General features: G+C 42.9%; 96 protein-coding genes, 16 tRNA genes and 8 pseudogenes (1 of these 120 running past the window's edge). 34 read left to right on the top strand and 86 right to left on the bottom strand.

Going from position 1 to position 115,343, the window contains the following annotated elements; translation table 11 throughout:
- The coding region (locus L1D22_RS05800; RefSeq protein ID WP_239829036.1) for a transposase at window positions 1-444 on the top strand (444 nt) is incomplete at its 5' end.
- Between the two features lie 112 nt (window positions 445-556).
- Here the strand turns inward: L1D22_RS05800 and dusA are convergent.
- On the bottom strand, window positions 557-1,537 hold the full coding sequence (dusA, locus tag L1D22_RS05805) for a tRNA dihydrouridine(20/20a) synthase DusA (protein ID WP_239829037.1): 981 nt from the start codon (window positions 1,535-1,537) through the stop codon (window positions 557-559).
- A 315-nt stretch (window positions 1,538-1,852) separates the two neighbouring features.
- On the opposite strand from dusA, the gene zur reads away from it, so the two are divergent.
- On the top strand, window positions 1,853-2,311 hold the full coding sequence (zur, locus tag L1D22_RS05810) for a zinc uptake transcriptional repressor Zur (RefSeq protein WP_239829038.1): 459 nt from the start codon (window positions 1,853-1,855) through the stop codon (window positions 2,309-2,311).
- A gap of 17 nt (window positions 2,312-2,328) precedes the next feature.
- Window positions 2,329-2,790 (top strand): chemotaxis protein CheX, encoded by a 462-nt coding sequence (locus L1D22_RS05815; RefSeq protein ID WP_239829039.1) that lies wholly within the window; start codon window positions 2,329-2,331, stop codon window positions 2,788-2,790.
- Between the two features lie 158 nt (window positions 2,791-2,948).
- Here L1D22_RS05815 and pgi read toward each other — a convergent pair whose 3' ends face one another.
- The gene (gene pgi, locus L1D22_RS05820) at window positions 2,949-4,601 is read right to left on the bottom strand and encodes a glucose-6-phosphate isomerase (RefSeq protein WP_215407879.1); all 1,653 of its coding nucleotides are present in this window, start codon (window positions 4,599-4,601) and stop codon (window positions 2,949-2,951) included.
- A 326-nt stretch (window positions 4,602-4,927) separates the two neighbouring features.
- Here pgi and L1D22_RS05825 point away from each other — a divergent pair, with 326 nt between their 5' ends.
- A complete protein-coding gene (locus L1D22_RS05825; protein WP_239829040.1) occupies window positions 4,928-5,347 on the top strand; it encodes a secondary thiamine-phosphate synthase enzyme YjbQ in 420 nt (139 codons plus the stop codon).
- A gap of 118 nt (window positions 5,348-5,465) precedes the next feature.
- Here L1D22_RS05825 and L1D22_RS05830 read toward each other — a convergent pair whose 3' ends face one another.
- From L1D22_RS05830 to L1D22_RS05840, 3 genes are read right to left on the bottom strand one after another with little or no spacing between them, the layout of a single operon-like run.
- Window positions 5,466-6,671 carry a BamA/TamA family outer membrane protein gene (locus tag L1D22_RS05830; protein WP_239829041.1) on the bottom strand — a complete coding sequence of 402 codons (1,206 nt, stop codon included), beginning with the start codon at window positions 6,669-6,671 and terminating at the stop codon, window positions 5,466-5,468.
- A 2-nt stretch (window positions 6,672-6,673) separates the two neighbouring features.
- Complete coding sequence (gene alr, locus L1D22_RS05835) at window positions 6,674-7,759, bottom strand: alanine racemase (RefSeq protein ID WP_016767561.1); 1,086 nt, start codon at window positions 7,757-7,759, stop codon at window positions 6,674-6,676.
- 6 nt (window positions 7,760-7,765) lie between these two features.
- The gene (locus tag L1D22_RS05840; protein ID WP_016767560.1) at window positions 7,766-9,157 is read right to left on the bottom strand and encodes a replicative DNA helicase; all 1,392 of its coding nucleotides are present in this window, start codon (window positions 9,155-9,157) and stop codon (window positions 7,766-7,768) included.
- Window positions 9,158-9,332: 175 nt separating this feature from the next.
- Here L1D22_RS05840 and L1D22_RS05845 point away from each other — a divergent pair, with 175 nt between their 5' ends.
- Complete coding sequence (locus L1D22_RS05845; protein ID WP_239829042.1) at window positions 9,333-10,217, top strand: DUF481 domain-containing protein; 885 nt, start codon at window positions 9,333-9,335, stop codon at window positions 10,215-10,217.
- Window positions 10,218-10,441: 224 nt separating this feature from the next.
- Here the strand turns inward: L1D22_RS05845 and rplI are convergent, their stop codons facing one another.
- The 5 genes from rplI to rnr all read right to left on the bottom strand — a co-directional run bounded on the left by rplI (window position 10,442) and on the right by rnr (window position 15,361).
- The gene (gene rplI, locus L1D22_RS05850) at window positions 10,442-10,894 is read right to left on the bottom strand and encodes a 50S ribosomal protein L9 (RefSeq protein ID WP_017632695.1); all 453 of its coding nucleotides are present in this window, start codon (window positions 10,892-10,894) and stop codon (window positions 10,442-10,444) included.
- Between the two features lie 38 nt (window positions 10,895-10,932).
- Window positions 10,933-11,160, bottom strand: a complete 228-nt coding sequence (gene rpsR / locus L1D22_RS05855; RefSeq protein WP_000090472.1) for a 30S ribosomal protein S18 — start codon at window positions 11,158-11,160, stop codon at window positions 10,933-10,935.
- Between the two features lie 112 nt (window positions 11,161-11,272).
- Window positions 11,273-11,662 (bottom strand): 30S ribosomal protein S6, encoded by a 390-nt coding sequence (gene rpsF / locus L1D22_RS05860; RefSeq protein WP_004741278.1) that lies wholly within the window; start codon window positions 11,660-11,662, stop codon window positions 11,273-11,275.
- A gap of 269 nt (window positions 11,663-11,931) precedes the next feature.
- Entirely contained in the window at window positions 11,932-12,672 is a 741-nt protein-coding gene (gene rlmB / locus L1D22_RS05865; RefSeq protein ID WP_017632696.1) for a 23S rRNA (guanosine(2251)-2'-O)-methyltransferase RlmB, read from the bottom strand.
- 187 nt (window positions 12,673-12,859) lie between these two features.
- Window positions 12,860-15,361, bottom strand: a complete 2,502-nt coding sequence (gene rnr, locus L1D22_RS05870) for a ribonuclease R (RefSeq protein WP_239829043.1) — start codon at window positions 15,359-15,361, stop codon at window positions 12,860-12,862.
- 248 nt (window positions 15,362-15,609) lie between these two features.
- On the opposite strand from rnr, the gene L1D22_RS05875 reads away from it, so the two are divergent.
- The gene (locus L1D22_RS05875) at window positions 15,610-17,019 is read left to right on the top strand and encodes an amidohydrolase (protein ID WP_239829044.1); all 1,410 of its coding nucleotides are present in this window, start codon (window positions 15,610-15,612) and stop codon (window positions 17,017-17,019) included.
- A gap of 127 nt (window positions 17,020-17,146) precedes the next feature.
- Here L1D22_RS05875 and L1D22_RS05880 read toward each other — a convergent pair whose 3' ends face one another.
- Window positions 17,147-17,782: a tetratricopeptide repeat protein gene (locus L1D22_RS05880; protein WP_239829045.1), complete on the bottom strand. Its 636-nt coding sequence runs from the start codon at window positions 17,780-17,782 to the stop codon at window positions 17,147-17,149.
- A gap of 317 nt (window positions 17,783-18,099) precedes the next feature.
- Window positions 18,100-19,416, bottom strand: a complete 1,317-nt coding sequence (locus L1D22_RS05885) for an adenylosuccinate synthase (protein ID WP_239829046.1) — start codon at window positions 19,414-19,416, stop codon at window positions 18,100-18,102.
- Between the two features lie 172 nt (window positions 19,417-19,588).
- On the opposite strand from L1D22_RS05885, the gene L1D22_RS05890 reads away from it, so the two are divergent.
- Window positions 19,589-19,777 (top strand): DUF2065 domain-containing protein, encoded by a 189-nt coding sequence (locus tag L1D22_RS05890; RefSeq protein ID WP_010434105.1) that lies wholly within the window; start codon window positions 19,589-19,591, stop codon window positions 19,775-19,777.
- A gap of 162 nt (window positions 19,778-19,939) precedes the next feature.
- Here L1D22_RS05890 and hflC read toward each other — a convergent pair whose 3' ends face one another.
- The 8 genes from hflC to tsaE form a co-directional block, all read right to left on the bottom strand.
- Window positions 19,940-20,917, bottom strand: a complete 978-nt coding sequence (gene hflC / locus L1D22_RS05895) for a protease modulator HflC (protein ID WP_239829047.1) — start codon at window positions 20,915-20,917, stop codon at window positions 19,940-19,942.
- Between the two features lie 2 nt (window positions 20,918-20,919).
- The gene (hflK, locus tag L1D22_RS05900; protein ID WP_123924419.1) at window positions 20,920-22,122 is read right to left on the bottom strand and encodes an FtsH protease activity modulator HflK; all 1,203 of its coding nucleotides are present in this window, start codon (window positions 22,120-22,122) and stop codon (window positions 20,920-20,922) included.
- A gap of 27 nt (window positions 22,123-22,149) precedes the next feature.
- A complete protein-coding gene (gene hflX, locus L1D22_RS05905; RefSeq protein WP_017059928.1) occupies window positions 22,150-23,457 on the bottom strand; it encodes a ribosome rescue GTPase HflX in 1,308 nt (435 codons plus the stop codon).
- A 44-nt stretch (window positions 23,458-23,501) separates the two neighbouring features.
- Entirely contained in the window at window positions 23,502-23,765 is a 264-nt protein-coding gene (hfq, locus tag L1D22_RS05910; RefSeq protein WP_239829048.1) for an RNA chaperone Hfq, read from the bottom strand.
- Window positions 23,766-23,958: 193 nt separating this feature from the next.
- Window positions 23,959-24,891 carry a tRNA (adenosine(37)-N6)-dimethylallyltransferase MiaA gene (gene miaA / locus L1D22_RS05915; RefSeq protein WP_176680793.1) on the bottom strand — a complete coding sequence of 311 codons (933 nt, stop codon included), beginning with the start codon at window positions 24,889-24,891 and terminating at the stop codon, window positions 23,959-23,961.
- A gap of 168 nt (window positions 24,892-25,059) precedes the next feature.
- Entirely contained in the window at window positions 25,060-27,237 is a 2,178-nt protein-coding gene (mutL, locus tag L1D22_RS05920) for a DNA mismatch repair endonuclease MutL (RefSeq protein WP_239829049.1), read from the bottom strand.
- A gap of 103 nt (window positions 27,238-27,340) precedes the next feature.
- Window positions 27,341-29,062 (bottom strand): N-acetylmuramoyl-L-alanine amidase, encoded by a 1,722-nt coding sequence (locus L1D22_RS05925; protein WP_239829050.1) that lies wholly within the window; start codon window positions 29,060-29,062, stop codon window positions 27,341-27,343.
- Window positions 29,056-29,520 carry a tRNA (adenosine(37)-N6)-threonylcarbamoyltransferase complex ATPase subunit type 1 TsaE gene (tsaE, locus tag L1D22_RS05930; protein WP_017632706.1) on the bottom strand — a complete coding sequence of 155 codons (465 nt, stop codon included), beginning with the start codon at window positions 29,518-29,520 and terminating at the stop codon, window positions 29,056-29,058. The genes L1D22_RS05925 and tsaE overlap by 7 nt, the downstream gene beginning before the upstream one ends.
- 222 nt (window positions 29,521-29,742) lie before the next feature.
- Between tsaE and queG the strand changes: the two genes are divergently transcribed.
- Window positions 29,743-30,885, top strand: a complete 1,143-nt coding sequence (gene queG, locus L1D22_RS05935) for a tRNA epoxyqueuosine(34) reductase QueG (RefSeq protein WP_239829051.1) — start codon at window positions 29,743-29,745, stop codon at window positions 30,883-30,885.
- Window positions 30,886-31,518: 633 nt separating this feature from the next.
- Here queG and L1D22_RS05940 read toward each other — a convergent pair.
- The 17 genes from L1D22_RS05940 to orn form a co-directional block, all read right to left on the bottom strand.
- A tRNA-Gly gene (locus L1D22_RS05940) sits at window positions 31,519-31,594 on the bottom strand.
- Window positions 31,595-31,627: 33 nt separating this feature from the next.
- Window positions 31,628-31,704 (bottom strand) — tRNA-Met (locus L1D22_RS05945).
- Window positions 31,705-31,782: 78 nt separating this feature from the next.
- Window positions 31,783-31,858, bottom strand: a tRNA-Gly gene (locus L1D22_RS05950).
- Window positions 31,859-31,891: 33 nt separating this feature from the next.
- Window positions 31,892-31,968: transfer RNA gene (locus L1D22_RS05955), tRNA-Met, on the bottom strand.
- Between the two features lie 78 nt (window positions 31,969-32,046).
- A tRNA-Gly gene (locus L1D22_RS05960) sits at window positions 32,047-32,122 on the bottom strand.
- 33 nt (window positions 32,123-32,155) lie between these two features.
- Window positions 32,156-32,232: transfer RNA gene (locus tag L1D22_RS05965), tRNA-Met, on the bottom strand.
- 78 nt (window positions 32,233-32,310) lie between these two features.
- Window positions 32,311-32,386 (bottom strand) — tRNA-Gly (locus tag L1D22_RS05970).
- 33 nt (window positions 32,387-32,419) lie between these two features.
- Window positions 32,420-32,496: transfer RNA gene (locus tag L1D22_RS05975), tRNA-Met, on the bottom strand.
- Window positions 32,497-32,547: 51 nt separating this feature from the next.
- Window positions 32,548-32,623, bottom strand: a tRNA-Gly gene (locus L1D22_RS05980).
- Between the two features lie 56 nt (window positions 32,624-32,679).
- Window positions 32,680-32,756: transfer RNA gene (locus L1D22_RS05985), tRNA-Met, on the bottom strand.
- 78 nt (window positions 32,757-32,834) lie between these two features.
- Window positions 32,835-32,910, bottom strand: a tRNA-Gly gene (locus L1D22_RS05990).
- Between the two features lie 33 nt (window positions 32,911-32,943).
- Window positions 32,944-33,020: transfer RNA gene (locus tag L1D22_RS05995), tRNA-Met, on the bottom strand.
- Between the two features lie 98 nt (window positions 33,021-33,118).
- Window positions 33,119-33,194: transfer RNA gene (locus L1D22_RS06000), tRNA-Gly, on the bottom strand.
- 33 nt (window positions 33,195-33,227) lie between these two features.
- Window positions 33,228-33,304, bottom strand: a tRNA-Met gene (locus L1D22_RS06005).
- An 80-nt stretch (window positions 33,305-33,384) separates the two neighbouring features.
- Window positions 33,385-33,460: transfer RNA gene (locus L1D22_RS06010), tRNA-Gly, on the bottom strand.
- 53 nt (window positions 33,461-33,513) lie between these two features.
- A tRNA-Gly gene (locus L1D22_RS06015) sits at window positions 33,514-33,589 on the bottom strand.
- Window positions 33,590-33,769: 180 nt separating this feature from the next.
- Window positions 33,770-34,315, bottom strand: a complete 546-nt coding sequence (gene orn, locus L1D22_RS06020; protein ID WP_010434065.1) for an oligoribonuclease — start codon at window positions 34,313-34,315, stop codon at window positions 33,770-33,772.
- 150 nt (window positions 34,316-34,465) lie between these two features.
- Here orn and rsgA point away from each other — a divergent pair, with 150 nt between their 5' ends.
- The 5 genes from rsgA (at window position 34,466) to L1D22_RS06045 (ending at window position 41,432) form a co-directional block, all read left to right on the top strand.
- Window positions 34,466-35,521 carry a small ribosomal subunit biogenesis GTPase RsgA gene (rsgA, locus tag L1D22_RS06025; protein ID WP_239829052.1) on the top strand — a complete coding sequence of 352 codons (1,056 nt, stop codon included), beginning with the start codon at window positions 34,466-34,468 and terminating at the stop codon, window positions 35,519-35,521.
- 125 nt (window positions 35,522-35,646) lie between these two features.
- Entirely contained in the window at window positions 35,647-36,558 is a 912-nt protein-coding gene (asd, locus tag L1D22_RS06030; protein WP_239829053.1) for an archaetidylserine decarboxylase, read from the top strand.
- Between the two features lie 295 nt (window positions 36,559-36,853).
- A complete protein-coding gene (locus tag L1D22_RS06035; RefSeq protein ID WP_239829054.1) occupies window positions 36,854-38,269 on the top strand; it encodes an SLC13 family permease in 1,416 nt (471 codons plus the stop codon).
- 260 nt (window positions 38,270-38,529) lie between these two features.
- A complete protein-coding gene (locus tag L1D22_RS06040; RefSeq protein WP_239829055.1) occupies window positions 38,530-40,410 on the top strand; it encodes a methyl-accepting chemotaxis protein in 1,881 nt (626 codons plus the stop codon).
- Between the two features lie 134 nt (window positions 40,411-40,544).
- A complete protein-coding gene (locus tag L1D22_RS06045; protein ID WP_239829056.1) occupies window positions 40,545-41,432 on the top strand; it encodes a DMT family transporter in 888 nt (295 codons plus the stop codon).
- 57 nt (window positions 41,433-41,489) lie between these two features.
- Here L1D22_RS06045 and epmA read toward each other — a convergent pair whose 3' ends face one another.
- Complete coding sequence (gene epmA, locus L1D22_RS06050) at window positions 41,490-42,461, bottom strand: elongation factor P--(R)-beta-lysine ligase (RefSeq protein ID WP_239829057.1); 972 nt, start codon at window positions 42,459-42,461, stop codon at window positions 41,490-41,492.
- Window positions 42,462-42,912: 451 nt separating this feature from the next.
- Here epmA and frdA point away from each other — a divergent pair, with 451 nt between their 5' ends.
- From frdA to frdD, 4 genes are read left to right on the top strand one after another with little or no spacing between them, the layout of a single operon-like run.
- A complete protein-coding gene (gene frdA, locus L1D22_RS06055) occupies window positions 42,913-44,745 on the top strand; it encodes a fumarate reductase (quinol) flavoprotein subunit (protein WP_239829058.1) in 1,833 nt (610 codons plus the stop codon).
- Window positions 44,745-45,509 carry a succinate dehydrogenase/fumarate reductase iron-sulfur subunit gene (locus tag L1D22_RS06060; protein WP_017631312.1) on the top strand — a complete coding sequence of 255 codons (765 nt, stop codon included), beginning with the start codon at window positions 44,745-44,747 and terminating at the stop codon, window positions 45,507-45,509. Before frdA ends, L1D22_RS06060 begins: the two co-directional genes overlap by 1 nt.
- 1 nt (window position 45,510) lies before the next feature.
- Window positions 45,511-45,894: a fumarate reductase subunit FrdC gene (gene frdC, locus L1D22_RS06065; protein ID WP_008219063.1), complete on the top strand. Its 384-nt coding sequence runs from the start codon at window positions 45,511-45,513 to the stop codon at window positions 45,892-45,894.
- A gap of 12 nt (window positions 45,895-45,906) precedes the next feature.
- Window positions 45,907-46,293, top strand: coding sequence for a fumarate reductase subunit FrdD (gene frdD, locus L1D22_RS06070; protein ID WP_239829059.1), 387 nt, complete (start codon window positions 45,907-45,909; stop codon window positions 46,291-46,293).
- A 242-nt stretch (window positions 46,294-46,535) separates the two neighbouring features.
- Here frdD and efp read toward each other — a convergent pair whose 3' ends face one another.
- Window positions 46,536-47,102: an elongation factor P gene (gene efp / locus L1D22_RS06075; protein ID WP_017067165.1), complete on the bottom strand. Its 567-nt coding sequence runs from the start codon at window positions 47,100-47,102 to the stop codon at window positions 46,536-46,538.
- A gap of 33 nt (window positions 47,103-47,135) precedes the next feature.
- Between efp and epmB the strand changes: the two genes are divergently transcribed.
- Together epmB and L1D22_RS06085 are read left to right on the top strand one after the other, a co-directional pair.
- Window positions 47,136-48,158 (top strand): EF-P beta-lysylation protein EpmB, encoded by a 1,023-nt coding sequence (gene epmB, locus L1D22_RS06080; RefSeq protein WP_239829060.1) that lies wholly within the window; start codon window positions 47,136-47,138, stop codon window positions 48,156-48,158.
- A 204-nt stretch (window positions 48,159-48,362) separates the two neighbouring features.
- Entirely contained in the window at window positions 48,363-48,851 is a 489-nt protein-coding gene (locus L1D22_RS06085) for an MgtC/SapB family protein (RefSeq protein ID WP_239829061.1), read from the top strand.
- Between the two features lie 164 nt (window positions 48,852-49,015).
- Here L1D22_RS06085 and L1D22_RS06090 read toward each other — a convergent pair whose 3' ends face one another.
- From L1D22_RS06090 to L1D22_RS06100, 4 genes and pseudogenes are all read right to left on the bottom strand, one after another.
- Entirely contained in the window at window positions 49,016-49,573 is a 558-nt protein-coding gene (locus tag L1D22_RS06090; RefSeq protein WP_010434022.1) for a hypothetical protein, read from the bottom strand.
- A 265-nt stretch (window positions 49,574-49,838) separates the two neighbouring features.
- Window positions 49,839-50,000, bottom strand: a pseudogene (locus tag L1D22_RS06095) (methyl-accepting chemotaxis protein); the annotation flags it as partial.
- Window positions 49,997-50,308, bottom strand: a pseudogene (locus L1D22_RS22380) (histidine kinase); the annotation flags it as partial. The pseudogenes L1D22_RS22380 and L1D22_RS06095, both read right to left, overlap by 4 nt.
- A 139-nt stretch (window positions 50,309-50,447) precedes the next feature.
- Window positions 50,448-52,010 carry a sensor domain-containing diguanylate cyclase gene (locus L1D22_RS06100; protein WP_239829193.1) on the bottom strand — a complete coding sequence of 521 codons (1,563 nt, stop codon included), beginning with the start codon at window positions 52,008-52,010 and terminating at the stop codon, window positions 50,448-50,450.
- An 808-nt stretch (window positions 52,011-52,818) separates the two neighbouring features.
- Between L1D22_RS06100 and L1D22_RS06105 the strand changes: the two genes are divergently transcribed.
- On the top strand, window positions 52,819-54,090 hold the full coding sequence (locus L1D22_RS06105) for a sensor domain-containing diguanylate cyclase (RefSeq protein ID WP_239829062.1): 1,272 nt from the start codon (window positions 52,819-52,821) through the stop codon (window positions 54,088-54,090).
- Between the two features lie 126 nt (window positions 54,091-54,216).
- On the opposite strand, the gene L1D22_RS06110 is transcribed toward L1D22_RS06105, so the two are convergent.
- Entirely contained in the window at window positions 54,217-55,212 is a 996-nt protein-coding gene (locus L1D22_RS06110) for a diguanylate cyclase (RefSeq protein WP_239829063.1), read from the bottom strand.
- 344 nt (window positions 55,213-55,556) lie between these two features.
- Here L1D22_RS06110 and L1D22_RS06115 point away from each other — a divergent pair, with 344 nt between their 5' ends.
- Window positions 55,557-56,852: a PAS domain-containing methyl-accepting chemotaxis protein gene (locus L1D22_RS06115; protein ID WP_239829064.1), complete on the top strand. Its 1,296-nt coding sequence runs from the start codon at window positions 55,557-55,559 to the stop codon at window positions 56,850-56,852.
- Window positions 56,853-57,342: 490 nt separating this feature from the next.
- On the opposite strand, the gene L1D22_RS06120 is transcribed toward L1D22_RS06115, so the two are convergent.
- The 4 genes from L1D22_RS06120 to L1D22_RS06135 form a co-directional block, all read right to left on the bottom strand.
- Window positions 57,343-58,332, bottom strand: a complete 990-nt coding sequence (locus tag L1D22_RS06120; RefSeq protein ID WP_239829065.1) for a polysaccharide lyase family 7 protein — start codon at window positions 58,330-58,332, stop codon at window positions 57,343-57,345.
- 64 nt (window positions 58,333-58,396) lie between these two features.
- A complete protein-coding gene (locus tag L1D22_RS06125) occupies window positions 58,397-60,586 on the bottom strand; it encodes a heparinase II/III family protein (protein ID WP_239829066.1) in 2,190 nt (729 codons plus the stop codon).
- Between the two features lie 7 nt (window positions 60,587-60,593).
- Window positions 60,594-61,142, bottom strand: a complete 549-nt coding sequence (locus L1D22_RS06130) for an acyltransferase (protein WP_239829067.1) — start codon at window positions 61,140-61,142, stop codon at window positions 60,594-60,596.
- 39 nt (window positions 61,143-61,181) lie between these two features.
- Window positions 61,182-62,969, bottom strand: a complete 1,788-nt coding sequence (locus L1D22_RS06135) for a transporter (protein WP_239829068.1) — start codon at window positions 62,967-62,969, stop codon at window positions 61,182-61,184.
- A 176-nt stretch (window positions 62,970-63,145) separates the two neighbouring features.
- On the opposite strand from L1D22_RS06135, the gene L1D22_RS06140 reads away from it, so the two are divergent.
- Both L1D22_RS06140 and L1D22_RS06145 read left to right on the top strand, forming a co-directional pair.
- The gene (locus L1D22_RS06140; protein ID WP_239829069.1) at window positions 63,146-64,051 is read left to right on the top strand and encodes a LysR family transcriptional regulator; all 906 of its coding nucleotides are present in this window, start codon (window positions 63,146-63,148) and stop codon (window positions 64,049-64,051) included.
- 43 nt (window positions 64,052-64,094) lie between these two features.
- Window positions 64,095-64,322, top strand: a pseudogene (locus L1D22_RS06145) (hypothetical protein); the annotation flags it as partial.
- Between the two features lie 324 nt (window positions 64,323-64,646).
- On the opposite strand, the gene groL reads toward L1D22_RS06145, so the two are convergent.
- Entirely contained in the window at window positions 64,647-66,293 is a 1,647-nt protein-coding gene (gene groL, locus L1D22_RS06150; protein WP_239829071.1) for a chaperonin GroEL, read from the bottom strand.
- A gap of 190 nt (window positions 66,294-66,483) precedes the next feature.
- A complete protein-coding gene (locus L1D22_RS06155; RefSeq protein WP_102332653.1) occupies window positions 66,484-66,774 on the bottom strand; it encodes a co-chaperone GroES in 291 nt (96 codons plus the stop codon).
- 218 nt (window positions 66,775-66,992) lie between these two features.
- Between L1D22_RS06155 and L1D22_RS06160 the strand changes: the two genes are divergently transcribed.
- The 4 genes from L1D22_RS06160 (at window position 66,993) to L1D22_RS06175 (ending at window position 69,590) form a co-directional block, all read left to right on the top strand.
- Entirely contained in the window at window positions 66,993-68,336 is a 1,344-nt protein-coding gene (locus L1D22_RS06160) for an MATE family efflux transporter (protein ID WP_239829072.1), read from the top strand.
- A 59-nt stretch (window positions 68,337-68,395) separates the two neighbouring features.
- Window positions 68,396-68,881, top strand: a complete 486-nt coding sequence (locus L1D22_RS06165; RefSeq protein WP_239829073.1) for a methylated-DNA--[protein]-cysteine S-methyltransferase — start codon at window positions 68,396-68,398, stop codon at window positions 68,879-68,881.
- 108 nt (window positions 68,882-68,989) lie between these two features.
- The gene (locus L1D22_RS06170; protein ID WP_048663206.1) at window positions 68,990-69,241 is read left to right on the top strand and encodes a type II toxin-antitoxin system Phd/YefM family antitoxin; all 252 of its coding nucleotides are present in this window, start codon (window positions 68,990-68,992) and stop codon (window positions 69,239-69,241) included.
- A gap of 1 nt (window position 69,242) precedes the next feature.
- On the top strand, window positions 69,243-69,590 hold the full coding sequence (locus L1D22_RS06175) for a type II toxin-antitoxin system RelE/ParE family toxin (protein ID WP_239829074.1): 348 nt from the start codon (window positions 69,243-69,245) through the stop codon (window positions 69,588-69,590).
- A gap of 122 nt (window positions 69,591-69,712) precedes the next feature.
- Here L1D22_RS06175 and gpmM read toward each other — a convergent pair whose 3' ends face one another.
- The gene (gpmM, locus tag L1D22_RS06180) at window positions 69,713-71,245 is read right to left on the bottom strand and encodes a 2,3-bisphosphoglycerate-independent phosphoglycerate mutase (RefSeq protein WP_239829075.1); all 1,533 of its coding nucleotides are present in this window, start codon (window positions 71,243-71,245) and stop codon (window positions 69,713-69,715) included.
- 350 nt (window positions 71,246-71,595) lie between these two features.
- Here gpmM and wecA (L1D22_RS06185) point away from each other — a divergent pair, with 350 nt between their 5' ends.
- On the top strand, window positions 71,596-72,660 hold the full coding sequence (gene wecA, locus L1D22_RS06185) for a UDP-N-acetylglucosamine--undecaprenyl-phosphate N-acetylglucosaminephosphotransferase (RefSeq protein WP_239829076.1): 1,065 nt from the start codon (window positions 71,596-71,598) through the stop codon (window positions 72,658-72,660).
- Between the two features lie 350 nt (window positions 72,661-73,010).
- Here wecA (L1D22_RS06185) and L1D22_RS06190 read toward each other — a convergent pair whose 3' ends face one another.
- Window positions 73,011-74,552: a bifunctional GNAT family N-acetyltransferase/carbon-nitrogen hydrolase family protein gene (locus L1D22_RS06190; RefSeq protein ID WP_239829077.1), complete on the bottom strand. Its 1,542-nt coding sequence runs from the start codon at window positions 74,550-74,552 to the stop codon at window positions 73,011-73,013.
- A gap of 302 nt (window positions 74,553-74,854) precedes the next feature.
- Here L1D22_RS06190 and L1D22_RS06195 point away from each other — a divergent pair, with 302 nt between their 5' ends.
- Window positions 74,855-76,267 (top strand): hypothetical protein, encoded by a 1,413-nt coding sequence (locus L1D22_RS06195; protein WP_239829078.1) that lies wholly within the window; start codon window positions 74,855-74,857, stop codon window positions 76,265-76,267.
- 274 nt (window positions 76,268-76,541) lie between these two features.
- Here the strand turns inward: L1D22_RS06195 and L1D22_RS06200 are convergent.
- From L1D22_RS06200 to L1D22_RS06310, 23 genes and pseudogenes are all read right to left on the bottom strand, one after another.
- Window positions 76,542-76,772, bottom strand: a pseudogene (locus L1D22_RS06200) (protein CapI); the annotation flags it as partial.
- Between the two features lies 1 nt (window position 76,773).
- Window positions 76,774-77,411 (bottom strand): annotated as a pseudogene (locus tag L1D22_RS06205) (IS3 family transposase); the annotation flags it as partial.
- 118 nt (window positions 77,412-77,529) lie between these two features.
- Window positions 77,530-78,606, bottom strand: coding sequence for a UDP-N-acetylglucosamine--undecaprenyl-phosphate N-acetylglucosaminephosphotransferase (gene wecA, locus L1D22_RS06210; protein ID WP_239829079.1), 1,077 nt, complete (start codon window positions 78,604-78,606; stop codon window positions 77,530-77,532).
- Between the two features lie 99 nt (window positions 78,607-78,705).
- Window positions 78,706-79,572: a UTP--glucose-1-phosphate uridylyltransferase GalU gene (gene galU / locus L1D22_RS06215; protein ID WP_102298291.1), complete on the bottom strand. Its 867-nt coding sequence runs from the start codon at window positions 79,570-79,572 to the stop codon at window positions 78,706-78,708.
- A gap of 190 nt (window positions 79,573-79,762) precedes the next feature.
- Window positions 79,763-80,767 (bottom strand): NAD-dependent epimerase, encoded by a 1,005-nt coding sequence (locus L1D22_RS06220; protein WP_239829080.1) that lies wholly within the window; start codon window positions 80,765-80,767, stop codon window positions 79,763-79,765.
- Window positions 80,768-80,776: 9 nt separating this feature from the next.
- Window positions 80,777-81,943 (bottom strand): nucleotide sugar dehydrogenase, encoded by a 1,167-nt coding sequence (locus L1D22_RS06225; protein WP_239829081.1) that lies wholly within the window; start codon window positions 81,941-81,943, stop codon window positions 80,777-80,779.
- A 288-nt stretch (window positions 81,944-82,231) separates the two neighbouring features.
- A pseudogene (locus L1D22_RS06230) lies at window positions 82,232-82,333 on the bottom strand (IS200/IS605 family transposase); the annotation flags it as partial.
- Between the two features lie 137 nt (window positions 82,334-82,470).
- Window positions 82,471-83,292, bottom strand: a complete 822-nt coding sequence (locus L1D22_RS06235; protein ID WP_239829082.1) for a glycosyltransferase — start codon at window positions 83,290-83,292, stop codon at window positions 82,471-82,473.
- Window positions 83,282-84,550, bottom strand: a complete 1,269-nt coding sequence (locus L1D22_RS06240; protein ID WP_239829083.1) for a hypothetical protein — start codon at window positions 84,548-84,550, stop codon at window positions 83,282-83,284. The genes L1D22_RS06235 and L1D22_RS06240 overlap by 11 nt, the downstream gene beginning before the upstream one ends.
- Complete coding sequence (locus L1D22_RS06245) at window positions 84,543-85,418, bottom strand: glycosyltransferase family A protein (RefSeq protein ID WP_239829084.1); 876 nt, start codon at window positions 85,416-85,418, stop codon at window positions 84,543-84,545. The genes L1D22_RS06240 and L1D22_RS06245 overlap by 8 nt, the downstream gene beginning before the upstream one ends.
- Before the next feature lie 182 nt (window positions 85,419-85,600).
- Window positions 85,601-85,807: pseudogene (locus tag L1D22_RS06250) on the bottom strand (ISAs1 family transposase); the annotation flags it as partial.
- 11 nt (window positions 85,808-85,818) lie between these two features.
- Window positions 85,819-86,949 carry an ISAs1 family transposase gene (locus tag L1D22_RS06255; protein WP_239829085.1) on the bottom strand — a complete coding sequence of 377 codons (1,131 nt, stop codon included), beginning with the start codon at window positions 86,947-86,949 and terminating at the stop codon, window positions 85,819-85,821.
- Between the two features lie 397 nt (window positions 86,950-87,346).
- Window positions 87,347-87,487, bottom strand: a pseudogene (locus L1D22_RS06260) (IS630 family transposase); the annotation flags it as partial.
- Between the two features lie 42 nt (window positions 87,488-87,529).
- Entirely contained in the window at window positions 87,530-88,771 is a 1,242-nt protein-coding gene (gene wzy, locus L1D22_RS06265) for an oligosaccharide repeat unit polymerase (protein ID WP_239829194.1), read from the bottom strand.
- Window positions 88,764-89,684, bottom strand: a complete 921-nt coding sequence (locus L1D22_RS06270) for a hypothetical protein (protein WP_239829086.1) — start codon at window positions 89,682-89,684, stop codon at window positions 88,764-88,766. Before L1D22_RS06270 ends, wzy begins: the two co-directional genes overlap by 8 nt.
- Window positions 89,681-90,700, bottom strand: coding sequence for a glycosyltransferase (locus L1D22_RS06275; protein ID WP_239829087.1), 1,020 nt, complete (start codon window positions 90,698-90,700; stop codon window positions 89,681-89,683). Before L1D22_RS06275 ends, L1D22_RS06270 begins: the two co-directional genes overlap by 4 nt.
- Complete coding sequence (locus L1D22_RS06280; RefSeq protein WP_239829088.1) at window positions 90,687-91,250, bottom strand: acyltransferase; 564 nt, start codon at window positions 91,248-91,250, stop codon at window positions 90,687-90,689. Before L1D22_RS06280 ends, L1D22_RS06275 begins: the two co-directional genes overlap by 14 nt.
- Entirely contained in the window at window positions 91,250-92,362 is a 1,113-nt protein-coding gene (locus L1D22_RS06285; protein ID WP_239829089.1) for a DegT/DnrJ/EryC1/StrS family aminotransferase, read from the bottom strand. Before L1D22_RS06285 ends, L1D22_RS06280 begins: the two co-directional genes overlap by 1 nt.
- Before the next feature lie 5 nt (window positions 92,363-92,367).
- Entirely contained in the window at window positions 92,368-93,801 is a 1,434-nt protein-coding gene (locus tag L1D22_RS06290; protein ID WP_239829090.1) for a lipopolysaccharide biosynthesis protein, read from the bottom strand.
- 7 nt (window positions 93,802-93,808) lie between these two features.
- Entirely contained in the window at window positions 93,809-94,681 is an 873-nt protein-coding gene (rfbA, locus tag L1D22_RS06295) for a glucose-1-phosphate thymidylyltransferase RfbA (RefSeq protein ID WP_239829091.1), read from the bottom strand.
- Window positions 94,681-95,778 (bottom strand): dTDP-glucose 4,6-dehydratase, encoded by a 1,098-nt coding sequence (gene rfbB, locus L1D22_RS06300; RefSeq protein ID WP_239829092.1) that lies wholly within the window; start codon window positions 95,776-95,778, stop codon window positions 94,681-94,683. Before rfbB ends, rfbA begins: the two co-directional genes overlap by 1 nt.
- A gap of 403 nt (window positions 95,779-96,181) precedes the next feature.
- Entirely contained in the window at window positions 96,182-96,502 is a 321-nt protein-coding gene (locus tag L1D22_RS06305) for a hypothetical protein (protein ID WP_048661377.1), read from the bottom strand.
- Window positions 96,503-96,616: 114 nt separating this feature from the next.
- Window positions 96,617-97,696: a helix-turn-helix domain-containing protein gene (locus L1D22_RS06310; protein ID WP_239829093.1), complete on the bottom strand. Its 1,080-nt coding sequence runs from the start codon at window positions 97,694-97,696 to the stop codon at window positions 96,617-96,619.
- Between the two features lie 288 nt (window positions 97,697-97,984).
- Between L1D22_RS06310 and L1D22_RS06315 the strand changes: the two genes are divergently transcribed.
- From L1D22_RS06315 to L1D22_RS06325, 3 genes are all read left to right on the top strand, one after another.
- A complete protein-coding gene (locus L1D22_RS06315) occupies window positions 97,985-98,374 on the top strand; it encodes a hypothetical protein (RefSeq protein WP_239829094.1) in 390 nt (129 codons plus the stop codon).
- Window positions 98,326-98,913, top strand: coding sequence for an N-acetylmuramoyl-L-alanine amidase (locus L1D22_RS06320; protein ID WP_239829095.1), 588 nt, complete (start codon window positions 98,326-98,328; stop codon window positions 98,911-98,913). The genes L1D22_RS06315 and L1D22_RS06320 overlap by 49 nt, the downstream gene beginning before the upstream one ends.
- Before the next feature lie 425 nt (window positions 98,914-99,338).
- On the top strand, window positions 99,339-99,674 hold the full coding sequence (locus L1D22_RS06325) for a hypothetical protein (protein ID WP_016784030.1): 336 nt from the start codon (window positions 99,339-99,341) through the stop codon (window positions 99,672-99,674).
- 468 nt (window positions 99,675-100,142) lie between these two features.
- On the opposite strand, the gene L1D22_RS06330 is transcribed toward L1D22_RS06325, so the two are convergent.
- The 9 genes from L1D22_RS06330 to L1D22_RS06370 all read right to left on the bottom strand — a co-directional run bounded on the left by L1D22_RS06330 (window position 100,143) and on the right by L1D22_RS06370 (window position 110,961).
- Window positions 100,143-102,314, bottom strand: a complete 2,172-nt coding sequence (locus tag L1D22_RS06330; RefSeq protein WP_239829096.1) for a polysaccharide biosynthesis tyrosine autokinase — start codon at window positions 102,312-102,314, stop codon at window positions 100,143-100,145.
- A 192-nt stretch (window positions 102,315-102,506) separates the two neighbouring features.
- A complete protein-coding gene (locus L1D22_RS06335) occupies window positions 102,507-102,947 on the bottom strand; it encodes a low molecular weight protein-tyrosine-phosphatase (RefSeq protein WP_048661373.1) in 441 nt (146 codons plus the stop codon).
- 169 nt (window positions 102,948-103,116) lie between these two features.
- A complete protein-coding gene (locus tag L1D22_RS06340) occupies window positions 103,117-104,250 on the bottom strand; it encodes a polysaccharide export protein (RefSeq protein WP_239829097.1) in 1,134 nt (377 codons plus the stop codon).
- Between the two features lie 453 nt (window positions 104,251-104,703).
- The gene (locus L1D22_RS06345; protein WP_239829098.1) at window positions 104,704-107,016 is read right to left on the bottom strand and encodes a YjbH domain-containing protein; all 2,313 of its coding nucleotides are present in this window, start codon (window positions 107,014-107,016) and stop codon (window positions 104,704-104,706) included.
- Window positions 107,016-107,900 (bottom strand): capsule biosynthesis GfcC family protein, encoded by an 885-nt coding sequence (locus tag L1D22_RS06350; RefSeq protein ID WP_239829195.1) that lies wholly within the window; start codon window positions 107,898-107,900, stop codon window positions 107,016-107,018. Before L1D22_RS06350 ends, L1D22_RS06345 begins: the two co-directional genes overlap by 1 nt.
- Window positions 107,901-107,966: 66 nt before the next feature.
- Window positions 107,967-108,671 (bottom strand): YjbF family lipoprotein, encoded by a 705-nt coding sequence (locus tag L1D22_RS06355; protein ID WP_239829099.1) that lies wholly within the window; start codon window positions 108,669-108,671, stop codon window positions 107,967-107,969.
- A gap of 131 nt (window positions 108,672-108,802) precedes the next feature.
- On the bottom strand, window positions 108,803-109,048 hold the full coding sequence (locus L1D22_RS06360) for a hypothetical protein (RefSeq protein WP_016784037.1): 246 nt from the start codon (window positions 109,046-109,048) through the stop codon (window positions 108,803-108,805).
- 374 nt (window positions 109,049-109,422) lie between these two features.
- On the bottom strand, window positions 109,423-109,971 hold the full coding sequence (locus L1D22_RS06365) for a sugar transferase (protein WP_239829196.1): 549 nt from the start codon (window positions 109,969-109,971) through the stop codon (window positions 109,423-109,425).
- Window positions 109,972-110,037: 66 nt separating this feature from the next.
- Window positions 110,038-110,961, bottom strand: coding sequence for an NAD-dependent epimerase/dehydratase family protein (locus tag L1D22_RS06370; RefSeq protein WP_239829197.1), 924 nt, complete (start codon window positions 110,959-110,961; stop codon window positions 110,038-110,040).
- Between the two features lie 71 nt (window positions 110,962-111,032).
- On the opposite strand from L1D22_RS06370, the gene L1D22_RS06375 reads away from it, so the two are divergent.
- The gene (locus L1D22_RS06375; protein ID WP_239829100.1) at window positions 111,033-112,190 is read left to right on the top strand and encodes a CDP-glycerol glycerophosphotransferase family protein; all 1,158 of its coding nucleotides are present in this window, start codon (window positions 111,033-111,035) and stop codon (window positions 112,188-112,190) included.
- Here L1D22_RS06375 and L1D22_RS06380 read toward each other — a convergent pair.
- Window positions 112,156-112,962: a hypothetical protein gene (locus tag L1D22_RS06380; RefSeq protein ID WP_017070575.1), complete on the bottom strand. Its 807-nt coding sequence runs from the start codon at window positions 112,960-112,962 to the stop codon at window positions 112,156-112,158. The two genes, L1D22_RS06375 and L1D22_RS06380, sit on opposite strands and share 35 nt — an antisense overlap.
- A gap of 196 nt (window positions 112,963-113,158) precedes the next feature.
- A complete protein-coding gene (locus L1D22_RS06385; RefSeq protein ID WP_239829101.1) occupies window positions 113,159-114,385 on the bottom strand; it encodes a CDP-glycerol glycerophosphotransferase family protein in 1,227 nt (408 codons plus the stop codon).
- A 59-nt stretch (window positions 114,386-114,444) separates the two neighbouring features.
- On the opposite strand from L1D22_RS06385, the gene L1D22_RS06390 reads away from it, so the two are divergent.
- Window positions 114,445-115,343 carry the 5' portion of a glycosyltransferase gene (locus L1D22_RS06390; RefSeq protein WP_239829102.1) on the top strand. It continues 175 nt past the right edge of the window, so the window shows 899 of its 1,074 coding nt (coding positions 1-899); it begins with the start codon at window positions 114,445-114,447; its stop codon lies beyond the right edge, outside the window.

The raw sequence follows: 115,343 nt of genomic DNA on the forward strand, positions 1-115,343 counted from the left end.
CTCAAGCAGGATAAAAAAGCGAGGCAATGGGTGAAACGCTCACGCTGGGTACTGCTGAAAAACAGAGGTAATTTAAATGCACGACAAGATAGCTATCTTACTGAAATATTGAATATCAATAAGGACTTAATGACCACTTATATACTCGGCTCACAACTCAAAGAGCTTTGGTATTGTGAATCAGAAGCACATGCTAAGGGGCTCTGGGAGGTATGGTGGGCACAAGTGCAAGAGAGTGGAATTAAGCCATTGAAAGAGTTCGCACGAAAACTGAGGCCTTATCTTCACGGCATTATTGCATCGGCAAGTTACCCGTTAAACACCTGCACACTAGAAGGGATAAACAACAAGATAAAGCTAATCAAGCGAATGGGGTATGGATATCGAGATACAGATTACTTCTTCTTGAAGATAAAAGCGGCTTTCCCCGGAAAGCCGCGATGAACCAATAAAAAGCCACACATTTTCATGCGTGGCTTTTCAATAAATCAGAGTGGTAAATTTAGCCTCTAATGGCGAATTTAACCTTAACTTAGGCTATGCACCTTGCGAGAGGCTATACGTTCAACTCTTTAGGAATCTTAGCCAATGCCGTCTGCATTACTTCGATACCCGCGCCTTTCTTATGCGCATTCTCACTAATGTAACGACGCCATTGTCTAGCACCCGGCATACTTTGGAACAAACCAAGCATGTGACGAGAGATATGTCCTAGGCTTGCACCATTCAATAATTCACGCTCAATGTACGGATACATCTCTTCAACTACTTGTGAACGCTTCTTAATTGGCTTATCCAAACCAAAGATCTGTTGGTCGACTTCAGCCAAGATAAACGGGCTATGGTAAGCCTCACGACCGATCATCACGCCGTCAAGGTGTTGAAGATGTTCTTTAGTCTGTTCTAACGTAGTGATACCGCCGTTGACTGCGATCACTAGATCAGAGAAGTCTTTCTTGATTTGGTATGCACGATTGTAGTCTAGCGGTGGGATCTCTCGATTCTCTTTAGGGCTCAGACCACTCAACCACGCTTTGCGCGCGTGAATAGTAAATTGCTCACAGCCGCCTTTTTCAGAAACCGTCGAAACAAACTTAGTTAAGAACTCATAAGAGTCTTGATCATCGATACCAATTCGCGTTTTCACTGTGATTGGAATATCAGTCACTTCTTTCATTGCTGATACACAATCCGCCACCAGCTCAGGCTCAGCCATTAGGCACGCACCAAAACGACCATTTTGAACTCGATCTGAAGGGCAACCTACGTTTAGGTTCACTTCATCATAGCCGCGCTCACCAGCAAGCTTGGCACAAGCCGCTAAATCAACAGGGTTTGAACCACCAAGTTGAAGTGCAAGAGGGTGTTCTTGCTCGTTATATTCTAGGAAGTCGCCCTTACCATGTAAGATCGCGCCCGTTGTTACCATTTCCGTGTACAGAAGAGTCTGCTGAGAAAGCAAACGGTGAAAGTAACGACAGTGGCGGTCAGTCCAATCGAGCATTGGAGCGACGGACAACCTACATGAATGTGTCATGGCAAAGTACCCTAGTAGCGAGTCAAAAAAATATGCTGGAATACCCAGCAAAAGCAAGGTCGGCTATTGTAAATGCTATGCCCTGTTTGTGCTATATGAACTTTGCCTCACACTTTTTTTTATAAACCTATTCACCAGATCTCTAATTCAAGCTCACTAATCAGTTATGCCTTGAGTCACACTGTCATTTTGAGTTACCTTGTCTTATTCAAAGTCGTGGGTCACAATACGCTCTGTACCTGACTTTAATAGAAATCATTGGCCCCCAAAACGTAGTAACCTAGAAATAGAGTTTGAATAGGGATGGCCGATTGAATGGTGAAAAATTTGGACCACACATTAATAGAGCAAGTTGAAGGGATATGCGCATCGCGAGGTGTTAGATTAACGCCTCAGAGAAAGCGAGTGTTTGAGCTCATTCTCTCTAATAAAAAAGCCTCCAGTGCTTATGAATTATTAGAGCAGTTGAAAGTCAGTGAACCACAAGCCAAACCACCTACGGTTTATCGCGCTTTAGATTTCTTGTTAGAACAAGGTTTCATTCACCGAGTTGAGTCAACCAATAGCTTTATATGCTGCTGTTCATGCAATGCCAACAAACATTTCTCCCAACTACTGATCTGCGATAAATGTGGCACTGTGATAGAACTGCAAGACGATGCGCTTGTCACCCTACTCGCCAGTAACGCTGAGAAGCATGGCTTTCAATTGACCAACCACGTCATTGAATCGCATGGCATTTGCCAGTCTTGCTCCTCCGATATGAAAGAATAAGATTATAGAAGAACATTATGCGCGCTGAATTTGTAAACCCGTTTTTAGCTTCTTTGATGAACGTTCTAAAAACGATGGCTTCTCTAGAATTGAAGCCACAAAAACCAAGAGTTAAGAAAGATGAAATCGCTCGTGGTGATGTCTCTGGTTTAATCGGTATGGTTGGTCCACAATCACGTGGCTCAATGTCGATTACCTTTGATGAAGGTCTGGCTCTGGAAATCATGGAAAACATGCTTGGTGAGCGACCAAACGGCCTCAACGAAGAAGTGACCGATATGGTGGGTGAAATCACTAACATGGTAACAGGCGGTGCAAAACGTATTCTTGCAGAAAGCGGCTTTGACTTCGACATGGCAACGCCAATCGTGGTTTCAGGTAAAGGCCACACGATTCGTCATAAGTGTGATGGGGCGATCATCATCATGCCTTTCTCATCTCAATGGGGTAACGCCTTCATCGAGATCTGCTTCGAATAAAAGTTGCCACTGCGAATATTCAAAGGCTAACGCTGTATTTAAGAGGCTGACAGATATGTCAGCCTTTTTTATTACCTGCAATTTAACCATTGCTTACTCTACAGATACAAAAACGCCAACCCGAAGGGTTGGCGTTTCTTTTTAGGCTATTAATTCGATTAAGCTTTAAGCGCTTTAAATGCGTTGATTAGGCCGTTAGTTGAGCTGTCATGAGACGTTACTTGAGCATCGTCAGCAAGCTCTGGAAGAATTTGGTTTGCTAGTTGCTTACCAAGTTCTACACCCCATTGGTCGAAGCTGAAGATGTTCCAGATAACGCCTTGAACAAAGATCTTGTGCTCGTACATCGCGATTAGGTTACCTAAAGAGCGAGGGTTGATTTGCTTAACAAGAATTGAGTTTGTTGGGCGGTTACCTTCAAATACTTTGAAAGGTACTAGTTCAGCTACTTCTTCTGCAGTTTTGCCCGCCGCTAGGAATTCAGCTTCCACAGTTTCTTTTGTCTTACCGAATGCTAGCGCTTCAGTTTGAGCAAAGAAGTTAGACATTAGCTTCTGGTGGTGATCAGATGCTGGGTTGTGGCTGATTGCAGGAGCAATAAAGTCTGATGGGATCAGCTTAGTGCCTTGGTGAATCAGTTGGTAGAACGCGTGCTGGCCGTTTGTACCTGGTTCACCCCAGATGATAGGACCTGTTTGGTACTCTACAGGGTTACCTTCACGGTCTACAAACTTACCATTTGATTCCATGTTGCCTTGCTGGAAGTAAGCCGCAAAACGGTGCATGTACTGGTCGTAAGGTAGAATCGCTTCCGACTCAGCGCCGTGGAAGTTGTTGTACCAAATACCGATAAGCGCAAGGATTACTGGGATGTTGCTTTCAAACTCAGTTGAAGCAAAGTGGTTATCCATCTCATGAGCACCTTCTAGTAGCTCGACGAAGTTATCGAAACCTACAGAAAGAGAAATAGAAAGACCGATCGCAGACCATAGTGAGTAACGACCACCAACCCAGTCCCAGAATTCGAACATATTGTCAGTATCAATACCAAACTCAGCTACCGCAGTTGCGTTAGTTGATAGTGCTGCGAAGTGCTTAGCAACGTGTGCGTTATCACCCGCTTCAGCCAAGAACCAATCACGTGCAGAGTGCGCGTTCGTCATTGTTTCTTGAGTAGTGAATGTTTTAGATGCCACTAGGAATAGCGTTGTTTCTGGGTTTAGAGGCTTAAGAGTCTCAACGATGTGAGTGCCGTCTACGTTAGAAACGAAGTGCATGTTTAGGCGAGTTTTGTATGGTGTTAGAGCTTCAGTCACCATGTATGGACCAAGGTCTGAACCGCCGATACCGATGTTGACAACATCAGTGATCTCTTTACCTGTGTAACCTTTCCACTCACCAGAAACGATACGGTGTGTGAACAGTTCCATTTTTGCTAGTACTGCATTAACTGCTGGCATTACGTCTTTGCCATCAACCATTACTGGCTTATCGCTACGGTTACGTAGAGCAGTGTGAAGTACTGAACGACCTTCAGTCTTGTTGATTGCATCACCGCTAAACATAGCTTCAATTGCAGACTTAACTTCAGTCTCATTTGCAAGAGCAAATAGGTGCTGCATCGTTTCAGCGTCGATAAGGTTCTTAGAGTAATCCACTAAGATGTCCGAACCGAAACGAGTAGAAAAACTCTCGAAACGCTTTGCATCTTGAGCAAATAGTTCTTTCATATCCATATCTTGAGCAGACTCAAAATGTGCAGTTAGAGCTTTCCACGCTTGTGTTTGCGTTGGGTTGATATTTTTCAACATGGTATCTATCCCGATATTACTGTAGGTTTTATTCTAGACGTCACCTAAGTGATGAATAGAACCCCCGATTAGGCGAAAGTTTATATTTTTCTATGATGACCAGACCGCATCACCACTGAAAGATTCTTTGTAATTTTTTTTCACGACGTATTATGCCGTATATGAAGAGCGCCACCTTGAGATAAATCAGGATTCGATTTCCTGATAGAGAGATCGATGCTGACTCAGGCTCTAACATAATTAAATGTGAGCGATAGCTGATAAATTCAAGTTCAAAAGATAGCGTTAAACCACTTTTTTTCCAAACACATTATAAAGGATGGCGTATGTGGATTCAGAAGACTATACACCTAAATGCACGAAAGCGTGGATTCCATCTCATTACTGATGAAATTGAACAACAGATACACGATATCAATTCTCTATCTGTTGGTTTATTACATCTCTTTATTCAACATACCTCTGCCAGCCTAACGCTGAATGAGAACGCCGATCCGACTGTCCGTCGCGATATGGAATCGCACTTCAATAAGTTTGTCCCAGAGCGAGCGCCCTACTACAGACACACCTATGAAGGTGATGATGACATGCCTGCCCACATTAAAGCATCGACACTTGGCACCAGTGTGACAATACCAATTAGCAATGGTCGTTTAGCTTTAGGAACATGGCAGGGAATATACTTGGGTGAACACCGTGATTGTGGTGGCAGCCGAACTGTAATTGCTACGATTCAAGGTGAGTAGACTATTTGAAAGCAAGATTTTATTAATAAAAACAGTGCCTTTTTAATACAAAAAGAGTGGTGTGCTTCCACGACCACTCTTATCAAGATGGTATTTGGCCTACTGTAGGCCGAAAGCTTTAGAAGGGCTGGTTTATCATAACCTTAAAGGTCCCTTCATCACCGCCTCGCGCTAATTCGGCACGAACAACAATGCCTTCCACCTGAAAACGAACCGCGCCGCCTAAGCTCCATTTCATATCGGTGTGCAATTCTTTGATATCGTACTCATCAGCCACACGCCCTACTTCGGCGAATGCGACCCATTGCCACCAAGGCAGGTCGTAGTAGTTGATCAGCGGAATATCACCGAGTGGCTGCCAATCTGGGAGCACTCGATACTCTGCAGAATAGTGAACAGCAGATCGCCCATGATATCGACCTCCGGTATAGCCACGTAAACGATACAAACCACCAAGTCGAGCTTGCTCTGTTTCCGGTGGACGAGCACAATCCTGCCCAGAACAGTTATCCCAGGTTGGTGTATCAGCAGTATAGAAATCGAGTGCCACAACTTGTTGGTCGAACAAGTCTCCTAGAGGACCTAAAGCGAAGTACTGACTGTTTTGAAAAGTCCATTTCAGCCACAAATCGTCGTTAGACCAACTTTCAGCGCCCGTCGTGAACTCAAGATTGGTATGAGATCCTTTGGTTGGGTTACGTGTGCTATCACGATTATCCCAATCGAACGCCAAACTAAAACCGGTCGCCTCTTCAGTATTATTTAAACCTTCTAGCTCACGAGCAGTATAAAAAGGTGTAAATAAAATCGAACTGACACCCGATTCGACTGGCGAAGCAAAACTGACCTCTTTGATTGGTTGAAACGCGCCGAGTAAGCCATGCTCTGCAACATTGCCCCAAGGCAGCAGATATTTAAATTCAAACTGATAATTCTGCTCTAAGCCATCAACTATAGTTTTGTCATCGATAGATGAATCGTTATCGCCTTGAGAGCCAATATAATAAGGATTGTCGTTGAAGCGCGCTTGGTACATCTGAGTACTAAACAAGATATTCTCAGACAAGGCATAATTAAAGGCCGATAGAAAACCGACATAGCTGTCTTTGTCTGAATACAAAGCCATACCAAACAGAGCCGCTTGAGGTTGCCAAACGCCCTTTGCGACACCAGCAACCCCAAAGGTATTGCCCATGGTTTCAGTACTGAAATAGAAAGGAACAAAAGCGGAGTCTTTTTCTTCACTTAGAACAGAAGAAGAAAAGCTGACACCAGTTACTGCCATTGCAGACATTAACCAGTATCGAGAAGTTCGCTTGAACATATCTATTTTACGTATTCCATTGCCACGCGAGACGTCAGTTTAGTCACGAGCTCGTAAGCGATAGTGCCGATATGTTCAGCCACTTCTTCTGAGGGTAAGTCTTTACCCCAAAGCGTCGCCTCGTCACTCACTTTATCCGTAGCATCAGGACCAAGGTCAACTGTTAGCATGTCCATGGACACACGCCCTGCGATTGGTACTTTTCTACCATTAACGAATACTGGGGTGCCGTTAGGTGCAGTGCGAGGATAACCATCGCCGTAACCAATTGCGATAACACCAACCTTGGTATCACGCTCACTGGTCCAGTTGCCACCATAACCCACACTTTCACCAGCCTTCACATCACGAACCGCAATCAGGTGTGAAGTCAGAGTCATCACCGGCAAAAAGCCCAGCTCTTGCGCTGATTTATCAACAAACGGAGAAACACCATAAGAGATGATTCCGGGGCGAACCCAATCAAGATGACTATCAGGCCAAGCTAATAGACCTGCAGAGGCCGCAAGTGAACGCTCCCCTTCACAACCGTCGGTAAGAGATAAGAAAAGCTCAGTCTGCTCAACTGTTGTGGTTCTATCTAACTCGTCAGCACATCCAAAATGGCTCATGTAGCGCAATGGCTTTGCCACATTTGGGCATTGATGCAAACGCTCAACAAAGTTCTGGTATTGCTCAGGGCGAACGCCTAGGCGGTGCATACCACTGTCGACTTTTAGCCATACCACAACGGGTGTTTCCAAATCGGCATTCTCTAGCGCGCTTAATTGCTCTTCACAATGCACCACGGTTTGAATGTTATTGGTTACTAGAATGGGTAAGTCACCCGAAGAGTAAAAGCCTTCCAGCAACAAAATAGGTTTAACTATGCCACCAGCACGGAGTTGTAATGCTTCTTCAATACGCGCCACACCAAAAGCATCAGAACTTTTTGAATGCTTAGCGATATGCAGCAAGCCGTGTCCGTAGCCATTCGCTTTCACAACCGACATTACCTTGCACTGAGGCGCTTTCGACTTTATCTGGTTCAGGTTATGTTCGAGCGCGTTTAAGTCAATGCTCGCCGTCGCCGCTTTCATGTAAGTCATTAGCGATTACTCATCATCAAATGCAGGACCTGCATAGTTATCAAATCGGGAGTGTTGACCTTGGAATGTCAGACGAACCGAACCGATAGGACCGTTACGCTGCTTACCAAGGATGATCTCAGCGATGCCCTTTAGTGAACTATCTGGGTTATAAACCTCATCACGATAGATAAACATGATCAAATCGGCATCTTGCTCGATCGAACCTGATTCACGCAAATCCGAGTTTACAGGGCGCTTATCAGCACGTTGCTCTAGGGAACGGTTAAGCTGAGAAAGTGCGACAACCGGAACGTTCAGTTCTTTCGCTAGCGCTTTCAATGAACGAGAAATCTCGGCGATTTCAAGAGTACGGTTATCTGATAATGAAGGAACACGCATCAATTGAAGGTAATCTATCATGATCATAGAGATACCATCGTGTTCACGAGCAATACGTCGAGCGCGAGAACGTACTTCGGTTGGCGTTAGACCCGAGCTGTCATCGATATACATATTCTTCTTATCCATCAGAATACCCATACTCGACGAGATACGAGCCCAATCTTCATCGTCCAATTGACCAGTACGAATCTTGGTTTGGTCTACGCGAGAAAGTGACGCAAGCATACGCATCATCAGCTGTTCAGCTGGCATCTCTAGCGAGAAGATTAATACTGGCTTATCTTGCTTCATCGCCGCGTTTTCACACAAGTTCATCGCGAAGGTCGTTTTACCCATCGATGGACGCGCAGCGACAATGATTAAGTCAGAACCTTGTAGGCCAGCTGTTTTCTTATTGAGGTCGTTGAAACCCGTATCGACACCTGTCACACCATCTTGTGGCGTTTTGTATAGGATTTCGATACGTTCTAACGTCTTCTCTAGAATACTATCAACGTTTTGCGGACCTTCATTTTCACTTGCACGGCCTTCAGCAATCGCGAAGACTTTACTTTCAGCCAGATCAACTAACTCTTCCGATGTGCGACCTTGTGGGTCATAACCGGAATCCGCAATCTCATTCGCAACACCAATTAGGCTACGAACAAGTGCACGTTGTGCCACGATATCAGCATAAGCATTAATGTTTGCTGCACTTGGTGTGTTTTTAGCTAAGTCAGCTAGGTAAGCGAAGCCACCCACTTCTTCAAGTTGCTCGCGTAGCTCTAAGTGTTCAGAGAGTGTAATAAGATCCAGAGGAGAGCTCTCTTCAAGGATATCTTTTACCGCTTCAAAGATCAGACGGTGAGGACGACTATAAAAGTCTTTGGCCACAACCTTTTCGGCAACCGTATCCCAGCGTTCGTTATCCAATAACAAACCGCCAATCACAGATTGCTCAGCTTCTAATGAATGGGGCGGGACCTTGATGGCGTCCACCTGATCGTTGGCTGATTTCTGACTTTTGGTATCCACTATGACTACACTCAATAACTAATAATGATCGTTCATTATACCCAAGAACACTCATTTGTAATCCGATCCTATGAGTTTGTTTTATTCTTCAGGAAGAATTTACTTATTGCTGACGGAATTAACCAAGGGTAGCATTACGATCCTTCCATTCATTCACTGTATAACTGAGGTATGCGTGTCCAAATTATTGGCTCTGAGCACTGGTCTTCTAAGCATCGGTCTCCTGAGCACTCCGATGGCCTTCGCTGATGATGCTAAAGGCTCTGTTGATTCTATTCTCGACTCGATATTAGTACCAGAACCTACTGCTGAACCGATCGTCGTTGCACCGACACCTGAAGAAAAAGAGTTGGATATCGCACCAAGTGATACGAGTGACACAGAACTGCCAAGCCCACTAAAAACGGAAATCGAATTTGGATATCAGTCGCATACTGGTAATTCTGATTCACGTTCGTTGAACGCAAGCGTGAACGCTGAGTACACAACAGGTCGCCATAGAACCAACGGCGAATGGAAATACTACAACCTATACAAAGATGGCGAAGAAGATAAAAGGCAATCGACTTACTCGGCTCAGAGTGACTACAAGTTAAGTCCCAAAACCTACCTTTACGGCAGCTTTAAAGGTGTCGATTCGCGATACAGCGCCTACTTTAAGGACTACACCGTTTCGAGTGGTCTGGGTTACCAGTTTTCGAATACTGAAAAGTTTTTATTGGAAGTCGAAGTAGGACCCGGTTTTCGTTACCAAGAACCAAACCTCGATGAAATAGACGACGATGACATCATCTTCCCAGATATTGTTGAAGAAGCCATTTTTCGTGGCAACGTGAATACGTCATGGCAGGCGCTGAAGAATTTGCAGCTCAAAGCAGATGTGACTTTAGTGTCTGGTCACAGCAACCTGACACTTGATACTGAGTTAGAAGCGATCAACGATATCACTGAAAGTATCGCACTAAAGATTGCTTATTCACGCATGTACCATGACAAGGTGCCTGAAGGGTTATTTAAAAGTGATTCAATGCTGTCTGTTAATATACTCTTCCAATTCTAACTCTTAAGTACAGAGCACCAAGTGAAGTGGTGGCGTTTTAACCAGCTAGGGTGACTCGTTATTTACTACGATTGGTATTACTACAACTGCTATTACTGCGATTGCTATTAGCTTTCAGATAGAAAACAAATGATCACCTGAGACAAACGACAGGCATAAAAAAACACCAGCCGAAGCTGGTGTTTAAAACTTTCATAAAGAAAGAATTCGTCTTGGTACTGAAATTACTCAGCTGCAACGATAGCGATTTTCGCAGTAGCAAAAACTTCAGAGTGAAGTTGGATGCTTACTTCGAATTCGCCGATGTTACGTAGAGCGCCTTCAGGTAGGCGTACTTCGCTCTTAGCTACTGCAACACCTGCCGCTGTAATAGCGTCAGCGATGTCACGAGTACCGATAGAACCGAATAGTTTACCTTCGTCACCAGCTTTAGAAGCGATTGAAACGCCTTCTAGAGTGTTAACGCTCTCTGCGCGAGCTTCAGCAGCAGCTAGTTGCTCAGCAACTTTAGCTTCTAGTTCAGCACGACGAGTTTCGAACATAGCAACGTTGTCTTTAGTTGCCATAACTGCTTTACCCTGTGGGATAAGGAAGTTACGAGCGTAACCAGATTTAACGTTTACTTGGTCGCCAAGGCCACCTAGGTTACCGATCTTATCAAGTAGAATAACTTGCATTATCTTAGTCCTCTTAAACTATTATTAACTATTACCGATTACTGATGCTTGTCAGTGTACGGTAGTAGAGCTAGGTAACGAGAACGCTTGATAGCGCGAGCTAGTTGACGCTGGTACTTAGCGCTTGTACCAGTGATACGGCTAGGTACGATTTTACCAGCTTCAGTGATGTAGTTTTTAAGAGTTGCTACGTCTTTGTAGTCAATCTCTTGTACGCCTTCTGCAGTGAAACGGCAGAATTTACGACGACGGAAGAAACGAGCCATGGGCTATCTCCTGATCTTAAATTTAGTAAAGCGGTCTTTCACAATTATCGAAATAACTATCAACGACCTAAAACAAATTGAGAATTTTTTAAGGCATTAAGCCAAAAAAGAATTACTCAGCAGCTGCTTCTGGTTTAGCTTCTGTACGCTCTTCGCGACGAGGAGCACGCTCTGCACGCTCTTCTTTTTGCTTAAGCATAATAGATTGCTCAGTCACAGCGCCTTTAGTGCGCATGATCATGTTACGTAGAACTGCATCGTTGAAACGGAAAGCAGTTTCTAGCTCGTCAATCACTTCTTGACCAGCTTCAACGTTCATAAGAACGTAGTGAGCTTTGTGAAGCTTGTTGATTGGGTAAGCCATTTGACGACGACCCCAGTCTTCTAGACGGTGGATAGTACCGCCAGCTTCAGTGATAGAACCAGTGTAACGCTCGATCATGCCAGCAACTTGCTCGCTTTGATCAGGGTGAACCATGAATACGATTTCGTAATGACGCATTTGGTTGCTCCTTACGGATTATTAGCTTCCACGAGTGGCCCGGTCGTCCAGAGGAAGCAAGGAACTAAAGATAAATGACCGAGTTTTAAGGACGGCAAATATTATAGAAAGAACCCTGTATTGGCAAGTGGTATTTGGCGAATAATGAAACAGTTTTTCTTTGACCATCTAGCCATCCGCAGTTCTATTGAGATCTGCCTTAATTAGATGAAAACAAACGCCCACCAGCATGTGGTGGGCGTTAGAAATAAATCAATTCAATGAGTAATTTACTGCGCTAGACGCTGACGTACCGCTTCGAACAGACAAATGCCAGAAGCCACTGATACGTTTAGGCTTGATACGCTACCAGCCATTGGGATCTTTATTAGGTCATCACAGGTTTCACGCGTTAGACGACGCATACCGTCACCTTCTGCACCCATCACAACCGCAAGTGGGCCTGTTAATTTCGCTTGGTAAATGTCATGCGTCGCTTCACCTGCCGTGCCCACAAACCATACGCCTTGTTCTTGCAGTGCACGCATCGTGCGAGCCAGGTTAGTTACACGTACTAGAGGAACGGTTTCAGCTGCGCCACACGCTACCTTGCTAACCGTTGCTGTTAACGGTGAAGAGCGATCTTTCGGTACGATAACCGCTGCAACACCAGCAGCATCAGCGTTACGCAGACAAGCACCTAGGTTGTGAGGGTCTGTTACGCCATCTAGAACCAATAGTAAAGGTTGTTCGTGCTGCGCTAGGATGTCATCTAGGTGAGTTTCGTTAAGCTGCTTAGCAGGCTTTACCTTAGCGATAATACCTTGGTGGTTCGCACCTTGTGCTTTTTCATCAAGCGGTTTACGACCCATCTGTTGGATCGACACACCGAACTGTTGCAGTTGGTTCAGTAATGGAAGAAGACGCTCGTCTTGGCGACCTTTCAGTACATACGCTTCGATAAAACGTGCTGGATCTTTTTCTAGTACGGCTTTCACCGCGTGAATACCGTAAATAAATTCGTTACTCATTGTCTCAAATTACTCTTATTGCTCAGAGAAGAATGACATCAAACCGACGTATTCATCTCTGTATTGTTTATTTCGAGAGCATGCATCTTGCGCCTGATACTCTCGCATTTAGATACGCTCATATTAACTGAGTGAGGCGCTATAGCTAATTAGCACAGCGCCTTATTGACCTTAAGGTTTATCAGTTTTAAGACTTATCAGCTTTGGGCTTACGGGTTGCAGCACGCTTTTTCTTAGCTCGCGCTTTAGCAGCACCGGTTTTGTTCGATGACTTTTTCTTCTTAGCTGGGCCTTCGCTGCTTCCATCTGGTCGCTTAGTTGGCTCAACCATAGGCTTCGCGGATACGCCCGGCTTATTGCTCTTCACCGCAGAGCGCTTCTTGCTTTTCGCCTTTTTCATCGCTTCTGCTGCACGCTTCTTGGCTGTTTTGCCTTTACCACGCGGCTGACGATCAGTGTCTTCTAAATCAAAGTCAATTTGGCGAGTTTCTAAGTTAACCGCAGAAACCTTCACTTTAACCGAGTCACCCAAGCGGTAGATGTTACCAGAGCTTTCACCAACCAGACGCTGGCCAACAGCATCAAACTGGTAGTAATCGTTCGCAAGCGCTGAGATATGTACCAAGCCATCGATGTGCAGTTCCGTTAGACGTACAAAGAAACCAAAGCCAGTCACGTTGGCAATCACACCATCCATCACTTCACCGACATGGTCTTGCATGTATTCACATTTCAGCCAGTCGTTCACTTCACGCGTTGCGTCATCTGCACGACGCTCAGTCATAGAACACTGCTCGCCGTAGAAGTCCATATCATCGAAAGTGTAGTGGTAACCACCCGTCGGCGTCCAACGTTCGCTGTTACGACCACCCTCTTTCGCAATTAGGTACTTAATCGCACGGTGCAATAGCAAGTCAGGGTAACGACGAATCGGTGAGGTAAAGTGAGCATAACGCTTAAGAGCTAAACCAAAGTGACCTGCGTTATCCGCGTTGTAGACCGCTTGCTTCATTGAACGCAATAGCATGGTTTGGATTAACTCACGATCTTCACGCTCGTTAATCTGTTGCATCAGTTGTGCGTAGTCTACCGGAGATGGCGACAGGCCACCTTCCAGTGTTAAACCTAATTCACTTAAGAAGCTCTTGAAGCCCATTAAGCGTTCTTCACCTGGAGTTTCGTGAACACGGTACAGAGCAGGTTCTTTCGCTTTCTCTACGTAAGACGCCGATGCGATGTTCGCTAGAATCATACACTCTTCGATGATCTTGTGTGCATCGTTACGAACAACAGGTTCAATACGGTCAATCTTACGATCCGCATTAAAGATAAATTTGGTTTCTACCGTTTCAAACTCAATCGCGCCACGCTCATCACGAGTCTTCTTCAGCACTTTGTACATCTTGTGCAGCTCTTCTAGATGCGGTACTTCTTGAACGTAACGCTCACGAAGCTCTTCGTTGCCATCAAGAATCGCGCCTACTTTGTTGTAAGTAAGACGAGCATGAGAGTTCATTACCGCTTCGTAGTGCTTGTAGCCCGATAGCTTACCTTTGTCTGAGATAGTCATCTCACACACCATACACAAACGGTCTACTTGCGGGTTCAATGAACACAGGCCATTAGAAAGTACTTCTGGCAGCATAGGCACAACTTGCGATGGGAAGTATACCGAGTTACCACGGTTAATCGCTTCTTTGTCTAGCGCTGTATCAGGGCGAACGTAGTAACTTACGTCAGCAATCGCGACCCAAAGGCGCCAGCCTCCGCCTTTCTTAGCTTCACAGAAAACGGCATCATCGAAGTCACGCGCGTCTTCGCCATCAATGGTAACCAGTGGCAGTTTACGCAGATCAACACGGCCTTCTTTTGCTTCTTCAGGAACATGTTCACCGAGGTTTTCGATTTGCTTATCAACCGCTTCAGGCCACTCTTGTGGGATCTGGTGAGTACGGATCGCGATCTGCGTTTCCATACCCGGCGCCATGTTCTCACCAAGAACTTCAGTCACCTTCCCCATCATGTTACGAGAACGACCGCCACGATCCGTAATTTCAATCACAACCACATTACCCATTCGAGCTCCGCCTTTATGCTCGGTTGGGATTAGGATGTCATGACTGATACGTGAATCATCAGCAACTACGTAAGAATGACCGTACTCAAGGAAAAAACGACCAACTAACGGAGTTGTGCGCTCTTCAAGCACGCGAACCAAACGACCTTCACGACGACCACGCTTACTGTTGTCTGTAGGCTGAGCCAGTACATAATCACCATGCATGATGGTTTTCATCTGGTGGTGTGGAAGTAAGATATCGTTATCTTTACCTACGCTGCCATCTGGGCGAACCCAGCCATGACCGTCTTTATGACCAATCACATAGCCTTTAATCAGCTCTAACTTTTCAGGTAGTGCGTAGCATTGGCGACGAGTAAAGACCAGTTGTCCATCACGTTCCATAGCACGTAAACGACGACGTAGCCCTTCATATTGCTCCTCGCCAGCAAGGCCAAGCGCTTCGAATAGATCATTGCGGTTCATTGGGATATTCGCTTCTGTTAGAAACGATAGAATGAACTCTCGGCTTGGTACTGGGTTGTCGTAATTTTTCGACTCTCGGTCGGCAAAAGGGTCAACATTGGTTGTAGTTGTCGTGTTTTCTGAGATCGGTGTGTTTTTTGACATAGGCGGGCCTGCTTAAGCAAGGAAGGTATATACCCCTAGTATATCTGATGCTAGGGGTAAGCTACAGATATGCTTTAGAAAACACTCAAATAACCTCAGATTGATACATATCTTCACTTTGTGAAACATCGCTTCATAGACGTGGACTATCATCAAAATTTCGAGCAAACGATAAAACAAACGTTTGCGCCATGAATGAAATACACTATTATCCACACACTTTACCAACTCCTGTTCTGAGTATTGATATGAAATTAAAACGCACCCTACTAGCTTCAGCAATGGCAAGCCTCGCTCTATTTCCATTTGCAAGTTCAGCGATGGAAAAAGCCGATCTAATGATTACCGATGCGATGGTTCTGACCATGAATCAAGACAAAACGGTTTATGAGAGCGGAACGGTTGTCGTCAAAGACAACAAAATCATTGCCGTTGGTGATGCTTCATTAGAAAAACAGTATCAAGCGAAGCAAGTGTTAGACGTTGATGGCGATATCGTGATGCCCGGCCTTATCAATACTCATACTCATGTATCGATGACGGTTTTCCGTTCGCTGGCCGATGATGTGCCAGACCGCTTACACCGCTACATCTTCCCACTAGAGAAGAAACTAGTATCGCGCGATATGGTGCGTATTGGTGCCAACCTAGGTAACGTTGAAATGGTAAAAGGCGGCGTGACCACTTACGCCGATATGTATTACTTCGAGGATGAAGTGGCAAAAACCGTCGATAAGATCGGTATGCGTGCCATTCTTGGTGAAACCGTAATTAAGTTCCCCGTTGCCGATGCTGCCAATGCGGAAGAAGGCATCAAATACGCGTTGAACTTCATTGAAGAATACAAAGATCACCCACGTATCACACCAGCGTTTGCACCACACGCACCGTACACCAACACCACAGAGATTCTGCAGAAGATTTCTAAACTGTCACTAGATCTTGATGTGCCAGTAATGATTCACCTTGCTGAATCACACCGTGAAGAAGAGAAAATCGCTGAACGCTCAGATGGTTTATCTCCAGTCCAGTACATGGACAGCATCGGTGCGCTAAACAAAAACTTAGTTGGTGCACACATGATCCTTGTTGATGACCATGACATCGAACTTGTGAAGAAATCGGATATGGGTGTGGCTCATAACATGAGTGCCAACATCAAATCGGCAAAAGGTGTATCGCCAGCACTTAAGATGTATGACGAGAACGTGCGTATCGGTTTAGGTACTGATGGCCCAATGTCGGGTAACACTCTAAGCACGATTGATGAGTTCAACCAAGTGGCTAAGGTTCACAAGCTAGTAAACAAAGATCGTGCAGCAATGCCGCCGATCAAAGTGATCGACATGGCAACCATGGGCGCAGCAAAAGCCTTACACATGGAAGATAAGATCGGTTCTCTTGAAACAGGTAAGCTAGCGGACATCATAGTGATCGATACTAAAGCTCCGAACATGGTGCCAGTGTACAACCCATATTCAGCGTTAGTGTATTCAGCGAACTCAGGTAACGTCCGTCACACAATCGTTGATGGCAAGATCATCATGCAAGATCGCGACATGCTAACCGTCGATGAAGATAAGATTCGTCAAGAAGCGCTCGATTTCACTAAGGTAGTTCGTGAAACCGTTATCGAATCTGGTGAAGTAGTTCAATAAGTTCGCTATCGAATAACATGACCATCTAAACGTAAAAAGCCCCGCACTAATTCAGTTAGGCGGGGCTTTTTATATCTTGTAACCTGTAACAATGAGTGCAGGGATCGTTACAGATTTATTGATCATATTACCAGAACACGTCTCTACGTTTCGCTCGAGCAATAATATTGTCTGGCATTCTTTGTTCTAGGCCACTTCTAAGCACAGTAATACGCTTGTGCTGTCTTTGGTCTGCGGTTACCGAGTTATATAACCAACGATAAGCATCTTCGTAATCCAGCGGGCTGCCATAATCGCGTAACAGCAGTTCAGCTAAGTGAATGCTCGCACTTAGACTCCCCATCGAAGCCGCTTCACGTAGGTACGGAATCGCACGCTCTTTATCTTGTTGCACCAAGGTGCCACGAGAATAATAACGTCCTAACTGCTCAAGCGCTGCTGGTAAACCTTGATGTGCTGCGTTTTCCATATAGTAAAGACCAAGCTCTACATCTTGTGGAACACACACGCCCCAAGCCAGCATATCACCGTATAAAAACTCATAAGAAGGCAAGCTAATACGCGTTGCACGAGCAACGATATCTTCGACTAACTGGCACTTATCAGCTTTCACTCGCTCTAGGTGTTGATTATTTTCGATTAATTTTATCAGTTCAGCTTCTGTATAGATTGGAACAGGCTCTCCCACATCAGCCAAATTAGCATGACTCAAGGGTGAGCTCAGCGCCATTATCAATGAAGCTGCTACAATTCGTAGCTTCATACCTGCACTCTATTATCTGTCGCTAAAGTTATCTATTGAGGGCGATAGACAATACCTACACACACCAAAACAGGGTGAACTTCACTTTCCATGATATCTGTATCGGCAATAACCTTGACGGCTTTAGACAAAACTTGCCGCTAATGGGCAATATTTTGCCAGATGGCGTTCAAAAGATCATCATCTACTGTTTCGATACTAAATTACAGGTATTAAAAAGCCGACTTAATAAAGTCGGCTTTTAGAAAACTATTTCATTATCAGAGCACTTCAATTATCAAAGCACTTTATGTGCTTTGGTAATCACTCAACAGGCATTACGCGCTGTATGGGTGAACCTTGATGATAGTTTCGTTACGATCTGGACCAGTTGATACGATATCAATTGGAACGCCAGTTAGGTCTTCGATACGCTTGATGTAATCTAGAGCAGCTTGTGGAAGCGCGTCGATAGATTTAGCACCAAATGTGTTTTCAGACCAACCAGGCATTGTTTCGTAGATTGGCGTCGCTTCTTCGAATGACTCTGCAGCCATTGGAGAAACTTCTAGGATAGAACCGTCTTTCATCTTGTAACCAGTACAGATTTTCAGTTCTTCTAGGCCATCTAAAACGTCTAGTTTAGTTAGACACATACCAGATAGAGAGTTGATTTGGATTGCACGACGCATAGCAACAGCATCGAACCAACCAGTACGACGTAGACGACCCGTTGTTGCGCCAAACTCGTGACCAACATCGCCTAGGTGCTTACCAACTGGGTCTTGCTTCTCAAGGCCATCGTATAGCTCAGTTGGGAATGGACCTGAACCAACACGAGTACAGTAAGCCTTAGTAATACCAAGGATGTAACCGATGTGACGAGGACCGAAACCAGAACCTGCAGCAACACCACCAGCAGTCGTGTTAGAAGACGTTACGTATGGGTAAGTACCGTGGTCGATATCTAGTAGCGTACCTTGAGCACCTTCGAACATGATCTTGTCGCCGCGCTTGCGTGCTGCGTCTAGTTCGTCAGTAACGTCGATAACCATCGCAGTTAACATGTCTGCGTAGCTCATCGCTTGCTCAAGAACTTCTTCGTAGCTTACTGTTTCAGCTTTGTAGAAGTGCTCTAGTTGGAAGTTGTGGAATTCCATAACTTCTTTTAGCTTCTCAGCGAATGCTTCTTTATCGAAAAGGTCGCCAACGCGTAGACCGCGACGAGCAACTTTATCTTCGTAAGCTGGACCGATACCACGACCCGTTGTACCGATAGCTTTAGCGCCACGAGCGATTTCACGCGCGTTGTCGATAGCAATGTGGTACGGAAGAATTAGAGGACAAGCTTCAGAGATGAAAAGACGTTCACGTACTGGAATACCGCGATCTTCAAGAGGCTTCATTTCTTTAAGAAGTGCGTCAGGCGATAATACTACACCGTTACCAATAACACATTTAACGTTATTACGTAGGATGCCTGATGGAATTAAGTGAAGAACGGTTTTTTCACCGTCAATTACAAGTGTGTGACCTGCATTGTGACCGCCTTGGTAGCGAACCACGTATTTTGCATCTTCAGTTAAAAGGTCAACGATTTTACCTTTACCTTCATCACCCCATTGGGTGCCTAGAACGACTACGTTATTTCCCATCTTTCCAATTTCTGTTGCTAATTAAAAATGGATTCTAGCACTGAATCACACTTCTTGCAGTCACTTTTTGTTCATAAACGTTAACGCTGTACAAAAATAAACCAGCGATATTCGAACGAAGATATGTAAAGATACTGATATCATTGTGTTTTTATAGACAAAAGGCAGAAGCATGTCTCAATCAATTTGGCTCGCTATTGGGCTTGTTCTTATCGTCGAAGGGCTTGGTCCCTTAATTGCGCCCAATGGTTGGAGAAACATGGTCGCTCAACTCAGTGAGCAGCCAGACACTCAACTGCGCCGTATCGGAGGCTGCCTTGTTGTTGCGGGAGCGGTTATCGCATTCATGACTTATCGTTAGGCTTTCTCAAAGTACAACCCTGTTGAGCGGCTCCCCTGAGATTCCAAAACAGTGAATTATCAGCTATCAGAAAACAAAAAGGCTCCCATAATGGGAGCCTTTTTAATTTTAGTGTATTTCGCTACTTGAACTTAGCATTCGCTTTTCAACGAACGAATCAGCTTATTTTGCTTGAGCACCGCTTGCTTGATTCATGTATTGGAAGAAGTCTGTCTTCGGATCCAGTACTAGAATGTCGCTCTTGTCGCTAAATGATGTCTCATAAGCTTGCAGTGAACGCATGAAGCCAAAGAACTCAGGATCTTTGTTGAAAGCATCAGAGTAGATCTTCGCAGCTTCTGCGTCAGCATCACCACGAGTCACTCGAGCAGTACGGTCAGCTTCAGCAAGAACAGTCGCGACTTCTAGCTCAGCTTGAGCGCGGATAACTTCTGCTTTCTCACGACCTTGAGAACGGTGTCTACGAGCAACCGATTCACGTTCTGCACGCATACGGCGGTAGATAGATTCACTGATTTCGTCAGGAAGGTTAATCTTCTTCATTCGGAAATCAACAACTTCAACACCTAAATCAGCCATCGCACTTTCTGACGTTCCAGATAAAACGTTTTCCATGATTTTATCGCGTTCGCCATCAACTTCTAGTGCTTCTGCAGCCGCTACCGTTGTCACAACTTCGCTATCAGCAGAGTCTGGCAGGATGTCCTTATTACGAGGGCCTGATACGATCTGCTTAATTTCACGAGAACCAATCTCAGAACGAAGAACATCTGTCACTTTACGCTCAAGAAGTGCTTCTGCCGTCATGATGTTGCCGCCGCCAGTACTCAGATAAAAACGTCCAAAATCAGCAATACGCCATTTCGCGTAGGTATCAATTAGAACGTCTTTTTTCTCTGATGTTACGAAACGGTCAGAACGACCATCCATCGTTTGAATGCGAGCATCAAGTACTTTTACGCGATCAAACATTGGCAGTTTAAAGTGCAGACCTGGTTCATAGATTCGTGATACGCCGTTGTCATCAAGAACTCGACCAAAACGAATTACCATGCCACGCTCGCCTTCTTGAATCACAAACAGTGACATCAATAGAAGAGCAATCGTCACAACTAATACAGGGATCATTAATTTACGCATTATTAGTATCTCCCTTGGCGTGAACTGTCTGAACGAGTTTGAGTGCTAGACTTTGGATCCGCTTGAGTTTCTAACTCAATTTGATCGTAAGTTGATGGTGCTTTTGCAGGGCGAGTGCCCGACTGAGAACCACCTTGTGCGCCTAGCTTATCAATTGGTAGGTATAGCAAGTTACCGCTTGATTCAGAATCAATCAGGACTTTAGATGTGCTTGAGTACACTTTTTCCATTGTATCTAGATACATACGGTTACGTGTTACTTCAGGCGCTGCTTGGTATTCAGGTAGCAGTTTCTCAAACTGAGCTACTTGACCTAAAGCACCATTAACTGTGCGCTCTGAGTAACCCACCGCTTCTTTCTTCAAACGCTCAGCACGACCTGTTGCTTTTGGAAGAATGTCATTTCGGTATGCTTCAGCTTCACGTTCGAAACGCTCTTCATCCTCACGAGCCGCGATTGCATCATCAAATGCATCTTTAACTTGCTCAGGTGGACGTGCTGACTGGAAGTTCACGTCAACAATAAGAATACCCATATCGTAGCTATCGATAATACGGTTTAGTGTTTCTTGAGTGCTTTGACGAATCTGTTGACGACCGCTGGTTAGGATACTATCCATTAGTGAGTCACCAATTACTGCACGAAGCGCAGAATCTGTCGCTTGGCGTAAGCTGTCGTCCGCATTCGTAACACGATACAAGTACTTGTATGGGTCAGAAACACGGTATTGAACACCCATTTCAACGGTCACAACGTTTTCGTCTTTAGTCAGCATGGTGCCTGACGCGCGTAGAGAACGAATCGCTTGAACGTTTACTAGCTGCTCATCTTTGATTTCATCGATGAAGCGTGGGTGCCAGTTAAGACCAGGTTCTTCGATACGGTCGAACTGACCCAGTCGAAGTACTACTGCTCTTTCTGCTTCGCCAACGGTGTAGAAACCCGCGAAGAACCAGATAGCAATCGCGATAACGGCAATGACACCAAAGCCAATTGCACCGCCACCACCGATAGATGGTCCGTTGCCGTTGCCACCCTTTTTACCAAACTTGCCACCTAACTTTTGACTTAGTTTGCTAAAAACTTCGTCTAGATCTGGCGGTCCTTGATCTCGGCCACCGCGATTATTTTTATTACCCCAAGGGTCATTATCGCGGCCGTTATTATCGCCGTTATTGTTATTTCCAGGCTCATTCCACGCCATTAGAAAGCTCCATCATTTGATATGACGTTATACTGTAGCAGTCTCTTTGGTAACGATAAAGTCACCTAAGAGCGCCCCTTCTCTTTTTTCAAGTTTAGACCAATCTATTTGTTGCATTCGGATATCTATCAACAAGTTACCATTTTCATCATACTCTTCCTGTTGAATACATTTCATCTCGAAGAATAAGCTGCGAATACGGCCCTGATGTTGATGTGGAATACACAACCGGAATTGAACCATCTGGCTAGCTAAACGCTCAGTTAAAGCTTCAAACAGCAGTTCAATACCTTCTCCTTCCATTGCAGAAACCCAAACAGCGCGAGGTGCGCCCTCTTCGTCTCTTTCAATTCGAGGTTTTTGGTCTTCCATGCAGTCAATCTTGTTCATGACTACAAGGGTTGGCACTTCATGAGCATCGATTTCTTCTAATACTTCATGAACCGCCTGAATGTTCTCACGAAAGCGGTCATCACTGGCATCAACAACATGTAACAAAATGTCAGCTTCCTGCGTCTCTTGTAACGTAGCCTTGAACGCAGCGACCAAGTCGTGTGGTAGATGACGGATAAAACCTACGGTATCTGCGAGAATTGCAGGCCCGACATCTGCCAAATCAATCTTACGTAGTGTTGGATCTAGGGTTGCAAACAGTTGGTCTGCAGCATAAACACCTGCACTAGTGATTCGATTGAAAAGTGTTGATTTCCCTGCGTTGGTATAACCAACCAAAGAAATCGTTGGGATTTCAGCTCGATTACGAGCGCGTCGTCCTTGTTCACGCTGTTTAGCTACTTTCGCTAAACGACGCAATATTGCCTTTATACGGTCACGCAACAAACGTCGATCGGTTTCCAGTTGAGTTTCACCTGGACCACGAAGGCCAATACCACCTTTCTGCCTTTCAAGGTGAGTCCAACCACGAATCAGTCGAGTAGAGATATGACGAAGCTGAGCGAGCTCAACTTGTAGCTTACCTTCGTGAGTTCGTGCACGTTGTGCAAAGATATCTAAGATCAAACCCGTGCGATCAATCACACGACATTTACACAATTGCTCGAGGTTTCGCTCTTGGGCAGGAGAGAGGGAGTGGTTAAAAATCACAATTTCAGCACCGGTTAGCTGAACAGCTTGTGCGATTTCTAGAGCTTTACCTTCTCCAACGTAGTATTTAGGGAGTGGGGATTGTCGGCTACCAGTAATCACTTGTAGCGTTTCTACCCCCGCAGAGGAGACCAGCATTTCACATTCGCTCAGGTCTTCCCATTCTCCCTCTTGCGTGAAGTTGATATGAACAAGTACGGCTCGCTCGCCGGATTCATAACGGTCAAACAAGCAACCAACTCCTTATTACAGCGCAAGCTGTATCAATTGAACGATTAATCTTCAGTCTTCTCTGGGCGATCAGATGACGTGCGTTGCTCGCCGCTGTGGTGACTTACTGCACGTGCAGGTACCACAGTAGAAATAGCATGCTTGTAAACCATTTGGTTTACAGTGTTCTTCAATAAGATCACGAATTGATCGAAAGACTCGATCTGACCTTGCAGCTTAATGCCGTTAACAAGATAGATAGAGACTGGAATGCGCTCACGACGGAGTGCATTTAGGAATGGGTCTTGTAGCGATTGCCCCTTAGCCATTTTATTTTCCTTATTTGTATTTTGTTGTAATTATTTAGCTAGTGGTGCACAAAAAGGTGCGGCCTTTGCATCTGAGCTAAATGAATAAAAAAACTCCGTTGTTATTGAAAGGCTGTGATTTTTTAAAAGCCTCAATAACGGATCCTTTCCAGAGTATATTCACGCAAAAGCGATCACATTATACACAGCAATACTAATCAGATGCTATTGCATCTGAAAGAGTTTCTAACGCTTGTTCAATGTTTTCGCTATCTAACCAAGTTAAATCATCCCAGCTGCGCAACCAGGTGATCTGTCGCTTGGCCAACTGACGGGTTGCACAGACACCACGGAAAACCGCTTCGTCTAAATCACAATTACCGTCTAAATAATCCCACATCTGCCTATAACCAACGCATCGGATCGATGGTAGCTCAGGATGAAGATCTTCTCTGGCGTACAACGCCTTCATTTCCTCTTCAAAGCCCGCTTCAATCATCTTCTCGAAACGCAGCTCAATGCGGCGATGGAGTTCAGTCCTTTCCTTGGGAGCTATAGCAAATTGTTTTACACGAAATGGCAGGCTATCGCCTTTCGTTTGAGTTAGCTCAGTTAATGTTTTACCCGAAATTCGATAAACTTCCAATGCCCTTGAAAGCCTTTGTGGATCATTTGGGTGTATTCTTTCAGCGGATACGGGATCTATCTCTCTTAATTGATCATGCAGAGCCTGCCAACCTTGCTCGATAGATTCTGCTTCAATCTGCTTACGAATCTCTTGATCCGCTGCGGGTAATGGCGATAAACCTTCCAACAATGCCTTGTAGTAAAGCATTGTTCCGCCAACAAGCAGCGGAATTTTGCCTTCCGCTACAATTGCATTCATTTCATTGATCGCATCACGACGAAAATCTGCCGCAGAGTACGCTTCGCTTGGATCAAGAATATCAATCAAGCGATGAGGCGCGAGCGCAAGCTCTTCCGCATCCGGTTTAGCGGTGCCGATATCCATGTCTTTGTAGATCAATGCCGAGTCGACACTGATGATCTCTACTGGGTATTTCTGACGTAAGCGGATAGCTAAATCTGTTTTTCCTGAGGCCGTTGGGCCCATTAAAAACAACGCTAAAGGTAATTTTTCAGTCATGATATTTAGTATTTGTTTCTCTGTTATAGCGCTTTTTAGCAAAGGGCTTTATATCGCGATACATTCCGCTAAAAAGGGATGTCATCGCCAAAAGTTAAATCATAAACAGCCTAAGCCGTAAATAAGCTTAATTTATCTAAAACTCAGCGGTGAAAATTCACCTACAAACTAAGCCATAAATGCCGCAATTGTCGCTGAAAAGTCGATAGGATTAACAAACTCTGGATCATCTAATGGAAGTAGACCATGCCAAAGTTGTTCAAGTTCCCCAACTAATTGAACCGCTTCAGATAAAGTGTAGTCGCTTTTTACTTGTGCGGTTTGAATCCCGATCCAGTTAACCAAGGATGGCAACAGGTCGTTAGACTGCTTCACTGTGCTCTGAGCATTTATTGAAGCCGCGTACGATAACAGATCTGGGATCAGAATTTGTAAGTTTTGCTGCCTCAAAGGAGATGGCACCCCCATCACCATCACAGCTTCACTGTTTCGAGCTTTAAGCTCAATCCCCAGCAATGCCAATGTTGGACTCAGCGCCTTCGCCACCTCAACCAGCTCGCTACCAAGCTTGATGGATAACGGAACCAATAACGGTTGGCTTTTTAACGCGCCGCCTCGAGTATCAAGCTGACCAACAACACGCAATAACTCCGCCTTGGCTAAGGAAACCAAAACACAGCCATTCTTGTTGCCCATCAGGAGATACTGACGCTCAACAATCGAGACTGCTTTCCCTAAATCCGTCACTGGTGCTCTTGGCTTGGAGCTAACTGGTTTCTGTTGAACAGTCTCTGCTTCTGCAGGCGTTGTTTGCACCAACTGTTCTTGAGGAGGGGTGAGCTCCACAGTGTGCTCATCAAAGTCTGGCGTTTTTAAAAGCTCTTTATAGGCTTTAACTTCGCGCTTTGAAGGTGCTGGCTCAGCATGATGTTGGTGTGGTTCTTTTTCTTTCTTCGGTGCAGGTCGAGACTCTATCCACTCTTGGCGAGGAGAGCCGGTAAAACTGTTTTCACTAGCAGACGAGCTTCGGCCAGCTGATGAACTTGGACTGGTTGATGAGCTTGGGCTAGCTGATGGAGCATAGTGTCGCCCGCCATCATTAACGCTGTGTTGAGGCTTATCATGAGCCTGCTCAGATTCGGCTTTTCTTGGGTAGGCTGGTGTTTGCTCAATCGCATGTCGCACTCTTTCAGAAACCTGAGATTGTTCCGAATGAGCTGGGACATTGCTTTCTTGAGCGCTAAAACTCGTCGTCTCTTCCGCTTCAGGCACAGAACTACCTTGTTGATAGTGAGTGCCTTCTGACTGATGGAAAGCGGATTGATTAATAGGTGCAGCATCAATCTGCTTGCTCTGTGCTAAGCCATCACTCAATGCTTGGTAAATAAAGTCATGCACAAGGCGCGCTTGATGGAAACGAACTTCATGTTTTGCAGGATGAACATTCACATCGACTTGATGTGGGTCCAACTCAATAAACAACACGTACGTTGCGAATTGGTCTGGACGCAGACTGGTCTCGTAACTTTGACGAATCGCGTGATTGATCAGTTTGTCACGCATCATACGGCCATTCACATAACAGTATTGCAGATCGCTTTGCTGCCTAGCCCCTTCAGGTGTGGTGATCCACCCATGAAGCTTTAACCCTTGGTGTTCAAGCTCAATCTTAAGCATGTGACGAACAAACGCATTACCACACACTGCAGCGATGCGCTTCTCAGCCTGAACATCGGTTTTTGCCGCACGATACTGACGAATCATTTTACCGTTATGACGAAGATTGATCGTCACATCAAAACGGCTCAATGCGATGCGTTTCAACAGTTCATCAATATGAGTAAATTCGGTTTTCTCTGTGCGTAAGAACTTGCGACGAGCAGGCGTGTTGAAGAACAAGTCCAACACCTCAACAGAGGTACCAATGGGATGTGCCGCAGGCTGCAGCTTCACCTGCATATCTCGGCCTTCACTGTGTGCAGCCCACGCTTGATCTTGAGTCGCAGGGCGTGAAGTCATGGTTAAGCGCGCAACAGAGCTGATACTCGCTAACGCTTCACCACGGAAGCCAAGGCTGATGATCGCCTCTAGGTCATCAAGAGTGTGGATTTTGGAGGTAGCATGACGACTCAGTGCCAACGCAAGCTCATCTTTAACGATACCTTTACCGTTGTCACGAACGCGGATCATCTTGGCGCCGCCTTTCTCGATATCAATATCGATACGTGTCGCACCAGAATCCAAACTGTTCTCAACCAGCTCTTTTACAACAGAGGCTGGCCTTTCTACCACTTCACCCGCTGCGATTTGGTTCGCTAAGCGAGCTGGCAGTATTTTGATCGTCATATTAATTGCTACCTTACTGCCATCGATGAAAACGCTTTTACGTTTATGTTCGCACTTCTAAGTTAGTATTCTCACGCTTAAAGTCACTGAGTTGTTGCCAAAATTATTTATGCGGAATAATCAGAACTTGGCCTATCGCCAGTTCATCAGAGCGTAGCTTGTTCGCTTGGCGAATACTGTTAACGCTCACGCCATATTTCGACGCAATTTTGCCAAGGTAATCGCCTCTTGCGACTTTATGTTTGCGCAGAGGGACATCCTTCACTTCAACCGTAATACGTAACTTTTGGCCTACTCTCACCGTCTCTGATTTCAAGCGGTTCTCACGTTTAATATCTGCTACCGATACTTTGTAGCGGCTGGCTATCTTACCTAGGTATTCTCCAGACTTAACCGTGTGAGTGATGGTCTTAGTTTTAACAGCACTGCTTGATGATGAGCTTGAAGCGTTGCCCGGAATCTTCAACACTTGACCGATCGCTAGGCTGCTTGATTTCAGGTTGTTCAGTTTCATCAAGGCCTGTGTTGACGTGCCATATTTGCTCGCGATCACCGATAAAGATTCGCCACGAGACACTTTATGCTGGCTCACACTACCCGTTGATGATGTTGCATTCGACAAGATAATCCCTTCAGGCGGGTTGGCTTTCAAATACTTCACCACGGCTTTGGTTACAGCACGCGCAAGCTTGTCTTGGTGCGAACGTTGGAAAAGCAGCTTCTCTTCCGTCGGGTTCGAAATAAAGCCAGTTTCGACTAGTACCGATGGAATCTGTGGTGAACGCAATACTGCCAAACTGGTGTTGATCGGTTTGCTGTTGTGTAGCTTAGACACCTTGCCCATTTCAGACAGAATAGCCGTTGCCAACTTATAACCTTCTTTTTGCGAGTGGCTGAACTGTAAATCCAACAAGGTTTGGTTCACGTTTTTATCATGCATATTACTTGTGAACGCCACACCGCTGCCACCAAGCAGCTCTGATTGTTTTTCTCTATTCTCAATCCAACGTGAAATCTCAGTATTGGCACGTCGAGTGTTCAACACAAACACCGAACCACCTCTTGGTTGAGGCGTCGTAAAGGCATCGGCGTGAATAGAGATCAACAAGTGAGCTTCATTCTCACGAGCAATCGCAACACGTCGATTCAGGTTTACAAAGTAGTCCGCATTGCGGGTCATACGAGTTTTGATCCCCGGAATCGCGTTCAACTGAGCAGCGATCTTTTTCGAAATGCTGAGAGTCGCATTCTTTTCATATTTACGAGATGGGCCGATTGAGCCTGGGTCTTCGCCACCGTGACCAGGGTCAATCACGATCAGAATGTCTTTCTGACGTTTCACCTGATTAATGTCCTTGCTTACAGTCGGCTTACTCGGCGTTGTAGCTGGTTTGCTTTTACTTTTCGCACCGTGAGGGAGATCGATAACCAAGCGGTGACCATATTGACCACCCGGCGTCGGGCTCAGTTTAAAGAGCTCAGCATTAGAAGATTTCTTTAATTCAAAAACTAAGCGATACGTCCCTTTCTGTGGTGGAGAGCTCTTACGAACTTTCGATAACACAGGGCTATCTTTCACCACGACAGGTAGCTTGGTTGCTAACTCTGTATTTTTTAGATCGACGACTAAGCGACTCGGGCTACTCAGGGTGAAATAGCTAAAGTCGACTTCTGATTTGAGATCGATAACCACACGAGTTTCTTCAGGTGAAGGCCAAACCCTCAAACCTTTCAGTGAATTCGCAGAAACAAGTGATGAAAACAATAAAGAGAAAACAGCAGCCATCATGGCTACTGTTGAAAAAAGGCGTTTAGAAATCAACATAACTCCAACTGACTAAGTAAGCGCTGTCCGTATTCACTATTAGCGGTTAAAGAAACAATACGGTGATCGTCTTGGTAACGAATATCAATATCCATATCCGCTTCTGGCAGCATTCCATAGCCTTTTTCAGGCCATTCAACCAAACAGATCGCGTCAGGAGTAAAGTAATCACGAATCCCCATAAACTCGAGCTCTTCAGGATCGGCTAGGCGATATAAGTCGAAGTGATACACCTGCCAATCTGCAAGTTGATAAGGTTCAACTAGAGTATACGTTGGGCTCTTTACATTTCCTTGATGGCCAAGTGCTTTTACAAAGCCACGACTGAACGTCGTTTTACCTGCGCCAAGATCACCATGCAGATAAATAGTCGTCTGCTGTGAGCAAAGATTAGAAAGCTCCGTTCCTAGTTGAATCGTTGCTTGTTCATCTTTCAAAGTAAATTGTTTAGTGCTCATGAATACGTTCTCTAAAAATCGATCGTTGACTATATAAAAATCAAAAGAACAAGAATAGTAAACCGTGATGCTTTTGGGAGACAAGCACTCAAGTGTAAGTTCTATGAAAAATACTGATCAAAACACGTCTGTTCTGGTCAATACCACTAAGATCCGTTAAGATCCGCCCCCATTTTTGCCGAACCTAATTTTAATTAGCCTTATCTTTATAAGAATGAAGCCATGAACCTAGACCATCTTGCTGAAAAAATTAAAATTTGGGGAAAAGAATTAGGCTTTCAAAAAGTTGGCATCTGCGATGTTGATTTAAGAGAACACGAAGCTCCTCTCCAAGCATGGCTAGATGCAGGTAATCACGGCGAAATGGATTGGATGGCTCGACATGGAATGATGCGAGCACGCCCTGATGAGCTTCACCCAGGAACAATTCGAGTGATCAGCGCCCGAATGAACTACCTACCACCAGAAGCTCAATTTGCCTCTAACCTAAGCGATACCACTCAAGGCTATATCAGCCGTTACTCTTTAGGCCGCGATTATCACAAATTGTTCCGTAACCAGTTGAAAAAGCTGGGACAAAGAATAGAGAAAGAGATCGAAGGTTTAGACTCACGCCCTTTCGTGGATTCAGCGCCTATTTTGGAAAGACCACTTGCTCAAAAAGCAGGACTTGGTTGGACAGGTAAACACTCACTCATTCTCGATAAAGACGCTGGGTCTTGGTTCTTCTTAGGAGAGCTACTGGTTAACATCCCTCTTCCTGTCGATCAGCCTAGCGTTGACCAGTGTGGTAAATGCACCGCATGTATCACTTCTTGTCCTACTGGGGCCATTATTGCTGATGGCGTTGTGGATGCGCGCAAATGTATCTCGTACTTAACCATCGAATATGATGGCGTGATCCCTGAAGAATTTAGAGACGCGATAGGAAACCGTATTTACGGTTGCGATGATTGCCAATTAGTTTGCCCGTGGAATCGTGAAGCTGATATCACAGAACAAACTGACTTTCACCGCAGAGAAGATTTCCAAGAAGCTAATCTTGTCTCCCTTGCAAGTTGGGACGAAGCAACCTTTCTGAAGAAAATGGAAGGTTCAGCAATAAGGCGCATTGGTCACACCCAATGGCTACGCAATATTTTTGTCGCGATGGGCAATGCACCATTCCAACAACGTATTGTTGAAACGCTTGAGTCTCATCGAGGGGAAAGTGATTTATTGGATGTGCACATTGAGTGGGCTTTGCAAAAACAACTACAGCAGTTACCCAACTCAAATAGCGTGCAAGAAGGCAGCAGCAAAATCGCCACGAAAAAGCACAGATTGATACGTATTGTTGAGAAAGGCCTTCCAAGAGATGCCTAGCCCTTTAAGTATCAAGGATTGTCTCGTTACACCACATCAGCAGTCCAATATTTAAGACAACCCGTTGCACATAATTTTAGAACAATGTTTGACCTTGTTCTCAATTTTAACAATGTGGAAAAAATTCAGATCTCTCGTAAAATTCCGACACCCGCACAAAGTTAAACACAGTGCTGATAAATGATTAAGATCAAAAAACAACAAGTTAACGATCTTTTATCAAATTAAAGATGCACAGCTAACCTTATAAAAAACAGCAAGTTACCGAAACTGCAATTCAGCTAATATATTGAAAACAAGAAAGATCTTTTTGAGATATATAAAGAATTAAGCCTGAAATAACTTTATCAACCAAGTTATCCACATCGAACACTTTGTGGATAAGTCTGTTTATAGATGTGAAAAACCTCAAGTATCTGCTTCAGAGACCTGATGTTTACTAGCATTCCAGTTGCTAAGAAAAATTTAAGACAAAAAAATATCCACCATGATGGAGGATTATTTGCTTTTTTGGGGGATTATGCTTCGCAGCATTAAAGAAAGAGCGTGACCTTTAAGGTCGCCTTTAAACTCTGTGATCTAAAGAAAAACACGGTGGTTTAAAGTATCTTATTAGCTTTTTTAGAAGAAAGCTGGAGCGATACATCGGGTTCGAACCGATGACCTCAACCTTGGCAAGGTTGCGCTCTACCAACTGAGCTAGTATCGCATAAGTTAATCGCTGTCGCGCTTAACTGTAATGTGGTTGCGGGAGCCGGATTTGAACCGACGACCTTCGGGTTATGAGCCCGACGAGCTACCAAGCTGCTCCATCCCGCGTCCGGATGCATTGTTTAAGACAATGAGGCTTGTCTCTAGGAGACCCTTCTAGGAATTTACTACCTAAAAGAATAAAGCTGGAGCGATACATCGGGTTCGAACCGATGACCTCAACCTTGGCAAGGTTGCGCTCTACCAACTGAGCTAGTATCGCATAAGTTAACCGCTATCGCGTTTAACTGTAATATGGTTGCGGGAGCCGGATTTGAACCGACGACCTTCGGGTTATGAGCCCGACGAGCTACCAAGCTGCTCCATCCCGCGTCCGGATGCATTGTTTAAGACAATGAGTCTTGTCTCTAAGAGACCCTTCAAGGAATTTACTTCCTAAAAGAATAAAGCTGGAGCGATACATCGGGTTCGAACCGATGACCTCAACCTTGGCAAGGTTGCGCTCTACCAACTGAGCTAGTATCGCATAAGCTAATCGCTGTCGCGTTTAACTATAATGTGGTTGCGGGAGCCGGATTTGAACCGACGACCTTCGGGTTATGAGCCCGACGAGCTACCAAGCTGCTCCATCCCGCGTCCGGATGCATTGTTTAAGACAATGAGGCTTGTCTCTAAGAGACCCTTCTAGGAAATTACTACCTAAAAGAATAAAGCTGGAGCGATACATCGGGTTCGAACCGATGACCTCAACCTTGGCAAGGTTGCGCTCTACCAACTGAGCTAGTATCGCATAAGCTAATCGCTGTCGCGTTTAACTGTAATGTGGTTGCGGGAGCCGGATTTGAACCGACGACCTTCGGGTTATGAGCCCGACGAGCTACCAAGCTGCTCCATCCCGCGTCCGGATGCATTGTTTAAGTCAATGAGTCTTGTCTCTCTTCGAAAAGAAAGTGGAGCGACACACGAGGTTCGAACTCGTGACCTCAACCTTGGCAAGGTTGCGCTCTACCAGCTGAGCTAGTGTCGCATAAGTTAATCGCAGCTCTTACTGCTTTTGGCAATAGATAGCGCTTAACTGTAATGTGGTTGCGGGAGCCGGATTTGAACCGACGACCTTCGGGTTATGAGCCCGACGAGCTACCAAGCTGCTCCATCCCGCGTCCGGATGCATTGTTTAAGTCAATGAGTCTTGTCTCTAGGAGACCCTTCTAGGAATTTACTTCCTAAAAGAATAAAGCTGGAGCGATACATCGGGTTCGAACCGATGACCTCAACCTTGGCAAGGTTGCGCTCTACCAACTGAGCTAGTATCGCATAAGTTAATCGCTGTCGCGCTTAACTGTAATGTGGTTGCGGGAGCCGGATTTGAACCGACGACCTTCGGGTTATGAGCCCGACGAGCTACCAAGCTGCTCCATCCCGCGTCCGGATGTTTCTCTTTTCGCATCATTATCGTTTAAGACAATGAATCTTGTCTCTAAAAAGAGACTCTCTAGGAGTTTACTTCCTAAAAATATAAAGCTGGAGCGATACATCGGGTTCGAACCGATGACCTCAACCTTGGCAAGGTTGCGCTCTACCAACTGAGCTAGTATCGCATAAGTTAACCGCTAGCGCGTTTAACTGTAATGTGGTTGCGGGAGCCGGATTTGAACCGACGACCTTCGGGTTATGAGCCCGACGAGCTACCAAGCTGCTCCATCCCGCGTCCGGATGCATCATTTAAGTTGATGAATCTTGTCTCTAAAAAGAGACTCTCTAGGAATTTACTTCCTAAAAATATAAAGCTGGAGCGATACATCGGGTTCGAACCGATGACCTCAACCTTGGCAAGGTTGCGCTCTACCAACTGAGCTAGTATCGCATTATAAAAGGTCTTTCACCTTTCGATTACCGCTTTCGCCATAACCTACAAATTGGAGCGATACATCGGGTTCGAACCGATGACCTCAACCTTGGCAAGGTTGCGCTCTACCAACTGAGCTAGTATCGCAATCTGAAAACGTCTTTCGCCGTTCAGGGCTGCGAATTATAAGAGCATTTTTTTGTGATGCAAGTCCTTAATGCAAAATTACGAAACTTTTTACTCAACTGCTGTAAAAGCACACAGATTTGCAAAAAAATTAGCTCTTATGTCCCTGAAAAGTTAGATAAACGTGATCATTTTATCCGACTAGATGTTAATAATCGTTTTTCGGTAGTACTGCAGCTCGGCGATCGACTCTCGAATATCATCCAATGCTAGGTGACTTCCTGACTTTGAAAAACCGTCTAACACTTCAGGCTTCCAACGACGAGTCAGCTCTTTTAGCGTGCTTACATCGACATAACGGTAGTGGAAGTACTCTTCCAATTCTGGCATGTGCTTGTATAGGAAGCGGCGATCTTGACCAATGCTATTACCACAAATTGGAGACTTACCTTTTGGTACCCACTTCTCAAGAAACTCAATCGTTTGTTGGATAGCATCTTGCTCTGAAACCGTGCTTTCTTGGATTCGTTTCACTAGGCCACTGCCGGTGTGAGTCGTTGTGCACCACTCGTCCATCTTGTCTAATTCACTCTGAGGTTGGTGAATAGCCAAAACAGGTCCTTCAGCAAGGATGTTAAGCTCACTATCGGTAACGATAGTCGCAATTTCAATGATTTTATGAGTTTCAGGATCAAGTCCTGTCATCTCTAGATCAACCCAAATTAGGTTCTGATCGCTAAAGGACATAAGGCGTCGCCTATTTGTTTAAGTGTAAAAGAGGTACTATACCCAAATAACTATACTCAAACTAGCTTTAGGGCCATCGAAATCACGTGGCACCAGCAACACCCGGTTTGAGTTCCCAATCATCAAGTTAGATGTGTTAAGTGAAAAATTGTGGCTAAAAAAAAGAAGTTAACCAAAGGTCAGGTACGTCGAGTACGTAGCAACCAGAACAAGCGACTCAAGAAAGAAGATTCTATCCAATGGGATGAGAACATGCTAGGCGGAACCAAAAGCGGACTCGTGATTACGCGCTTTGGCCAACATGCTGATATCGAAGATCTTGAAACAAACGAAGTTCATCGTTGTAACTTACGCCGTAGTATCGAGACTTTGGTTTCTGGTGACCGAGTGACTTGGCGTGCAGGCTTAGAATCCATGGCTGGTATTTCTGGCGTTGTAGAAGCCGTTGAACCAAGAACTTCAATGCTGACTCGCCCTGATTACTACGACGGCCTAAAACCGGTTGCGGCTAACGTTGACCAAATGGTTATCGTATCGGCTGTGCTACCAGAGCTATCACTTAATATTATCGACCGTTACTTAATTGCTTCAGAAACGGTGAACATCGCGCCGCTTGTTGTACTGAACAAGGTCGATCTACTGACTGATGAGCAGATTGCTGAATACCGTGAAACACTTAAAGAGTACGAGAAGATCGGCTACAAAGTGATGTTCGTGAGTAAAGAATCTGGCTACGGCATCAAAGAGCTGGAAGCTGAACTTAAAGATCGCATCAACATCTTTGTCGGGCAGTCTGGTGTAGGTAAATCAAGCCTAGTGAATGCGTTAATGCCAACGCTAGACATTGAAGAAGGTGAGGTCTCTGAGAATTCAGGTCTTGGCCAACACACGACGACTGCAGCTCGTTTGTACCACTTCCCTTCTGGTGGTGATCTGATTGATTCACCAGGAGTACGTGAATTCGGTCTATGGCACCTAGAAGCCGACGAAATCACTGAAGCCTTTATCGAGTTCAAGCCTTACCTTGGCGGTTGTAAGTTCCGTGACTGTAAACACATTGATGACCCAGGCTGCATCTTGCGCGAAGCGGTAGAAAACGGAAAGATCAGTCGACTGCGTTTCGACAACTACCATCGCATCATTGAAAGCATGGCAAACAACAAAGATAACCGTCAGTATTCACGTAACAAAAAAGCCGACCTCTAATCGCGTTTTTGTGAACAAATATGTGCAGTTACTGACAATTGGCGCGAATTTAAGTAACATCTCGCGCCCTAAAGCGTCATCGACAGATTTAATTGAACAACAAATAGCATTGGAAAATTAATACAATGGATAAGATTAAAGTTGGATTGCAGTACTGGATTCCACAACATGGACTGACTCGTCTAGTCGGCAAACTTGCCTCTGCTAAAGCGGGTGGCTTAACGACAGCGATCATCAACTGGTTCATCAAGCAATACAAAGTGAACATGGATGAAGCGCTGCATAGCGATCCAAAGCACTTTAAAACATTCAATGAATTCTTCGTACGTGAATTGAAAGAAGGCGTGCGCCCTATCGCTGAAGGCGAGTCTGTTATCGTTCACCCTGCCGATGCTCGCGTAAGCCAATTTGGTCCAATTACTGACGGCCAACTGATTCAGGCTAAAGGTCACGATTACTCAGCTCGCGAGCTATTAGGTGGTGATGCTGCCTTAGCGGATGAGTTTAAAGACGGTGAATTCGCAACGCTTTACTTGTCTCCAAGTGATTACCACCGTGTGCACATGCCATGCGATGGCACACTGCGCCAAATGATCTACGTTCCGGGTGACCTTTTCTCTGTAAACCCATTAACAGCAGAGAACGTTCCAAACCTATTCGCACGTAACGAGCGTGTGGTTTGTATTTTCGATACTGAATTTGGCCCAATGGCACAAGTGCTGGTTGGTGCAACGATCGTAGGTAGCATCGAGCAAGTATGGGCTGGCACCATCACGCCACCGCGCGGTAACTCTGTGTACAAATGGGATTACCCAGCACAAGGTGACAAAGCAATCATCTTGAAGAAAGGCGAAGAGATGGGTCGCTTTAAGCTTGGTTCAACGGTTATCAACCTGTTTGCGAAAGATACGATCAAGTTTGACGACACTATGCAAAATGGCGAGAAGACCGTTCTAGGTACACCTTTCGCGCACATTGCTGGCAAAGACGTTGAGACTGAAGCTGTTGATTCAGCAGAGAACACAGACCAAGCTTAACGATTGAGTTAACTCATTCAGTTTCAAAGGCGCGTTATTTTCTATATTTAGAGAAAAATGCGCCTTTTTCTTATCTAGTTCGAGACACTTCCTCTCAAGATTTCAATCAATCTTACTACCGACAACCTTGCTCTCAACGATCAGTACGTTGAATTACCCAGAAAAAAGATTGACCAAAAACAAAACAACTGTCGAAACCTTTAACAACGTTTCGATTTTATAACCCGTCTCCAAGTACCAAAAATCCAGATAACTTATTCTATTTGAAGATATTTTATTCATAGGGTCTTTGTACATGCCTAAACTCAATGTTGGCGTTATGGTCAAGCTGTTGATTTGTTTTGCGATTCCCTTAGGCGTGTTATTCATGCCAATAGATTCCATACCTATCGATGGCCTGACGTTGATTCAACACCGCCTACTGGCGATATTCCTGCTTGCTGCACTGCTTTGGGTGCTTGAGCCCGTTCCAGTTTTCGCCACCTCGATACTGATCATTGCACTTGAACTCGTGATGATTTCCGACAAAGGCCTGCACCTATTTCGAACCCCACCAGCGGGACACGATCTTGGTGAGTTAATCAAATATACCGACATATTCGGTGCATTTTCATCGCCAATCATCATTCTGTTCATGGGTGGTTTCGCACTCGCAATCTCAGCATCCAAGTACGAACTCGATAACAACCTTGCTCGACTGCTGCTGAAACCATTTGGTACAGAGCCACGCTTCATCATGCTTGGCTTAATGCTGATCACTGCTGTGTTCTCGATGTTCATGTCGAATACAGCAACCACAGTTATGATGCTGGCACTGCTCGGCCCTATCGTGGCTTCTGCACCAAAAGGCGATATGGGTATCAAAGCGCTCGTGTTGTGTATTCCAATCGCAGCCAATACTGGCGGTATCGCGACACCGATCGGTACACCGCCCAATGCCATCGCGCTGCAATACCTAACGGGTGAAAACACCATCGACTTCCTCAGCTGGATGATGATGGGCTTACCCTTTGTGATCATCCAACTCACCATCGCTTGGTTTCTTCTACAAAAACTCTTTCCTTCTACGGAAAGAAACATGGTGCTCAAGCTTGATGGACAATTTAGAAAGAGTTGGCGAGCGATTGTGGTTTACATCACCTTCGCTGCGACCATCTTGTTATGGATGACCACCAAACTGCACGGCATGAACACTTATGTGGTCTCTATCATTCCACTGGCTGTGTTTACTCTGACCGGCATCATGGGCAAAGAAGAACTCAAGCTGATTAACTGGGATGTGTTATGGCTGGTTGCAGGTGGTATTGCGATTGGTATCGGCCTTGATAAAACAGGTTTAGCTGCGGCGCTAGCACACGCGATTGACTATGAGTCGCTCTCACCTACTGCCGTCGTTCTCACGCTATCTATCGTGTGTTGGTTAATGGCGAACTTCATGTCGAACACCGCTACCGCCAATTTATTGATGCCGATAGCCGCTGCGATTGGTGCATCGATGGAAAGCCTAGTTGCGATTGGGGGCTTACAAGGCTTGTTGGTTGTGGTTGCCTTCTCCGCATCACTCGGCATGATTCTTCCAGTATCGACACCACCCAACTCATTGGCCTACTCGACTGGACTTATCGAAAGCAAAGACATGGCTAAGATGGGTATCATCTTAGGTATTGCTGGTTTACTATTGGTTTACCTCGCGTTGTTCATCATCACATAAAAGACGTTCAACGATCACTTTCATTCCGATTAAGGCGCGATATCACGCACAACAATCAGAACAAGTAGTTGATTTTTAAATCAATTAATAACTGTGATTTTACTTCACTGTTTTACAAAAAGCAGAGTAAATATATTTATAATTTATGATTTTAAACACATTCATTCTGCCTAAGACAACGGCACTATACGCCTATCAGAGACACATCAATTCACCATCAAGTACGTGTTAGATATTTGTCTAATAGAGAGGAATGGACCTTGAGACATACTATTAAATTTAAAATACAGATCGCCATTGCGATCATTATCGCCGTCGTGAGTGGTACCCAAGCTTGGATATCGGTTACCCAACTCACTCAAGAGACTGAAGTCGCGATCAACCAAGAAATGAAGAATGTCAGCGTAGGAACAACTAGTTACATTGCCGATTGGCTCTCGACTCGCAGTGATATGATGCTCGCCAATGAGCCGACCATTTCAAGCAGTAGTAACTCTGACCGCGAGTTATTGATCACCAAACAAGCCGGGCAATTTCTATCGGTTTACGCTGGGTTCAGCGATGGCACTATCGCTTATGGTGATAAAACGGAAAGCTGGCCAGCAGACTACGACCCTCGCACACGCCCATGGTACAAAGATGCCAACGCCGCATCCGACCTGATTATTACTGAGCCGTATCAAGACTTCGATGGCAGCATCGTTATTAGCTTTGCGAAAGCCTTCAGTGGCCAAAAACAGGGTGTGCTGGCTGCAGACTTAACCGTCACCAGCATTATCGATACGGTTCTTAACGTAAAACTGGATAACGATGGCTTCGCCTTCTTAGTCGATGGTAACAACAATATCGTTGCGTACAGTGATGAAGCATTAAGTCAAAAACCACTTACGAGCTTGAACCCAGAGTTAACCGCAAGCCGAGTGTCACAGCTGATTCAAAATCACACCATCACCACATTAACCTGGCCAGGTCAGGGCGATAAGTTGGTTTACATTGCCAACGTGCCGAACACCGATTGGTCTTTGGGCATTGTTATCGATAAAGAATTGGCGTTCTCTGCGGTATCTGACGCGATTCAATTCATCGCGCTGACCTCTCTAATTTTGTACATCGTGATTTCAATCGCAAGCACCATGGTCATCAACCGCTTGCTTTACCCATTACAAACCTTATCTGAGGCACTCACTCAGCTTGCTCAAGGTCGAGGTGACCTTACTCAACGCATTGATATCACACGCATGGATGAGATTGGTAAACTTGCCGAGCTCGTAAACCAATTCTTGAGTCAGATGCAAAGCATGTTGAAGGGTGTAATAGAGCACAGCCACGATTTAAACAATCATGCAGAGAAAGCCAATCAACTAGCTACCCAATCCTCCATTCGAGTTGAGAATCAGCAAAACGATATCAATCAGATTGCAACCGCAATTCATGAGATGTCAGCAACCGCAGCCGAAGTGGCGAGCCATGCCGAATTAACCGCATCCGCTTCTCAAGCCTCTGCGACTGCTTGTAATGATGGCCAAGAGGTTATTCAACAGAACCGCGATGCGATTACTAGCCTTGCGAGCCAAGTGGAAGACGCGGCCAATGTTATCCGAGAACTAGAAAACAACGCGCAAAGCATCAACCAGATCCTGTCCACTATTCAAGGCATTGCCGAACAAACCAACCTGCTGGCATTGAATGCCGCGATTGAAGCGGCGCGTGCGGGTGAACAAGGCCGTGGGTTTGCTGTTGTCGCCGACGAAGTTCGAGTGCTAAGCCAAAGGACGCATGGCTCAACGGAAGAGATTCGCGTGATGATTGATACCCTGCAAAAGAATACCGAACATGCCGTAGAAAGCATGACCACCAGCACTCAACTGGCAGAGAACAGTGTTGGTTTCGCAGAACAAGCCCATGGAAGCCTCACTAAAATCACCCAAGCCATTACTGAAATCAACGATATGGCACTGCAAATCGCGAGCGCAGCCGAAGAACAACGCGCGGTTAGCGAAGACATAAGCCGTAATACTCAAGGGATCAAAGATGCCTCTGACGATTTGGCACAACAAGCGGAAAGCAGCCGCAACAGCTCAAATGAGATGAGTAGCGCGGCTGAGTCGATGCGTCGAGATGTGGAGCGCTTTAAAGTGTAACGCGTAATTAATCACATCAAGCTAAGCCGGACTGCAAACGTTCATGGTTCTTTTGTTAAGAATCACTTTGTTCTCAGTTCGGTTTGATGCATATTGATGAGCTAATTTATCCCAGACACAAGGATGTTATTCAGATGGGATTCGAATGGTTAGCTCTTGCTGCCGCTTTTCTCTGGGCTATTGCGAGCCTAATGTCAGTAAAGCCTGCTCAACACTTAGGTTCTTTCGCCTATAGCCGCTGGAGAATGGGCTGTACCGCGATCATCTTATCGAGCATGGCTTGGTTTACCGGTGGCTGGTCAACTGTCGAAGCAGATTTAGTCACACCGATGATGCTGTCTGGCCTGATTGGTATTTTCATTGGTGATACTGCCCTATTTGCCTGTCTGAACCGCATGGGGCCGCGCCAAGCGGGTTTGCTGTTCTCTTGTCACGCCGTCTTCTCGGCAATTCTCGGTTACTTCCTGTTTAGCGAAAGTATGACCTCTAGCGAGCTAATAGGCTCGGCGTTGGTGTTTAGTGGTGTATTAACCGCAATCTTCTTTGGTCGTCGAGGACAAGCGAAAAATCAACTCGAAACCATCAAGGGCACAGTGTGGATTGGCGTTGCTCTTGGAATCACGGCAGCTATCTGCCAAGCATTGGGGGGAATCATCGCAAAGCCCGTGATGCAAACCAGTATCGACCCGGTTGCCGCGTCTGCTATCCGAATGATCACCGCCTTTGTCGCCCACTCCGCATTTCGCTTAACGGGCGCCAAGCTCTCACGCGCAATCAATCCAATGAATGGTCAAATATTTGCGATTACCGCAGTTAACGGATTTTTAGCGATGGCGGTGGGAATGACGCTGATCTTGTATGCGTTGCAGGAAGGCAATGTCGGCATGGTTGCTCTGTTATCTTCAACCACACCTATCATGTTGTTACCGATACTCTGGCTATACACCAAGCAGAGACCGAATGCCTACGCTTGGATCGGTGCCATTGTTGCCGTAGTCGGAACCGGTATCTTGGTCAGCTAGTGAACCGGATTGAAAGCTGAGAGTTAATAGCTATTAACTCTCAGTAAAAACAGAAAACTAAGAGCGTGGGAACGGGAAAGCGGTCACGTCATCAATGTGGTCATAACCTAACGCCAGCATGATCAGACGATCAATACCTAAAGCAACACCCGCACAGTCTGGTAAGCCCGCTTTTAATGCCTCAATCAAGTGATGGTCAATCGGTTGAGGCGATAAACCCATCTCAATACGTTTGGCATTGTCATCTTCAAAGCGCTTGAGCTGCTCTTGTGGCTTGTCTAGTTCATGGAAGCCGTTTGCCAATTCAATGCCTTTGAAATACACCTCAAAGCGATCGGCTACTCGCGAATCATTCGGGTTAATCTTGGCTAATGCCGCTTGTGAAGCAGGGAAATCATAAACAAATGCAGGAACTTGTTGCCCTATCTTAGCTTCCACCCCAATACTAAACAGCAACTGCAACAAGGTATCACGGTCTTGTTCTGGATCTGCAATGTCGCTGAGCCCAAGTTTTGCTGCGGCTTGCTTTAGCGTGTCCATCGAATCTTCCAGTGGACACACACCTAACACGTCAACAAAGGCTTGTTGGTAAGTCATGCGCTGTGCTGAGCCCGATTTAAGTACCTGCTGTAACAGCAAATCCATCTCGTCCATCAGGTCATGGTGATCGAAACCAACACGATACCACTCCAACATAGTGAACTCAGGGTTGTGGTAACGACCATTTTCTTCGTTACGGAAAGACTTACAAATTTGATAGATACAGCCACTTCCTGCTGCCAACAAACGCTTCATATGAAATTCAGGACTTGTCATAAAGAACAGAGGCTGGCCTTGCGCATAACCCGGCCCTACGAATTCAGTTTTGAAGGTATGCAAATGCACATCCGTTACCGTGGCGTGGCTCATCGCAGGCGTATCCACTTCCATCACGTTTCGCTCAGCAAAGAACTGGCGAATTTGATTAAGGAGATCAGCACGTTGCTTTAACTGTTCAATGGTTGCGGCCGGTTGCCATGTAGAGTGCATTACTAAGTTCCATATCACTGAATTCTAGGCGACGAAAATTATCACTTTTCGCCGTTTTTGTAAGCTTCTATCTTTGTATTCTTGAAAGCAAAACGTTGTTTTAATGAAGCCATAAAATTACGTTCTACAATACATTTATACATATTTGACCTCTCCCAGCATTGATAACAAAAATCATACTCAACAAGCCGTTAACACGAGCCTTGCGGGGGAATCGTTATCAACAATTGATTGCCGTGATTGCAGTCACATAACCTATAATTTCTATGCCTCCATATGCATTACCGACCTAAAAACCCAAATGCATCAACTTTTCGAATACCTTCCTCTCTTACACTGAACCTACCACTTAAGGCTTAGGGGCGCTAAATGGTTTCTACGATTTAGAACCTCCTAAATAGGCTTTTTATAATAACAAGCGGAATACTCCGCATCACACTGGAGAATAACTGTGAAGACAATTACCACAGATATCGCAGTCATCGGCGCAGGCGGCGCTGGTCTTCGTACAGCTATTGCTGCGGCTGAAGCTAATCCTGAACTGGAAGTAGCACTGATTTCTAAAGTTTACCCAATGCGTTCGCACACGGTAGCGGCAGAAGGCGGTTCAGCAGCAGTAATTAAAGACGAAGATAGCTTAGATAACCACTTCAACGATACTGTTGGCGGTGGCGACTGGCTATGTGAACAGGATGTTGTTGAATACTTTGTTGAAAACTCGACTCGCGAAATGATCCAAATGGAGCAATGGGGCTGCCCATGGAGTCGTAAAGAAAACGGTGAAGTAAACGTACGCCGATTCGGCGGTATGAAGGTAGAGAGAACGTGGTTCGCAGCGGATAAAACCGGCTTCCACATGCTTCATACCCTGTTCCAGACTTCGATGAAGTACGACACAATCAAACGATTTGATGAGTACTTTGTGGTGGATTTGATTGTTGAAGAAGGCGAAGTTCAAGGCCTTATCGCGATTCATATGTCTGAAGGTGAGCTTGTTACCATCAAAGCAAAATCTGTTGTGTTAGCAACGGGTGGCGCAGGTCGTGTTTACCACTGCAATACCAACGGCGGCATCGTAACGGGCGACGGTATGGCAATGGCTTATCGCCACGGTGTGCCACTGCGTGACATGGAATTCGTTCAATACCACCCAACAGGCCTACCGGGCACTGGCATCTTGATGACCGAAGGTTGTCGTGGTGAAGGCGGTATCATCGTCAACAAGAACGGCTACCGTTACCTACAAGATTACGGCATGGGCCCTGAAACTCCAGTGGGCGAGCCGAAGAACAAATACATGGAACTGGGTCCTCGTGACAAAGTTTCTCAAGCATTCTGGCACGAGCAGCAGAAAGGTAACACCATCAAGCATCCACTTGGTGATGTCGTACACCTTGACCTTCGCCACCTTGGTGAAGAGTACCTACAAGAGCGTCTACCGTTCATCTGTGAACTGGCAAAAGCGTACGTAAACGTCGATCCAGCAAAAGAGCCAATCCCAATTCGTCCAACTGTTCACTACACCATGGGTGGTATTGAAACTAACGGTACCTGTGAAACTCGCATTAAAGGCCTATTCGCCGTTGGTGAATGTGCTTCAGTTGGCCTACACGGTGCAAACCGCCTAGGTTCTAACTCTCTGGCTGAGTTCGTGGTATTTGGTCGCGTAGCCGGTGAACAAGCGGTGAAACGCGCTGCTGAATTCAAAGGCTGGAACGAAGAGTCCATCGCTAAGCAAGTGAAAGCGGTTGAAGATCGCATCGCTGGTCTACTAAACCAAGAAGGCGATGAGAACTGGGCTGATATCCGCACTGAAATGGGTCACACCATGGAAGCGGGTTGTGGTATCTATCGTCAAGAAGACTTGATGCAAGAGACCATCGATAAGATCACTGAGCTTAAGCAGCGCTACAAGAAAATCAGCATTAAAGACAAAGGCAAAGTGTTCAACACTGACCTACTTTACGCTATCGAAGTGGGCTACGGCCTAGAAGTAGCGGAAGCGATGGTTCACTCAGCAATTCTACGTAAAGAGTCTCGTGGTGCACACCAACGTCTAGACGACAACTGCACAGAGCGTGATGACGTGAACTTCCTGAAACACTCTCTATCGTTCTACAACGAAGATGCAGCACCAACTATCGACTACAGCGGCGTGAAGATTACTAAATCTCAACCTAAAGCTCGTCTATACGGTGAAGCAGCAGAGAAAGCCGCTGCCGCTGAAAAAGCTGCAGAAGCGAATGCTAAGAAAGATGAGAAGAGCGAAGAGGAGCAAGCATAATGTCAGCGAACCGTATCCAAAAAGTAGACATTCTGCGCTACGACCCAGAGAAAGATGCAGAACCTTACATGCAGACTTTCGAAGTGCCTTTCGATGAAACCATGTCAGTACTTGATGCGATTGGTTACATCAAAGACCACCAAGACAAAGACCTTTCATACCGTTGGTCTTGTCGTATGGCGATCTGTGGCTCTTGCGGCATCATGGTTGATGGTGTGCCTAAGCTAGCGTGTAAGAGCTTCTTACGTGACTACCCGAACGGCCTAACTATCGAACCGCTTGCAAACTTCCCGATCGAGAAAGATTTGATTGTCGACATGACACCGTTCATCGAGCGCCTTGAAGCGATCAAGCCTTACATCATTGGTAACGACCGTAAACCTGAAGACGGCACTAACATTCAGACTCCGGAGCAAATGGCGAAGTACAAACAGTTCGCTGGTTGTATCAACTGTGGTCTTTGTTACGCAGCGTGTCCTCAGTTTGGTCTAAACCCTGAGTTCATCGGCCCAGCGGCACTGACTCTTGCTCACCGTTACAACCTAGATAGCCGAGACAACGGTAAAGCCGAACGCATGAAGCTTATCAACGGTGAAAACGGCGCTTGGGGCTGTACATTCGTTGGTTACTGCTCTGAAGTATGTCCGAAGAAAGTAGACCCAGCAGCGGCAGTGAACCAAGGTAAAGTTGAGTCTTCAATGGACTTCGTTATCTCGATGTTCAAGCCTGATGGATCGCAAGTAAAAACAGCAGAGGAGGCATAATATGAGCAATCGTAAGCCTTATGTTCGTGAGATGAAGAGAACGTGGTGGAGCAACCATCCGTTCTACCGCTTCTACATGCTACGTGAAGCAACGGTACTGCCTTTGATTCTGTTCACTGTGTTCCTAACCTTTGGTTTAGGGGCGCTAGTGAAAGGCCCTGAAGCGTGGGCGGGTTGGTTGAGCTTTATGGCGAACCCTATCATTGTCGGTATTAATATCGTGGCACTCCTAGGCAGCTTAATGCACGCTCAAACCTTCTTCAGCATGATGCCTCAAGTAATGCCAATCCGCCTGAAAGGTAAATTGGTTGATAAAAGGATCATCGTCCTGACTCAGTGGGCAGCGGTGGCTTTTATTTCTTTAATCGTTCTTGTTGTGGTGTAAGGAGCTTTCGTTATGAACACAAACTACAAAGTTAAGCCTGTTAACCACAATCCTAAACGCTCTGATGAGCCAATCTGGTGGGGTCTGTTTGGCGCTGGCGGTACTTGGTTCGCGATGATCACTCCGATCACAGTTCTAGTGCTGGGTATCTTAGTACCAATGGGCATTATCGATGCAGACGCAATGAGCTACGAGCGTGTCTCTGAGTTTGCCACCAGCATTATCGGTGCGCTATTCATCATCGGTACGTTAGCACTGCCAATGTGGCACGCAATGCACCGTCTTCACCACGGCATGCACGACCTTAAGTTCCACGTCGGCGTTGCGGGTAAAGTGGGCTGCTACTTCTTTGCAGGCCTAATCAGCGCATTGTCTGTTATTTTCATCTTTATGATTTAACAGCTAAGAGCAGATACGGGATTCGAGTAATCGAGTCTCGAAGAGCTAAAGAGTGAAAAGACTAAAAGCAGAGCTAGGTTACCCAGCTCTGCTTTTTTGTTGCTTGTCGAATAGCACACATCTAGCTCACTCGCTCTTGATCTTCCCGCTCTTCGTATCCCGTTAACTCGTATCTGCTCTTCCCTCGTTCTCCAGATACAAAAAAGGCCGCCTAAGCGACCTTTTCAGATACTTGAAGTAAATTACTTCACACGACCAACGTATTCGCCAGTACGAGTATCAACTTTAACAACTTCACCGATTGCGATGAATAGAGGTACGCGAACTACCGCGCCAGTTGCTAGAGTTGCAGGCTTACCGCCAGTACCTTGTGTGTCGCCTTTAAGGCCAGGATCGGTTTCTGTTACTGCGATCTCAACAAAGTTTGGTGGAGTGACTGTGATAGGGTTATCATTCCACAACGTTAGAGTACATACGTCGTTTTCAACTAACCATTTAGAAGTCTCGCCTACTGCTTTCGCATCAGCAGCGATTTGCTCGAATGTTTCGTTGTTCATGAAGTGGTAGAATTCGCCATCGCTGTATAGGTAGCCTAGTTCAACGTCGACAACGTCCGCTAGTTCTACTGTATCGCCTGACTTAAATGTTTTCTCTAACACTTTGCCTGACAGCAGTTTACGAAGTTTAACACGGTTAAACGCTTGGCCTTTACCTGGCTTAACGTATTCATTTTCGATAATTGAGCAAGGCTCGTTATCCATCATGAATTTTAAACCGCCTTTGAATTCATTGGTGCTTACTGACGCCATGATTTTCTCTTCCACATCTTTGAGTTAATTTCAATGCCGCATATCATAACCCGAAAAGTCGAATCTGTTGAGCAAAACTGGCTCAAACAACTATCGAATGCGATCTCTGACCCGACAAAACTGCTTGAGGCATTGGAAATAGACCCAACACCGTGGCAAGCAAGCTTTGCTGCACGTGAGTTATTTGCGCTTCGGGTTCCTCTTAGCTTTGTCGAACGCATGGAAAAAGGCAACCCACACGACCCTTTGCTGCGACAGGTTTTACCGCTAAGTGAAGAGTTTGAGGTTCATCAAGGCTATTCCGCTGATCCACTGGAAGAGCAAGACAACGCCATTCCTGGACTGCTGCATAAATACAAAAACCGAGCATTGATGATTGTGAAAGGTGGTTGCGCGATTAACTGCCGCTACTGCTTCCGTCGTCATTTTCCGTATCAAGATAACAAGGGTTCAAAGTCGGTTTGGCAAACCAGTCTCGATTACGTAGCTCAACACCCAGAGATCAACGAGGTTATCCTATCCGGTGGCGATCCTTTGATGGCAAAAGACAACGAGATCGAATGGCTCATTAAGGCCATTGAACAAATTCCACATGTAAAAACCGTTCGAATTCATAGCCGATTACCGGTTGTGATTCCCGCTCGAGTGACAGATGAGCTGTGCCATTTGTTAGCGACAACTCGCCTCAATGTGGTCATGGTCAGCCATATTAACCATGCTAACGAAATCAACTTAGAGCTCAAACAAGCTTTCCATAAGTTGAAACTTAGTGGTGCGACTCTGCTCAACCAAGGCGTGATGCTTAAAGGTGTAAATAACAGCGCTAACTCATTGAAAGAATTAAGTGAAAGGTTATTCGATGCCGGTGTTTTACCTTACTATATGCATGTACTTGATAAGGTTCAGGGTGCGGCGCACTTCTATATTTCAGATGAAGAGGCAAAGCACCACTTCAAGGGCTTAATCTCTGAGGTTTCTGGCTACCTAGTACCAAAACTCACTCGCGAGATCGGCGGTCGCACTAGCAAGACCCCACTCGACCTACACATTGAATAACTCTATCTCGAGCAATAGTCGCTTCTTATCGTCTTGAGTATCAAGAAGCGACAAAAGAAAAACTCCCCTAGCTTCACCTTAACAACAGACGGTTGCTAGACTGCAAGTCACCTTCATAATCGTTAAGACAAAAAGTTTTTGTTCGATCGTCTGGCTTATTATTAGCATACTCCGCCCCTATTCTTAATTTTTAGTAGGGGTGATATGCCACAATTTTTAGAACAAACGCTCAACCTTGCCCCCTTTAGCTGGGCAGGCCTCACAGCATGTATGCTCTGTGGATCGTTAATCGGAATCGAAAGACAAACACGCGGTAAACCCGTCGGAATAAGAACCTCCATTCTGATCATCAGCGGTACTTATTTTTTCCTCACCATGGCGATTAGCTTATCTCCTAACACGCTCGATCAAGCCCGTGTGCTTGGTCAGATCATTACTGGGGTTGGTTTCCTTGGTGCAGGCGTGATGATGACGCTCGACGGCAAGATTCATGGCGTGACTTCTGCCGCGATTATTTGGGTGCTTGCTGCACTCGGAATGATGATTGCCCTTGGCCACCTTTCACAATCCGTCATTATCACGTTATTAGCGCTAGTGGTTCTACTTGGTGTCGATAAGGTGGAAAACAGCTTCCAAAGCCTGCGTCGTGGTGTGCACCAAAAGTGGAAGAGAAAAGGTCGTATGAAGTCGTAAATACAACAACGCCCAAACATAGGTTTAGGCGTTGAATAATAGGTTTAGGCGTTGAATAAAACTTAACTTACCAAGAAAAGGAGCAAACCATTTAGCTGCCGGTTGACGAATTTACCGATTTATAAAGCGACAGCTCTCAAGTTTACTTAGCAAAGTTCACAAGCTTACTTAGCAAAGTTTACAATCGGGAAGCACGGGAAAAAACCGTTGTCAGCACAGTTGATCAGACCAACTTGTACGCCCTCGATTTTTTTAGTTTTGTTGAAGATACCCACCTGAACCGTAGATACTTCAGAAAGGTTTGCGGCACCAACATCAACCAGAGTGTCGCCTTCCGAGTAGTTTACAAAACTCACGTTCGCACCTTTCACATCGTTAGTGATGTTAACGGCACCTAAGTTCAAACCTGTGGTTTTTCCTGGGTTCCAGTTGAATATACCCAGTGAAGCACCGGTCATTTCTTGGTTTACTTTATGCGCACCAAAGAATCCCAAGTTTACACCTGTCGTCGTTTGCGTCTCAGACATACCAACAATAGCAAGATCGACACCTTTAAGGTCGTTGACTTGTCCGTGAAGTAAAGCCAAGCGCACACCACCAACCGCATCGGAATCTGGTGCGTTAAAGCCGTTGATCGTTGAAAACATAACAGGCGAAGAAGCAAATGCTGCTGGCGCCATCACTGCTGCAGAAACAGCAAGTACCGAAAGTAGTTTTTTCATTGGGAAGTCTCCACTGACTTATTGTTAACTTGATTAGTCCATTTTCAATCAAGCATTTATTATCCTTTACTCAACAGCTATCCATGTTAAATCAATGTCATAACTGTACTGTTGAATATAGGCCTAAAAAACAACAAAGGGCAATGAAAGTTCACACAGTCTACTCAAGTATCACATACAACAATCTTCTCAGTTACGCTTTCTAGATCCTAAGTTAACTTCTTTAGAGCCCAAGTTACGCTCTTTAGATTCTCAGTTAACTTCTCTAGACCTTAAAAAACTCCAGCTCTTTTTTCTGCTCTACCGCCAGTTGAGATAACTCTTTGGCCGCTTGTTGAGTTTGATGAATACCCGATACATTTTGGTTCACTAGGTCAAAGGCATTGTTTGTATTCAATGCTATACGCTCAGTTAAACTAAACTGCTCACTCCAGGGAAGTGGGATGATAGTTCAAAGTGACTGGCGAACGTTTTCCAGCTCTTTCGATTAACCGGGGCCGAAAACATATGGATTGCTGATACGCCCGCAGTCAATGCTTCCTCATATTTACTCATTCTCTCTTAAACAAGTCCGAGCAATTGACTCACCTGAAAATCAAATTGAACTTGAGATTTTTGATGTGTTTGATGAAGAGTGATTTGCCATGCAGTAATAGTTAGGATGAGAGAACAAACAATAACAAACCAGTGAAGCCAAGATAAGGCGGTTGACGATGTCTTAATAAAAGTAAGCATCCTTAACCTATTGCACAGAGTGCATAATAATATAATCAACCATGACGCTAACCTTTCTTCAACGAAATGCAAACACTCTATTTACATCTCTCACTTCATTGTTCTTAATTACTTATTAAACCGAATGATAACTTTAAAATTAATCATTACTGAAAAGCTCAGCGCGGTTTCTGCCGTTATTCTTTGCAAGATATAATGCTGTATCTGCTTCTTTTAACGTGGCACTAATTGATTGTTCTTCGTTGCCCCTAAAAGTAACGCCAATAGAAACAGTGACTCCTCCTACATTGGCAAAGTCATATAACTCGACCTTTTTACGTAACCGTTCTGCAAATTTAAAAGCGTCTTGAACATCGGAATTAAGCAGAAAAATAATAAACTCTTCCCCACCAGAACGAAACAGCAAGTCTTGATCTCTCGATTGCTCCTTCATCAATTGCGCAAAACTTTTTAATAACTCATCACCAGCATCATGGCCATAGTTATCGTTGACCGATTTAAAAAAATCAATGTCCAATGCGAGAACAGAAAATGGGATAGACTGGTGTTGTAATTGATCAACCGCTTTATCTAAACCTCTCCTATTTAACAAACCCGTCATCGAATCCGTTAAACTTGCCGCATGAAGCGTGTCAATCGTCTCAAACGCGACCCCAAAGGCCTTGATAAAGCTACTCTTAAGTTGTGAAGCTTCAAAATACCAAGAGTGAACTTGCTTTACGTTGTTCACCGTACTGGAATGATTATCGGTCCCTTTAACCGCCATCGCTAATTGTCTTAACGGTTTAGAAATAAAGCTAGAAAACACCCATATAAACATTAATGTCAGTATCCCAACAGGAATCGTGGTGATAAACACTTCTTTCATCTGTTTATTAACCATAAGCAGAGTACTTTGCTTCGGTTTCTGAGCAACCACGCCCCAACCAGCCTGAGAGACAGGCGCATACCCTGCTAACATCTGAATACCCAAAGAGTTCACAATATCTAGACTGCCACTTTCACCTTTTGACACGGCATTAATTGCATCATTGCTTGTGATGACTTGGCCGATCCTTGTCTTATTTGGGTGATAAATCAACGTTCCATGACGATCTACAACGTAAAGGTAAGAGCCATCCTCATAACTATGTTCATTCAACAACTTCCCTAAGATATTCGCTGTTTCCAAATAAATAGTCCCACCGATATAACCAAGATAAGTCCCTTGGCTCGAAAAAATAGGGTACGAAAGGCTAATAAGATAATTACCGGCTGGGGACACGAAAGGGTCCGTCACCATAGGGGCTTCGGCTTTTAATGATTGAAGGGAGCTTTCACTCGTCAGTTTGACCCCTTGTACTTTAATCGTTTCAGGGGAAATCGATGTGATCACACCATCAGAGTTGACAACCACTACAGAGTTAAACATCTTTGTTTGATTTTTTAATCGTTTCGTTTCTTCTGTCAACGCCCCCTGATCATTGGTGCGGTCAGATAAGGCCTTTGCACTGTATTGAAGCTGTGTCATCGCGGAATCAATAAAAACATCCGTCATTTCTGCCATTTTTTTAGCATAAACTCGGTTCGACTCTAGTGTCGTATTGATGATGATATCGCGCTGCACTTGATAGAGAGAATAGAAAGCGTTTAATAACGTAACCATTGCAGAAAATACACACAAGACGAGAATTAACTTCCTCAAATTAACCTTTTCTAACATTGTTTTATCCATTTATTACCGCTACATTTTGCGCAACATTAACATTTAAAATGAGGACTTTCAGCCAATTCCTCGTAGAAGTAGAAATATAGAGGCTAAGCTGCACTTACTACCTATAAGCACCTGGAGTCATACCTATATTTGTCACTCATCTCAGAAAAGGAAAATATAAAACCAGTACATACCCATCACAACAAGGCAAGGTCATTTTAACTAAGTTAACAGAGCCAACCTTAATCGGCTATATTTGAAAAGTCCTGCAAAAATTAAGTCTATAAATTAAAGAGAAAGTGACAACAACACTCTATTACCCTTCATTTTAAATGGTTAATACAATAAAATCTTGCAAAACAGTGTCCTGAATAAAAAAATCAATCGACTGTTCAGTATAATATTTCTGAGCAAATCGAACCTTCAGCGAAATAAAGTCTATTTTTTAGCTATACTTAATTTAGTGCTCGAATTTCATCAGTATATTTAAGGTTTTACTGTTGCATTCATCGTTAGCATTTACGGAATACAGATAAATAGATAGATAAAAAAACAACCAAGAGCTGGCTTAACATTAACCGCGGTGATAAATTATGTAACTTGTTACTTATATTTACGTTCTAAGCCAATATGTTGTTTTGAGTGGTTAACGATCAAATTGCAAGACATCATGTTAAAAATCGCGTTAGAAGAGCACATCAACGCCCAAACATGATTCACGACCAGAACCAAGCAATTGATGAAAAAGGATGGACATTGTATTGCAACCCAAATTTCACCTTAGTTACCGAGATGTCGTTGGCGTAAAGGTATTTGCATGACAAAGCTAACTATCGACTCCACCTACGGAATCGCCATATTAAAAGACTTTCAGCTGGTGCATGCCGATGACAATTATGCGCATATTTTTGGCTACCAATCCGCGCAAGAATTAATGTCAAGTATTGACTCAATCACAGATCTTATTGCCCCGGACCATCACCAACTAGCAAGAGACAACTACTACCAACAAGTCGATAGACGCGCCAACCCTCGCGGACGCACCTTTACTAACCGCGACCGTTTTGGGCGAGAGTTCACGGCCTTCACTATCGACCATGTTATAGAGTGGAAAGGCGAAGCAGCACTTCAAGTCACCTTGATTGATTTGTCTGTTCAAGAACAAGCTCTGAAGCAGCTAGAGCATAATAAACGCCAATATCAACGCTTAGTCCAGTCATCATTGCAAGGTATTAGTGTGCATCGTGATTTTAAACCCATTATGGTCAACCAGGCATGGGTAGATCTGATGCGTGCTCCCTCTATCCAACACGTGTTAGATAACATCTGTTTACTGGACTTGTTATACGACGAGCAAAAAGAAGAAGGCGTAACTCGTTATCAAAACTTGATTTCAGGTAAGATCCCCGGAGCCCATAGTGTGGTTCGAAACATCTGCTTTGACGGTCAAGAACGTTACTTTAGCATCTATGATAATGCCATTGAGTGGGATGGTGAGATGGCTGTACAAGCCGTGATTGAAGACATCACAGACCGAGTTGAACTTGAAAAAGAACTGGCTTATAAGGCATCACACGATCCATTAACTGGCCTTCTCAACCGAAGCGCCATCTACCAGTGGGCGGAAGAACAAGCTCACCAGCAAAATACACTGGTTTGTATGATGCTCGATATCGATGACTTTAAATCTGTCAATGATCAGCACGGCCACCTAACAGGCGATGCCATGCTGCAAGATATCGCTACCTTATGTCAACAGGTGGTCTCAAACCATGGTATTACAGGGCGTTGGGGCGGTGAGGAATTTGTTATTTTCTTGTCCAACGTAAGCCTTCCTCAGGCGATTGAACTGGCTGAAGAGCTTCGCCAACACTGTGAATCTTTTGTGTGTAAAGCCGAGGAAGAGAACGTTCAACGCACCATCAGTATCGGGGTCAGTGTTTACCAAGAGAAGTCCTCAAACATCGATCAATTTCAGGATGCAAACCGACTGATCGATCATCTAGTATTTCTCGCTGATGAGTTCTTATACCAAGCAAAATCGCAAGGGAAGAACAAAGTCGTTACCGCTAGTAATATTGACACTTAGCCTTTAGCTATCTTGACTCATAGCCGCTAACTATCTTGACGCATAAATCAAGCATGACTAAATACTCATTAAAGCTGTGTATAAAAAGGTGTCCAAAACGGCGCTCAGAATACAGTCTTCTTCTCATCAAAGGTGCAGAGTTTTCACTCCATTTTTACCGTTCTTCTTAATTTGATACATGGCTAAATCAGATTGCTGGTAAACGTCATCAAAATGATGGTCACCTTGATTAAAGAAACACACACCGATGCTCATTCCGATGGCGACGTCCGTCAACATTCGGTTGCTCTCAGGTACCGTCTTTTGCAATAACTCTTCACAAAAGCGAGTAACTTGATCGGGTTCAGTATCGGAAAACAAAATGACAAACTCATCTCCACCAATTCGTCCGATTTTCGCCTGTTCAGAAGATAATGTGGCTACGTCAGAGGCCAGCGTGCCTAAACGCTGAGCAATAAAACTCAGCAACTGATCGCCTGTCTGGTGGCCTAACGTGTCATTGACCGCTTTAAAGTTGTCGATATCAATAAAGATCATCGCCGCTTTGACTAACGTATCAGCGCGTTTCATTTCACGAAAGCGCTGTTCGATAGCTTGTCTATTGAGTAGCCCCGTCAACCTATCGGTAGAGGCCAAGGTCGCCAATTGTTGTTCAAAGCGTTTTTCTTGTGTGATATCAATGTGCGTGCCCATAATTCTAAGCGGAGCCCCATTGTTATCAAACTCGACAACACGACCTCTGTCGTACACATAGCTATCACTGCCATCTTTATGGGTCATACGATAAACGACCTCATACAAATCGCAATTCCCCGACAGATGCTCTTCAAAAGCTCTCATGGCCTGGTGATAATCATCAGGATGTAAATTATTTTTCCAAGTTTCAAACGTCGCTGTCAACTCATGCGGTTGGTAGCCGAGCATTTTTCCCCACTCCATATTAAAGATAGTGAGTTCTCCTGAAGGAACATGGTGCTCCCACAAACACAACCCATTACTGTCGAGTGCGGCATTCAACTTTTCTTGCAGGCGAGCATTATGTCGTTCGAGATCAGCATTCTCTTTTTTGAGCCCTGCAATCTTTCTTTCTAATTCGGCAATGATGTTCAAATCGGCTTGCATGATCTTGACGACAATTGTGGAAGTAAGATCTTAATATAAAGAAAACGATACGGGATTTCTATGCCCTTAGTAACACATTTAATTTTAATGCCTTTCTCTTTATTGGCCAGATCTCACGTTATCGAAGGTGCGACTTTCCAATACGGATGAATAATCTTAGTGCTTTCATTGGCCTCGCTCACACTTATACTCATATCACTCTCATACTCATACTCATACTCATACTCAAGTCGACTGAAGCACACCGATACGCCTCCTTAAACATTGATTGCAAATGTGTATAATTGTGTCAAAGTCATGCTGAGCAATATATCAACTATTTTTCTGTTTAAATAAGGTCCGCGGTGTTTTTTACTAAGAAGCAAAAACCAGAGATAAAACCTAGCCATTCCGACAATATCTACCAGTCCTTAAAAAAGCATGTTGCATGGATCGAGTTTACCCCTGAAGGCCTTATCCAAGATGCCAGTGCGCCCTTTTTAACGCTTGTCGGGTACTCATTAGATGAGATCAAAGGACAACACCACAAAATATTCTGCACTGATAGCTATGTCCGCTCTTCGCCTTATCAAAATTTTTGGCGAGAGCTTGCCAATGGCATCTCAAAAGAAGGCACGTTCGAGAGAGTAAATAAGCAAGGTGACACGGTTGTTCTAGAAGCGACCTATTTACCGATCAAAGATTCAGATGGTCGTGTCACTGGCGTAGCAAAGCTGGCTTCTGATATCACAGAGATCAACGACCAAAACAAAAAAAATGATGCGCTGTTCTCTGCCTTAGACAAGTCACAAGCGATTATTGAATTTGATCCTGAAGGAACAATACTGACCGCCAACTCAAACTTTTTAAATACGTTGGGTTACAGAGAAAACCAGGTGGTCGGTAAACATCATCGCATGTTCTGTTTTGAGGAGTTCTATAGTAATAACCCTCACTTCTGGCAAGAATTACAAAAAGGACAGCTAAAATCAGGCTTGTTTCAGCGTCGCAGTTCTAATGGATCCAGTATTTGGATTGAGGCCAGCTACAACCCCATCATGAATGAAGCAGGCAAGGTCGTGAAAATCGTCAAGCTTGCCAGCAACATAACGGATCGCATTGAGCGCAGCCATGCGATCGCTGAAGCTTCAGAGGTGGCCTACTCAACCTCACTAGAAACGGCGCAAATAGCCCTTGAAGGCTCTAAGCTGCTTACCGATTCAGTCGAGGTCTCTTTAACGGTATCCCAAAAAGCGGCCAGTACCTCTCAAAAGGTGCATTCACTCAATGACAGCTCGAAAAGCATTCAAAACATTGTCGCTACGATTCAAGAGATCGCGGATAGAACAAATTTATTGGCACTCAACGCTGCTATCGAAGCCGCAAGAGCCGGTGAGTATGGGAGAGGCTTTGCCGTTGTCGCTGACGAAGTAAGACAACTCGCGTCCCGAACGTCAGACTCGACCAATGAGATAATCAAAGTGGTAGAAGAAAACCAGAAGCTCATCAACGAAGTGACCACCATGATGGCTGAAATGTCGTCCATTACGGAAGAAGGCAATGCCAAGATTACCCAAGTATCGACCGTCATGGATGAGATCCATAAAGGTGCAGAGAATGTTTCGAGCACGGTAAGGAATCTTTCTAATAGCCAGCAATAACCAACAATAACCAACAATAACCAGCAATAACCAGCAATAACCAGCAATTTAAGAGCTGGAACTCTGTCATTCAAGGTCAATAAACGACAGGTACATAGCGGTTCTAACCAAGTAAATGCTTTGCAGAAAGGCGGAAAGGCTGATAGTTCGAATAGAGCTGTAAATTTTCGCAGGGCTCCTTATTTGCTCGACATCTTATTTGTTAGATGGCTTATTTGCTGAATGTCTTAGAAAATAGAAACTAAAAAAAGCCCCGTAAACACAAGGTTTACGGGGCTTTTCAGACTTTATAGAATTAAGCCCGGAGGATTAAATCATCGGCAATATACAGCTTTGTGATTACACTTAGAAAAATGACACAATATTAAGCTATTTTATAACATCAGACACGGAGCACCGTATATCAATAGATAATTTCGGAAGGTTAAGCTCTTTTAAGAAACGGTAAGCACCTTTAATGCAATACTCATTTCTTTGTCAAATTAAAACACTAGTGTTTAATTTCGAGTTGGTAGAAACTAACCTGAGTATAATCTCCAGCCTCAATACCTTCGTTTTTACAACGTACAACACCTGTACTGCATTGGTTGTATGCACCCGCTTTAAAGAAGAACCATTCATTTTTATATCCAGCATCGTACTTATTACCAAGGTAATGCCCCTTCGCTAAGTCAATCGCAAATGAACGAGTGATTGGCATTTTGCTCTCCAAGTTTTTCGTGAACTCGAGATACATAACATCACCATCAACTTGGATCTCGTAGGAAAATTTCTCCCCGAGTTTGATACCATCAGTGGGTTCTGGTTCACCAAATCGAATTTTAGCCTTGCCAAAAACATTGTGAGAAATATCCAAACGACGGTGATAATCATCGCCTAATGCGTTATTTTCATAATTCCAATATACCGAACCATACTCTTGATCAGGCAACTTACGGTAGAAAATTTTAAGAGGTTCATTCGTCCCTGCATGAATCTGTCCAATAACAACAGAGAAAGAGTCATTATGACGATGGTCACCACTTTGGCTTACATGGTCGACAGCAAGAGTCGCATTCATTTTGCCACCAATGGCACCAAACTCATCAGCATCAGGATGTGATGCAAGAACAAAATTGTTCGCAGGTTCATAAGGGCCAATCGATGCATTATCTGAGATTAAAGCATGAAGCTCAGAGCGGGCATTACTCGAATTCGGTGTCGTCATCGCTTTATTCGGAGCCGCAAACACCATTGCTCCGCTTTCTTTGTCGGTATAAAACCACGGTGCATGTTGGTAGTCTTCATTCAACTCAGCTTTGGAGATTTCCATCACTTTACCTTTACGCTCAGGTTTTGTGTCTTCCATCGGAATAACTATTTTCCATTTGGACAAATCAAAATTTTCAGATGGTGCTTTACTTGGATCAAGTTGCGCCATCGCATGAGAAGAGATAGCCGAAATGGTCAACGCCAGTAGGGTTTTATAAGCAATATTCATTGTTGTTTCTCTTTATTGTTATGTTAAACATTCACCACGATAGCATTGCAGCGGGTTTGGTGTATCACTGTGGTTGAAGAAGACGCTCTTTGACTCCGAGATGAAGAAGCACACCGTCCCACTCGATAACTGCCCCCTCTTCATTTAAATGACAGTTCAAGTTCACCTCCTTTGCACAACTCATCAGTACACGGTGGTTCAAACGTGCTGGTAGCTGCCACTCTAGATGGTTGATTTGCTTCTGGGCATCCGATTCAACGTCACCATAAAAGCCACTAGCATCATTGATTTCTGGAACGAACTTGAGGGGCCCTATATCTTCTCCAGTAAGCTGAAGGCAGTACTCAAGATTGCCTTGAAGAAGTCGAGTCTTATCAGCTTCAAGCTCGACATCACTCGGAGTGTGCAAACGCCATTGGATCTCTCTCGCTTCAGTTAGCTCGATGTCATCAAAAATCACCACCCCTTTATCTGCTACTTGAACAAGCGTTCGCCAATAATGTTTGCAGCCCACGTAAGCCTCGGTTAAATCAAGAACCACATAATGGAAATCCGCGTCGCTTTTCTGTTTGATCAATTGAGCAATACCTGAAGGACAATCCAGCTTTTGCCCCACTCCAGCAATCAAAGGCAAGTTGTGCGCTTGAGTGGTTCGAGTCCACAAGCTGTGATGTTGGCTACCAAATCGATAACCATAACTGCCACTTGGGGTTAAGATATTTTGGCCCTGATCAACAAAAGCAAAGTTACCTTGGTCGGCATGACGGTGTGAGCTGTTACCAAATTGACTCGCGCGGTAATACAGAGCCATTTGGTTTTTCGACAGCTTGCCCAGACCAGCGTATGAGTAATAAATATGCGCTAAGTCATTTGAATACTCTTCGACACCATCCGTCACCTCACGATGGCTCAACTGCGGTATGGTTGGCACAACATCTAATAGATGCAGTTTGTAAGACTGAACTTCATCTTCTAGCACTTTATCCAAACGACGAGCGGCGTGATCGCCGTAGCGTTGTGCGTAAATACGTAGTGGATTTTGAGCGAAGAACCCGGGCCACTCTTTGCCTTCTCGTTGACACCAAAAGCCGTCACCAAACGGGTGAATACGCTCTTGAGTCGCCACAAAGTCCATTGCAAATTTGACATAGTTTTTGTAAAACGGATGATTATAGAAAGAGAATCCACTCAAACGCTCCACAGCCAAAAAGAACGGGTGATGCCACTTAGTATAAGACGACGAATAAAAAGGCCCTTCGACCCAACTTCCATCTTCGCCTCCATAAAATGGTAAAACACCTCGATAAATCATCAATGCGTAGTCCAACCAACGTTCACACGTGGTGATATCAAACTCCTTATGCAAAGTAAGGGCGGCAATACCTAAGTAAGCTGGAAGCCTTGATGTATGAGAATGCCCCGGAAACTGTTTAAACTGGTCTTGTTCTAGCCTTTCTTCCATTTGAAACGCTAAGCGAACCAATAATGGACGAACAAAATCACGTTCTTCCTCTGTCAATAAAGGCGACAGCCAGTGGTAAGCGAGATATAAGTTCCTTGCCAAAGACAAACCGACCTCATCTCCCCAAGTACATGGGCGAAGCAAAGAAGCGGGGCCTTCTGGGCTCCACTCAGCAAGGCGCAATAGTACCTGACAAGCTTGATGACCAGCAGTATCGTCACCCCAAACTCGATAGAGTAACGTTAAGGCAATCAAATCACGGTCAATCCAATTACGCACATTTGCAATGGCTGTACGCTTCCCTTCTTCCAACCCTCTGCGATAGTGATTAGGGTATTGGATCGCTTCAATATCAATGTCTTCAACACTAGCAGAAAATTTCACTCGGAACTCTGAAACCGATTTTTGTATGGTTGGGATATCAATATTGAAATACAGTAAGAACTGGTCATGCTCTTCACATAAAGCAAACAACTCTTTCGCCGATGGCGCTAAATATTCCTCTGTCTCCGCGTCAATAGAGAACTCGTGCCAAAGAGATAATTCCCCACTTTGTTCACACCTGACTCGCCAACGGTAGTTGCCCTGCTCAAGGGAAAAGTCCAGCTGCATCGGAGATTGAACGCACTCCCAATGCCATGATTTTTTCTGGTCTACAGCCTCTAACTCAAGACAATACAACGCTTCATAACGCTCATGAGGCCAGTTAAAACTGGGGGGATTTACCACAACAGTATGCTTTGTTGGTGAAGTAAATAACTGAAAGTCATGCTTTCTTTTTAGGGATAACATAGATTAATTACTCCTTATCAAACCAGTGATACTGGCCTGACTCAGAGTCAATACGACCAATTTGCTTGGCTGGCGTACCAGCTACTATTGCATAAGGAGGAATATCTGATGTGACCACAGAATTGGCACAGACAAGCGCGCATTCACCGACCGTCGTTCCCGGTGTAATAACGACACCAGTAGTAAGCCAGACGCCTCTTTGAATGACAACACTTCCCTCCTTCCAACAACTGCGCCCACTAAAACAATTCGTCATTGGGTCAAACACATGGTTACCCGCAACAATAGAAACGTGAGGACCAATCGCAACATCTTCACCTATGACAACATCACCGTTGATGTAGCTGTACAAACCAACATAGCTACGTGGACCTAATTGGTTGTCTCCAATGCGAACGATGGCGCCCGGCGCAATACGCACATTTTCATTCGTGAAACCAAGAATTTGAGCTCGTGCTTCATCGTCCTGTTTGTTGTTGCTTTGAGTAGTATATAAAGTGAATTTACGAAACTCTTCATCGGTGAGTTCGCCACCAAATTTTTCTTGTACTGACATAGTGAGATCCTTGGGCTGAACGAATTCAGCCCATTTTAATTAAACGTTATTTGTTATAGAGATAGGCTTTATTGATCGGCTGGCTCTTTTTGAAGCAAGTAGAAGTAGACCACCAATACCACCGATGATCAGAGCAACAATCATGAACAACATGCGTCCCCACATTGGATTCGGAATAAGAACCAACATAGAGAGGAATACCGCGGCAACCAGCAGCATTTTCCCAAGCATATCGCGCTGTTTGTTGTCCATTGCGATGCTCGTCGCGTCGTCTTCCACCACAACTTCAGTGTCAACATTGCTAAAGAAACGATTAACTTCAACTTCTCGATCAGGTGCATGCCCTTTATAGAAGAACTGGGAGAGAACAAAGAACGGCAAAGTAATTGACATATGGCCAACCACGCCAAGCGTCACTGATTTCATTTCTGCAAACTCACGAGCAGATAGCGGTTGGTCAAGCCCAAGAATACCTTGCATCATCTCTGGCGTGATGAAGAACGCAATAATGGATGACACCACCATACCAACTAAGATAGTGCCCCACCCGGCCCAATCTGGTGTTTTTCTGATGAAGAAACACATAATAGATGGAATAAGGACTGGGAATCCAACCAAGGTGCCAACGAGCATCATGAGATCAAAAAGACCAAACTGCTTCAAGGAAGTGAGGAACAGAGCAGAAATGATAATGATGATTCCGAATGCAGCGGTAAGCACTCGGCTCGCAGTCATTAATTTGGCTTCTGTTGCCTCTTTACAGAAATAAGGTTCGTATACGCTTTTTAAAATGATCCCTGCGTTACGGTTTAGTGCAGAGTCCATTGATGACATTGTTGCGGCGAACATGGCAGCCAACATCAATCCAACCATACCAACAGGCATCTCATTCTTGACGAACATGTAGTAAGTTGCGTCTGCGACTTTGCTGCCTAAACCTTCAAGTCCCCAAGTGCTGGTATCTGGATAATTTCCTGCGACAAACCAAGCAGGTAGGAACCACATTAAAGGGCCAATGATCATCAAACCACATGCTAATAGTGCTGCTTTGCGCGCATTCTTAGTGTCTTTTGATGCAATAAATCGATAAGAGTCCACCATGTTGTTGGTACTGAAAAACTGCTTAACAAAAATACAGATAAACCAACCAACAAATAGGTATGAATAACTGTAGCCATCACCGATAAGTTGTTGTGTCGGTAAACCCACTTCAAGTAAGTTGCCAACACCACCTGATTTCCAAATAGCAACCATCGCAGCAATAAAGGTCATGACGGTGATAATGATCATCTGCATAAAGTCAGAAGCAATAACCGCCCAGCTGCCACCAACCAAAGAAATAAATAGAACAACCAGCCCCGCACCTACGATAGTCTGTTCTAAAGGGACGCCAATTACGGCGCTAGTGAAAACGGCTAAACCATTCAACCAAATCGCAGCTTGCAGCACACTTAGGGGAACATTCGCCCATGTAAATACTTGCTCATTGACACGCCCAAGACGTAAACGAACACCTTGGATCGGGCTGATCACACGCATTTGGCGGGCTTTCGCCGCAAAGAAAAGGTAATTGACAAAATATCCAAGGGCGTTAGCGAAAAAAACAATCGCAACTGACATACCACTAGTCAGTGCTTTTCCCATCAGACCGGTGAATGTCATGGCACTCAGCGCCATCATGAAGGCGCTAGAACCGACCATCCACCAAAGCATCTTACCACCGCCTCGAAAGTACTCGCTCGTGTTCTCTGCGGCAGAACGAAACACCCAACCCAACCCGATAAGGAAGGCGAAGTACCCTAAAACTATAATTACATCAATGTCCATTTTTTTGTTTCCTGTTTTGTAGGGAGGTACGCACATCTCATGCAATTCGACACGCTCTAATCGACATGTTTTAGAAACAACTGAGACTTACACCATAAACAAAACTAAACGAGCTTAAACAAAGTTGGAAATAGCATTAATGTATAACAATAATACAAAAATAAAATAGGTACTCGATGGATCTGAAAACACTCACCACTTTTGTCACAGTTGCGCATTTGAAGAATTTCACAGCAGCCGCTAGAGAACTTCACACGGTACAGCCGACCGTGTCTCGTCATATTTCTGATCTAGAAAATGAACTGCAAACAAAGCTGTTTGATCGCACGACCCATCAGGTGGATCTGACTCCATCAGGGGAACGATTACTGCCAGAAGCACTACACATCATTGAGAATGATCAACGAGTAAAGTCCGTAATCAAGCAAATAGATTCTGATGAACATCAAGAAATTAAAGTAGGATATCTTGCTACGGCGTGCACTTTTTTCCTTCCGGAACTGATTAACCGATTTCGCGACAGGCACACCAATGCCCAATTGCGTCTGTATGAAATGACACCTGCTGAGCAAATTGAGGCCATGGTCGACAATAAAGTTGATATCGTTTTCAGTCGTGAAAGCCATCACTTAGACGAAAGTTATTTTTCTTCTTATCTTGTCTACGAAGACAGCTTGACGGCACTCCTACCCCGAAATCATTCTCTCGTGGCTAAAAAAAGCATCGACATAGAAGAGCTCAAAAATGAAAGCCTTCATCTATTTCATCGCAATGAATGGTTAGGTGTTTATGAGAGAATCATTCGGGTTTGCAGGGAAAACGGTTTTGCGCCCAATGTCGTTGGAAATCCAATGAATATGCGTCACTTGGTTACGACCATCTCTTCAGGGTTAGGTATCTCCATCGTCCCTCGGTGCATTAAATTTATCGCCGACGATAGTTGCGTGTGCAGACCAATCAACCAAATCGACATTCAATTACCTTTGACGGCCTATTTCCGTAAATACAACAAAAGCCGTATTGTCGATGAATTTATTTCGCACACTATTGCTGAGAGTACCAAAATTCAAACTATGCTTTAAAATAAAAACAAGGTTCGTTGCAGATTTACAAGAATGATAAAAGAGACAACTCGCGTCCCGAACGTCAGACTCGACTAATGAGATAATCAAAGTGGTAGAAGAAAACCAGAAGCTCATCAACGAAGTGACCACCATGATGGCTGAAATGTCGTCCATTACGGAAGAAGGCAATGCCAAGATTACCCAAGTATCGACCGTCATGGATGAGATCCATAAAGGTGCAGAGAATGTTTCGAGCACGGTAAGGAATCTTTCTAATAGCCAGCAATAACCAGCAATAACCAACAATAACCAGCAATTTAAGAGCTGGAACTCTGTCATTGAAGGCTAATAAACGACAGGTACATAGCGGTTCTAACCAAGTAAATGCTTTGCGGAAAGGCGGAAAGGCTGATAGTTCGAATAGAGCTGTAAATTTTCGCAGGGCTCCTTATTTGCTCGACATCTTATTTGTTAGATGTCCTATTTGTTAGATGTCCTATTTGTTAGATGGCTTATTTGCTGAATGTCTTAGAAAATAGAAACTAAAAAAGCCCCGTAAACACAAGGTTTACGGGGCTTTTCAGACTTTATAGGATTAAGCCAGGGGGATGATTTACATCATACCGCCCATGCCACCCATACCGCCCATGCCGCCCATATCAGGCATTGCAGGCGCTGAATCTTGAGGCTTGTCTGTCACCATCGCTTCTGTTGTGATCATAAGACCTGCAACGGATGCTGCGAATTGTAATGCAGAACGAGTAACCTTAGTTGGATCTAAGATACCCATTGCAATCATGTCGCCGTATTCGCCAGTTGCCGCGTTGTAACCGTAGTTACCTTCGCCAGCACGAACATTGTTAGCAACCACAGACTCTTCATCGCCTGCGTTCTTAGTGATTTGACGGATAGGCGCTTCCATTGCACGTAATGCAACACGGATACCTACGTTTTGCTCTTCGTTGTCGCCTTCAAGGTTAGCAACTTTAGATGCAGCGCGGATAAGTGCAACACCACCACCAGCAACCACACCCTCTTCAACTGCAGCGCGAGTTGCGTGAAGTGCGTCTTCTACGCGGTCTTTCTTCTCTTTCATCTCAACTTCAGTCGCAGCACCCACTTTGATTACCGCAACACCGCCAGCTAGCTTAGCTACGCGCTCTTGAAGTTTCTCTTTGTCGTAGTCAGACGTTGCGTCTTCGATTTGTTGACGGATTTGAGAAACGCGACCTTGAATCATTGTTTCTTCGCCCGCACCATCGATGATAGTCGAGTTTTCTTTAGTGATAGTAATACGCTTAGCTTGACCTAGGTCTTCTAGCGTTACTTTCTCAAGGTCTAGACCGATCTCTTCAGAGATAACCGTACCGCCCGTTAGGATAGCGATATCTTGAAGCATAGACTTACGACGGTCACCGAAACCAGGTGCTTTAACAGCAGCCACTTTCACGATGCCACGCATGTTGTTCACAACAAGCGTTGCTAGCGCTTCGCCTTCTACATCTTCAGCGATGATTAGAAGTGGACGAGATGCCTTAGCAACCGCTTCTAGAGTCGGAAGAAGTTCACGGATGTTCGACACTTTCTTGTCGATAAGAAGAATGAATGGGCTTTCTAGATCAACAGAACCTGCTTCTTGGTTGTTGATGAAGTAAGGAGACAAGTAACCGCGGTCGAACTGCATACCTTCAACGACGTCTAGCTCGTCTTGCAGAGCCTGACCTTCTTCAACCGTGATTACGCCATCACGACCTACTTTTTCCATCGCTTCAGCAATGATGTTACCTACTGTCGAATCAGAGTTCGCAGAGATAGTACCGACTTGCGCGATCGCTTTAGTATCAGAACATGGAACAGAAAGGTTCTTCAGCTCTTCAACTGCAGCGATAACCGCTTTGTCGATACCGCGCTTAAGATCCATTGGGTTCATGCCAGCAGCTACAGCTTTTAGGCCTTCAGTGATGATAGCTTGAGCAAGAACAGTTGCTGTCGTTGTACCGTCGCCCGCTGCGTCATTCGCTTGCGAAGCCACTTCTTTAACCATTTGTGCGCCCATGTTTTGGAACTTGTCTTCAAGTTCGATTTCACGTGCAACAGAAACACCATCTTTAGTGATCGTCGGTGCGCCAAATGATTTGTCTAGAACAACGTTACGGCCTTTAGGACCTAGTGTTACTTTTACTGCGTCAGCCAGAACGTTTACACCTTCTAGCATTTTAATACGTGCGTCATTACCAAATTTAACGTCTTTAGCAGCCATCTTAATTTCCTTTAAAATTCTTTGTTATGGTTAGCGCTTCGTTTTGGTTATACCGAATCAGCCTTCAGTGAAGCTCTCCGGCCACCAATCGGCTTGATCTATATTCCTTTTCAGAAATGACAGAATCACGATATATAGCCAAGCACCCTGGTTTTTAAAACGAAGCCGTCTGATTGGGTCGGAGTACGAGTTACTCGACGATCGCCATGATGTCGTTTTCAGACATGATCAGAACTTCTTTGCCGTCGATTTTTTCTGACTTAGTACCGTAACCTTCAGCAAAGATAACAGTATCGCCAACTTTTACGTCCAACGGTTGCACTGAACCGTTTTCTAGAATACGGCCTTTGCCAACAGCTAGAATGATACCGCGAGTCGATTTTTCTGCGGCAGAACCAGTTAGAACGATGCCACCAGCAGATTTAGATTCAACTTCTTGGCGCTCAACGATAACTCGGTCATGTAGAGGACGGATATTCATCGGTCTTATCTCCTGATAATTTCCATTTAAATTTTGATAGTTGCCACGATTTGCGTGGGTCAAACAATATGTTGGGGACAATGTGATGAATCCCAAGGGGGAAAGGAAAAAATTGTGAGTTAAAGTGCAGATTCTCACCCCTCATCTTTCCCTGCTTTTCGTTTACTCGTATCCCACATCTGTTTATCCTACGCTTTTAGATTATATCGGCGTTTTACATGCAAGATAAACACGGGCTTCTTACAGCCCCGATAGCAGACACTCTACGCACGATGACCATACCGACTATCTTCGGTATGGTCGCGATCTTGATGTTTAATCTTGTTGATACCTTCTTTATCTCATTGCTCGGCACACAAGCTCTTGCTGCCGTAAGCTTCACCTTTCCAGTCACCTTCGCCATCAACTGCATTACCATGGGTATAGGCATTGGCTTGTCGACATGTATTGGAAGGTTATTGGGCCAAGGCAATGCGCAAAATGCGGCTCGTTTTACTTGCCACGGCTTATTGCTTGCGGTGCTTCTTGTTGGTTTTGCATCAACACTGGGGCTTACAACCCTAGAGCCTATGTTTACACTGTTGGGAGCTGAACCTGAGTTACTGCCACTGATATCCGAATACATGACAGTCTGGTATTTAGCGATACCACTACTTGTGATTCCAATGGCAGGCAACAGCGCAATACGAGCGAGTGGTGATACCAAAACCCCCGCTAAGATCATGATGCTGGCCGGCCTGATTAATGGCATTCTCGACCCGCTGCTGATCTTCGGTTACGGGCCTTTTCCTGAACTAGGAATTCAAGGTGCAGCCATTGCTAGCGGATTCAGTTGGTTTGGTGCCTTGTGTGGTTCACTGTATGTGTTAACCATTCGAGAAAAGCTGCTTGCTCCACCCAAACTAAAAAGCATCATCACTGACTGGAAACAGATCTTAACCATCGGTACTCCAGCTGCACTTTCCAATGCCCTGAATCCACTTGCTGGCGCCATTATCATGATGATGTTAGCCAAACAAGGGACAGAAGCCGTGGCGGCATACGGCGCTGCCCAACGTATTGAATCCATTTTGATCATCGTGTTGATGTCTCTGACCTCGGCTCTCACGCCTTTCATGGCGCAAAACTTTGGCGCTGATAATCCACAACGCAGTTTTAAAGCGCTGTTCTTAAGCATGCGTTTTGCTGTCTTATTTCAAGGTTTGATTTTCTTAATGATGGTGCCATTGAGCATCCCTTTGGCTGCCCTCTTTTCTCAAGAAGAATCCGTACGAGGCATCTTGTGGCATTACCTGTTAGTTGTCCCGTTTAGCTATGGATTCCAAGGCATTGTAATGATGCTGATCAGTGCCATGAATGCGATGCACCAACCACTCAAAGCCTTTCAATGGAGCTTCATGCGCCTGTTTGTATTCACACTACCGTTCGCTTGGATAGGCAGCCAAATTGATGGTGTCGAAGGGCTGTTTATCGGCTTAGCGCTAGGAAACGTCATGGGCGGTATTTCAGGGTACTTGTTTGCGCTTCGTATAAGGGTTAAAGCAGATGCAGGATGCGAGTAACCGAGATGCGAAAGGATAAAAAGTAACAGCAGATAAAAGACCAGAAGAAGGAATATCACATGGAAGACACCACATACAAAATGCTCTACGAAGCGCCGATTGGTAAGATGATCATTGTTAGTGATGGCGTATCGATTATAGAAATCGACCATGTGAACCACGATGAGACGATTGATTGCAATCCCGATGAATTATGCCTCAAGGTATCTCGCCAGCTAGACGAGTATTTTGCTGGTCAACGAACTGAATTTGATTTGCCATTGAGAGCGACAAAAGGCACGGACTTTCAAAAATCAGCTTGGCGGGCTCTCACTTCTATTCCTTATGGCGAAACCATTAGTTACGGTGAACAAGCGAAAAGAATGGATAACCCAAAAGCAGTAAGAGCAGTGGGTGGTGCGAACGGCAAGAACCCGTTTAGCATCGTAGTCCCATGTCACCGAGTGATTGGTGCAAATGGGACATTAACTGGCTACACCGGCGGCATGAACCGCAAAGAGTGGTTACTCGACTTTGAGCGTTCGGTTATAGATAGAACGCAATAAGCCTTATCACGCTAGATCGATAATATAAAAGTTCACCATCAAGAAGTGCCGTTGTCATCAGACTAAATATAGTCTACATTTAAACTTCTACATTAAGAGATAATGATAATGTCCACTGAAACGATAAGTTACTTAAAAAAGCACGCGGCTAACCTCGATTTATCAGAGCCTATGACCATTACTCAAAATGGTAAACCCGCTTATACGATTGAATCTTATGAAGATCGAAAGCGTAGAGATGAAGCTATAGCGCTAATGAAACTATTGTCGTTTTCTATTGATGATGAAAAATATGGCCGAGTAAACTCCAGCTCTCAGATTCGAGATAAACTGGCAAAGCGTAAACAATCGGTTCAATAATATGCCCACCATCGAGTACACAGACACCTTTGAACAATTACTTGATGCTTTAATTAATTACTTAAGTGATTATTCGAGTGATGAGTCTGTCATTGAACGCATAGAAGCTCTTCTCGACCGATTTGAAGCCTTAGTCTCTGATAACCCTCATGCTGCAAACATTGCCCCTTCTCTACTAGAACTCGGAGTGAAAAACTTTCGCGAATTTCACCTCGATAGTTTTCGTATTATCTACCGAACGTTACCGACAGCTCATCCGAAAGAAACGAGAGTAATTGTAGATGTGATCGCATTGCAAAAACAAAACTTAGAACAACTGCTCATTCAACACTGCATACTCTACAAATAACGTTTAGCTCTTCGAATCCCGTTTACCCGTATCTCGCATCTAAAAAAAGCCCGCACTTTAAAGTGCGGGCTTTCAAAATCGTTAAAGCTCAACGTGAACCGCTGAGCCAAACAACTATTTAACTACTTAACGAGCACGTCACCTGACATTTCAGCCGGGATTGCGATACCAGATAGAGAAAGCATCGTTGGTGCTAGGTCAGACAGCTTACCGCCTTCTTTAAACTCAACGTCTTTGTTACCCACATAGATAAGTGGCACTGGTAGGTTAGTGTGCGCTGTGTGGATGCCGCCCGTTTCTGGGTTTACCATCATTTCCGCGTTACCGTGGTCTGCTGTGATAAGCAGTTGGCCATCGGCTTCTTTGATTGCTTCAACTACTTTACCAAGACACTCATCTAGAGACTCTACTGCTTTAACCGCTGCATCGTAAACGCCCGTATGGCCAACCATGTCACAGTTAGGGAAGTTACAAACGATAGCGTCGTATTTACCGCCTTTGATTGCTGCAACTAGCTTTTCAGTCAGCTCTGGTGCGCTCATTTCAGGTTGTAGGTCATAAGTCGCTACTTTTGGAGAAGCAACAAGCTGACGCTCTTCGCCTTCAAACTCGTCTTCGATACCGCCATTGAAGAAGAAAGTCACGTGCGCGTATTTCTCTGTTTCAGAGATACGTAGCTGCGTTTTGCCTTCTTTCGATAGCCATTCACCGTAAGTGTTCTCTAGAGAAGCCGGTGGGAATGCACATAGAAGTGGGATGTCTGCTGCGTATTGAGTCAGCATCACGAAATCGATCGCTGGGAATACACTGCGCTCAAAACCGTCAAAATCAGGCACGAATGCACGCGTGATCTCACGAGCACGGTCAGCACGGTAGTTCATGAAGATAACTGCATCGCCATCAACGATAGCGGCAGACTCTTCGCCTTCTGCTTTGATTTCCGTCGCTTTAACGAACTCATCGTTTTCATCACGAGCGTAAGCCGCTTCTAGGCCAGCAACCGCCGTGTCGAACGTGAACTCTGCTTTTGCTTGAGTCAGCAGGTCGTAAGATTCTTGAACGCGATCCCAGTTGTTATCACGGTCCATTGCGTAGTAACGACCAATAAGCGAAGCCACACGGCCTTTGCCTAGCTTAGCGAATAGCGCTTGGAAACGTGCCAGTGTGTTTTCTGCGCTACGTGGTGGTGTATCACGACCGTCTAGGAAAGCGTGTAGGTAGATTTTCTCTGCGCCACGCTCTGCTGCCATTTCAACCGCTGCGTAGATGTGATCTTCATGAGAGTGAACGCCACCTGGAGACATAAGACCCATGATGTGAACCGCTTTCTCAGCTTTCACCGCTTTATCGATAGCGTTCACTAGCGTTTCAGTTTGGCCGAACTCGCCGTCTGAAATTGACTTAGTAATACGAGTAAGATCTTGGTATACCACGCGACCGGCACCGATGTTGGTGTGACCCACTTCAGAGTTACCCATTTGGCCATCAGGTAGGCCTACATCTAAGCCAGAAGCAGAGATTAGCGTGTTAGGTTGGTTAGCAATAAGACCGTCGATTACTGGTGTTTTAGCGTTCGCGATAGCGTTGTCTTGGTTGTCTTCACGGTAACCGTAACCGTCAAGGATCACTAGAGCCATTGGCTTCTTAGCTGACATAGGACTGACCTCGTTCAATTCAAAATAAATCGGTATAAAAACAAATTAGCGTAATTTTACTACAGTTTACAGTCAAAACTGTAGTGGAAGATCAAGAAAGGGCGCAGGTAGGCGGATCGGATGTGAAAAAAAATGTCATTTTGTATTTAAGACTTCGATACAGCATTAGAAACCAGACTACGCAACACGTCGCACCTACCATTCTCTGGCTACATTAAATTACATATTAAAACCTAATCTCACACTCAAGACACAATGGACAAAACATACTCAACTGAGTGTACACACCAATGACTTTAACGTAATATACACGCAAATAAAATTATCATAAAAACTGGCTAGAGTTCATTATGTTATTAGAGCTATCATTTGTTGGCTTCTTCTCCTTTTCCTCACTCTTTTTGATGCGAAAAGTCGCTAAAGCGGTAGGTTTAGTCGATAAACCCAATGAGAGGAAGTTGCATAACGGCGCAATCCCACTTGTCGGAGGCATTGCGATCAGCTTATCGATCAGCCAGTATCTCGTTACCCACCCAGATGTCATCCCGCATAGTGAGGTCTTTTTGGCCTCTATCGCAGCGCTGATTGTTATCGGTGCCCTTGATGACAAATTCGATATCAGTTTCAAGATCCGCCTTATTGTTCAAGCCATTCTCTCCATTTGCATGATGTACTTTGCCGATCTTCGATTGGAAAACATCGGTAACCTTTTCGGGCTTGGTGATTTGCATTTGGGTTTTCTTAGCCCAGTCATCACTATTCTAGCGGTGATCGGCGCAATCAATGCCTTTAATATGGTGGACGGTATTGATGGTTTGCTCGGTGGGCTTGCTATTGTGACTCTGGGTGCTATTGCGATATTACTGCAAGTCGACAGCCAGTATGGCTTAGCGTACTTGTGCGTGGTGTTTATTGTTGCGATTATTCCTTATATCTTAATGAACCTCGGTATTCTTGGGCGAGAACGTAAAGTCTTTATGGGCGATGCGGGCAGCATGATGATTGGCTTTACCGTTATTTGGTTACTGCTCGGCGCAAGTCAAGATCCATCAGAATCACTGATGCGCCCTATTACCGCCTTATGGTTAATTGCAGTGCCGCTTATGGATATGGCCGCGATCATGTTCAGACGAGTAAGACGTGGCGTATCGCCATTCAAGCCCGACAGAGAACACTTACACCACATATTCCAACGCCTGGGTTGTACACCTCGCCAAACCCTCGCCATTATTTGTGCCATTGCCAGCAGCTTTGCAGGGTTTGGTATCTACGGTGAATTTCTAGAAATCGCTGAATCAACCATGTTCATCTTATTTCTGGTTTGCTTTGCTTCTTATACCGTCGCGATGAGTTATGTTTGGCGTATTACCAGTTGGGTTAGACGCTGTCGTAACCTTCCCGAAAAAGTGTATTAAATATTCTTCACGAGTAGGGCTATTTGAAGCTACAGTCGTTCGTGACAAGAATACAGGCGCGCGTGACAAGCAAGCTTGGGCTGCGACTATAAACCTTGTGTGGTTATAAAACGCTTACGTCACTGTCGATATTCAATTGAGCGGCTCCGGCCTGTCTGGAGCCGCTTTAGTTTTTAGCCATATCACCTGAGCATTCACAACCGCTAATTTACATAAACCTTTGTCTATTTAAATCTTAGCCTGCATAAACCTTGCCCTGTATAAACCTAAGCTACATAAACCTTAAGCGATATAAACCTTGCCCTACATACACCTTAATCTACATACACCTTAATCTACATACACCTAAGCTATTGAGCCTTGCTTTCCTTCGTAAAGCCACCGTATAAATCAAGTCGACGGTGGCGCAAGTTAGTCACCGAGCCTTCCATATTAAGCTGCTTAAGCTTCGTTAAATCGACATCAGCAAAAATAATCATTTCGGTATTGGCACTGGCTTCTGTCAACGTTGCATCGTGCGGGAAATAAATGTCTGAGGGTGAGAACACCGCAGACTGCGCATATTGAATATCGACATTATCGACGCGAGGTAGGTTGCCAACACTGCCACCAATCGCCACATAACATTCATTCTCGATCGCTCGCGATTGCGAACAAATACGCACGCGCTGATAACCATTTTTGGTATCCGTCCAAAACGGTACAAACACAATTTGTGCGCCCTGCTCCGCCATCATTCGACCCAGCTCCGGGAACTCGCTGTCGTAACAAATGAGTATGCCCACTTTACCCGCATCCGTATCAAACACCTGTACTTTGTCGCCACCATCAATCACCCAGTCTCTTTGTTCATGAGGCGTGATGTGGATTTTGTACTGAGCATTAATGCTCCCGTCACGCTGCAGTAGGTAAGCGACGTTATACAACTTACCGTCCTCTTCAATAATCGGCATACTACCGGCGATGATATTGATGTTGTAGGTCACGGCCAATTGGGAAAAGCGCGATTTTATTTCTTCTGTGAAGCCGGCGAGAAAACGGATGGCCTCGACCGAGTTTTGTTCCTTTTTCAGCCCCATAAGTGGCGCGTTAAAAAATTCAGGGAAAAGCGCGAAGTCAGCTTGGTAATTGGCCAGAGAAGAAATAAAGAACTCCGCTTGATCGAGCAAATCTTCTAAATCGTTCATGGCACGCATTTGCCATTGCACCACGCCAATGCGGATCAGATTTTTCTCTACATCGTGAACCGATTGAATGTCTTCCTCATAGAAAAAGTTATCCCACTCCAGCAGCGTGGCATACCCTTTGGACGCGTCGTCTTCGGGTAGATAGCCGCGCATAATTCGTTTCACATCGAAATCATTCGCTAACTGAAACGACAAAATGGGATCATGAAGTTCACGACGTTTTACTTTGTCAATGTATTCCGCCACGCTCAGCTCATTCGCATGTTCGTGATAATGAGGAATGCGACCGCCCGCTAATATGGCTTTAAAGTTTTTGCTCCGGCACAGTTCTTTACGAGCATTATACAAACGGCGACCCAAACGAAGCCCTCGGTAATCGGGGTGTACAAAAACATCCAAACCATACATGGCATCGCCTGTCACTTGATTCTGAATCACGTTGTTTTCCGTGATGATGTCCGTATAAAGGTGAGGGAGAGAAAAGCGGTTGTAATTCACTTTAATCGTCAAAGCGGCGCCGATGATCTTGCCGTTATCTTCAATACAAATTTGCCCATCAGGAAACTGATGAATCAGATCCAGGATGGTCAAGCGTGGCCACGCTCCCCCAACATCAGGAAAGACGAGATCCATTAATGCCGCGAGCTCAACGTAGTCTGATGGCTCAATAGTGCGTAAAGAGAGTTGATGCGAGTTGGTATCCATATCCTACTATCCATGTGTCCTTTTTAAACCGTGTTAATGAGAATGCCATATTTTGACCGATACATACACCTAATCGAGAGTAAGATCAGCGCGTCATCCTGTGGTTGGTGGGATGAGCGAACCGGGCCTTTTCAAGTCAGTTGTCACAACAATCACGAAAACGAGAAAGTTTGGAAGATATCAAATAGGTAGCACTTTAACCATTGATAAGATTAATGTATAAATTAGCCAGCAATAGATAATAATTGCACATACATCAAACACATAACAACGGTTGTCTATACATGAAAAAGAAAAGGAACTTGCTAAAAATTTCAATTTTAGCTTCAACAATTGCATTAGCGCTAGCAGGCTGCAACTCTGATAGTTCTTCAACTGATACTAGCGATTCAAGTTCAGCTAGTGGGGCTTATACCCTGCAGGCTATTGATGGTTACTTAGTTAACGCTGAAGTCTACGCAGATATTGACCAAAACGGCACTCTATCAGATTCAGATAAAATGCTTGGCACTACTGGGGAAAATGGAACATTCACTGTAGAAAGTGACGATAAAGATTACCCAATCATTATCAAAGCCATCGCTGGCCAAACTTTTGATACCGATACTGCGGGAACCTTAACCAGTAACGTAGAATTAATTGCGGAAAAAGGCAGCGCTGTTGTGACGCCTTTCTCTACCTACGCGGTTAAAACAGGAAAAACGCTTGATGAAGTGGCAGCAGAACTGCAAATGGATGTCAGCATGATTTCATCAGACTACATTGCAAGTAAGAGTAACGCTGACCAAGCAACAAAAGAAACCGCGAGCAAAGTGCACTTAGCCGCTCGTTCAATCACGCAAACGGTCGACTCCCTTGATTCCATCGATACTGCAGGCTTTGAAGAAAAGGTTCTCGCTATAAAAAGTGCCGTGGACGATGCGTTTAATAATGCGAGTGATAAATCCAGCTTAGATAGCAAACTGATCAAACTTGATGACAGCAATCAAGCATCAACAGAAGAAATGCCAACGGGCACATTGCAATCCATGATGCTGGATAACGTCTATTACGGCATGAATACGAACAGTACTTATGCAAAAATTGAAGGTGTCTCAACCATCGGTTTTGAAGCTGAAGCTAATGAAGATGGCAGCGTTAGTTACACATTCCACAATGATAAGCATGACGAAACATTCAAAGGCACAGCAACATTCAGCTACGATGGATTTTCTACTGTAGACAACGGAGAAACAATAAAAGAAAGCATTATTTATTACGGTAAAGATACTTTGTCTGGTAACAGTGAAGAGTTCTACCTGAATGTAACCAACGATGGTGACATGATTGCATTCACAACTCGATTAGATGCATTAGCGGCCTTCTCTCAAGATGATATTATCAATCAAACTTACTACGTATTGTTTGATGATGCAGGCAGTACAACAACACCCGACGTCACAATGTCTAAGATGACGTTTAACGATGATGGCACTATGGTTATTGTTGAAGGCAATGAAACCTTTACCGATAAAACTTGGGACCTTATCGAGGGAAGCCTATCTATTTCAGGCATTTATGATGATGGTAGTGACTGGAACGTGACGCCAGCTGTGGGCAACGACAGCATGGTTCTGCTGGTTAACAAAACAGAAAACCCATACATCGCTCACGTGATGGTGAAAAACGAAGATCTGGCTAACTCACTTTACCAGAAGTGGAGCAGCCGTCAGTAATAATACGGCTCTATAAACATCAGCAGAGGCTCCCTCTGCTGATGTTTGAGTAAAACTCAATCAAGACCCCAAACAAAAATGGCCAAGTTCAGGTTATGAACTTGGCCATTTTAATCTACTCGTCAACGACAACGACAACGACAACGACAACGTTAATAAGCAATAAGCAATAAGCAATAAGCAATAAGCAATAAGCAATAAGCAATAAGCAATAAGCAATAAGCAATAAGCAATATTATCGATACTCTAATCAAGTACCCAACTTTAACTTATTCTACTTGTTGTAGAACTCGCGGTACCACTGAATAAACTCAGCCACACCTTCTTTAACCGTTACTTTCGGCGTGTAACCCGTTGCGGTAAACAAGTCTTGTGTATCGGCATAAGTTTGGTACACGTCACCAGGCTGCATCTCGCGGAAGTTTTTCTTCGCCTCAATGCCCAGCTCGTCTTCAATCGCCTTTACGAAATCCATCAGGTTGATTGGTGAACCATGACCAATGTTCTCTGAGGTAATTGAACAAAGCATCACGGCCAAGTTTTATTCCCTTAGCTATCAACTTCGGCTTCAGTAAGAAATAGAGCTTACGAGCTCCCAGCCGAGGCATGAACCGTCTTAGTTCAAGCACCATCTCTTTCACAGGAGCAAGCTCAGCCTGACGAGTGGTCTCACGCTTTTCTCTCTGATAGACACACTGACGAGATATATTGAGCAATGAGCAAGCTTTACTTAAGCTTACTTTTTTCTCTTTTTGAAGGCTTCTTGCTCCTTCGCTATATACTTTTTTCTTAGCGACATCCCGTGCTCAGCATCAAGAATATCAACAACCCTATTGAGAAGAAGGCATCTGAGACGTTCATCTTCTAGCTCTTGTTCAAGTCGTTTTATTTTTTGGGCCGGCGTTTCATTCACTCTCGGTGATTTAGGCATCGTGCTCTACCTTGGATTGGTAGTCCAATCCATTTTGCCATGCTTTCTTAACCAAGTAAGAACAGTCGAACGACCTTGTATGCCGTAAATTGATTGGGCTTGTTTATAGGTCATGTCGCCTTTTTCGATGGCGTCTACAACCTGCAATTTAAAGCCTAGTGTGTAATCACGCTGAGTGCGCTTAACGTAGTGTTTATTTGGAATGGTCATCATTAGTCCTCAATGTGTAAACACATTTCAGGACGGGACACTGACTAAAAACAAAAGGGCCCAACCTCACAGTGAGGTTGGGCCCTTTCTAAATTTACCGTGTTTTAGCTGCCTTTAGCTTTTAACTTTCTAGCTTCTTCCACTTTCTAACTATTTTTGCCATCTTAAATGAGTGTGTCATCGCGTAAGTATGGAGTAAGAAACACACCACAATGGTGTAGAACATCATGTATTCCGGTACTTGGAAGTACTCTCCTAATAAGCCGAGCGTTGAATAGACCAATTGCACCAAGCAGATCACCATTAAAGATTCACGAGGTGTAAAACCAATGCGCTGCATAATGTGGTGAAAATGCTCTCGGTCAGGTTGGAACGGAGAATGCCCTTTTCGAATGCGACGGATCATAATGGCCATCATATCAATCAAAGGTACAGCGATTAACCATAGGGCCGCCACTGGTCGAATCATGTAATGACCGTGTTCAGGCTGCGTACCTCGAATTAAAATCCAGATGACAATGAAGCCGATCATCATGCTACCGGCATCGCCCATAAACACTTTACGCAGTTTGCCAAAATACCCCAAATTAAACAGCACAAAAGGAAGTAAGATCACTACCATCACGGCCATAAAGAAGGTATAGAATTCAAGACCATGAGCGAAGAACACCACACCTAACGATGCAAACACCACTATGCTTAAGCCGCCCAGTAGCCCATCGATACCATCCACCATGTTGAACGCATTAATAGCACCAATAACAGCCAGTACAGTAACAACGCTATCGATGACCATAGGGAACTGCACCACGCCTAATCCAAACACGTTACCTACATGAGAGAGCGACAACCCCGTGTGGTGCATAACAATGAGCGTTAAGACAGCTTGCACGCCCATGCGAAGCTTAAAACTAATGTCAAAACGGTCGTCAGCCACCCCAATCAACACCAGTATCGTTAAGCACGTCGCGATTATCTCTATGTTATTGATTTCTGAAGCGCTCACGTAAAAGAAGTACAACAAAGTAATGCAAAGCGATATACCGCCCACTAGAGGGACCACACCCTCATGATGTTTTCTGGCATTCGGTTTATCCACTAGGCCAATGGCGTAGCCGACTTTACGCATACAATACAACACCGCAAGGGCAAGAAAGAAGAACATAGAGAGTTCGATAAGGTAATCAAACAGCGACATTGGTTTAAGCCCTTTGGGTTCTTAGATAAAGGTAATTCAGTAGAACAATGAAGTGACGACAATAAGAACTGCCATCGCGATTCATCAAATTTGGATTCACTACACCTTTTCAGTTGCTGTTTTATCCATTTCGGCTTTGTTGCCTTTGAGGTAGACGTTTTGATAACAGTAGTTCGTCGCCTCGATGTATCCATCGACGCTGCCACAGTCAAAACGTTTACCTTTAAACTTATACGCAATCACACAACCATTTTTGGCTTGTTCTAAAAGCGCATCTGTAATTTGGATTTCACCGCCTTTACCCGGCTGTGTTTCTTCCAAAATATCGAAGATGTCTGGCGTTAAGATATAACGACCAATAATCGCAAGATTACTTGGTGCAGTACCTTGCTCAGGCTTTTCAACCATATCGGTAATTCGAATCAGATCATCACTTAAGTGTTCACCGGCAATCACACCGTACTTGTGCGTTTCAGATTCTGGTACTTCTTCTACCGCGACAATAGAGCAACGGAACTGGCGATACAAAGCGGCCATTTGTGCTAACACGCCTTTGTCATCATTAATGCAAAGGTCATCAGCCAAAACAACCGCAAATGGGTTATCACCCACCAGTTCTTTGCCTGTTAAAATGGCATGCCCTAGCCCTTTCATTTCGCGTTGACGAATAAAGGTGTATTGGGCGGAGTCGATCAATGAACGAATATCGTCTAGCAACGGCTCTTTATTGGTGCCTTGAATTTGGTGCTCAAGCTCGTAGTTCTTATCAAAGTGATCCATTAACGAGCTTTTACCACGGCCAGTAACAACAGCCATGCTGGTCATGCCCGCTTGAATCGCCTCGTCAACGCCATATTCAATCAGCGGCTTGTTAACGATAGGCATCATTTCTTTTGGCATGGATTTAGTCGCAGGTAAAAAGCGCGTGCCATAACCGGCTGCGGGGAATAAGCAGTGTTTGATCATTATTTAAATTCTTATTTTTTATTAAATTACTGATATATAAAACATTTCGAATGGAATGAAATTGGAAATACCGAAAAGAAATGTCTCAACATCAAAATTGAACTAAGACATTATAGATATAAGAATTTGTTATTTTTTACAAATGCAGGCATTTCCTAGAGGCGCACTTTCAGCACGCCCCTATAGAGAGTTACTTATTGTAAAACTCGCGGTACCACTGGATAAACTCAGCGACGCCTTCTTTAACCGTTACTTTTGGCGTGTAGCCTGTAGCGGCAAACAAGTCTTGCGTGTCAGCGTAGGTTTGATACACATCACCAGGCTGCATTTCACGAAAGTTTTTCTTCGCCTCAATGCCCAACTCGTCTTCAATCGCCTTTACGAAATCCATCAAGTTGATTGGTGAGCCGTGACCAATGTTATACACCGCATAAGGCGCAGAGCTGGTTGCTGGAGAACCCGCTTCTACTGTCCAATCATTATTACGCGTAGGCACCACATCCGCGATGCGCACCACACCTTCAACAATATCGTTTACGTGCGTAAAATCACGCCACATATCGCCATTATTGTTGATATCAATGGTGTCGCCATCCAGAATCTTCTTCGTGAAGATAAACGGTGCCATATCTGGACGGCCCCACGAACCATACACGGTAAAGAAGCGCAGACCTGTGGTTGGAATGTCGTATAAGTGCGAATAGCTGTGCGCCATGAGTTCATTCGACTTCTTGGTCGCGGCATACAATGAAACAGGGTGATCAACCGAATCTGACGTTGCGAATGGTGTTTTCGCATTCAACCCATAAACAGAACTCGAAGAGGCATACACCAAGTGCTTCACTTTATTGTGACGACACCCTTCTAGAATGTTTAAGTGCCCTACTAAATTGGAATCGGCGTAAGCATTTGGGTTTTCAATAGAATAGCGAACGCCCGCTTGTGCAGCCAAGTGGATCACTTGATCAAACTGCTCCGCTTCAAACAAGCTAGCGACACCATCACGATCGGCAATATCTAACTGAACCAGTTTAAAATTAGCATGTTGAATACGTGCTAGACGCGCTTCTTTCAAAGCGACATCGTAGTAGTCATTCAGGTTATCGACACCAACAACCTGATACCCTTTCGCTGTTAATTGCTCAACTACGGCACTGCCGATAAAACCCGCCGCACCCGTTACCAAATACTTCATCTTATTCCCTTAATCTGAACCGAATAAATCACGCGTATACACTTTGTCTTTTACATCCGCCAGCTCTTGGGCCATACGGTTTGAAACAATCACATCACAGCTTGACTTAAACTGCTCGAAATCCGTTAACACTAATGAACGGAAGAACTCTTTTTCTTTCAGCTCTGGTTCAAACACCACCACTTCAATGCCTTTCGCCTTCAAACGCTTCATAATGCCTTGAATACTTGAAGCACGGAAGTTATCTGAACCGGACTTCATGACTAAACGATAAATACCCACGCGCGTTGGGTTACGCTTGATGATTGAATCGGCAATAAAATCTTTACGTGTGGTATTCGAATCTACAATAGCACCAATAATATTATTCGGCACATCCGAGTAGTTAGCGCGCAGCTGTTTAGTATCTTTTGGTAGGCAGTAACCACCGTAACCAAATGAAGGGTTGTTGTAGTGAGAACCAATGCGAGGGTCTAAGCTGACACCATCGATAATTTGGCGCGTATCTAGCCCGTGAGATTCAGCGTAAGTATCTAGCTCATTAAAGTAAGCAACGCGAAGCGCCAAGTAAGTGTTAGAGAACAGCTTTACCGCTTCAGCTTCGGTTGAATCGGTATAAAGGATTTCAACGTCTTTTTTCACCGCGCCTTCTAGCAACAGGTTGGCAAAAACTTGAGCACGTTCCGAGCGCTCACCGACGACAATGCGAGACGGGTGCAGGTTATCGTATAACGCTTTACCTTCACGCAAGAACTCAGGTGAAAACATCAGGTTTTCACATTCTAGTTCCTGTTTAATGCGCGCGGTATAACCCACAGGAACGGTCGATTTAATCACCATCACTGCATTTGGGTTAATCGCCATCACATCTTTAATCACCGCTTCAACGGAAGAGGTATTAAAGTAGTTCGTTTCTACGTCGTAATCGGTAGGGGTAGCAATAACAACATAATCGGCATTTGAATATGCTAGTTCTTTATCGAGTGTCGCGGTGAAATTAAGCGATTTATTGGTCAGAAACTCGGTAATTTCAGTATCAACAATCGGAGACTGCTTGTTATTAAGCATCTCTACTTTTGAAGCCACGATATCAACCGCAACGACTTCATGATGCTGTGCAAGCAGCATCGCATTAGACAGACCAACGTAGCCTGTACCAGCAATAGCAATTTTCATATATAAGCCAACTGTTTATGTAATAATTAGTTTGAATAAAAAGTATAAACTAGACATGTGTTCATTATATAACAAGGCAATCTTGGTGACAGTTAATTCGAGGTACTTTGCAGGCTAATTAAAGGTAACGAGCCAGAATTGCGCATTTTCCTTATACCCAAGCCCTCATAGTATGTTGCGCATAAATTAAAGCTCTTTGCTTGGGCCTACCGCACAGCGAAATTTACCACCAAAGCTTTCTGAAAGCTTCAGCCACTCTTCGACATTCATATTGAGGCGTTCAAGAATCCTGATTGCACCATAAATCATTTTTTGTCTTTTCTTCGGGATAAACACCACGTGGTATTTACCATCCCATCGAGTATGAGACAGACTCTTATAGTCTCGCATAGGTTGTTTCCTCTTTACTTTTGGTCGAGCAAAGAAGTTACACATACCGTTGTCACGGTCAAACCTATGCGAGTCACCCCAGCAGAGCTGGGGGTTTATCAATGTTTAATTACAGATATAAAAGAACCAAAAGCGCTTTATCTAAGTCTATTATATGCGATTTTTTTTAAAACTGGTGGAGAGATCCTTAAAATAAATAACGCAACTGTATGCATTAAATTAGACACATTAAGATTATTAAGCTTTTTAAAAGCATAAATTCTTGCATTAAGATCATTCATAGCTTTTTTAAATCCGCGCCTTTGATGAAAATCATCATCAACTCTAAAATTCAGCAACGGTTCATTTAAATTAGCAAAGACTCTACCATCTGCAATCAAATCAACCCATAAGTAGTAATCTTGTGTATTCATGAGTTCGGACTTATATCTGATACCTGATTTGAATATCGATTTCTTCATCATTACAGATGGATGATTGAATGGGCATTTTTTGATAATTTTATTTACTAGCTTTTTATGGTTACTATCCATTGATTTATAAAATTTTTTTTCTCCAGAAGAAGATATTTCCCAAACATCTGTTCCTAAAACATCTACTTCAGGGTTTAATTCAAGAAATGAAACCTGTTTTTGAAACCTGTCCACCTCGCTGATATCATCCGAATCCATTCTAGCTATATAATGAATATCTTCATCTAAAAGAGCAATTTCAATACAATCGTTCAGCCTTTGAGCTAAGCCCAAATTTAATTCATTAAAATGAATGGACACATTGTCACAATTTTCATAATTACTCAATAGCATGTGAACGTCATCTCCCACAGGGCCATCAACTTGAATAATAATATGAAAGTTCACATAGTCTTGATTGATAATACTATCTAAAGATATTTTTAAATTATTAGCTAAATCAGATTTATATACTGACATGGCGACTGCGATTTTTTTATTTTTCATAATTAAAATTAACCTTATACATCCTTCGCGAACCACCATGAACTGAATCAACATAGATGCAATTAAATTCAGGATCCCATTTAGGATGTAAATCACATCTTGTTTGATTATTGTATTTTAATGGTTCAAAAAACTCTGCAATCATTTTCACCTGATTAAGATTAGTGTCAACCAATAATAAATGTTTCATTCTTGACTTATCAGGGTATGTATCAGTTATAAATAAACCATCACCAATATAAGTTGGATGTCCATCACCATATTTATCTAATTCACTAATATCAACCCTTATGAAATTTTTCTTAAAAACTTCAATAAAGTAATATCCATTAATACCATTATGCTTCATATAGGCAAGAAGTGTATTAGAATCAACCCAGCAATAATGACTAATCATTCCTGAATCAGAAATTAAATCTAGCTTTGATGGATCATTAATATTAACTATAAACAGTCTATCAACCCTAACACCATTACTGGTGTAAGCTCTATGTAAAAAAACAGCATTAACTCCGTCTTTTGAAATCATAATGTGATTAAACTTCTGAGAAGAGTAATCAGCGTTGAAATTCAGAGGGAATTTTTTATTTAATGTAACAAGATCAATAACAACTTCACTACTACGATTATAATTAACTTTTATAATAGATTGATTTTTAAAATCTATATTCCCCCAAGCTTCTCTTGAAAAATATGCGTAATCAGGACGAAGGAAACTTAATGGTCGATAATCTAACGATAAATAGAAGTCGTTATAATAAGAATCATAAACAGGGTGCTCTAATATTTCCTCATCTTTCGTGAAAACATTTACAACTTTTGCTCTGATTGAATTATCAACAATGTCATTAAAAATAATATTACTATCAGATATCCATTGTAATTTTGAACCTTGCTGCCAATTAAAAGCCGATGTTTCTACTTTAAGTAAAATAGAGTCATTTTTGACATTCTTAACAACAACAAAACATGGTTCTTGCAAACCCAAGGTATCCAGTGGGTTTAATGTCGTTGGAATTGATGTAGAATGAAATAGTTCAAAGTCTCCTTTTCTTGGATTATTGTCGTAATAACCGAAAAATGTTTCATTCTTGCAGTCATCAATGACATCAAGATTAAATTTAGACTTAAAATTGTACTTCTTTTTGTAAATTAAAAAGTTAACTCTCTGATATATATTTTTTGCTATTCCCTTTATAGCTGGGTTTTTACTTAATAAAGAAGCAAATTTACGTTCAAATACATTAAAATTAGCCATGTTTATATCCTACAAGTGCAAGGCATGAACCAAAAATGAATTTCAATGCTCTTAAGCTTGGACGTATTGCAAAAGAAACAATCGAAAATTGCAATGACTTAAGAGGCTTTCCTACATTTAGAGCTTTACTCACCAACTGATACAGATTTGATTTGAATTTTTTTATATCTTTATCATTCAAACCTGGTGAATACTTCTTTAATAAATAAGAAGCCGCAATTTCATGCCTACCATCATTTGAACGACTAATCTGTTTTCCTTTCTTTCGAAATACTGTATAGATCACACTGTTTTCACCATCATATACAGCTGTACCTAATGTGAGCAGCCGTATCCACAAATCGTAATCTTGGAAACATGGTAATTCAGGGTCAAAACCATTAACTTTTATAAAGTCATCTTTTCTTATAGCTACTGACGACGTAGACCCAATATGATTACAACTCAAAATATCGGATAGAGAATACTCTTCACTTCCCGGTTTGATATTTCTGAATGGTTTATCAAGATCTGTATCCCATACGACTTTTTTACCAGAGAAAACAATGACTGTTTCTTTATTCTTAAGCAATGAAAGTTGTTTCTTTACTTTTCCATTTTCCCATGAATCATCATCGTCCAGAAACATGATGCATTCATTATTTGACTCTGCTACGCCAATATTTCGACTCACAGCACCTCCCTTAGAGAAGGAATTTCGTATAACTTTTATTCTACTATCGAGAAAAAGACTACTAACATCAAAGTCAGAAGCATCATCCACAATGATTATTTCATCATGATCATTTAATTGAATTAAAACGCTATCAACAGCCCTTTGAAGGAGTGATATTCTATTTTTTGTTGGAATTATAACTGAAACTTTCAAAGTAACCTCTATAAGTTTGTGATTTAACGATTTTAGAGTTAAGAAAATAATTATTTAAGATTCTTTGCCAAAACAACTCAATATAGTGATAAGAAGCATAGGATATACATATAACTACAAAGAGATACGGAATAAAGATTAAATCATTCCACATATCCACGGAAAAATCATGAACTTCCCCGTCAATAAAGGCTTGCCAGAACCTTTAAAAGATACTCACAATTCATCGCACACATCGCTCTTTTATGTTTAATGCTCGCTTTGAGAGTCGTTTCACTCTTCAGCATGTTTAAGCACATCTGCCTGATCCTTGCGAAATTTTCTGCACCTTCTTCTGCTCGTTTTCGGCTGGCATCCTCACCAAAAGCGGTGTCTAACGACCAGTGCATCCAGGGCAAGATTACGAAGCCCCTTGCCCTGCAAGGACTTGCGAAAGGTAGCTATTGCTACGGTTTGCTTTTTTCTGCTTTCTTTTGATCCCTGCTTTGAAGCTGGCTTCTTCCGTCAGCAGGTTTAAAGCTATATGCCTTATAACTGCTAAATTCTCACCCGCTTGCTCTCGACGTATCCGACATTCATCTTCTTTAAAACCTACGTCTAATCGCCAGTGCATCTGATTTTCGATGCTCCAATGTGCTCGCGTGCTCTCTAGTAAAGCTTTAGCCGTCAGTTCTGCTGAGCTTATGTAGTGCTTTATTTGCATTGTTTCTGCTGGCTTATCACCTTCTTGACGAATTGAAACGACCATACCAATTGTGGAGAGTACCGCCCAATCAAGCGCTATATCGCCTAAGAAATCTGTATTGTGAACAACCATACTCAAACGTGTTTCTGTACGACCATGCCCTTTCTCTTGAGTGACGTATTTATCCCCTTCAAAACTATTAAGCATACTAGAATTAAACACTTGGCTAATCGCTTGCTCCAATCGTTTTTGATTACCTTTTACCGCTAAGAGGTAATCTGCATCTTGGGCGACTATCTTTTCTGCTATATCCTTCTGGCACCCCATAGCATCAATCGTCACTAAACAGCCTCGCAAGGAAAGCATTTCAAGCAGTTCGGGGATCGCTTTTATTTCATTGCTTTTATCCGCAGTCTTAACTTGTCCCAGTACAACTTGGTTTGCCGCACTAAAGGCACTAACCATATGGATTGCACCACAACGCTTGTCTTTGTTGTATGTGCCTCTGAGAGTTTTGCCGTCGATAGCAATCACTTCACCCTCTGTCGCCTCATGGCAATCTTTCATCCATGCTGTGAAGCATCGTTGTAACTGCTTAGCGGAGATAAGATTAATAACTCTGGCAATGGTATCGTGTACTGGTATGCCTTGGTTGAAATCACCATACTGTCTAAGCCATTCCAAGTTATCTTCACCAAAATCTTCAATATCCTCCCAACCTTCAGCGCCAGCAATCACTGCTGAAATGGTTAAAAAGATAATATCGGTTAGCGTGTGCTCTATTTTCCCAGCTTGGCGAGGGTCTTGAATAACTGAAATATGGTCCAAAAGGCTTAATCCATTCATTAGGCTAAATATCTACTGTTAAAAGACAGTATATGATCACACCTAAATTTGATCATCAAATCGATCTTGGATGTATTGAGATTATTGTGAATTCAGTATCTAATTAGTTAAATATGACTTCACGTCATCCCTTATTCCATAAGGGATTTTCATGATCTTGCCCTGGCCTTGTTGGCGGTAATCTGGAATGATATCAAAATGCATAAATGGGTGCTGGTTACTCATAGTTAGACCTCCAATTTTTCTATGGAGGTATTAGAAAACACTGAAAATGCTCTACAAATTGATCATCGGGCAATTGATTGTTATGTGATAATGCTAACTAGTGAACTTCAAAAATTGAGAACTCAATACGCCACGAACCCTTTAAACATGTGCATGTTGATGATTTTTCCCTGGCTTGTGAAATCATAGCCTGACTCCAGTTTTCAGAAGCCAGTAAAATAGCCTTAATACGGTCACGCACTCGACCATCACGAGTAGAATCGTGCATTTGTTCGAGTTGTAATTTCTGTTGAGGAGTCAGTGTAATTTTCATGGTGCATAGCATGATCCTGATTCTAAATAAAATCAAGCATCTTCAATGATCACGGGTATATAACATTAAATCAAGTGAAACCCTTATGGTGAAAATTAACGTGATAAAAAAAACTAACGCTTGAAAGTAATTAAGAAATGGAACAAACCAACCATGGAACAAAAACATAACCATTAAGAGCCAAGTTAGCTCAACAATATATGTTTTATTGACGTCAATGACTTTTGATAAAATTACCGATGCAAAGACTAATGCAATTATAATAGCAAAGACACCTATGAAACTAAGCCCCAAAAGAGGAATATAACCAACAAAACCAATCTGGGTCGACCAATCAGTTAAACCATTTATATGATATGCTAAGATACTTTGGATAGTTTCGTTTCCAGATAAATCTCCGTGAAAGACTTTAATTAAAAACTTAATTAACCAATGATTAACGAACGTTGGAATGTAATCATTTGCTATTAACAGTTCGGTCAACTGAAACCAATTTTCAAAAATATATTGAACATTAGCAACCTGTTGAAATCTTTCAACTGTTCTATTAAAAAATATAAAGTAAGCTTCAAGATAATTACCATAACTTAGAATATAGTTATTTGCAGTTGTTAAAAGACTATTTGAACCTGATATTGCATGTTGCATAAAAATGAATTTCGCCATTCTTATAAATGGCGAAACCAACAAAATCACTAAACTTAAAAATATGATCTGGGTATATCCACTTCTTTTTTTTATGTTATATCTATATAATAAATACAAAAAACCCATCCACATTAACTGCGCTGACTGGCCGCTAATTATATTGGTAATCAGATAAAGCACTAATATGACGTTAAAAAAATAATTCCTATTCCCTATTCTATAAAATAAGTATATTGCAATTAAATATACAGGCTGGAAAATAGATAAGAAATAGAAATTAAATTTATTCCCACCAGAATCATCTACTGAAACCCCAGCTATACCTGTACTATAAATAGAAGTATTAATCATATAAAGGACAGTTATACTTAATATGATAATATCGAGAATATATGATTCTACATATTTTAACCCAATTTTAAAGCTTACCTTACTACATAAACTGAACAATATGCAGAAAAAAACAAGGGACAATAAAACACTAGCTAAAGAATAACTCATAATATATGGGTCAGTTTTAAAAAAGTGTTTAAAGTCCCCACCTAAAGTACCAGTCTTTATAAAATAGTAAGATAGATAAACATTAGAAAATATATACAAAAAAAGAATATACTTCCTATGAAAATAATTAATCATCACGCTGTAGCACACTGTAGTCTAATTGAAACCTTTTAAAAACAGAGGTTATTTGAACGTCATTTTCATTATTTCTAACATTTGATAGAAATAATCCTATATCCTGGCTTCCATCTATTTCAAAAAACTCTTCATTAAAATTCACATTACGTTCTACAACTTTAGACTTGAAGTGATTAATTGTTGTCATAGCTTTAAACCAAACATCATCCGCTTTAGGTGCTAATTTTGTAAATTCTTGGACTGAACAAGTTAATTTATTCAAAGAACCTTTAGGGTAAAATACACCACCAATCCCTGTTGGGAAAATCTCAAATCCTGGTTCATATTTTGAAATTTTTTGCTTCCATTTACAATATGGATTAACTTTACTATTTTCGTCAAATGTTATCTGGTGCCCACGATTACATAATACAACACCAGGAGATACTTTACTTTCCAATACAAACCTATCAACGAGGTCAATAGGATAAATTATATCGTCATCAACTGTGATGATATCCACAATATCGTTATCAATGACACTTAAAGTTGGAATTAATTTTTTATATGAACGAAAGTTTTCACAATATCTTATTTCTAGCCCTCTTTCTTTCTGTCTAATTAATGCGGCGGGTAAATTTATATCACTAAATTCATCTTTATCCAGCCATAGTATGATTCTATCAGCCTTTCTTGTTTGAGCACCTAATGATTCAATAGTAATATGGACCGTATTAATTCTTTTGCTATATGTCGTTAAACTAATTACAACACCGTTACTTTCAGCGTTATCACTAACTAAAGGCTCAAATGATGATAATACCGAGTTACTTAAATGCTCATAACGTAACTTATAGCTAATTAAATTACTATTATTAATCAACTGTTTAATAACTTGAATGAATTGTTTCTTCTTAACACTAATACTCATATACAACACTTCTTCACGAAACCAATAATTAACTGCTTAAGCAGATTTGAAATTTTATAGGCATCAAACTTATAATGGCACCTATAAGCTTTTTTTAAGTACTTAAAAGCAAGCCCAATTTTTAGAAACCTAAAACACGCAAGAGAAGTTCTATAGTATTCATCCGCACATTTATGCTTACTCAGCTCATTAATGTTTGGATATATTTGTTCTAAATTACTAATCACATGAGAAAATGACTCGTTAAATTTCAATCTATTATTTAAGTTCAGTTGGTTTCTTTCAGACCATGAACCAGAACTATGAACACGATAACAACTCATAAATTCAGAAGATACATATATGTTTTCGCCATTAATACAGGAAAAAACCTCAAAGAAAAAATCACCGATTGGTGATTTTTTGTACAACCAATCAGGTATTTCTCTTAAAACATTGATATCTATAAAGTAAGAAGCAGTAGGTATGAGCTGTCCTTCACTCATAAAGACATCATCTAATGTATACAATTCATCATGCTGAAAGTTCCATTTTGATTTGACGATTTCATTTTCATTTAAACAGTAAGCACCATGAGCAACCATCTTATAATTACTATGTAACGCAACATTAAGTTGTTTTGATAGCTTTCTTTTATCTGTCCAAAAATCATCCCCTTCACAGATTGCGACATAATTCCCCGCAGCCGCTGCAAAACAATTCTCTAATGGTTTTAATGGGTATATTGAGTATTGGTTTTCATCTTGTGTTATAAGTTTAATAATATCTGGGAATTTATTTTTCAACTGAATTAATAATTGAAGAGTACCATCAGATGATTTATCATCATGAATAATAACTTCAAATTTATACTCTACTTCTTGAGCTAAAAAAGATTTAACTGCAGACTCAATATAATCCACTTGATTATAACTAGTACAAACAATAGATACATAAACTCGATCTGTAAAATGCCAATGCTTCATTATTTCAGATTGACTATCTGGACAATCAATTAATATCTCATCTATTTTCATCGATTTTTTTTTCTATTTTTAGCAAATTTTTAGATCGTACACCAATTTTTTTAGCCGGAACTCCACCTAATATAGTAAATGGAGTACTGGAGGATTTGACTAAGCTCAGTGCGCCGATAACAGTCCCTATATCTAGGTTAACTCCAGGTAGAATTACACTTCCGCTTCCAATTACAACGTGTTTCCCTATGTGTATTGCATCACTAATTACATTAGTATATATTGATTCAACTGTTGGGTTGGTCATGAACTCACCTGAATAATCATCATTACTAGAGTAAATAGCTACACGAGAGGAAATATTAGAAAAGTCTTCTAAGACAATTGAACCTTTACCAATTAAAGAACTATAAACTGCAATATGTATATTATTACCTATCGTTATACCACCTTTACCTGCTGACAATACGCAAAAATCATCGATTCTTACATCATTACCTATACTGATGTTTTGTGCTCCATGTATGCTAGCTTTATTAGATATCCTCACATTATTTCCAATAGAAACAAAACCAAACTGTTGTAATTCCTCATGAGTTAGAACTGCCATTACCTTTTACAATCCCTAATTATTGAGCTAATGAAAAGAATATTATCTTGTGTAATTTCATGATGAAGCGGCAAACATAAAACTGAACTTGCAACAATTGAAGCATTTTTCAAGTCACCAACTATTCGATATTTATCTGAACAAAAACCATTAAAATCTGGTATTAGTGGATAAAAGTACTTTCTTGCAAAGATATTATTATTCTTTAATTTGTTGAATAATTCATCACGACTTATTCCAAATTCTTTCTCGTCAATTAAAATTGGATAATAAGAATAATTGTGAACAACATTCTTATTTGGCTTCCATACCGTTAATCCATCTAAATCCGACAATTTTTCATCATAACTCTCTGCAGCTATCTTTCTTTGCTCAATAGCACTATCAATATAATTCAAATTAATTAGACCAAATGCAGATTGAACTTCATTTAGTTTCGCATTAGACCCAATCAAACTTAGTGAGGCTTCAGACTCAAAACCAAAGCTTTTGTATTGTTCTAACTTTTCTTTTAATTCACTGCTGTTACAAACAACAGCACCACCTTCAACTGTTGAATATGTTTTTGTAGCATGAAAGCTCAAGATAGACATATCACCATAAGTTAGAACTGATTTGTTACTTTCCTGTACTGCAAAGGCATGGGCAGCATCATAGATTACTTTAAGGCCATACTTATCAGCAATACTTTGTATTTTTTCGTGGTCACATGGGTTTCCGTATACATGAACAGGCATAATTGCTGTTGTTTTATCAGTGATAGCCGCCTCAATTAATTCAGGTTTAAGATTAAATGTATAAGGATCAATATCGATAAAAACTGGTTTTAAGCCGCTTAATAAAATTGAATTGCTTGTTGCTATAAAACTATAAGGTGTCGTTATCACTTCTCCTTCAAGCTCTAAAACCGTCAAAGCGGCACACAAACCAAGTGTGCCATTAGAGAACAAACTCAGATAATCAACACCCAAATATTCACATAACCTAGCTTCAAGTTGATTATGATAGTGACCATTATTTGTTAACCACTTTTTATCCCATATATCCTCTAGAAGTGGAGTAAGTTCACTTAATGGTGGAAGTAACGGTGTAGTAACTGTAATATTTTTCATTTAATTTATTCTTTATAAAATCGTGGGTTTATATATTTAATCAAATCTGCCTGAAAAGTTATCATTGATAAAGCATAAAAAATAATTGAAATCGATACAGCTAACATCAAAGCGATAGAAATATCATCAATTATTATTGATGAAACGTAATATCCGAAAAAACATGATATTAAAGATATAATCCAAATAGGCAGTAAGGAGTAAATCTGTCTCTTTAATGATAGGTTGGCAATTTTCCCTGTATAATACGTATTAATAACCAGTGCAATATATGAGTGTATTGTCAATCCAACACACATTGCTTTAATCCCAAGAGGAACAGTTATGAATAATATCACGGTGATTAATATTTTTTTTATCACTTCAAGCTTTAAAAATAAATCTGTTCGTCCTTTTACTTGAAGTAGGTTAAGATTAATCGCATGAATTGGGTATAACAAAAATCCAACACTCAAAATAGTAACCAATTCTGCAGCCATAGCCCACTCACTACCTAATATTGTAGTAATTAGCCATTCCGCAGTAACAGCAAGCCCAAAGAGTAATGGAAAAATCACAGCAGCCGCTAACCTTAATGTTAATAAATATGCACTTTCTAGTTGTGTACTATCACCCTGCATTTTACTTAGCATTGGATATGTCACTCGTTGAATTATCGAGGTCATTGTTATCGCTGGAACACTTGACACTTGATTGGCCTGAGTGAATTGACCAACTTGCCCGACATTAAAGTATTTACCAATTATCACCTGATATATATTCTTATATATAGTATCAAGTATACCTGACAATAATAATTTTGAGCCAAAGTTAAATAAATATCTAAAAGAAAGCAATGAGAATGCTAGCCTTGGTTTCCAAGGGCAAAAGATGTTTAACATAATAGCATTACAAATACTCATGGTTATAGTTTGAGCAACTAAACTCCATACACCAAACTCATTCAATGCAAATATAATTGCAACGAAACTGCTAATAAGTACACTTATAATAGATGCTTTAGCTTGAGTCTTAAAATCCATAGCGATAGTTAACATTGCTTTTTGAACTATCGTTAGTGAGTTTATGATTATAACTATTGATATAACTTTTGTAAGTGTTATTAGTTCCGGCTGTTTAAAAAACTCTGCAATGGTTTCGGAAGAGATATATAGTAGCAAGTAGCAAACAAGCGAAGACACTACGTTAAATAAAAATGCTGTAGTAAAATCTTCATCTACTACATCTTTTTTTCTGATTAATGCAGACGTAAAGCCACTATCAATTAAAACTTGACTAACCGCTATGAATATAGCAAGCATCCCGATCAAACCAAATGCCTCAGGTCCAAGTAGACGAGCGAGGTATAACATCACAATTAGTTGCACAAATTGTGTTAATATTCGTTCAATCGCACTCCATTTCAAGCCATTTGCAGTTTTTCTTTTTATACTACTCATTTTTCACTTACTTCATTAGCGATAGTATATATTGACCATATGAGTTCTTCCTCATTAATTCACCACGTTCTTTGAATATCTCTGCTGTTATCCAGCCTTGATTAAAGGCTATCTCCTCTAGACAAGCGATTTTAAACCCTTGCCTTTTCTCAATTGTCTCTACAAATTGAGCAGCTTCAAGCAAGCTTTCATGCGTTCCGGTATCTAACCAAGCGTACCCTCGGCCAAGCATTTCTACGTTAAGCTTGCCTTTATTAAGATACATTTCATTTAACGTAGTGATCTCTAACTCACCTCGTTCTGAGGGTTTAACTTTTTTGGCTAGCTCAATCACCTGATTGTCATAGAAATAAAGGCCAGTCACAGCATAATGACTCTTCGGTTGGCGCGGTTTCTCTTCAATAGAGATTGCCTTTCTATTTCTGTCAAACTCAACCACCCCAAAACGCTCAGGGTCTTTGACTTGATAACCAAATACCGTGGCTCCTTCCCCTTTTTTAGCATTCTCAACCGCACTGTTTAATTTTGGAGTAAAGTTCTGCCCCCAAAAAATATTGTCGCCTAGAACTAAACAAACTGAATCATTTCCAATAAAATCTTCACCGATAATAAATGCTTGTGCTAATCCTTCAGGCTTTGGTTGAACCGCATACTCAAGCGATATACCAAATTGACTACCATCACCGAGTAAACGTCTGAAGCTCTCTTGGTCTTCTGGTGTCGTAATAATAAGCACTTCACGAATACCCGCCAGCATCAGAACTGATAACGGATAATAAATCATAGGTTTATCATAAACGGGCAATAATTGCTTGGATACGCCCATAGTGATTGGGTATAAACGTGTACCGGAGCCGCCCGCTAATACAATACCTTTCATTATTTACTTTCCTTAGTTTCCGTTGACTCAACGCCTAGGCGCTCACGTTGGTAGCTGCCATCTTGTACATTTTGACACCATGCTGAGTTATCTAAATACCATTGCACCGTTTTACGTAGCCCTGTTTCAAATGTCTCTTCTGGCGTCCAATCTAGTTCACGCTGCATTTTAGATGAATCAATCGCGTAACGGCGATCATGCCCCGGGCGGTCTTGAACGTACGTAATTTGCTCTGTATACTTCGAATCTTTCGGTACTAGAGTATCTAGGATGTCGCAAATTGTATTCACGACTTCAAGGTTTTTCTTCTCGTTGTGACCACCGATGTTGTAGGTCTCGCCTACTTTCCCTTCCGTCACCACTTTATAGAGTGCGCGGGCGTGGTCTTCGACAAACAGCCAGTCACGGATTTGGTCGCCTTTTCCATAAATAGGCAAATCTTTGCCTTCTAGCGCATTAAGGATAACCAGTGGGATCAGCTTTTCAGGGAAATGATAGGGGCCGTAGTTGTTTGAGCAATTCGTTACCATCGTTGGTAAGCCATAAGTACGCAACCATGCACGCACTAAATGGTCACTCGAAGCTTTTGATGCTGAGTATGGACTTGATGGCTCATACGAGGTTGTCTCTAAGAACATTGGCAGGTCGGTACCACTTTCCACTTCATCAGGATGTGGAAGATCACCGTACACTTCATCAGTAGAGATATGATGGAAGCGAAACTCTGCTTTTGCAGATTCTTCTAGCGTATTCCAATACTCGCGAGTCGCTTCTAACAGAGTATAAGTACCGACAATATTGGTCTCGATAAACGCCGCTGGGCCTGTGATTGAGCGGTCAACATGCGACTCCGCTGCAAGGTGCATCACCGCATCCGGTTTATGCTCGGCAAAAACTCGACCTAACTCTGTACGATTGCAGATATCGACTTGTTCAAACGAATAACGTTCAGACGAATCCACCTCGACAAGAGACTCTAAATTACCAGCATAAGTGAGCTTATCAACGTTAACCACGCTGTCAGATGTGTTCTTGATGATGTGACGAATAACAGCTGAGCCGATAAAACCAGCACCACCAGTGACGAGGATTTTCATAGTTTTCTCTTGTAGTATTATGTTTAGAACAACTCACGAACGTGAAGATGCTGTTTATTTTTGAACAAAAAATCAAAATTTCACCTCAGCGTTAAAAACGCACTGAGACACTTTTTATTCATTTTGAGACAGTCTATTTTCGACAATCCCTTGTAAAACCTTGGTTTTGCTAATTTTTTAGAAACCGCCCTAATAGGGCCGCGAAACGTTTTTACGCCTTTTGCCTTGCCTTGCCTTCCATCCGTATTTGGATACGCTACCGCCCTTAGGTTTGGCTCCTAAAGGCAATAGTAACAAGTTGTTCGCTTTATGCGGTTTTTATACGCTTTTAAATACGCAGCGTATTCTAGCAAAGTCAGTGCATATTAACCAGTTTGAAAACTGTCCTTTCCTACCACGAATTTCACAAAGCGTTCACCCACCGCACGCATTGTACGTCGTGTAGGAACTGAGTGCCTATGAAGTAGCGGTTTTCTTGTGCTGTCTCGCAATAGCGCTTTTCTATATCAATGAAAATATTGCCGTTTCGGTATAACGAGACAAAGCTTGGGTTGTTGTTTACCGCCAAAAGTTCTTTAATTTCTGTGCGTGTTAACCCTTGTGGGTAATGCTTAACAAGCAAGGTCAAAAACTCGCCAATGCGCCCTTCCACTCGCGCTATCTCTTTTGCCAAAATGGTGGCTTTTTCTTCCGTTGTCAGTTTTTTTAGGCTGCTATCGTCCATGTTGCCCTCTCCCTAATTCTACTTTTGTCTCTTGACGTTTTTTGTCTGTTTTCGTTTTTGATTTACCCAAGCGATTGCTCAGCTTTGCTTTTGGTCGTCTGAATAATCGAATGGTCACTGCTTAGAATCAGCACTCGACGACTTGGATTGAACTAGGGCCTTGATACGCGCTTCAAACGGGTTAGTGGTGCTTTTGGCTTTGTAGTCCGCTAACGCCTGAGTAACAGGTGTCGGTTGTTGTGACTCCACTGGCTTAGCAAATTGCTTAGGGTTTGCTGTTGCTCCTGATTTTTCCGCCTTGCGGGATTTGGCTGATGCAGAAGCGCTTGTTGGTTTACTCGCCCCTGTTTGTTTAAAGGTGGGTGATGCTCCCTGCTCAGTATTGGTTTGAGTCTTGATTTGGGCCTTGGCTTTGGCGCTTCTTCTTAGCCAACCATTCACAAAGTGGCCAATGTGCTCAAAAGGCTTGCGCTTGTCGGGGTTGATGTACAGCCACGTTTGCATGGCATGCAGTTCTTGCAGCACATCTAACTTTGGGTAGGTGCGTTCTAAGATTTTGTAGAACTCATGATAAATGGGCGCGTTACCTTCTTTGGTGAGCAGGTGAATCACGGCTTCGTTCTGTTGGCTTGTTGGTTTTGCCCCCTTGGCTGGAGGTATCGCTAGCTCTTTTTCAAAGGATCGTGCTGCTTCAAGAGGCGGCTCAGCTTCAAGAGTCGGAGCCGTTTCAAGTGCCTTTTCTGCTTCAACGACTGGGTGTGTTTCAACAGTAATGTCTGTTTTATGTTCTTTATGAAAGATTATGTGTGACAGGTGATCACTCTCCGTGTTGGATCTTGAGTCACCCAGGGGAGTGTCTGAATGGTCTGTTTGGTCTAAACCTCTATCTGCTTGGTTTAAATCGGCCTGTTCAATGTGGCAACCACCGGGCAGGCGTAGCTGATAGATATTGCTGCGCTGGCGTCCTGAATCGTCAAACCGCTTTATCCGCTTCACAAACCCTTGCTTTTCAAGTTCGTTAACGTGTCGTTTAACGGTTCTTACCGACACTTCGCAATATTGCGCTAAATAATTTAAGGAAGGGAAACACACGCCACGCGCGTCGGCATTATCCGCCAACTTTAAGAGCACCAACTTGCTGATAGGCGAACCGGTTTTCATCGGCATAAAAGAGAGAATAAGAGAAACACACATGAATAACGCTCCTTGTTAGCTGGTCATTCCTATAACGGGCTATTGACATAAAAGAGCATTAACACCACTTTTTTATGCATTAGGGGCAACAGTGAGGCGGGATAAAAAGTAACAAAAAGTGTTTTTCCTGCTCACTCTCATCAATATGCAACAAGAGCAGTACCAAAACTGATAACCTTCGAAGCACCTCTCACTTTTCTGTGTTCCTCCGTTTTCGCGTTATTACCGCCAACCCCAATCAAGAATGTTGAAGTACATTGCCTTCCCCATACAGCAATAAGGTGATGAATGAAGGCGATAGTTTCTCTTTTTATTTCAGCGTATCAACCCGCAATGGCGAGCATCGAGTGCCGTGCTCGCTCCGTTAATCAATCACGCCAACCATTGTTGTGTGATGAGCAACGTTTTGAAGATGCTCGCTATGAGGATATTTGTTGGATGATCAGCCGAGCACGGCGCGCTCAACCACTGGGTTATTACGTGATGTATTTACGTTATGTCGGCTACCACTCAGGTTATGCAAAAACTGTAGCAACCCGTTTGCGACAACACATCGCACTGCACCCTAATTTAAAAGAATCGTTATCAACGCCTTTAATCACTTGGTTACAACAACACGAGGATTTATTTTGTCAAACACTCCACCAGCAACTGATCGAGTTCCACACCAACCATTAGAGGCTTCTGCTGATTCACAAGAGCAGGCTGACTCGGAAAAGCGAAGCCCTTCGTTAGAGCCTTGTTTTTCGCTTTCGCCCTATTCCTTTAGCCTGGTTTCGGTTTTAATCCGTTTGCCTCATTATCCGGCATTCTCATTTATTACAGTGCATTGCAGCGCCACACCGCCAGACCAAGATGTTCACGTCGCCGATATTCGCCGATGGCATAAAAAGAAAGGCTGGCGCGATGTGGGGTACCACTTTGTGATTCGTCGCAATGGGGATGTCGAACTGGGCAGGCCGCTGTCGCAAACCGGCGCGCATGTGAAAGGGCACAACAAGGACAATATTGGGGTTTGTCTGGTCGGTGGTTGTAATGCCGAACTGCAACCAGAAGACAACTTCACGCTTGCGCAGCGTAAGGCGCTGTTTGGTTTGATGGCTGCACTGCAAGAGCAGTTTTTGATTTCAGATGAGAATGTTAAGGGGCATAAAGATTGGGGCGTGAATAAGGCGTGTCCGGTTATGGTTTTAAAAACAGATACGGGATGCGAGTAAACGAGATGCGAAGAGACTAAAAGCAGATGCGAGTGACGAGTAAACGGGATACTAAGAGCTTGAAGAGCAGTTGCGAAAAGTGAGGACAATAAAGTGAGAGTGGTGCTTTTAGCTCCTCCCCTTTATCACGATTGTTACTTGTGTAAAAAATATCAATATAAGGGGAGGCTGGGAGGGGTTGGTTAGGCATGAGCTAGCAACCCCCTCTAACTCCCCCTTTTATTAACATCACCAATCACAATAGTCCGGTGTTCAAGGGGGAGGACAAAAAGCTAAGTCTTCGAATAATTTGAAGTGCAGATGTGGGATTCGAAGAGACTAAAATCAGATTCCAGATACTTCGTTCCTCGCCTCTAAAGCAACAGAATGGCGGACGAGAAAGGCGAGAAAGGCGGTATATAACCATTAATCAACCAAGGGGCAGTATGACATTGTTCGGGAGAATATTCGGGAGCCAGTCTTCCATTAACAAAGGGTTAGATGCACTCACCAACACAGGAGATGCGATGTTTTTTACTGATGAAGAAAAAGCGAAGCACAAACTGGCACTGCTTAAAGCATATGAACCTTTTAAGTTAGTACAGCGCTACATTGTGTTGTTGTTCACCATTCCTTATGTGGCACTGCATGTCATGGTAATTTTGGGTTGTATGCACGGCTACGATTGGAAGCCGTTGGGGGAAATGACCAATGAAGCGTTTGGTTATCCGGTGTTAGCGGCAATTGGTTTGTATTTAACAGGCGGGGTTGTGAAGAAGTAGAAGAGCAGATGCGAGTAGCGAGTAAACGGGATGCGAAAAGCGAAAAGAGCAGATTTGAATGGTGCTTTTAGCTCCTCCCCTTTATCACGATTGTTACTTGTGTAAAAAATATCAATATAAGGGGAGGCTGGGAGGGGTTGGTTAGGCATCGCTAGCAACCCCCTCTAACTCCCCCTTATATTAACACCATCACTCACAATAGTCCGGTGTTCAAGGGGGAGAACCAAAAGCTAAGTCTTCGAATGATTTAAAGTGCAGGTGCGAGTGGATAAATAATAGATACGGGTAACGAGTAAGCGGGATGCGAAGAGCTTAAAAGAATAGACGCAGGTAGCGGGTAAACGAGTAACGAAGAGATAAAAAGATGAAGAGCGGATTCGAGTGGTGTTTTTCATTCTCGCCACTCGTATCTGCCTTTTAGCTTTTCGTTTACCCGATTACTCGCATCTCGTTACTGCTCTTTAGCTTTTATTTCTTATCGCTCGAATACGCGTAGTTGTAGTAACCGTAGCCGTATGAGCTTGATGCTTTCTTCTCGATCGCGTTGAAGATAACGCCTTTCACTTCGATACCTGATTGTTCAAAGCGGTGACGAGCTACATCGATCTCTTTAAGGGTGTTTTGACCGTAACGCGCCACCATTAATGTGGTACCCGCAAAGGCGCCGACAATGCTTGGGTCGGTTACCGCAAGTACGGGCGGGGTATCGACAATCACCAAGTCATACTCTTTTGATGCCCATTCCATGAGCTCTGCAAAGCGTGGGTGCATCAACAGCTCAGAAGGGTTGGGTGGCACTTGGCCGCGAGTAATAATGTCTAGGTTCTCTACCGGTGTTGCTTTAATCGATTGAGCAAACTCTTGCTTACCGCTTAACACATCAGAAAGGCCGTTGTCCCAGTTCACACCAAAGCTCTGTTGTAGGTAACCTTTACGCATATCGGCATCAATCAACAATACTTTTTGGCCTGTTTTAGCGGCTACTGCGGCAAAGTTGGTCGAGATGAATGATTTACCAATGCCCGGTGCAGGGCCTGAAATCATCAGAATATTGTTTTTCGCTTCTAGCATCGCAAAGTGCAAGCTGGTACGAAGGCCACGCAGTGCTTCAACAGAAAGATCCGCAGGGTTAGATTCAGCCAGCAGCGCTTGAGCTCCCTGAGTTTTCTGTTTCTTGGATTTGAATCGGTTGCTCAGCTCTATCTGCAAATCAGATTTTGGTACCGCTGCGTAAACAGGAAGGCCAATTTGTTCAATTTGATCAGGGCTTTCAACACCGCGGTGGAACGCCGCTTTAACCAATACAAACGCGACACTTAACATGCCACCCAGTAGTGTAGCTAATACAACAATCAATGGCTTTTTCGGTTTAACAGCGCGAGCATAGGCTTGTGCGTCATCTAGGATACGAACGTTACCTACGGTGCCGGCTTTAATAATGCTCAGCTCTTGAACCTTGTTTAAAAGCTGGATGTAGATCTGTTGGTTTACTTCAACATCACGTGTCATACGCAGTACTTCACGTTGTGTTTTCGGTAGCTTTTGTACTTGCTTGTTCAGGCGCTCTTTTTCGCCCAATAGCGTTTTACGCTTATCAAGCAGGGCTTTGTATGCAGGGTGATCTTTAGTGAAGCGTTGGCTAATTTCGCTCTCTTTGAACGTCAGTTCGTTCAATTGCGCTTCAAGCTCAACCATTACCTTGAGCGTCGATTGCGCTTCTAAGCCCAAATCGATCGATTCGTTCTTCTGGCGATAATTGTTGAGTGTGTCTTCATAGCCCGTTAACTCAGATTTAATACCAGGAAGGTGACTCTCTAAGAACTGTAGGCTCTTCTCTGCTTCCGCTGAATTACGTTTCACGTTTTGTAAAAAGTAGATCTGGCTGATATGGTTGAGTATCTCAGAGATCTGCTGCTTGTTTTCACCTTCAAAGCTTAGCTTCAAAATGCCGGTTTGCTTACCTTGCTCAGAAAGAGACAAAGACGATTTCAGCCATTCAATCGCTTCTAATCGGCTACGTTTGCCAATCGAGAATTCGAAATCATTGTGCGATTCGAAACCAGCCACAAACAAGCTGTAATCATCAGAAGTTGCAAGCTCACCCACTTTACCTTGCAAGATAACGCGTTCATCGTCACGAACCAGTTGGTAAGTACCTTGTTCGGCATCGAGAATCTGAATCGTGTGCCCGTAATCGCTCGCATAGCTTGGCAAGGTAAAACGGCTCACTGCGATGTGATTGATGTCACCGGTTAGGCGTGCAAACCCTTTACCAACGATTGGCGCATAGTTTGGAGAGGTTACGGTGGTTAAATTGAATTTATCAACGGTTTCGCCCAAGATCATACGAGATTTGATGATCTCGACTTCAGTCGTTGCAGAAGATTCCTGAGAGAACAATTCGCCCATGTCACCGACCATCGATGAAATGCCGCCAGAGCTCTTCTCTTCAATTTGAATCAGAGCATCGGCTTTGTATATCGGAGTCGAAAGTAGCGCAAACGCGATACCGAACACAGCAAAAGCAAATGTGGTGAACATGATTAACCATTTAGCGTCCAACAGGATACCAAGCAGTTTCCCTAAATCTATCTCATCAGAATTATCTGTGTGTGATTGCTGAGAGGGTTGTGTTGTCATTTGTTTGCTACTTCCTAAACTAATATTTTGAAGATAAGTGACGTACGGCTTACGTACCCTTACCTCTTATGTGATTCTATTGGTGGCGATTCAAGCTTAACGGCTTAAAGCTAAAGGCTAAAGGCTTAAGGCTTAAGGCTTAAGGCTTAAGGCTTAAGGCTTAAGGCTATCTAGATTAAATGACAGCATCCATTACAGTTTTTTCGCCCAAGCTTGTGCCGCTTCGTCAATCAGCTGGTAAGCATGTTCAAACGCTTCACGGCTTTGACGATACGGATCGGGAATGTCTTTTTGACCAATCCACTGACCAAACAGCATGGTTTTACCACGCGCTTCTGGTGATATTTGAGTGAGCGCTTCTAAATGGCCCTTCTCCATCACCAAGATCAAATCATACTGCGCACAAAGCTGTGGCGTCACTTGCTGAGACTGATGATTTTCAACATCGACCCCATTTTCAGCGGCAATTAAGATTGCAGTGTCGTCTGCAGGCTTACCGATTAAGCGACTTTTTTCAGCAGCAATACCGGCCGAAGCCACTTCTTTGTTAGGAAGCAAGCTTTGTAAAACTCGCTCTCCCGTCGGGGAACGACAAATGTTGCCCACGCATACGACTAAAATTTTATTAAACATAACTGACTTCTAATTCTACTGGCTTATAAGCTGAACGTACCTATAAGCTAAATGATTTAATAAACGAAACAAGTTTTTATACTGAGTTTACCAACAAACTGTCATGTATTTATGGGCATAAAAAATCAGGTCACACGCTAAATGCAACCTGATGATTAATATTCAGTGATTACCAATTACGAACGCGCAACATACCTTCGGTTAGGTCGTTGAAGCCTGAAATGGTCGGTACAAGCTGACCAATAACACGGTTCCAACGGCTGATTGGTGCTGCCGTTACGTAAACAATGTCGTAAGGTTTTAAATCAAACTCGGTGCCAATCACCAATGCAGAGGCATCTTCCATATTCAGTTGGTAGATATCGGCCATGCGTTCAGATTTATCATCCGAAGTGCGAATCACAAACACGCCCGTTGCATCTGCCGTTAACTGGTTAATACCACCTACGTTGCTAAGCGCTTCCGTAAGGCTCATGCCAACACGGTCGATCTTCAACAATTGTGGGGCATTCACTTCACCCATCACGAATACTTTTTGATTATCGTTACGCGGTACGTGAACAATATCACCAGCTTGCAGTAAGCGGTTTTGAGTTAAGTCACCACGTTGCATCAAACCATAAAGCGAGATATTTTCTTCCACGCCATTACGGGTTAATGAAACATTACGCCAATCAGCATCTTCAGACAAACCACCAGAGCGGTTCACGGCATCCAGTAATGTTAAAGGGATATTGGTGATTGGCTGCTGGCCAGGTTTTGAAACCTCACCGGTAATGTATGTTTTCTTCGATCGGAAAGCCGCGACGTTCACATCAACCTGAGGGCTTTCGATGTATTTCGCCAAACGTGTCGCTATATCAGAACGAATTTCACGAACGGTTTTTCCTGCCACTTCTACTGTACCAATGTATGGGTAGAAGATAGTGCCATCAGCATGAACCCAGTTACCTGCTTCGGTACTGCTACGGTAAGAGCCCGCAGGAATGGTCAGTTCAGGGTGATCCCAAATGGTGATGTTTAGGATATCACCGACACCTACTTGGTATTCATACTTGGCGATGTCTACGTCGAGTTCAGGGTTCGCTTGTGACACCGACAATGTACTGGTTTGGTAACTCGATACTGATTGTGCCGTCAGCGGGTAAACATTCACCACTTCAGAAATATCAGACTCTTGTTGTTCCTCAGAAGGCTGAATCACATTCTTGCCACCAGTAGACAGGTGAGTACCTGGAGTCGTACAGCCTGCAAGCAGTGCAGGAAGGAGCGCTATAAGGAGACGATTTTTATTAATCTTCATGTTAACCAAGTTCATAGAAACGGAATGTGTCGTGATACCCCGAAGGATACCCAAAGGAAGTTAAGCGAGTCATTTTATCAGCTACGCAGTATTTAATAGAGCCAAGGAGTGAAAGAGCTGTGATCTTACTCCCATTTACGATTGGGAAGTGGGACGCTACCGCCCTTTGATATTCCGCGACATAACACTGCGTAATTAATGTGCCTCTATCTATTTGGAATTGAGATAGAAGTTTTTTGTCGTAAACCGTGTCAAAGACCTTACTTCCACACGGTTATTTTATTGCGTAAGCATTATCCACAATCTGTGCTTATTATCAACCTAGTTGAATGCTCTCAAGGTGAAAGAGCTTCAAGGTTAAAGAGCTTAAGGGCTGATGCGAGAGCCTAGGAGCGGATCCAAATAGTTGAAAACCTATGAATCCGTAACTCTTAGACTTCGCCATCCAAAAATCTACTTAACGCTGCTTGGTCTTTGGAACCAAGGTGAGCGAGCATCGGTTTGATCGAACAAGTTGTATTGCTTATTCAACACTTGGCCGCCGTCACGCGTGATCGGTAACCAGGTAAAGCCTGCGCGGCTTGAGCTTGGCTTCACGGTAACGAGATCAAACGGAATTGATACATAGAAGCCTTTGGTATAGCTGCCTTCACCGTACTCTTCCGTTGTCATGTCGGTTAAGCTGACAAACGCACCGGCAATAACGCCACTCTTGAACTGCTTAGAGAAATCGACACGAGTCCCGATATCACCCGCAAGGAATTTACCAACGCCCACTTTAAGCAAGGTATCGCTCAAGAAGTCCCATTGTGGGGTGTAGTAACCGGTGATGAAGCCCGTTGTGCCCTTATCAATCACTTTGTACGTTCGGCTACTGTTATCAGGGTTGACTTGGATCTCTTGATCAAACGTGCCGAACCAACTTTCAGGATCGCGCTGGCTTATTGCAGTCATGTCTGCACCAATGGCCCAGTTTTGGTTGAATGGTCGATACAGGATTTCGCCCCCCACCCCCGCAAACATGCTTTCAAGGTAACCCCCGTAAGCTTGGGTGTAGACACCGCTGCCGTAGTCTTCAAACCAAGTCAGCTGTAAGCGATCTAAGCGAACCGGGTCGTCAACGTAAGAGCGGAACAAGGTTCTTACTCTTGGCGTTTGGTCAGTGCCGTCTGATGGGACGGTATAATTAAACTTGTCGTAGTTATCGACTAAGTTAACGTACAGAGAGCCCGACAGTTCAACATTGTTTAACGCCCAGAACGAAGCATTGGTGTATAAGCCCAAACTGTATAAATAGAAATTTTCAGCCGAACCGAACGATTGAGCGAGGTTTGGTGAAACCGACACATCGATTCGCTCACGCCCATCATGATAGATAACGGATTTCTTACGTTCTAATTCGTGAGTGTGTGAAGCATCACTGGTTTGAGCGTTAAGATAATTGTTGTTCGCCGCCGCTTTGAACGCTTGTGCATTGACCGTTGTCTCGGTAAGTTCCATCGATTTATCATTTTCGATTATTTTGTAAGTATCAATGTAACTCGGTACCGCGTTCGCGATCACGGTCGCACCGCGCTCAACGGCGATATCTCTGTCTCGATATTTAACCTGAGTGCCCTTGACTACAATGCTGTTATCGTCGACCAAAATTTGCGCTTGTTCATAACCAGCGATCGTTTCAAGTTGGCTTGCAAGGGCCGCCATATCAATGTCATCAACCGTCTCGACACCACTCGGGCGTAACTCTGCTGTTTCGGTATCTCGCCACACGGAATACATTTCGTTGAAATTGGTAGAGAGGTCAAAACCGAGGGTTAGCGTATCACCTCGCTCGTAGCTCACTTTAGCCGAACTCCAATCGGTGAAACGGTAAACCGCACCCACGTTCCATGGCGTGTGTTGTGTCATGTCGACACCACCACGTACTACAGGGAAGTCTTGAGAATAATCATTGCCATCGTATTCAAGCTTCAAGGTTAACGGCTTATATGGGGTTTGATATTCAAAGCCACCATAAATCGCCGCATCGCCTTTAAACCAGCGTTCAAAGTCAACACTGCCGCCATTGCCTTTATAATCAGACGGGCGTTCACAATACTTGTCACTGGCTTTACACAATGGGTTAGTGAAATTGCCACTAGTGCCCATGTATCCCCAAGCCATGCCCAAGGTAAAATCAACAGGGCCAAAGCGTTTGGTGGCTGCAACAAACTCGCCATCAAATAAACCGGTACCACCAAAGTCACGTACACCGACCGACACTTCCGGTAAGTAATACCCTTCTTCGATTAAACGCAGTTTAAAGTCGATGCCTTTATCTGTGTATTTGGTACAGCCACTGAATGAGTTCTGAGAGCAGTCTTGGTTACCACCACCGCTATAAAAGAGATCTTGTACTTGTGTATAACGAATGGTGGTTTCAAGCCAAGGCATTACCTGTAGGCTCACGTTATAAAAATAGTACTCATTGTTAAACGATGCACTAAAGTTGAACTCACCTTCTGGTGCCATTCGGCCTGTCGGCATTTGCATTAAGCCAACACCACCAAAATTCATTTGCGATGTTCTGTATTCAGTGTCGTCGAATGACGATTTTTCTGCTCGAATCGAAGAGGAATCAATGGCTGTTTCTGCACGAGCCGTGTCTGTAAAAACCGGGGCAGCAAAAACCGTCTCTGCAAATACAAAGCCACTGTTAGCCATTAACAAAGCGCAGGTAACCGATGTGCACGCTGCCGATAGAGGGAATGATTTCTGTTTCAGCATTACAGGCCAACCTTATGACGTAGCAAATCGACAATATCTTGGTTCAACGTTGAGTATTCCGATGGCAGAGAGTAGAACGCCATAAATACAATAGCACCTGGTGCTAAGTACACCGGCTGTTCGTTCCAGTACGCATATTGAATGGTTTGCACCACGCCATCTGGCTGAACAACATACGCCACACTTTTATCTGCAGATTCACCAACAAAGCCGTTCGGTAATGCATCGAGGTAATCATTCAACGTGCCATGCTCAATCAGATTCATTGTTACCGACTCTTTCATTGCACCCATCAACTGAATTGACGTTGGTCGTTGTGGTAAGTACAGAGAAAAGACTTGAGTTTGGCTAATAGATGCTCTTTTTATGGCAGCAGACGGCTTGTTAGTATGAGAACTTGAAACAAGCAGTGGGTTCTTATCTGATTGAGAGATAACGGCATTACGGTCTAACTCAATAAACACTCGATTGAGATATTGGAAAGAGGCTAATTGTTGGCGCACTAAATTTGCTTCTGGCTCTTCTACTGCGAAAGCTTCAAGCTGGTTCAGTACATTGCGCTTTTTGGCTTCGATATCTTCGTTAGCTTTATTCGATTCGGTATTGGTTTTATCAAACAGTTGAGCTGAAAGGGGGAAATAACCAATAGTACCGTTAGCGTTAGAGCTCGCATTCGCGTTTGCGTCGTCTAATACACGCAGCAGTCGAACGTTAGTTTGGTACTCAAGCGTCACACCTTGAAGAGGAAGCTCGATGGTTGTTTTAACTGAAGAAGTGCTGTCAGGTTTATCAAGAGAAGCAGGCGTAACAAGATCAGAAGCCGCAGAAGCGGAGCTCAAAGCAAACAAAGCGCTCATCATTAACAGAGCTCTCACTACTGGCAACCGACGCCCCGTCATTTTTGACGTATGACTCATATAATTCATCATTTTAGTTCATTACCCTGTTCGTTAATTGCTTTGATAATGCTTAAGGACGGTTAACTCAAGCCTTGTCATATCAGGGCCTAAATACTGTATGGTTTTTACCACTTTGCCTTTGCTGTCGACCCAATATTCGTTGGTGATGTCTTGTTCTAACATTGGGAATTGAATTTTTTCTTGGAACTTCTTGGTATCGATAGACGCTAACGGAGTTTCAACCGTGTCATTTCCCGCATACGTTCGGGTGATGTCCGCTTTATAGCCGAATCGATAGTTAGGTTGCCAGTCGTAAACCGCTTGCCACTTTTGAGCTCCGGGGTTGGCAGACACATCAAACGCAGAAGAAGAATCGGCTGACGAGTGGTTTCCAGAAGAGAACGAATTTAACGGTTGGAATGCCAAACCAGAAAGGTTTTCGTAAGGAAGCAATAGCGTTTGTACGACACGTCCATTTTCAGTGACGATCATCGCTTTGTCAGAAGACATCCACTTTAACTGCTCTGCGCCCGTTTGCGGGTTTTCACCGACGTACGCTAAGACCATGAAGATTTTACCTTGGTCATTCACTTCGGCGTAAATGCTGGAATAAGGTAAGTTTTGAATGTATTCCTTCGACAGCTCAACATCAGAGCTTCCAAAAAAGGCTTCATCAAAAGTGGAATTGACGTCTTGAAACTGCTGAGAACAACCAGCAAGAAAAAGACCAAGGGATATGATTAGAGGTTTAAGCATGACGAGTTCTGCTTCCTAGCAATCTTGTTGCTGATGTCCAATATGAAAATCTGATATAAAAAAAACCACTTTATGCTTTCACATAAAATGGTTTTAAACATACGTTAACTAAAACATGTATTACTCAAAAATTATCGAGTAGTTGTTGTAGTCGTTGCGCCGCTTTCGTTAGAAGCAACGGCTACTGCTGCCGCTGCTGCTACTGCTGCTGTCGCAACTGCAACGGTTGTTGCTGTGCCAGCTGCTGCTGCAGATGCACCAGCGCCTGCTGCTGTACCAGTACCAGAACCAGTGCCCGCTGCTGCTGTCGTTTCAGCTGCGAATGCAGCACCTGAGAAGCTAACTGCTAATGCAGCTGCTAGAGCCATCTTTTTCATAATGATTTCCATTAATATAAACGTTTATATGTAGAGGGTAAGTTTTACACCCTCAATCAGTTGCTCAGCTTAAACAACTGATTAATCATGATAGATAATAACCACAATCAAGTAAATGGATAAATCATAAGCAATACCTTTAATGCGTTATTTAGGAAATAGCCTCACACAAATATGAGTGCAAAGCCGAAACCTATCCCCATGCTAGTGCCTATGCAAGATAAGATAAGGTAAGCACACAAATCGATTGTTAAGCTAACAAGATTAACCTCTGCCAACCTCAGAAGGTAAAACACACCTGAGCCTAGAGATAAGATGCAGCCAACTGTTTGCTATTAGCTGCTTGCTATTAACTGTTAACTATTAACTATTAACTACACTCTGTCGCCAGAGCCTTTGCCTAACACGGTTTGAATAATGTACTGGAAATACAATTTAGTATTCAGCGTGTTAATCATGCGTTGATCCCATTCCGCCAGTTTTTTCGGTGTCGACATATCGATATCGTTGATTTGAGCTAATCCGGTTACACCTGGTCTTACCGCGAGTACACCTCTTGATTCTCTCTCATCAATCAACTTTTGTTGGTTAAACAGGCAAGGTCTTGGACCAACTAAACTCATTTCACCTTTAAGTACGTTGTATAACTGAGGCAGTTCATCAAGCTTAGTTTTACGCAGGAATCCACCGAGCTTAGTCACAGAACTCGCTCCAACTAGATGAGTCGCAACAGATTTTGTTTCCACTGGCATGGTGCGAAATTTAACTAAAGTGAATGGTTTTTTGTTACGCCCTACTCTTGTCTGAAAAAAGACAGGGGAACCCGTATCAAAATAGCCGAGGATACAAATAACAACAAATACAGGCCAAAGGAACAACAAGCCAAAGAAAGCAAAAATAAAATCTAATATACGAATCAAAATGTAAGACCTATTATAAAATATCGGTGGCAAAACGTAAGTCGATGTGAGTACAGAAGTACGAGGTAATTATTTAGGTATTGAATCAAAACCATCACAAGGTTTCCACCCCAACATCTTTCTAGCCTTAGTATTATCTACTTCAAGATCATCAAACAATTGACTAGCCATAGCCTTCTTCCCCAGGAGTGCTGCAACCATACGCATAAGTGCGACGGGAAAAGGAAAGTTTATCGTATTTGTTTCTTCAACTTTGCTTAAAATGTTAACCAATTGTTTTGTCGAAACGGGTGTAGTATCAGCAGCCAAAAACACTTGATTAGAAGCTGCCGGGTGAGTAATGCACAACGCCAACAATGACACTAAATTCTCAATTGAGACAAAACTTTTGCGGTTTGCGACTAAGCCGAATGGTAAAAATGGACATTTAGTGGCTATTCGAGACAATCGTGCAATGTTTCCCGGCGCACTCTTCCCATACACTAAAGCAGGTCGAATAATAACAAGTTCGATGTCACTTTGAGCAGCCGCTAGGGTAAGTTGTTTTTCTGCTTCATATTTTGAAAGAGCATAATCAGAAGCTGGCTCGGGGGAATCTTGTTCTGTGAATGGTTTTCCATGAGTAATATTGCCGGTGACACCAATACTACTTACAAAAATAAAACGTCGGACACCATTCTTAACGGCTTCATCAAACAGGTGCAATGTCGCTTTAGTATTAACCTCCCTAAACAAGTCGATAGGAGAAAGGGCTGTATCATCCAAAATATGCGCCCTACCAGCAAGATGAATGACGACATCAACACCATCAATCGCCCTATTCCAGTTTGTTTTGTCAGATATATCACCAGTAACAACAGTTTCAACAGATGGAGGGAGGGCTTTGCACTTACCATCCAGTTGACGTACGGATGTTCGCACCGTGAAATCATTTTGTAAGAATGTAACCAATTCTTTACCAATAAAACCGTTACCGCCAGTTACTAAGACCATTTCCAAAGCCACTTCTCTCTGAATTACGTATGCTGTAGTATATTAGTATATCAAGTCTATTGGTGGTTATCATGTGGTCAATTAACAATAAAAATAAATTTTTAATCCAACGCTTTGTCGATGCTACTTCTGGTTTTTTTCTATCATTATTTTTTATAGTAGGAAAAAGAAAGAAAAGAATAATATTCAACTCAACCGTTAATAAAGACTTTACGTTTAATTCAAAGTACCTATTTCTAAATCATAAAAATAAATTCGAAGAACTTGGCTTCGAAGTAAAGTTCATAATAAATGATGATAAAAAAAGAGAACATCTTAATAGAGAGTTAGGGGATTATTTTATATCGAACAAAGGTTTCCTTCAGAAAGTGTATATTTTAAAAGCAAAATGCTGGGTTATGAGCACTATGGATGCTCCTGTCAGTGGGCTTTTCATGAAGTATCATCGCCTCGTAATTCAACTCGGACACGGAACACCACTAAAAAACATCGGCCTTATGGACCAATCTGCTGGTTTAATGAAAAAATTATATTATAAAGTGATGAGCACAAATATTAGTTATTACTTAAGCCCATCAGATTACTTTTCAGATTACATAGGGAAAGCGTTTGGAGTAACAAACGAACAAGTTCTGGTAGCTAGGCAACCCCGATTAGACTCAATGAATAAATCCTGCTCAGAATTTATAGAGAGTTTCAGAAAAAATAAGAATACAAAATTTACTCTTTATAGCCCTACATGGCGCCCATATGATGATGTTAGGCTATTCCCATTTCATGACTTCAATAAAAATGAATTAAACAGTAAATTAGAGGAAGAAAATACTGTAATATTTATTCGCCTCCATCCCAAATTTGAAGTTAACCTTTCCCAATTCGTAGGGAAAAATATCGTCAACCTTGATTCAAATAAGGTAGAAGATATTACTGAGCATCTTAATCAATTCGATACGTTGATCACTGATTATTCGAGTATTTATTGTGATTTTGCAATGCTGAATAAGCCTGTCGGATTTCTACCTTATGATATCAATGAATATTCAAAACATGTAGGGTTTTCATTCGATTACAATGAGCTAACGTGGGGAAAAGCAATAAAGAAACAAGATGATTGGTTCAATCACGTTAAACCAATCAATAAAGACACAGCTAAAAAAATAAACTTAGATCAGTCAAAACAGGATATTAGTCATTTTATGATTCATTATTTTGAAAGTAGTCTCTTCTGAGTGATTTTTGTGAGGTGAATACAGTGCGTAATGAGGTTGTAGAAATACGAGCAACTAATAATATTAATATAGCGACTAATATATGAATAGAATCTAAAATTAATACAGCAATAATACCCAAAAAGAAAACAAGATAAAGCATACCATTACACACTTGAATAAATTGATTATTATCCAAACTTAGTTTCTTAAGCAACCTTGGCTGATGTGGTGAAAACAATAAGTATTCCAAAAATAAAAAATACCCGAGAACTACGATAATATAAAAAACAGCGTAATGAGGGCTAAGTATAAAGAAAACCATAATAGAAGCGAAGAGAACTAAAAAATCAGATAGCATTTGACAGTAAGGACTGTATGTACGAAGTACTATTTTTTGAGATATATCCTTTCCAATAAAAACGTATTTTTTATTATCTATAATATTCTTTTGATGATTAATAAGCTTGCCTTTATATATCTTAACAATCATATCGAAAATGTAGAGAATAATAACAAGGCAGACCCAAAACCCTATATATACATTCCTACCCAACTGTTGTTCAATATCAAGCAAAAAAGATATATTTTTAGCGCCTGACAAAATAAATAACAATTTAATCGGGATAAACATCACGACCATATTTATATATTTACTTAAAAATATACAAAAAGATAACTTATTAACTTCAACTAAAGCATCATTTCTAAAAAATGGATATAATGAACGTAACACCGAGAAAAATGCAACGTTTCTTGCTAAAGCAGTTTTTATTTTATTAAAAAATTTCATAGCTTAATCAGACATTTTTTATAGTTTAAATGATCTATATTTTGTGAGTAATAGATGAAGTATGAGGAAAATCAAAAAATTTGGACTTTTCAACGTTAATCATTGAACACTTCATCAACAAAATTAAGTAACAAAACCCTTTTCAACTAACTTCTTGCTTATAATACGAAGTTAACCACTAAAGCTAGCATAACACCTAATTTTCAATGATTTTTTCTATAACTCGCGTTGTAGAGAAGCCATCTTCAAAAGGGTTAAATCTCTCGTTGAAAGAATTATGATTTACTATTACGTTGGATTTTAACGCATTTGATAAAGAATGACTATCATAAAAAATTTGACCAGGGAGATCTTGATCAATATCAATATAGAAACCTCTTACTTCTTTCTCATAGACCTCTCGATCATACATGAAAAAAAAGATGGGGCGATTTAACACTGAATAATCGAAAAACACACTAGAATAATCTGTTATTAGAGCATCAGCGATAAGATATAGGTCATTAACATCATTATAATTAGAAACATCTATAAAACGACTTGATGTTTCAATTGAGTCTGAAAAATAATGGCCTCTAAATAAAAAAACATAACTATCATCAAATTCACCTAAGAAAGTTTCATTTTCAAGAGGATTGTTAAAATAAAAGCTAGCCGTCTCTTTCGAATATTGATTATCACGCCAGGTTGGTGCATAAAGTATCACTTTCTTACTAGGCTCTATACCTAGCGTCAACTTTATATATTTCAGTTTGTCAAGGTTATTAACATCATTAATCAAAGCATCATTTCGTGGGTAACCCTGTTCAATAATTTTATCCGAGCCAATTCCAAAACTTGAACAGAAACGTTCAGAAGCATAAGAACTCGGAGAAATAAAATGGTCGTAACGTCTAGAATCTGCTAAGTAGCTAAAGTACATACCTTTTAAACTCGATGTAGCATAAGCACTGGCCTTTACATCCAAACCCAGGCGTTTCAAAGGGGTACCATGCCAGCACTGAATATATTTTTGGCCTTTCCTTTTTACGAATCTAAAAGGAAGGCGGCAGTTTGTTATCCAAAATGCTGATGTAGCATATTCGCTATCGTATTCTTTTGTACCACGTATAACTACCTTAGTATTAACGTTATTGCTGAGTACTTCAAAAAATTCATGCTTTTCAGAATCAAGGACCCAAACAAACGACGAATTACCTTTGCTCTTCAATAAAAATTTGTAAATGCTAAATGGAGAGTCACATACACTTTTACCTTGAAAACATTCAAAAATGTACTTATTGAATATAACCTTTTTATTAAAATGAGCAGTAAAAAACTTTAGCATTGATAGTTTTACTAATAAGTATTTAACTATCAGATCTAAATAACCAAACTTAGACAACCACAATTTAATTTTTAAAATCACTAAGTCAATATCCAAAAAAATTTATTACTGATAATAAATACACTATAATGGTACCATAATTCATTGAGGAGAACATGATGAAACTTTCAATAATCGTACCATTATATAATACAGAAGAATTTATACAAGAGTGCTTGACTAGTATCTTACAACAAAGTTTTACTAACTATGAGTTAATTATCGTAGATGATGGTTCAACAGATAACTCTATCTCCATTGTCGAGAGTTACATGGAAAACGATAATCGAATAAAGCTTTTCAAACAAAAAAATTCTGGGGCAAGTGTTGCTCGTAATTATGGTATCAAGCAATCTTGTGGTGAGTATGTAACTTTTATTGATTCAGATGACTTTATCCATGAAGATGCATTACTTAACCTTGTAACTACAGCTGAACAGACAAACAGTGATATAGTTTTAGGTAAAAGACAATTTAATGTTGACAATAAACCAACCGACGATTCTAGACTAAGGAAGTTATTTAAAGAAAAAATCATAACTACAAATGTCGCCGAGTCTCCAGAAGTTAGAAAGGTAATTGCAATCCATGGAAAAATATTCAAACGTTCTTTTTTAATTGAAAACAAACTCACCTTCCCTGAAGGTATGTCTAGTGAGGATTTCATTTTCACATATTTGAGTTACGCCCATTCTGATAATATCTCTGTCATTCCAAACCTAGTATACAGCTATAGAGTGAGAGCAAATGACAACAAATCTATCACACAAGATCGTTTATCTGAATATAATATCAAATGTCGGTTTAAGCAGATGACTATGACTGAAGATATTTGTAGAAAATTTGCTAGCTTAAATATTTCATACGAACAAGAGTTAAAGTTAAATTATAATAGTAGGCTACCTAGACACATAGAAGCAATAAATCATGTTACACAAGAGTCTGTATTGGCATTTGATCTAATAAAAAATAACATAAAAGATAACTATGAAAAAATTTACTCTTGTGTAAATGA

Origin of the sequence: Vibrio sp. Isolate34, assembly GCF_022397915.1 — a bacterium.
Classification (GTDB): Bacteria; Pseudomonadota; Gammaproteobacteria; order Enterobacterales; family Vibrionaceae; genus Vibrio.

Bases quoted from the DNA above. Each gene is read 5' to 3' on its own strand.
- dusA (WP_239829037.1), bottom strand. From the start codon at position 1,537: ATGACACATTCATGTAGGTTGTCCGTCGCTCCAATGCTCGATTGGACT.
- zur (WP_239829038.1), top strand. From the start codon at position 1,853: ATGGTGAAAAATTTGGACCACACATTAATAGAGCAAGTTGAAGGGATA.
- L1D22_RS05815 (WP_239829039.1), top strand. From the start codon at position 2,329: ATGCGCGCTGAATTTGTAAACCCGTTTTTAGCTTCTTTGATGAACGTT.
- pgi (WP_215407879.1), bottom strand. From the start codon at position 4,601: ATGTTGAAAAATATCAACCCAACGCAAACACAAGCGTGGAAAGCTCTA.
- L1D22_RS05825 (WP_239829040.1), top strand. From the start codon at position 4,928: ATGTGGATTCAGAAGACTATACACCTAAATGCACGAAAGCGTGGATTC.
- L1D22_RS05830 (WP_239829041.1), bottom strand. From the start codon at position 6,671: ATGTTCAAGCGAACTTCTCGATACTGGTTAATGTCTGCAATGGCAGTA.
- alr (WP_016767561.1), bottom strand. From the start codon at position 7,759: ATGACTTACATGAAAGCGGCGACGGCGAGCATTGACTTAAACGCGCTC.
- rplI (WP_017632695.1), bottom strand. From the start codon at position 10,894: ATGCAAGTTATTCTACTTGATAAGATCGGTAACCTAGGTGGCCTTGGC.
- rpsR (WP_000090472.1), bottom strand. From the start codon at position 11,160: ATGGCTCGTTTCTTCCGTCGTCGTAAATTCTGCCGTTTCACTGCAGAA.
- rpsF (WP_004741278.1), bottom strand. From the start codon at position 11,662: ATGCGTCATTACGAAATCGTATTCATGGTTCACCCTGATCAAAGCGAG.
- rlmB (WP_017632696.1), bottom strand. From the start codon at position 12,672: ATGAGTAACGAATTTATTTACGGTATTCACGCGGTGAAAGCCGTACTA.
- rnr (WP_239829043.1), bottom strand. From the start codon at position 15,361: ATGTCAAAAAACACACCGATCTCAGAAAACACGACAACTACAACCAAT.
- L1D22_RS05875 (WP_239829044.1), top strand. From the start codon at position 15,610: ATGAAATTAAAACGCACCCTACTAGCTTCAGCAATGGCAAGCCTCGCT.
- L1D22_RS05880 (WP_239829045.1), bottom strand. From the start codon at position 17,782: ATGAAGCTACGAATTGTAGCAGCTTCATTGATAATGGCGCTGAGCTCA.
- L1D22_RS05885 (WP_239829046.1), bottom strand. From the start codon at position 19,416: ATGGGAAATAACGTAGTCGTTCTAGGCACCCAATGGGGTGATGAAGGT.
- L1D22_RS05890 (WP_010434105.1), top strand. From the start codon at position 19,589: ATGTCTCAATCAATTTGGCTCGCTATTGGGCTTGTTCTTATCGTCGAA.
- hflC (WP_239829047.1), bottom strand. From the start codon at position 20,917: ATGCGTAAATTAATGATCCCTGTATTAGTTGTGACGATTGCTCTTCTA.
- hflK (WP_123924419.1), bottom strand. From the start codon at position 22,122: ATGGCGTGGAATGAGCCTGGAAATAACAATAACGGCGATAATAACGGC.
- hfq (WP_239829048.1), bottom strand. From the start codon at position 23,765: ATGGCTAAGGGGCAATCGCTACAAGACCCATTCCTAAATGCACTCCGT.
- miaA (WP_176680793.1), bottom strand. From the start codon at position 24,891: ATGACTGAAAAATTACCTTTAGCGTTGTTTTTAATGGGCCCAACGGCC.
- mutL (WP_239829049.1), bottom strand. From the start codon at position 27,237: ATGACGATCAAAATACTGCCAGCTCGCTTAGCGAACCAAATCGCAGCG.
- L1D22_RS05925 (WP_239829050.1), bottom strand. From the start codon at position 29,062: ATGTTGATTTCTAAACGCCTTTTTTCAACAGTAGCCATGATGGCTGCT.
- tsaE (WP_017632706.1), bottom strand. From the start codon at position 29,520: ATGAGCACTAAACAATTTACTTTGAAAGATGAACAAGCAACGATTCAA.
- queG (WP_239829051.1), top strand. From the start codon at position 29,743: ATGAACCTAGACCATCTTGCTGAAAAAATTAAAATTTGGGGAAAAGAA.
- orn (WP_010434065.1), bottom strand. From the start codon at position 34,315: ATGTCCTTTAGCGATCAGAACCTAATTTGGGTTGATCTAGAGATGACA.
- asd (WP_239829053.1), top strand. From the start codon at position 35,647: ATGGATAAGATTAAAGTTGGATTGCAGTACTGGATTCCACAACATGGA.
- L1D22_RS06035 (WP_239829054.1), top strand. From the start codon at position 36,854: ATGCCTAAACTCAATGTTGGCGTTATGGTCAAGCTGTTGATTTGTTTT.
- L1D22_RS06045 (WP_239829056.1), top strand. From the start codon at position 40,545: ATGGGATTCGAATGGTTAGCTCTTGCTGCCGCTTTTCTCTGGGCTATT.
- epmA (WP_239829057.1), bottom strand. From the start codon at position 42,461: ATGCACTCTACATGGCAACCGGCCGCAACCATTGAACAGTTAAAGCAA.
- L1D22_RS06060 (WP_017631312.1), top strand. From the start codon at position 44,745: ATGTCAGCGAACCGTATCCAAAAAGTAGACATTCTGCGCTACGACCCA.
- frdC (WP_008219063.1), top strand. From the start codon at position 45,511: ATGAGCAATCGTAAGCCTTATGTTCGTGAGATGAAGAGAACGTGGTGG.
- frdD (WP_239829059.1), top strand. From the start codon at position 45,907: ATGAACACAAACTACAAAGTTAAGCCTGTTAACCACAATCCTAAACGC.
- efp (WP_017067165.1), bottom strand. From the start codon at position 47,102: ATGGCGTCAGTAAGCACCAATGAATTCAAAGGCGGTTTAAAATTCATG.
- epmB (WP_239829060.1), top strand. From the start codon at position 47,136: ATGCCGCATATCATAACCCGAAAAGTCGAATCTGTTGAGCAAAACTGG.
- L1D22_RS06085 (WP_239829061.1), top strand. From the start codon at position 48,363: ATGCCACAATTTTTAGAACAAACGCTCAACCTTGCCCCCTTTAGCTGG.
- L1D22_RS06090 (WP_010434022.1), bottom strand. From the start codon at position 49,573: ATGAAAAAACTACTTTCGGTACTTGCTGTTTCTGCAGCAGTGATGGCG.
- L1D22_RS06100 (WP_239829193.1), bottom strand. From the start codon at position 52,010: ATGTTAGAAAAGGTTAATTTGAGGAAGTTAATTCTCGTCTTGTGTGTA.
- L1D22_RS06105 (WP_239829062.1), top strand. From the start codon at position 52,819: ATGACAAAGCTAACTATCGACTCCACCTACGGAATCGCCATATTAAAA.
- L1D22_RS06110 (WP_239829063.1), bottom strand. From the start codon at position 55,212: ATGCAAGCCGATTTGAACATCATTGCCGAATTAGAAAGAAAGATTGCA.
- L1D22_RS06120 (WP_239829065.1), bottom strand. From the start codon at position 58,332: ATGAATATTGCTTATAAAACCCTACTGGCGTTGACCATTTCGGCTATC.
- L1D22_RS06125 (WP_239829066.1), bottom strand. From the start codon at position 60,586: ATGTTATCCCTAAAAAGAAAGCATGACTTTCAGTTATTTACTTCACCA.
- L1D22_RS06130 (WP_239829067.1), bottom strand. From the start codon at position 61,142: ATGTCAGTACAAGAAAAATTTGGTGGCGAACTCACCGATGAAGAGTTT.
- L1D22_RS06135 (WP_239829068.1), bottom strand. From the start codon at position 62,969: ATGGACATTGATGTAATTATAGTTTTAGGGTACTTCGCCTTCCTTATC.
- L1D22_RS06140 (WP_239829069.1), top strand. From the start codon at position 63,146: ATGGATCTGAAAACACTCACCACTTTTGTCACAGTTGCGCATTTGAAG.
- groL (WP_239829071.1), bottom strand. From the start codon at position 66,293: ATGGCTGCTAAAGACGTTAAATTTGGTAATGACGCACGTATTAAAATG.
- L1D22_RS06155 (WP_102332653.1), bottom strand. From the start codon at position 66,774: ATGAATATCCGTCCTCTACATGACCGAGTTATCGTTGAGCGCCAAGAA.
- L1D22_RS06160 (WP_239829072.1), top strand. From the start codon at position 66,993: ATGCAAGATAAACACGGGCTTCTTACAGCCCCGATAGCAGACACTCTA.
- L1D22_RS06165 (WP_239829073.1), top strand. From the start codon at position 68,396: ATGGAAGACACCACATACAAAATGCTCTACGAAGCGCCGATTGGTAAG.
- L1D22_RS06170 (WP_048663206.1), top strand. From the start codon at position 68,990: ATGTCCACTGAAACGATAAGTTACTTAAAAAAGCACGCGGCTAACCTC.
- L1D22_RS06175 (WP_239829074.1), top strand. From the start codon at position 69,243: ATGCCCACCATCGAGTACACAGACACCTTTGAACAATTACTTGATGCT.
- gpmM (WP_239829075.1), bottom strand. From the start codon at position 71,245: ATGTCAGCTAAGAAGCCAATGGCTCTAGTGATCCTTGACGGTTACGGT.
- wecA (WP_239829076.1), top strand. From the start codon at position 71,596: ATGTTATTAGAGCTATCATTTGTTGGCTTCTTCTCCTTTTCCTCACTC.
- L1D22_RS06190 (WP_239829077.1), bottom strand. From the start codon at position 74,552: ATGGATACCAACTCGCATCAACTCTCTTTACGCACTATTGAGCCATCA.
- wecA (WP_239829079.1), bottom strand. From the start codon at position 78,606: ATGTCGCTGTTTGATTACCTTATCGAACTCTCTATGTTCTTCTTTCTT.
- galU (WP_102298291.1), bottom strand. From the start codon at position 79,572: ATGATCAAACACTGCTTATTCCCCGCAGCCGGTTATGGCACGCGCTTT.
- L1D22_RS06220 (WP_239829080.1), bottom strand. From the start codon at position 80,767: ATGAAGTATTTGGTAACGGGTGCGGCGGGTTTTATCGGCAGTGCCGTA.
- L1D22_RS06225 (WP_239829081.1), bottom strand. From the start codon at position 81,943: ATGAAAATTGCTATTGCTGGTACAGGCTACGTTGGTCTGTCTAATGCG.
- L1D22_RS06235 (WP_239829082.1), bottom strand. From the start codon at position 83,292: ATGAAAAATAAAAAAATCGCAGTCGCCATGTCAGTATATAAATCTGAT.
- L1D22_RS06240 (WP_239829083.1), bottom strand. From the start codon at position 84,550: ATGGCTAATTTTAATGTATTTGAACGTAAATTTGCTTCTTTATTAAGT.
- L1D22_RS06255 (WP_239829085.1), bottom strand. From the start codon at position 86,949: ATGAATGGATTAAGCCTTTTGGACCATATTTCAGTTATTCAAGACCCT.
- wzy (WP_239829194.1), bottom strand. From the start codon at position 88,771: ATGATTAATTATTTTCATAGGAAGTATATTCTTTTTTTGTATATATTT.
- L1D22_RS06270 (WP_239829086.1), bottom strand. From the start codon at position 89,684: ATGAGTATTAGTGTTAAGAAGAAACAATTCATTCAAGTTATTAAACAG.
- L1D22_RS06275 (WP_239829087.1), bottom strand. From the start codon at position 90,700: ATGAAAATAGATGAGATATTAATTGATTGTCCAGATAGTCAATCTGAA.
- L1D22_RS06280 (WP_239829088.1), bottom strand. From the start codon at position 91,250: ATGGCAGTTCTAACTCATGAGGAATTACAACAGTTTGGTTTTGTTTCT.
- L1D22_RS06285 (WP_239829089.1), bottom strand. From the start codon at position 92,362: ATGAAAAATATTACAGTTACTACACCGTTACTTCCACCATTAAGTGAA.
- L1D22_RS06290 (WP_239829090.1), bottom strand. From the start codon at position 93,801: ATGAGTAGTATAAAAAGAAAAACTGCAAATGGCTTGAAATGGAGTGCG.
- rfbA (WP_239829091.1), bottom strand. From the start codon at position 94,681: ATGAAAGGTATTGTATTAGCGGGCGGCTCCGGTACACGTTTATACCCA.
- rfbB (WP_239829092.1), bottom strand. From the start codon at position 95,778: ATGAAAATCCTCGTCACTGGTGGTGCTGGTTTTATCGGCTCAGCTGTT.
- L1D22_RS06305 (WP_048661377.1), bottom strand. From the start codon at position 96,502: ATGGACGATAGCAGCCTAAAAAAACTGACAACGGAAGAAAAAGCCACC.
- L1D22_RS06310 (WP_239829093.1), bottom strand. From the start codon at position 97,696: ATGTGTGTTTCTCTTATTCTCTCTTTTATGCCGATGAAAACCGGTTCG.
- L1D22_RS06315 (WP_239829094.1), top strand. From the start codon at position 97,985: ATGAAGGCGATAGTTTCTCTTTTTATTTCAGCGTATCAACCCGCAATG.
- L1D22_RS06325 (WP_016784030.1), top strand. From the start codon at position 99,339: ATGACATTGTTCGGGAGAATATTCGGGAGCCAGTCTTCCATTAACAAA.
- L1D22_RS06330 (WP_239829096.1), bottom strand. From the start codon at position 102,314: ATGACAACACAACCCTCTCAGCAATCACACACAGATAATTCTGATGAG.
- L1D22_RS06335 (WP_048661373.1), bottom strand. From the start codon at position 102,947: ATGTTTAATAAAATTTTAGTCGTATGCGTGGGCAACATTTGTCGTTCC.
- L1D22_RS06340 (WP_239829097.1), bottom strand. From the start codon at position 104,250: ATGAAGATTAATAAAAATCGTCTCCTTATAGCGCTCCTTCCTGCACTG.
- L1D22_RS06345 (WP_239829098.1), bottom strand. From the start codon at position 107,016: ATGCTGAAACAGAAATCATTCCCTCTATCGGCAGCGTGCACATCGGTT.
- L1D22_RS06355 (WP_239829099.1), bottom strand. From the start codon at position 108,671: ATGCTTAAACCTCTAATCATATCCCTTGGTCTTTTTCTTGCTGGTTGT.
- L1D22_RS06360 (WP_016784037.1), bottom strand. From the start codon at position 109,048: ATGAAAAAGATGGCTCTAGCAGCTGCATTAGCAGTTAGCTTCTCAGGT.
- L1D22_RS06370 (WP_239829197.1), bottom strand. From the start codon at position 110,961: ATGGTCTTAGTAACTGGCGGTAACGGTTTTATTGGTAAAGAATTGGTT.
- L1D22_RS06375 (WP_239829100.1), top strand. From the start codon at position 111,033: ATGTGGTCAATTAACAATAAAAATAAATTTTTAATCCAACGCTTTGTC.
- L1D22_RS06380 (WP_017070575.1), bottom strand. From the start codon at position 112,962: ATGAAATTTTTTAATAAAATAAAAACTGCTTTAGCAAGAAACGTTGCA.